103 protein-coding genes, 3 tRNA genes, 3 pseudogenes, 1 CRISPR repeat array and 1 riboswitch (1 of these 111 cut by a window edge) are annotated in these 111,931 nt (G+C 60.4%); of the genes and pseudogenes, 63 read left to right on the forward strand and 46 right to left on the reverse strand.

Annotated elements, in window-relative coordinates:
- Positions 1-22 precede the first annotated feature (22 nt).
- Both NW822_RS03680 and NW822_RS03685 read right to left on the reverse strand, forming a co-directional pair.
- Positions 23-1,690 (reverse strand): TM0106 family RecB-like putative nuclease, encoded by a 1,668-nt coding sequence (locus NW822_RS03680; RefSeq protein WP_414403565.1) that lies wholly within the window; start codon positions 1,688-1,690, stop codon positions 23-25.
- 52 nt (positions 1,691-1,742) lie between these two features.
- Positions 1,743-2,021 carry a hypothetical protein gene (locus NW822_RS03685; RefSeq protein WP_414403566.1) on the reverse strand — a complete coding sequence of 93 codons (279 nt, stop codon included), beginning with the start codon at positions 2,019-2,021 and terminating at the stop codon, positions 1,743-1,745.
- Between the two features lie 185 nt (positions 2,022-2,206).
- On the opposite strand from NW822_RS03685, the gene NW822_RS03690 reads away from it, so the two are divergent.
- The gene (locus NW822_RS03690; protein ID WP_414403567.1) at positions 2,207-3,112 is read left to right on the forward strand and encodes an ABC transporter ATP-binding protein; all 906 of its coding nucleotides are present in this window, start codon (positions 2,207-2,209) and stop codon (positions 3,110-3,112) included.
- A gap of 43 nt (positions 3,113-3,155) precedes the next feature.
- On the opposite strand, the gene NW822_RS03695 is transcribed toward NW822_RS03690, so the two are convergent.
- Positions 3,156-3,857: a response regulator transcription factor gene (locus NW822_RS03695; RefSeq protein ID WP_414403568.1), complete on the reverse strand. Its 702-nt coding sequence runs from the start codon at positions 3,855-3,857 to the stop codon at positions 3,156-3,158.
- 213 nt (positions 3,858-4,070) lie between these two features.
- On the opposite strand from NW822_RS03695, the gene NW822_RS03700 reads away from it, so the two are divergent.
- The 7 genes from NW822_RS03700 to rpiA all read left to right on the forward strand — a co-directional run bounded on the left by NW822_RS03700 (position 4,071) and on the right by rpiA (position 9,939).
- Positions 4,071-4,439, forward strand: a complete 369-nt coding sequence (locus NW822_RS03700; protein WP_414362981.1) for a hypothetical protein — start codon at positions 4,071-4,073, stop codon at positions 4,437-4,439.
- 105 nt (positions 4,440-4,544) lie between these two features.
- Positions 4,545-5,375: an SH3 domain-containing protein gene (locus NW822_RS03705; protein ID WP_414403569.1), complete on the forward strand. Its 831-nt coding sequence runs from the start codon at positions 4,545-4,547 to the stop codon at positions 5,373-5,375.
- A 338-nt stretch (positions 5,376-5,713) separates the two neighbouring features.
- Complete coding sequence (locus NW822_RS03710) at positions 5,714-6,244, forward strand: hypothetical protein (RefSeq protein ID WP_414403570.1); 531 nt, start codon at positions 5,714-5,716, stop codon at positions 6,242-6,244.
- Positions 6,245-6,246: 2 nt separating this feature from the next.
- Positions 6,247-6,891 carry a cobalt transporter CbiM gene (cbiM, locus tag NW822_RS03715; protein ID WP_414362976.1) on the forward strand — a complete coding sequence of 215 codons (645 nt, stop codon included), beginning with the start codon at positions 6,247-6,249 and terminating at the stop codon, positions 6,889-6,891.
- The gene (gene cbiQ / locus NW822_RS03720) at positions 6,878-7,711 is read left to right on the forward strand and encodes a cobalt ECF transporter T component CbiQ (RefSeq protein ID WP_414403571.1); all 834 of its coding nucleotides are present in this window, start codon (positions 6,878-6,880) and stop codon (positions 7,709-7,711) included. Before cbiM ends, cbiQ begins: the two co-directional genes overlap by 14 nt.
- Positions 7,712-7,853: 142 nt before the next feature.
- Positions 7,854-9,233, forward strand: a complete 1,380-nt coding sequence (rimO, locus tag NW822_RS03725) for a 30S ribosomal protein S12 methylthiotransferase RimO (protein ID WP_414403572.1) — start codon at positions 7,854-7,856, stop codon at positions 9,231-9,233.
- A 13-nt stretch (positions 9,234-9,246) separates the two neighbouring features.
- A complete protein-coding gene (gene rpiA / locus NW822_RS03730; RefSeq protein WP_414403573.1) occupies positions 9,247-9,939 on the forward strand; it encodes a ribose-5-phosphate isomerase RpiA in 693 nt (230 codons plus the stop codon).
- Here rpiA and pdxA read toward each other — a convergent pair.
- The 5 genes from pdxA to NW822_RS03755 all read right to left on the reverse strand — a co-directional run bounded on the left by pdxA (position 9,902) and on the right by NW822_RS03755 (position 15,456).
- Positions 9,902-10,948 (reverse strand): 4-hydroxythreonine-4-phosphate dehydrogenase PdxA, encoded by a 1,047-nt coding sequence (pdxA, locus tag NW822_RS03735; protein ID WP_414403574.1) that lies wholly within the window; start codon positions 10,946-10,948, stop codon positions 9,902-9,904. The two genes, rpiA and pdxA, sit on opposite strands and share 38 nt — an antisense overlap.
- Before the next feature lie 62 nt (positions 10,949-11,010).
- Positions 11,011-11,948: direct repeats of the CRISPR family, unit length 36 nt; unit sequence GTTTCCAATTTCTAGGGATCCCCCCGAAGGGGGAAC.
- A 235-nt stretch (positions 11,949-12,183) separates the two neighbouring features.
- Positions 12,184-13,842 carry an ABC1 kinase family protein gene (locus tag NW822_RS03740; protein WP_414403575.1) on the reverse strand — a complete coding sequence of 553 codons (1,659 nt, stop codon included), beginning with the start codon at positions 13,840-13,842 and terminating at the stop codon, positions 12,184-12,186.
- Positions 13,843-13,880: 38 nt separating this feature from the next.
- Positions 13,881-14,462 (reverse strand): peroxiredoxin family protein, encoded by a 582-nt coding sequence (locus tag NW822_RS03745; RefSeq protein WP_414403576.1) that lies wholly within the window; start codon positions 14,460-14,462, stop codon positions 13,881-13,883.
- Positions 14,463-14,499: 37 nt separating this feature from the next.
- A complete protein-coding gene (locus NW822_RS03750; RefSeq protein WP_414385635.1) occupies positions 14,500-14,937 on the reverse strand; it encodes an SRPBCC family protein in 438 nt (145 codons plus the stop codon).
- 3 nt (positions 14,938-14,940) lie between these two features.
- Positions 14,941-15,456, reverse strand: coding sequence for a hypothetical protein (locus NW822_RS03755; RefSeq protein WP_414361247.1), 516 nt, complete (start codon positions 15,454-15,456; stop codon positions 14,941-14,943).
- 176 nt (positions 15,457-15,632) lie between these two features.
- Between NW822_RS03755 and NW822_RS03760 the strand changes: the two genes are divergently transcribed.
- The 8 genes and pseudogenes from NW822_RS03760 to NW822_RS03795 all read left to right on the forward strand — a co-directional run bounded on the left by NW822_RS03760 (position 15,633) and on the right by NW822_RS03795 (position 19,270).
- Positions 15,633-15,717: transfer RNA gene (locus NW822_RS03760), tRNA-Ser, on the forward strand.
- Positions 15,718-15,867: 150 nt separating this feature from the next.
- Positions 15,868-16,101, forward strand: a pseudogene (locus NW822_RS03765) (Arm DNA-binding domain-containing protein); the annotation flags it as partial.
- Positions 16,102-16,455: a tyrosine-type recombinase/integrase gene (locus NW822_RS03770; protein ID WP_414403723.1), complete on the forward strand. Its 354-nt coding sequence runs from the start codon at positions 16,102-16,104 to the stop codon at positions 16,453-16,455. It begins immediately after the preceding pseudogene.
- Positions 16,456-16,556: 101 nt separating this feature from the next.
- Positions 16,557-16,691, forward strand: a complete 135-nt coding sequence (locus tag NW822_RS03775) for a hypothetical protein (protein WP_414403577.1) — start codon at positions 16,557-16,559, stop codon at positions 16,689-16,691.
- Entirely contained in the window at positions 16,688-17,143 is a 456-nt protein-coding gene (locus NW822_RS03780; protein ID WP_414403578.1) for a hypothetical protein, read from the forward strand. Before NW822_RS03775 ends, NW822_RS03780 begins: the two co-directional genes overlap by 4 nt.
- A 99-nt stretch (positions 17,144-17,242) precedes the next feature.
- The gene (locus tag NW822_RS03785; protein ID WP_414403579.1) at positions 17,243-18,304 is read left to right on the forward strand and encodes a hypothetical protein; all 1,062 of its coding nucleotides are present in this window, start codon (positions 17,243-17,245) and stop codon (positions 18,302-18,304) included.
- A gap of 40 nt (positions 18,305-18,344) precedes the next feature.
- Positions 18,345-18,557, forward strand: a complete 213-nt coding sequence (locus NW822_RS03790) for a hypothetical protein (protein ID WP_414403580.1) — start codon at positions 18,345-18,347, stop codon at positions 18,555-18,557.
- Positions 18,558-19,108: 551 nt separating this feature from the next.
- Complete coding sequence (locus NW822_RS03795) at positions 19,109-19,270, forward strand: hypothetical protein (RefSeq protein ID WP_414403581.1); 162 nt, start codon at positions 19,109-19,111, stop codon at positions 19,268-19,270.
- Between the two features lie 236 nt (positions 19,271-19,506).
- On the opposite strand, the gene NW822_RS03800 is transcribed toward NW822_RS03795, so the two are convergent.
- On the reverse strand, positions 19,507-21,918 hold the full coding sequence (locus NW822_RS03800; RefSeq protein ID WP_414403724.1) for a DEAD/DEAH box helicase: 2,412 nt from the start codon (positions 21,916-21,918) through the stop codon (positions 19,507-19,509).
- Between the two features lie 173 nt (positions 21,919-22,091).
- On the opposite strand from NW822_RS03800, the gene NW822_RS03805 reads away from it, so the two are divergent.
- The 3 genes from NW822_RS03805 to NW822_RS03815 are packed head-to-tail and all read left to right on the forward strand — an operon-like array spanning position 22,092 to position 24,071.
- Positions 22,092-22,727: an anthranilate synthase component II gene (locus NW822_RS03805; protein WP_414361255.1), complete on the forward strand. Its 636-nt coding sequence runs from the start codon at positions 22,092-22,094 to the stop codon at positions 22,725-22,727.
- A complete protein-coding gene (locus NW822_RS03810; protein ID WP_414403582.1) occupies positions 22,724-23,500 on the forward strand; it encodes an MBL fold metallo-hydrolase in 777 nt (258 codons plus the stop codon). The genes NW822_RS03805 and NW822_RS03810 overlap by 4 nt, the downstream gene beginning before the upstream one ends.
- 4 nt (positions 23,501-23,504) lie before the next feature.
- The gene (locus tag NW822_RS03815; protein WP_414403583.1) at positions 23,505-24,071 is read left to right on the forward strand and encodes an ankyrin repeat domain-containing protein; all 567 of its coding nucleotides are present in this window, start codon (positions 23,505-23,507) and stop codon (positions 24,069-24,071) included.
- A gap of 19 nt (positions 24,072-24,090) precedes the next feature.
- On the opposite strand, the gene NW822_RS03820 is transcribed toward NW822_RS03815, so the two are convergent.
- On the reverse strand, positions 24,091-25,086 hold the full coding sequence (locus tag NW822_RS03820; RefSeq protein WP_414361261.1) for a deoxyhypusine synthase family protein: 996 nt from the start codon (positions 25,084-25,086) through the stop codon (positions 24,091-24,093).
- Positions 25,087-25,195: 109 nt separating this feature from the next.
- Between NW822_RS03820 and NW822_RS03825 the strand changes: the two are divergent.
- The 3 genes and pseudogenes from NW822_RS03825 to NW822_RS03835 all read left to right on the forward strand — a co-directional run bounded on the left by NW822_RS03825 (position 25,196) and on the right by NW822_RS03835 (position 28,587).
- Positions 25,196-25,975: pseudogene (locus NW822_RS03825) on the forward strand (biotin synthase).
- 153 nt (positions 25,976-26,128) lie between these two features.
- Complete coding sequence (locus NW822_RS03830) at positions 26,129-28,201, forward strand: ATP-binding protein (RefSeq protein WP_414361263.1); 2,073 nt, start codon at positions 26,129-26,131, stop codon at positions 28,199-28,201.
- Between the two features lie 116 nt (positions 28,202-28,317).
- Entirely contained in the window at positions 28,318-28,587 is a 270-nt protein-coding gene (locus NW822_RS03835) for a 2TM domain-containing protein (RefSeq protein ID WP_414403584.1), read from the forward strand.
- Between the two features lie 9 nt (positions 28,588-28,596).
- Here NW822_RS03835 and NW822_RS03840 read toward each other — a convergent pair whose 3' ends face one another.
- From NW822_RS03840 to petG, 3 genes are all read right to left on the reverse strand, one after another.
- A complete protein-coding gene (locus NW822_RS03840; RefSeq protein ID WP_414361267.1) occupies positions 28,597-29,634 on the reverse strand; it encodes a hemolysin family protein in 1,038 nt (345 codons plus the stop codon).
- 82 nt (positions 29,635-29,716) lie between these two features.
- Positions 29,717-31,342, reverse strand: coding sequence for a bifunctional pantoate--beta-alanine ligase/(d)CMP kinase (locus NW822_RS03845; RefSeq protein ID WP_414403585.1), 1,626 nt, complete (start codon positions 31,340-31,342; stop codon positions 29,717-29,719).
- Between the two features lie 59 nt (positions 31,343-31,401).
- Positions 31,402-31,515 (reverse strand): cytochrome b6-f complex subunit V, encoded by a 114-nt coding sequence (gene petG / locus NW822_RS03850; protein ID WP_414361271.1) that lies wholly within the window; start codon positions 31,513-31,515, stop codon positions 31,402-31,404.
- Between the two features lie 147 nt (positions 31,516-31,662).
- Between petG and NW822_RS03855 the strand changes: the two genes are divergently transcribed.
- Positions 31,663-33,057 carry a 2-succinylbenzoate--CoA ligase gene (locus tag NW822_RS03855; protein WP_414403586.1) on the forward strand — a complete coding sequence of 465 codons (1,395 nt, stop codon included), beginning with the start codon at positions 31,663-31,665 and terminating at the stop codon, positions 33,055-33,057.
- On the opposite strand, the gene NW822_RS03860 is transcribed toward NW822_RS03855, so the two are convergent.
- The gene (locus tag NW822_RS03860) at positions 33,054-33,635 is read right to left on the reverse strand and encodes a DnaJ domain-containing protein (RefSeq protein WP_414403587.1); all 582 of its coding nucleotides are present in this window, start codon (positions 33,633-33,635) and stop codon (positions 33,054-33,056) included. The genes NW822_RS03855 and NW822_RS03860 overlap by 4 nt on opposite strands.
- A gap of 305 nt (positions 33,636-33,940) precedes the next feature.
- Between NW822_RS03860 and NW822_RS03865 the strand changes: the two genes are divergently transcribed.
- The 5 genes from NW822_RS03865 (at position 33,941) to NW822_RS03885 (ending at position 38,692) form a co-directional block, all read left to right on the forward strand.
- Positions 33,941-34,696, forward strand: a complete 756-nt coding sequence (locus NW822_RS03865) for an ankyrin repeat domain-containing protein (RefSeq protein WP_414403588.1) — start codon at positions 33,941-33,943, stop codon at positions 34,694-34,696.
- A gap of 593 nt (positions 34,697-35,289) precedes the next feature.
- Positions 35,290-35,640: a hypothetical protein gene (locus tag NW822_RS03870; RefSeq protein ID WP_414403589.1), complete on the forward strand. Its 351-nt coding sequence runs from the start codon at positions 35,290-35,292 to the stop codon at positions 35,638-35,640.
- Between the two features lie 194 nt (positions 35,641-35,834).
- Positions 35,835-36,653, forward strand: coding sequence for a hypothetical protein (locus NW822_RS03875; protein ID WP_414403590.1), 819 nt, complete (start codon positions 35,835-35,837; stop codon positions 36,651-36,653).
- A gap of 189 nt (positions 36,654-36,842) precedes the next feature.
- The gene (locus tag NW822_RS03880) at positions 36,843-37,820 is read left to right on the forward strand and encodes a PspA/IM30 family protein (protein ID WP_414403591.1); all 978 of its coding nucleotides are present in this window, start codon (positions 36,843-36,845) and stop codon (positions 37,818-37,820) included.
- Positions 37,821-38,272: 452 nt separating this feature from the next.
- A complete protein-coding gene (locus tag NW822_RS03885) occupies positions 38,273-38,692 on the forward strand; it encodes a hypothetical protein (protein ID WP_414361284.1) in 420 nt (139 codons plus the stop codon).
- 4 nt (positions 38,693-38,696) lie between these two features.
- Here NW822_RS03885 and mazG read toward each other — a convergent pair whose 3' ends face one another.
- Together mazG and NW822_RS03895 are read right to left on the reverse strand one after the other, a co-directional pair.
- Positions 38,697-39,785 carry a nucleoside triphosphate pyrophosphohydrolase gene (gene mazG / locus NW822_RS03890; protein ID WP_414361286.1) on the reverse strand — a complete coding sequence of 363 codons (1,089 nt, stop codon included), beginning with the start codon at positions 39,783-39,785 and terminating at the stop codon, positions 38,697-38,699.
- Positions 39,766-39,981 (reverse strand): DUF2949 domain-containing protein, encoded by a 216-nt coding sequence (locus NW822_RS03895; protein ID WP_414361287.1) that lies wholly within the window; start codon positions 39,979-39,981, stop codon positions 39,766-39,768. The genes mazG and NW822_RS03895 overlap by 20 nt, the downstream gene beginning before the upstream one ends.
- Positions 39,982-40,315: 334 nt before the next feature.
- Here NW822_RS03895 and NW822_RS03900 point away from each other — a divergent pair, with 334 nt between their 5' ends.
- The 3 genes from NW822_RS03900 to NW822_RS03910 all read left to right on the forward strand — a co-directional run bounded on the left by NW822_RS03900 (position 40,316) and on the right by NW822_RS03910 (position 43,640).
- Positions 40,316-40,579, forward strand: a complete 264-nt coding sequence (locus NW822_RS03900) for an NAD(P)H dehydrogenase assembly family protein (protein WP_414403592.1) — start codon at positions 40,316-40,318, stop codon at positions 40,577-40,579.
- Positions 40,580-40,692: 113 nt separating this feature from the next.
- A complete protein-coding gene (gene serA, locus NW822_RS03905) occupies positions 40,693-42,276 on the forward strand; it encodes a phosphoglycerate dehydrogenase (RefSeq protein ID WP_414361527.1) in 1,584 nt (527 codons plus the stop codon).
- Positions 42,277-42,356: 80 nt separating this feature from the next.
- Positions 42,357-43,640, forward strand: coding sequence for a bifunctional folylpolyglutamate synthase/dihydrofolate synthase (locus NW822_RS03910; RefSeq protein WP_414361290.1), 1,284 nt, complete (start codon positions 42,357-42,359; stop codon positions 43,638-43,640).
- Positions 43,641-43,678: 38 nt separating this feature from the next.
- Here NW822_RS03910 and NW822_RS03915 read toward each other — a convergent pair.
- The 3 genes from NW822_RS03915 to NW822_RS03925 form a co-directional block, all read right to left on the reverse strand.
- Positions 43,679-43,752: transfer RNA gene (locus NW822_RS03915), tRNA-Pro, on the reverse strand.
- Between the two features lie 607 nt (positions 43,753-44,359).
- Entirely contained in the window at positions 44,360-45,496 is a 1,137-nt protein-coding gene (locus NW822_RS03920; protein WP_414361292.1) for an LptF/LptG family permease, read from the reverse strand.
- A 103-nt stretch (positions 45,497-45,599) separates the two neighbouring features.
- Positions 45,600-46,832: a pentapeptide repeat-containing protein gene (locus tag NW822_RS03925; RefSeq protein WP_414403593.1), complete on the reverse strand. Its 1,233-nt coding sequence runs from the start codon at positions 46,830-46,832 to the stop codon at positions 45,600-45,602.
- Positions 46,833-46,985: 153 nt separating this feature from the next.
- Here NW822_RS03925 and NW822_RS03930 point away from each other — a divergent pair, with 153 nt between their 5' ends.
- From NW822_RS03930 to NW822_RS03960, 7 genes are all read left to right on the forward strand, one after another.
- Positions 46,986-48,800 carry a DUF1565 domain-containing protein gene (locus NW822_RS03930; RefSeq protein ID WP_414403594.1) on the forward strand — a complete coding sequence of 605 codons (1,815 nt, stop codon included), beginning with the start codon at positions 46,986-46,988 and terminating at the stop codon, positions 48,798-48,800.
- Positions 48,801-48,891: 91 nt separating this feature from the next.
- A riboswitch (cobalamin riboswitch) is annotated at positions 48,892-49,033 on the forward strand.
- Positions 49,034-49,072: 39 nt separating this feature from the next.
- Entirely contained in the window at positions 49,073-51,019 is a 1,947-nt protein-coding gene (locus NW822_RS03935; protein ID WP_414403595.1) for a TonB-dependent receptor plug domain-containing protein, read from the forward strand.
- Between the two features lie 89 nt (positions 51,020-51,108).
- Complete coding sequence (locus tag NW822_RS03940; protein ID WP_414334715.1) at positions 51,109-51,519, forward strand: DUF1636 domain-containing protein; 411 nt, start codon at positions 51,109-51,111, stop codon at positions 51,517-51,519.
- Between the two features lie 9 nt (positions 51,520-51,528).
- Positions 51,529-52,236: a hypothetical protein gene (locus NW822_RS03945; protein ID WP_414403596.1), complete on the forward strand. Its 708-nt coding sequence runs from the start codon at positions 51,529-51,531 to the stop codon at positions 52,234-52,236.
- A 149-nt stretch (positions 52,237-52,385) separates the two neighbouring features.
- A complete protein-coding gene (locus tag NW822_RS03950) occupies positions 52,386-53,063 on the forward strand; it encodes a hypothetical protein (protein WP_414403597.1) in 678 nt (225 codons plus the stop codon).
- A 2-nt stretch (positions 53,064-53,065) separates the two neighbouring features.
- Positions 53,066-55,165 (forward strand): ArsA family ATPase, encoded by a 2,100-nt coding sequence (locus tag NW822_RS03955; protein ID WP_414403598.1) that lies wholly within the window; start codon positions 53,066-53,068, stop codon positions 55,163-55,165.
- A 54-nt stretch (positions 55,166-55,219) separates the two neighbouring features.
- Entirely contained in the window at positions 55,220-55,678 is a 459-nt protein-coding gene (locus tag NW822_RS03960; protein ID WP_414366242.1) for an MAPEG family protein, read from the forward strand.
- A gap of 7 nt (positions 55,679-55,685) precedes the next feature.
- Here NW822_RS03960 and NW822_RS03965 read toward each other — a convergent pair whose 3' ends face one another.
- The 3 genes from NW822_RS03965 to NW822_RS03975 are packed head-to-tail and all read right to left on the reverse strand — an operon-like array spanning position 55,686 to position 59,518.
- Positions 55,686-56,708, reverse strand: coding sequence for a DUF3326 domain-containing protein (locus NW822_RS03965; protein WP_414361308.1), 1,023 nt, complete (start codon positions 56,706-56,708; stop codon positions 55,686-55,688).
- A 4-nt stretch (positions 56,709-56,712) separates the two neighbouring features.
- On the reverse strand, positions 56,713-58,170 hold the full coding sequence (gene hemG, locus NW822_RS03970; RefSeq protein ID WP_414403599.1) for a protoporphyrinogen oxidase: 1,458 nt from the start codon (positions 58,168-58,170) through the stop codon (positions 56,713-56,715).
- 52 nt (positions 58,171-58,222) lie between these two features.
- On the reverse strand, positions 58,223-59,518 hold the full coding sequence (locus NW822_RS03975; RefSeq protein ID WP_414361312.1) for a homoserine dehydrogenase: 1,296 nt from the start codon (positions 59,516-59,518) through the stop codon (positions 58,223-58,225).
- A 172-nt stretch (positions 59,519-59,690) separates the two neighbouring features.
- On the opposite strand from NW822_RS03975, the gene NW822_RS03980 reads away from it, so the two are divergent.
- The 5 genes from NW822_RS03980 to NW822_RS04000 all read left to right on the forward strand — a co-directional run bounded on the left by NW822_RS03980 (position 59,691) and on the right by NW822_RS04000 (position 66,090).
- Positions 59,691-60,644 (forward strand): 6-carboxytetrahydropterin synthase, encoded by a 954-nt coding sequence (locus tag NW822_RS03980; RefSeq protein ID WP_414403725.1) that lies wholly within the window; start codon positions 59,691-59,693, stop codon positions 60,642-60,644.
- Positions 60,628-61,890 (forward strand): DNA double-strand break repair nuclease NurA, encoded by a 1,263-nt coding sequence (locus tag NW822_RS03985; protein ID WP_414403600.1) that lies wholly within the window; start codon positions 60,628-60,630, stop codon positions 61,888-61,890. Before NW822_RS03980 ends, NW822_RS03985 begins: the two co-directional genes overlap by 17 nt.
- 156 nt (positions 61,891-62,046) lie before the next feature.
- Complete coding sequence (gene treS, locus NW822_RS03990) at positions 62,047-65,442, forward strand: maltose alpha-D-glucosyltransferase (RefSeq protein WP_414403601.1); 3,396 nt, start codon at positions 62,047-62,049, stop codon at positions 65,440-65,442.
- A gap of 73 nt (positions 65,443-65,515) precedes the next feature.
- Complete coding sequence (locus tag NW822_RS03995; RefSeq protein WP_414403602.1) at positions 65,516-65,692, forward strand: SOS response-associated peptidase family protein; 177 nt, start codon at positions 65,516-65,518, stop codon at positions 65,690-65,692.
- 143 nt (positions 65,693-65,835) lie between these two features.
- Positions 65,836-66,090, forward strand: coding sequence for a hypothetical protein (locus NW822_RS04000; RefSeq protein WP_414403603.1), 255 nt, complete (start codon positions 65,836-65,838; stop codon positions 66,088-66,090).
- Here NW822_RS04000 and dprA read toward each other — a convergent pair.
- On the reverse strand, positions 66,029-67,159 hold the full coding sequence (dprA, locus tag NW822_RS04005) for a DNA-processing protein DprA (protein WP_414403604.1): 1,131 nt from the start codon (positions 67,157-67,159) through the stop codon (positions 66,029-66,031). The genes NW822_RS04000 and dprA overlap by 62 nt on opposite strands.
- A gap of 69 nt (positions 67,160-67,228) precedes the next feature.
- Between dprA and NW822_RS04010 the strand changes: the two genes are divergently transcribed.
- The gene (locus NW822_RS04010) at positions 67,229-67,480 is read left to right on the forward strand and encodes a hypothetical protein (RefSeq protein WP_414361321.1); all 252 of its coding nucleotides are present in this window, start codon (positions 67,229-67,231) and stop codon (positions 67,478-67,480) included.
- On the forward strand, positions 67,473-68,963 hold the full coding sequence (locus NW822_RS04015) for a sodium:solute symporter family protein (protein WP_414403605.1): 1,491 nt from the start codon (positions 67,473-67,475) through the stop codon (positions 68,961-68,963). The genes NW822_RS04010 and NW822_RS04015 overlap by 8 nt, the downstream gene beginning before the upstream one ends.
- Here NW822_RS04015 and NW822_RS04020 read toward each other — a convergent pair.
- Together NW822_RS04020 and clpS are read right to left on the reverse strand one after the other, a co-directional pair.
- Positions 68,866-69,741, reverse strand: a complete 876-nt coding sequence (locus NW822_RS04020) for a lysostaphin resistance A-like protein (protein ID WP_414403606.1) — start codon at positions 69,739-69,741, stop codon at positions 68,866-68,868. The two genes, NW822_RS04015 and NW822_RS04020, sit on opposite strands and share 98 nt — an antisense overlap.
- 15 nt (positions 69,742-69,756) lie before the next feature.
- Positions 69,757-70,038 carry an ATP-dependent Clp protease adapter ClpS gene (clpS, locus tag NW822_RS04025; protein ID WP_414361326.1) on the reverse strand — a complete coding sequence of 94 codons (282 nt, stop codon included), beginning with the start codon at positions 70,036-70,038 and terminating at the stop codon, positions 69,757-69,759.
- Positions 70,039-70,254: 216 nt separating this feature from the next.
- Between clpS and NW822_RS04030 the strand changes: the two genes are divergently transcribed.
- The 4 genes and pseudogenes from NW822_RS04030 to NW822_RS04045 all read left to right on the forward strand — a co-directional run bounded on the left by NW822_RS04030 (position 70,255) and on the right by NW822_RS04045 (position 73,577).
- The gene (locus tag NW822_RS04030) at positions 70,255-71,433 is read left to right on the forward strand and encodes a transaldolase (protein ID WP_414361328.1); all 1,179 of its coding nucleotides are present in this window, start codon (positions 70,255-70,257) and stop codon (positions 71,431-71,433) included.
- A gap of 27 nt (positions 71,434-71,460) precedes the next feature.
- Positions 71,461-72,945, forward strand: a pseudogene (locus NW822_RS04035) (cobaltochelatase subunit CobN); the annotation flags it as partial.
- A 48-nt stretch (positions 72,946-72,993) separates the two neighbouring features.
- Positions 72,994-73,314: a DUF2605 domain-containing protein gene (locus NW822_RS04040; protein WP_414361330.1), complete on the forward strand. Its 321-nt coding sequence runs from the start codon at positions 72,994-72,996 to the stop codon at positions 73,312-73,314.
- Entirely contained in the window at positions 73,314-73,577 is a 264-nt protein-coding gene (locus tag NW822_RS04045) for a DUF2973 domain-containing protein (RefSeq protein WP_414361332.1), read from the forward strand. Before NW822_RS04040 ends, NW822_RS04045 begins: the two co-directional genes overlap by 1 nt.
- 125 nt (positions 73,578-73,702) lie before the next feature.
- Here NW822_RS04045 and NW822_RS04050 read toward each other — a convergent pair whose 3' ends face one another.
- Both NW822_RS04050 and pcrA read right to left on the reverse strand, forming a co-directional pair.
- Complete coding sequence (locus NW822_RS04050) at positions 73,703-76,942, reverse strand: AAA family ATPase (RefSeq protein ID WP_414403607.1); 3,240 nt, start codon at positions 76,940-76,942, stop codon at positions 73,703-73,705.
- A gap of 95 nt (positions 76,943-77,037) precedes the next feature.
- Positions 77,038-79,365, reverse strand: coding sequence for a DNA helicase PcrA (pcrA, locus tag NW822_RS04055; protein ID WP_414361334.1), 2,328 nt, complete (start codon positions 79,363-79,365; stop codon positions 77,038-77,040).
- A 241-nt stretch (positions 79,366-79,606) separates the two neighbouring features.
- On the opposite strand from pcrA, the gene NW822_RS04060 reads away from it, so the two are divergent.
- Positions 79,607-80,122, forward strand: coding sequence for a hypothetical protein (locus NW822_RS04060; protein WP_414361336.1), 516 nt, complete (start codon positions 79,607-79,609; stop codon positions 80,120-80,122).
- 80 nt (positions 80,123-80,202) lie between these two features.
- Positions 80,203-80,847: a hypothetical protein gene (locus tag NW822_RS04065; protein WP_414361338.1), complete on the forward strand. Its 645-nt coding sequence runs from the start codon at positions 80,203-80,205 to the stop codon at positions 80,845-80,847.
- On the opposite strand, the gene dapF is transcribed toward NW822_RS04065, so the two are convergent.
- Positions 80,815-81,723, reverse strand: coding sequence for a diaminopimelate epimerase (gene dapF, locus NW822_RS04070; protein WP_414361339.1), 909 nt, complete (start codon positions 81,721-81,723; stop codon positions 80,815-80,817). The two genes, NW822_RS04065 and dapF, sit on opposite strands and share 33 nt — an antisense overlap.
- A 26-nt stretch (positions 81,724-81,749) precedes the next feature.
- Complete coding sequence (gene psbN / locus NW822_RS04075) at positions 81,750-81,881, reverse strand: photosystem II reaction center protein PsbN (protein WP_414361341.1); 132 nt, start codon at positions 81,879-81,881, stop codon at positions 81,750-81,752.
- Positions 81,882-82,130: 249 nt separating this feature from the next.
- Between psbN and psbH the strand changes: the two genes are divergently transcribed.
- On the forward strand, positions 82,131-82,334 hold the full coding sequence (psbH, locus tag NW822_RS04080; RefSeq protein WP_414361343.1) for a photosystem II reaction center phosphoprotein PsbH: 204 nt from the start codon (positions 82,131-82,133) through the stop codon (positions 82,332-82,334).
- Between the two features lie 19 nt (positions 82,335-82,353).
- Here the strand turns inward: psbH and argJ are convergent, their stop codons facing one another.
- Positions 82,354-83,571, reverse strand: coding sequence for a bifunctional glutamate N-acetyltransferase/amino-acid acetyltransferase ArgJ (argJ, locus tag NW822_RS04085; protein ID WP_414361345.1), 1,218 nt, complete (start codon positions 83,569-83,571; stop codon positions 82,354-82,356).
- 222 nt (positions 83,572-83,793) lie between these two features.
- Between argJ and NW822_RS04090 the strand changes: the two genes are divergently transcribed.
- Positions 83,794-84,612: an ABC transporter ATP-binding protein gene (locus NW822_RS04090; RefSeq protein ID WP_414403608.1), complete on the forward strand. Its 819-nt coding sequence runs from the start codon at positions 83,794-83,796 to the stop codon at positions 84,610-84,612.
- A gap of 49 nt (positions 84,613-84,661) precedes the next feature.
- On the forward strand, positions 84,662-85,657 hold the full coding sequence (locus NW822_RS04095; protein ID WP_414361349.1) for an ABC transporter permease: 996 nt from the start codon (positions 84,662-84,664) through the stop codon (positions 85,655-85,657).
- Positions 85,658-85,749: 92 nt separating this feature from the next.
- On the opposite strand, the gene NW822_RS04100 is transcribed toward NW822_RS04095, so the two are convergent.
- The 7 genes from NW822_RS04100 to truB form a co-directional block, all read right to left on the reverse strand.
- Positions 85,750-85,822 (reverse strand) — tRNA-Phe (locus NW822_RS04100).
- 54 nt (positions 85,823-85,876) lie between these two features.
- Positions 85,877-86,530, reverse strand: a complete 654-nt coding sequence (locus tag NW822_RS04105; RefSeq protein ID WP_414403726.1) for a Crp/Fnr family transcriptional regulator — start codon at positions 86,528-86,530, stop codon at positions 85,877-85,879.
- A 13-nt stretch (positions 86,531-86,543) separates the two neighbouring features.
- Complete coding sequence (locus NW822_RS04110; protein WP_414403609.1) at positions 86,544-88,157, reverse strand: AAA family ATPase; 1,614 nt, start codon at positions 88,155-88,157, stop codon at positions 86,544-86,546.
- Between the two features lie 48 nt (positions 88,158-88,205).
- Positions 88,206-88,775: a hypothetical protein gene (locus NW822_RS04115; RefSeq protein WP_414361355.1), complete on the reverse strand. Its 570-nt coding sequence runs from the start codon at positions 88,773-88,775 to the stop codon at positions 88,206-88,208.
- A 33-nt stretch (positions 88,776-88,808) separates the two neighbouring features.
- Positions 88,809-89,810: a zinc-dependent alcohol dehydrogenase family protein gene (locus tag NW822_RS04120; RefSeq protein WP_414403610.1), complete on the reverse strand. Its 1,002-nt coding sequence runs from the start codon at positions 89,808-89,810 to the stop codon at positions 88,809-88,811.
- 210 nt (positions 89,811-90,020) lie between these two features.
- Positions 90,021-90,524, reverse strand: coding sequence for an allophycocyanin subunit beta (gene apcB, locus NW822_RS04125; protein ID WP_414361358.1), 504 nt, complete (start codon positions 90,522-90,524; stop codon positions 90,021-90,023).
- A 139-nt stretch (positions 90,525-90,663) separates the two neighbouring features.
- The gene (truB, locus tag NW822_RS04130) at positions 90,664-91,563 is read right to left on the reverse strand and encodes a tRNA pseudouridine(55) synthase TruB (protein WP_414403611.1); all 900 of its coding nucleotides are present in this window, start codon (positions 91,561-91,563) and stop codon (positions 90,664-90,666) included.
- An 86-nt stretch (positions 91,564-91,649) separates the two neighbouring features.
- Between truB and NW822_RS04135 the strand changes: the two genes are divergently transcribed.
- Complete coding sequence (locus NW822_RS04135) at positions 91,650-92,636, forward strand: DMT family transporter (protein ID WP_414361362.1); 987 nt, start codon at positions 91,650-91,652, stop codon at positions 92,634-92,636.
- 153 nt (positions 92,637-92,789) lie between these two features.
- Here the strand turns inward: NW822_RS04135 and trpS are convergent, their stop codons facing one another.
- On the reverse strand, positions 92,790-93,785 hold the full coding sequence (gene trpS, locus NW822_RS04140) for a tryptophan--tRNA ligase (protein WP_414403612.1): 996 nt from the start codon (positions 93,783-93,785) through the stop codon (positions 92,790-92,792).
- A 102-nt stretch (positions 93,786-93,887) separates the two neighbouring features.
- Here trpS and NW822_RS04145 point away from each other — a divergent pair, with 102 nt between their 5' ends.
- From NW822_RS04145 to gatC, 3 genes are all read left to right on the forward strand, one after another.
- Entirely contained in the window at positions 93,888-94,187 is a 300-nt protein-coding gene (locus tag NW822_RS04145) for a chlororespiratory reduction protein 7 (protein WP_414361366.1), read from the forward strand.
- 67 nt (positions 94,188-94,254) lie between these two features.
- Positions 94,255-94,776, forward strand: a complete 522-nt coding sequence (locus NW822_RS04150; protein WP_414403613.1) for a photosystem I assembly protein Ycf3 — start codon at positions 94,255-94,257, stop codon at positions 94,774-94,776.
- Positions 94,777-94,839: 63 nt separating this feature from the next.
- A complete protein-coding gene (gene gatC, locus NW822_RS04155; protein WP_414403614.1) occupies positions 94,840-95,133 on the forward strand; it encodes an Asp-tRNA(Asn)/Glu-tRNA(Gln) amidotransferase subunit GatC in 294 nt (97 codons plus the stop codon).
- Between the two features lie 382 nt (positions 95,134-95,515).
- Here gatC and NW822_RS04160 read toward each other — a convergent pair whose 3' ends face one another.
- Positions 95,516-99,478 carry a magnesium chelatase subunit H gene (locus NW822_RS04160; RefSeq protein WP_414403615.1) on the reverse strand — a complete coding sequence of 1,321 codons (3,963 nt, stop codon included), beginning with the start codon at positions 99,476-99,478 and terminating at the stop codon, positions 95,516-95,518.
- 617 nt (positions 99,479-100,095) lie between these two features.
- On the opposite strand from NW822_RS04160, the gene NW822_RS04165 reads away from it, so the two are divergent.
- The 3 genes from NW822_RS04165 (at position 100,096) to NW822_RS04175 (ending at position 103,346) form a co-directional block, all read left to right on the forward strand.
- Positions 100,096-100,791 carry a type 1 glutamine amidotransferase gene (locus tag NW822_RS04165; protein WP_414403616.1) on the forward strand — a complete coding sequence of 232 codons (696 nt, stop codon included), beginning with the start codon at positions 100,096-100,098 and terminating at the stop codon, positions 100,789-100,791.
- A 73-nt stretch (positions 100,792-100,864) separates the two neighbouring features.
- Positions 100,865-102,274 carry a UDP-N-acetylmuramoyl-L-alanine--D-glutamate ligase gene (gene murD, locus NW822_RS04170; protein ID WP_414403617.1) on the forward strand — a complete coding sequence of 470 codons (1,410 nt, stop codon included), beginning with the start codon at positions 100,865-100,867 and terminating at the stop codon, positions 102,272-102,274.
- On the forward strand, positions 102,219-103,346 hold the full coding sequence (locus tag NW822_RS04175) for an FtsW/RodA/SpoVE family cell cycle protein (protein ID WP_414403618.1): 1,128 nt from the start codon (positions 102,219-102,221) through the stop codon (positions 103,344-103,346). Before murD ends, NW822_RS04175 begins: the two co-directional genes overlap by 56 nt.
- Positions 103,347-103,351: 5 nt before the next feature.
- Here NW822_RS04175 and NW822_RS04180 read toward each other — a convergent pair whose 3' ends face one another.
- The 3 genes from NW822_RS04180 to NW822_RS04190 are packed head-to-tail and all read right to left on the reverse strand — an operon-like array spanning position 103,352 to position 107,641.
- A complete protein-coding gene (locus NW822_RS04180) occupies positions 103,352-104,554 on the reverse strand; it encodes a hypothetical protein (RefSeq protein WP_414361380.1) in 1,203 nt (400 codons plus the stop codon).
- Positions 104,555-104,577: 23 nt separating this feature from the next.
- Positions 104,578-105,153, reverse strand: coding sequence for a hypothetical protein (locus NW822_RS04185; protein ID WP_414403619.1), 576 nt, complete (start codon positions 105,151-105,153; stop codon positions 104,578-104,580).
- Complete coding sequence (locus tag NW822_RS04190; protein WP_414403620.1) at positions 105,146-107,641, reverse strand: dynamin family protein; 2,496 nt, start codon at positions 107,639-107,641, stop codon at positions 105,146-105,148. The genes NW822_RS04185 and NW822_RS04190 overlap by 8 nt, the downstream gene beginning before the upstream one ends.
- A 303-nt stretch (positions 107,642-107,944) precedes the next feature.
- Between NW822_RS04190 and NW822_RS04195 the strand changes: the two genes are divergently transcribed.
- Positions 107,945-108,514: a Ycf51 family protein gene (locus tag NW822_RS04195; protein ID WP_414403621.1), complete on the forward strand. Its 570-nt coding sequence runs from the start codon at positions 107,945-107,947 to the stop codon at positions 108,512-108,514.
- Here the strand turns inward: NW822_RS04195 and NW822_RS04200 are convergent.
- A complete protein-coding gene (locus tag NW822_RS04200) occupies positions 108,454-109,323 on the reverse strand; it encodes an alpha/beta fold hydrolase (RefSeq protein WP_414403622.1) in 870 nt (289 codons plus the stop codon). The genes NW822_RS04195 and NW822_RS04200 overlap by 61 nt on opposite strands.
- A gap of 3 nt (positions 109,324-109,326) precedes the next feature.
- The gene (locus NW822_RS04205; RefSeq protein ID WP_414403623.1) at positions 109,327-109,992 is read right to left on the reverse strand and encodes a Crp/Fnr family transcriptional regulator; all 666 of its coding nucleotides are present in this window, start codon (positions 109,990-109,992) and stop codon (positions 109,327-109,329) included.
- 307 nt (positions 109,993-110,299) lie between these two features.
- Here NW822_RS04205 and surE point away from each other — a divergent pair, with 307 nt between their 5' ends.
- Positions 110,300-111,079, forward strand: coding sequence for a 5'/3'-nucleotidase SurE (gene surE / locus NW822_RS04210; RefSeq protein WP_414403624.1), 780 nt, complete (start codon positions 110,300-110,302; stop codon positions 111,077-111,079).
- A gap of 52 nt (positions 111,080-111,131) precedes the next feature.
- Here surE and NW822_RS04215 read toward each other — a convergent pair whose 3' ends face one another.
- Positions 111,132-111,593: an EVE domain-containing protein gene (locus tag NW822_RS04215; RefSeq protein ID WP_414403625.1), complete on the reverse strand. Its 462-nt coding sequence runs from the start codon at positions 111,591-111,593 to the stop codon at positions 111,132-111,134.
- A 6-nt stretch (positions 111,594-111,599) separates the two neighbouring features.
- On the reverse strand, positions 111,600-111,931 hold the 3' portion of the coding sequence (gene hisH / locus NW822_RS04220; RefSeq protein ID WP_414361396.1) for an imidazole glycerol phosphate synthase subunit HisH. 319 nt of this gene lie beyond the right edge of the window; only the last 332 of its 651 coding nucleotides appear in the window; the start codon falls outside the window, past its right edge — the gene reads right to left on this strand; it ends in the stop codon at positions 111,600-111,602.

Below are 111,931 nucleotides of genomic sequence, written 5' to 3' on the forward strand. Positions count from 1 at the left end.
CTCGGTGCCAGCCCACCTACCCTCAGCCCCCACTAGGGGGATTCTTTTTCCCCAACCAACTCACCGCGGCGCTTGCAGTCCCGTCAGCTAGCAGGGAGAGGCTATTAACGGACTCAAGAGCCGCACTTTGACTTAACCAGGCTTTAAGGTGATAGGTAGCTCGGCAGTCGTCCTCGTTGTAAATGAGTGACTGTTCCAGATAGCGGCGATCTCGTGTTTCCAACCACTGGCTGTACCAATAGATGGAGTGGGCTCCATTAGCCTCCGGTAGTCGCCACTTGAACCCCAGCCAGCGGGCAATGTTTTTCAGAGAGTAGCTCTCAATGGGGAGCACTACCGAGCGTCGAACCCAGCTGTGTAAATCCACGAAGCGCTGCAACAGTTGTCGCACCTCTCGCGGATCCGTTTGGTACTGCTCCCCCAGGCGTCGGCAAGTCTGTATTTCAAAGTCATGAAAATGATAGATGGGCGCCTCAGGGTAACGTTGAACCAATTGTAAAAACTGTTGCCAGGCTTGCCCTTCTTCCTGCAGTTCGGCAGCCAAGCAGCCGTGGTAGTTGACAATTGTGTTTCCCTCTGCTTGTTCTACCACTAGCAAGCCTAACAGGTAGGCGACGTTGTGGCGGGGATCCGCCTCGATATCGAAGTACAGCTCCACGGACGCTGTTGGCAGAGCTTGCGGCGGGGATTGCAGCCAAAGGGGCTTGCGGCTGAGGGTGGCACGGGCTTGAAGCTGCAGTTGCAGGGCCACGCCGTCTCCCAGCTTGGGGATAGCCTGGAGCATCTCCAGGCGGGCGTTAGCTAAGGCCTCAATCGAGTTGATCCCTGCCTCTTGCAACAGGGGATAGCGGGATCCGGTTACGCCTGGCAGCAGGCTGAGGGGCTGGGTGGCGGCGTTTAGCTGTCGACAGTGCTCCCGCCAGTGGCAAAGATGACAGCGGCTGCGGGCCATCAACACCTGGGGCGGCTCCGGCTGCTCAAGGGAGCGCAGATACTCTTGCAGCAGGCGGCGCACCTGGGCGCGGCGTCGGCTGAGGTGGACAGGGTGCCACTTCCCATCTTTTAGAATCAAAAAGCCGCGTTTGGGCAGCTGCCCCTGCAGGGATCCCAGCAATTCTGCCTGCAGCACTAGCAACAATTCGTACTCCGGCTTGGGTCGCTTGCTAGTGCGAATGTGCACTGGCAGGTAGGAGGGTTGGCCCTTGCCAATGCCAGAGGGATCCCGAATCAGGAGATCCAGGGAGCTGCTTACCCAAAGGGAACGAAACTCTGGAACAGCCGCAGGCGGCAGTGCAGGGTTGGAGGGTGTCTTGGCGGTGGAGTGGAGCTCAACCTCTGTCTCAGGGGAAGGGGCGAGGGCAACTGCAGAGCCGGCAGGCTCCGCCTCAGCAACTCCCTCGGGATCCACTTCCCAGAACAGCTTTGCTACGACCTGTCCGCCGTAGATCCGCTCTGTCCCTGCTGCCATGGCTGCTAAAAGAGCTTCATTGCCCGGCGCCACCTGTTCGCCAGGGAATTGCTCCAGCACAGCAGCTTGCAGAGCTTGGCGATCCCGACGCCATTGCTCCAGCAGCTTTTCCGGCGGCAGCTTGGCTTCTTGAGGCCCAAAGCGATCTAGGTAGGGCAGGCGCCGACAGCGAAAAAAGGCCAGCAACTCTTCTGCGTCAACAGAACCCTGCTGGAACTCCAACGGCGGACAACCTCAGCTCTGCTGCCATTTTGGCACGCCTTTTGGGGATCCCTTACGACCTGGGATCCTGAGCTGACAAAAGATGGGCAATGAGGCGGTCAACTGTTTCCGCTTGGCGACGGGCCGTCTCCGCCTGCTGCTGGCAAAGGACCTTCAGCTCTCCCAGACAGGCAGTTTGCTCCTGGGTCATCAGCACTTGTTGCTGAACAATGCCTTTCAAATAAGACAAGTCGTCTTTGATGGAGCTGACGCTCTCGGCTAGGGTCAGCACGGCACCAACTAGGCGATCCAGGCGGAAGTCAATTTGGTCAAATCGGTCTTTGCTCTGCATTTTTTTACCTTGTAAGTGCAGTTTTCAGGGGCAGTGTCTACTATTTTGCAAGCTCCAGCAAGATTGACAGAGGATGGGATCACAGCCACGGAAGAGCTCGAGAGATAACGCAGCAGGGATCCCCAGTTAAGACCTGTGGCTCAACTGACGTATGCTGGAGAAGAAAGATTTCTTTACACCCGCAGATGGAGCCGACTGTAACCGCTCTTTCGACGGCCCCGGCCCTGCCTCAGACCCAGCCGGCAGCAGTGGAAATGCAGGGGGTATGGAAGCGCTTTGGGCAGCAGGTGGCCGTGCAGGACTTGAGCCTGCGGATCCCACAGGGGGAGGTGTTTGCTCTGCTGGGCCCCAACGGGGCTGGGAAGTCCACCACCATCCGCATGCTCACCAGCCTCACCCGTCCCAGCCAGGGATCCATCTACGTGGGGGGCTACGACGTGGTGCGGGATCCCTTGGCAGTGCGGCGGCAGATTGGGGTGGTGTTGCAGCCCATCACCCTAGAAGCAGAGCTGACAGTTTGGGAAAACCTGGAGTTTCATGGGCGCATGCACCACCTTCCCAACCCGGAGCGGCAGCGGCGCATCGAGGAGTGGCTGGAATACGTGAAGCTGGCCGACCGCCGGCACGACAAGGTGAAGACCCTCTCGGGCGGCATGAAGCGGCGCCTGCAAGTGGCCAGGGCGCTGTTGCACCGGCCGCAAATTTTGTTTCTAGATGAGCCAACCGTTGGGTTGGATCCCCAGGCGCGGCGGCTACTGTGGGAGATCTTGCGGGATCTCAACCGGCAGGGGATGACTTTGCTGATTACCACCCACTACATGGAGGAGGCCGAGGAGCTGTGCGACCGCATCGGCATCATGGATGGCGGGAAGCTGATCGAGCTGGGCAGCACCGACCAGTTGCGGGCCAAGTACGGGGAAGCCCTGCTGGTGCGCTCCCGCCCCGGCCAGGAAGTGAGCTACACCTTTTTCCCCAGCTTGGCGGAGGCCCAGCGGCAGTTGGAAGCTGAGCCGGACAAAACTGGCCTGATGGTGCGCCCTGCTAACCTGGAAGATATTTTTGTGCGCCTAACAGGTCGTCGTCTAGATTAGCGTGCCCTCCCCCCTAGCCCCTCTCCCAGGGGGGGAGTGCTGACTACCCCTCTTTGGGAGTGGGGGGTTCAAACTTGTAGCCAACGCCGCGCACAGTGCGGATTAGCTCGGGCTGACTGGTATCAGTCTCCAATTTCTTGCGAATTTGGCCAATGTGGACATCGACAACCCGCTCATCCCCTTCATAGTTAAAATCCCACACCTCTTGAATTAGCTCAGCCCGCCGCCAGACCCGCCCTGGGTGTCGGGCCATGGTGTAAAGCAAGTCAAACTCCAAAGCTGTCAGGTGAATTGGGCGCTGGTTGCGGGTGACTTCTCGGGTAGTTGGGTCAATCACCAAAGAGGCAAAAGTCAAAACCGGCGCGCCTGCAATCTTGGTTTTTGTCCGTCCTCGGCGCAGGATAGCTTGCACCCGTGCCTGTAACTCCGGCAGGCTGAAGGGTTTGGTTAGGTAGTCATCTGCACCTAGCTGAAACCCTTGCAGCTTGTCGGCAGGATTCACTCGGCTAGTTAACATCAATACGTACACGCCGGTTTCCTTTTGCATCTGTTGGCAGAGAGTGTAGCCACTAACATCTGGCAGGTTCAGATCCAAAATCACCAAGTTCGGCTGAAAAGCCCGCAACTGTTGCAAGCCCTCGGCGCCGGTTGCGGCCACCTCGACCATATATCCCTGGCGCTGCAAATACCGCTTGAGCAGCATGCAAATGCTGGGATCGTCATCGATGACGAGGATGCGGGACATAGTAGGGTGAAAACTTGCAGAAGAGCTTTGCTAGCAGGGCATCCTTGGCCTGAGTTGGAGAAAGCAGCCGACCCAGGCGGCCTATTTAAATTACAGCAGAGGCAACAGACTGCTTCAGGTTCTTAATACCTCGGCTTGCAAGCTGGGCACTTCTTTCCTCAACTCGCCAGCCAAGCCTTAGAGTGGCATGGTGATGGTTCCTCCCAGAGGCTTATGTACGATCCCAACGCAGTCTTTCGCAAGGATCTCCAGTTGGCCCTCTTCACCTGGGGGATCCTGGAGCTGGCCTGTTTTGTCATTATCCCGTTCACCGGTGCCTACGCATTTGCCCAAGTTGCGGATTGGCTGTGGCCATCGCTAGTGCTGGGGCCAGCGGGGGCGGTGGTGGTGGCCTTGTGCTCCAAGCTCACAGTAGCTGCCAATTCCATCCCCGACCCCAAAAAGAAAAGGATGCAGCGGCAAATTGCCCAGGTCATCAGTTTCTTTGGCTTCTTGGGCTTGGCCTTGCCCTTGCTCCTGGCTGGCTGGACCTTTGGCCACGAAGTTCTCACCACCGACTGGGAGAATATGTTCACTAAGTAGAAGTCAAACGCTGCCCCTCGGTAGGTAGCTCCCCAAGCTAGCACCCAGAGGCGAAACTAGAAGTACTAGAGATGCTCCGGTGCAAGCCTTGACAAGGCCCTTTTCTTGGCTTTTGTCACTAGCTTCTTGGGAGCTGAGTTTTGGATAGCTAACTACCCGATGCGAGGCCGTTCTTCTCCTGCTGCCAACGGTTTTCCCTTCGGCACCTTGGTGGCCCTGAGCATCTCTGTAGGGGCTTTGGCTGCTTTGGGCTGGCAGGTGTGGCAGTTTACTGCCCCCCTACTGGCTCCTCCTGCGGTGCCTCAGTTTCCTCGAGCAGTGCGCATCGAGCCTTTGCCCAGACCCACAAGTTCCCCCTCTGCTCGCGCTACGCAGAGGGAGTCCCTACCGACCACTGGCACCCCCCCTGCCTTTCCCCCTGGCAGCCGCGGGCGGGTAATCGAGCCCATTGGTTTAGCCATCCGCAGCGAGCCGTCGGCAGATGGAGCCTACCAAGGGGGAATCGGGGTGGGGGAAACGGTGACGGTGCTGGAGTACAGCGCCGATGGCCGCTGGCAACGGGTGCGGCGGGAGTTGAACGGACAAGAGGGCTGGGTGCGGGCGGGCAATTTGGGCCCTGTGGAAGGAGCAGCAGTTGCCTCGGCTCCACCCTCTGCACCTCCTACTAGGGTTGAATCTCCACCTAAGTCCACCCCTTCGCCAGTTCGGCCAGCTGGAGAAACCCGCCTTACTCCCGGGGTACGGGGACGGGTCATTGAGCCAAGGGGGTTGGCCCTGCGGGCCACTCCCGAGCGGGAAGGAGCCTACATTGGCGGCCTGCCCATGGACGAGGTGGTGACGGTGTTGGAGTACAGCGCCGATGGCCGGTGGCAGCGCATCCGGCGGCAGAACGGGCAAGAGGGCTGGGTGCGGGCTGGAAACCTGGCGCAGGAGTAGCAAGATGCCCCAGCGGGGGATTGTGACAGCAAGGCAGCCTGTGTTTGGCTAGGACAGTACCTGGTAGCCAAGCCAGGGGAAGGCGCCTCCCATCTCAGGTATTGGTCGTTGCCCGGAAGGAAGGTTGAGCGCTGAGCTTTGAGGAGGGATCATAGCCTCTCACGACAGATCCCCTGCTGCAAAGGTCATCTTGGAGATCCTGCCAAGCTGGAAAGAGGTGGGGGAGGACCGTTGCCGCAGCGTCTTGGGCAAGGACAGCTCTTTGCCTGGCTCGCGGGACGGAGCCCTGAGTCTTGGCTGGCCAAGGTGCAGAGACTAAAGCCGTGAGATGCTTGCCTATGAACCGGTCAAAACTCCGCCTCCGTTCCCATCCCTCCTGGCGTCTGAGCCTGACGGCTCTTGGTCTGCTACTGGCTGCTCCGGCTTGGGCTCATGGGGTGGAGGCCTCTTGGCGGGCCGTTCCCACTTTCGAGATCCAAGCCCGCTACGATTCCGGCGAGCCGCTGCGTTCTGCCCGCGTTACGGTGTTTGCACCCACCGATCCCACCACCCCTTGGCAGGAAGGGCAAACGGATGAGCAGGGGCGATTTCTGCTGCAGCCGGATCCTGAGCTCAAGGGACTGTGGCAGGTGCGCATTCGCCAGGCCGGCCACGGCGTGGTGGTGAATGTGCCGGTGGGCGAAGCGGCTATGCAGGCAGAGGGGATCCCCAACGGCTCCTCCTTTGGCCCTCTGCAGCGGGGGGTTATGGCTGCCTGCATCCTCTGGGGGTGCTTGGGTACGGCCCTGTTTTTCTCCCGACCCCGTCCCTCCCAAGGCCCAGAACTCCCCGACTCCCCAGGAGGTGCTGCTGCTTTGAGCCAGGACTAGCCATGCACATCAGCGAGGGCCTTCTGCCAGCACCGCTTTGGCTGGGGGGGTATGGCATCACTGCCCTGCTGACGGGCTGGAGCCTACACCTCCTCCAGCGCTTGGAAAAGGATCCCCGCCGCCAACTCCCCAAAGCGGCGCTGCTGACCGCCGCCTTTTTTGTTGCCTCCTCCCTTCACCTGCCTTTTCCTCCGGCCAGCCTGCACCTGCTGCTCAATGGCTTGCTGGGCGTGCTGTTGGGGGCCTTGGCCTACCCAGCAATTGTGGTGGGCCTGTTTTTCCAGGCGGTGGCTTTTGGCCACGGGGGGCTGACCACGCTGGGGATCAACGCCGCCATTATGGGGATCCCGGCGCTCTTGGCAGGGGGGATCTTTCGGGCAGGCCGGCGGCCAATGGGAGCTGGGTTGGCGGCCTTCTGGGCGGGGGCGGCGGGGGTGGGGCTGGCGGCGCTGCTCTTCTATGGGGTGCTCATGGCTGCTCTCCTAGGCGAGGGGACGGTCTCCACCCAAGCAGAGCGCTTGGCCTTGGGCAGCTTGGTGATGGCCCACCTCCCTCTGGCAGCGGTGGAGGGGCTGTTTACCCATTGGGTGGTGCGGTTTTTGCAGCGGGTGCAACCGGATCTGTTGGGAGAAGATGCCAAAAGATAGGGCCGAGGTCGTCATCTCCCCGGAGCTCAGGGGAAGGCAGTTCTCTCCACCCGCTCCCCTCCCTCCCTCCCCCGCTTGGCTGCACCGCTGGCAGCCTTTGCCCAAGCTGGTGGGCCTGGGAGCCCTGATGGCAGCTTGCGCCCAGGTGCAGCGCTTAACCTTGCTGCCCCTAGTCTGGGTGCTGGTGGCTCTTCTCTGGGCGCTCTCCGGATTGCCCCTGCGCCAAGGGCTAAGACGGCTGGCTGCTCCAGGCGCTTTGCTCATCGCCTTCGTTGCCCTTCTACCCCTAGTTGTGGGAGATACCATCCTCTGGCGCTGGGGATCCCTGGCTTTGCGCTGGGAGGGGCTGGAGAGGGCGCTCTGCCTTGGCGGGCGCAGCCTGGCCCTGTTGGCGCTGGCAACGCTGCTGGTGGAGACCACCCCTCTGCCAGCGCTGCTGGCAGCTCTGCGGGCTGTAGGGATCCCCGACCTCCTGCTGGAACTGGCCTGGTTGACGCAGCGCTATTTGCAGGAGATAGGCGCCCAGTGGCAGCAGATGCAACGAGCAGCCCGCTTGAGGGGCTGGCAACCGCGGGGATCCCTGTGGCGCCCGGGCCCGGCCTTGCGCCAAGACCTGCCCTTCCTGGCTGCTGCCGTAGGCACTCTCCTAGTGCGCAGCTACGAGCGCTCTGAGCGCGTCTATCAGGCGCTGCGCCTGCGGGGCTACGGAAAAGCGCCCTTGCTCCCAGAAGAGAGGGCAGGGGATCCCTGCAGTTGGGTGGCCAGCGGTCTGGCAGTGGCTGTAGCTCTTGGCTTGGTGTGGGTTCAACTTGGGGAGTAGCCCGATTGAGCTGGTGGGCAGACGATCCTCCTCCCCGCCTTCAGAAGCGAAGCCCAACTAGAACTAGAATAAGAAAGCTTTAACTTCTGCTGTCGCCATTTTCTCGGCCTCTCCTGTGGCTATGAACCGGTTGGAGACCGCTTTGCCTACACCCTCTCGCGGCCCTGCCGCTCCTCCAAAGGAAGCACCGGCCGTTGCCGTTGTGCACCTGGGCTGTGAGAAAAACCGGGTGGACACAGAACACATGATGGGTCTGCTGGCCCAGGCGGGCTACCGGGTGGAAGGGGATGAAGACAGCGCCGACTACGTTATCGTCAACACCTGCAGCTTCATCGAGGCGGCGCGGCGGGAGTCGGTCAGCACCCTGATGGAGCTGGCGGTACAGGGCAAGAAGATCATCATCGCCGGCTGCTTGGCGCAACACTTCCAAGAGGAGCTGCTGCGGGAGATCCCCGAGGCAGTGGCCATTGTGGGCACTAGCGACTACCACCAAATTGTCCAGGTGATTGAGCGGGTGGAGCGGGGAGAGCGGGTTAACGCCGTTACCTCCAGCTTGGACTACATTGCCGATGAGACCGTCCCCCGCTATCGCACCACCCACGCGCCGGTGGCCTACCTGCGGGTAGCTGAAGGGTGTGACTATCGCTGCTCTTTCTGCATCATCCCCCACCTGCGGGGCAAGCAACGCTCCCGCTCCATCGAGTCTATCCTGCGGGAAGCAGAACAGCTGGCTGCAGAAGGGGTGCAGGAGCTCATCCTCATTTCCCAGATCACCACCAACTACGGGATCGACCTGTACGGGGAGCCACGGCTGGCCGAGCTTATCCGCGCTCTAGGCCAGGTTCCCATTCCCTGGATCCGCATGCTCTACGCCTACCCCACGGGCATCACCCCAGCGGTGGTGGAGGCCATTCAGGAGACCCCCAATTTCTTGCCCTATCTGGATCTGCCGCTGCAGCACAGCCATCCCGAGATCCTCAAGGCCATGAACCGCCCCTGGCAGGGCCAGGTCAACGACCGGTTAATCGAGTGGCTGCGCCAGGCGCTGCCCAACGCTGTGCTGCGCACCAGCTTTATTGTGGGCTTTCCCGGCGAGACGGAGGAGCACTTCCAGCATCTGTTGGACTTTGTGCAGCGCCACCAATTTGACCATGTGGGGGTGTTTACTTTTTCTCCTGAGGAAGGTACCCCCGCCTACCACCTCCCCCACCCAGTGCCTGAGCGCGTCAAAAAAGAGCGCCGCGCCCGCCTAATGCAACTGCAGCAAGGGATCGCCTTCCGCCGCAACCGCGAGCAGGTGGGCCGGGTGGTGCCTGTGCTCCTGGAGCAGGAAAACCCCCGCACCGGCGAGTGGATTGGCCGCTCCCCCCGCTTTGCCCCTGAGGTGGACGGGGTGGTGTACGTGCGCGGGCCGGGATCCCTGGGATCCCTGGTGCCGGTGCAGATTACACGGGCCGAGCCCTACGATCTCTTTGGCCAGGTGGTGGAGGCACCGCCAGGCTTTAGCTGGAGTGGACGGTAAATTTGGTTGGACTATGGCCAGTGCAGATGAGCTAAAACAGGCGGCGGCCCAGGCGGCAGCTCAAAAGGTCCAGTCGGGCATGGTGGTGGGCCTGGGCACGGGATCCACAGCCGCTTTTGCCGTGAGCGCCCTGGCGGAGCGGATGCAAAAGGAGGGGCTGCAGTTTATCGGGGTGCCCACCTCGGAGCGCACAGCGGAACAAGCCCGCTCGCTAGGGATCCCGCTGGCCACGCTGGAAGAGCAGCCGCGCCTAGATTTGGCCATTGACGGCGCCGATGAAATTGAAGTGGGATCCCTCAACCTAATCAAAGGAGCGGGGGGAGCCCTGCTGCGGGAAAAATTGGTGGAGGCCAGCGCTGCCCAGCTCATCATTATTGCCGATGCCTCCAAGAAGGTGCCGCATCTGGGCACGCGCTTTCCGGTGCCGGTGGAGGTGGTGCGCTTTGGCTGGAAGACGACCCTAGCGCGGGTGGAGGCCCTGGGCTGTCAGGCGGTGCTGCGGCGCAATGCCGACGGGGATCCCTACCTCACCGACGAGCAGCACTACATCCTCGACTGCCAGTTTGGCCCCATCGCCGATCCAGCCAAGCTGGCTGAGCAACTCAAGGGAACGGTGGGGGTGGTGGAGCACGGCCTGTTTATCGGCATGGCCACGGAGGCCATTATTGCTAGCTCTGAAGGGATCGAGACGCTGCGGCGGAGCTAAGGGCCAACTCGGCTGCCAGCAGGATGGCCTGCTTGAGGCTCTCGGCCCGGGCCACCCCTTGCCCGGCTATGGCAAAGGCAGTGCCGTGGTCGGGGGAGGTGCGGATGAAGGGCAGCCCCAGGGTTAGGTTGACGGCCCGATCAAACGCCAGCAGTTTTACAGGGATCAGGCCTTGGTCGTGGTAGAGGGCCAGGTAGGCGTCGGCCACGGCGGGGGATCCTTGGCCATACCAAGCCTGGGCGGGAGCCAGCCACATCGTGTCGGGGGGGAGGGGCCCCCAGATTTTGGCGTGGGGATAACTACCTAGCAGCTCCGCCAGCCACTCCTGCTCCTCTGAGCCCAGTTGACCCTGTTCGCCGGCATGGGGGTTGAGGCCAGCCACGGCAATGACGGGATCAGCGATTGCAAAGAGCTGGCGCAGGGATCCCGCCAGCAGGTCCAGCTTTGTGCGCACCAGTTCGGGGGTAAGGGTGAGGGGCACCTGGCGCAAGGGAATATGGGTGGTGGCCAGCAGAACTCGGAGCTGCCAGCCGCTGTGGGGGGAACGGGCCACAAACAGCATGCCGTAGCGCTCGCGCCCGCTGAGCTGGGCCAGGACTTCGGTCTGACCGGGAAAGGGGTAGCCCGCCTGGTGCCAGAGGTATTTGGCGATGGGGGCGGTCACGATCCCTTGGAACTGACCCCGCAGCGCTTCTTCAATAGCTGCTTTCAGGTAGCCAAAGCTGGCTGCCCCGCTCTGGGCATCCCCCCGACCCACGCGCGAGGGCTCTAGGTGGAAGCCGCTGGGGCACTCCAGGACTGGGATCGCTGCCGGGTCGGCTAAGGGATCCGTTACCCCTTTTGCTTTCAAGAGGCGGTGGGCAGCCTGCAAAACCTGCCGCTCGCCTACTACGGTTATCTGGGCGCAGGCCTGCACTTGGGGATCCGCCAGGGCCTTGAGCACAATTTCCGGCCCAATCCCCGCCGGATCTCCCAACGTCAGAGCCAGCTTTGGCAGCACTGAGCTCATTGGATCCTCCCAAAGGGGGAACCGAAAAAAGAAGGGCTTGGCTTAGCACCATAGCCCTTCTCGTTTCCAATTTCTAGGGATCCCCCCGAAGGGGGAACCCACAGCATTGACGGTGTCAGGGTGACTAACCCTGAGTTTCCAATTTCTAGGGATCCCCCCGAAGGGAGAACTGGTCTCCGCCGTCACCCCCGGGCTGCCAACTACGTTGGCGTTTCCAATTTCTAGGGATCCCCCCGAAGGGGGAACTTCCAACAATTCGCGGATATCGTCGGCACTGCCAGGCTGGACGTTTCCAATTTCTGGGGATCCCCCCGAAGGGGGAACCCTGACACGTCCCTTGGCTTCAAGGGGCGTGTTGTCGAAGTTTCCAATTTCTGGGGATCCCCCCGAAGGGGGAACTTTATGCGTCCTATTGTACCCGCACCTATCGCTGGTATGTTTCCAATTTCTGGGGATCCCCCCGAAGGGGGAACGAAGGCTGCGGGCAAGGCTGAGGACGTAGACCTCAGCTTCTTGTTTCCAATTTCTAGGGATCCCCCCGAAGGGGGAACAACAAGTTGTAAAGAAATGGTTAACTCCTGATGGTAGGGAGTTTCCAATTTCTAGGGATCCCCCCGAAGGGGGAACCGGCCGGCCTATTTACTCCCTCCAGGGGAAAAGATTACGTTTCCAATTTCTAGGGATCCCCCCGAAGGGGGAACTCCCTGACGGGAATTGCTGGGTTTGACATTCAGAAATGGTTTCCAATTTCTAGGGATCCCCCCGAAGGGGGAACGTCGACAAGGGTGGGTACTGGCTCTGCCCCCTTATGTTTCCAATTTCTAGGGATCCCCCCGAAGGGGGAACAAGAGCTGGGTTACTCTCTTCCCGTTCACAGTCGAGCTGTCGTTTCCAATTTCTAGGGATCCCCCCGAAGGGGGAACTATCTCCGGCAGCGCAGGAAGCGCTGCTAAATCTCCAGTCAGTTTCCAATTTCTAGGGATCCCCCCGAAGGGGGAACTCTACCCTTATTAAACCCAAGTGGGGCAAGGAATGCAAGACCCATTTGCGAGGGGGTCGGTCGAAGACGGCGAAAAAGGGCCTAGAAGAGGGGGGGCAAGAGGCCTGAAAGCCTTGTGGGGCAAGGCATCGAGCGGGTCAACGAAAGAATCGGCCTTTGCGGGATTTGGCGAGGCGCTCGCAAAGCCGCTGCTACCGTTTTTGTGTTGCTTTGCTAACACGAGATGCGTAGGGGATTAGCCCCGCAGGCGACCGGAGCGCAGGATGCTGAGGATGAGCCACAGCCCCAGCAGGCTGGCGGCGCCAAAGAGCAGCTCGCTTAGCCAAAAGACCTGGAAGCGCTGGGTTTGCGCCGAGATGATGGCAGCGCCAATAATCAGGGATCCAACCAGGATGCTGTAGGAGAGGCGGTTGGCCGACTGATCCAGGCTGGTGCGGAGGCCTTCCAGCTCCTGCACCGTCAGGTTCCAGCGCTGGGTCTCGGAGGTGATGCGGCTAAGCAGCACTTCCAGTTGCCGCGGCGACTGCAGCGAGAGGTTTTTGAGATCCAGGGCTGTGCGCAGCAGCGAGGGCAGGGGGGCATCCCCCAGCAACTGCTGCCGAAACACATCGGCCATCAGGGGGCGAATTTGCTCCGGCAGATTGTAGTCTGGGGTGAGCTGGCGGGCGATCCCTTCCAGGTTGGCCAGGGCCTTGGCGCACAGCCCCAGGTTGCCGGGGATGCGGATCTGGTTGCGCCGTGCCGCCTGTAGGATCTCGGAAAAGAGCTCGCTAAAATCCAGCTCGGCAACGCTCAGGGTGTAGTACTGGCGCAAGAGGCGCTCGTATTCCCTCTGCAGTTGGGCCAGGCTGACGGCGGGATCCCGCGGGCTGCCCCTAGGACTTTCCGGCAGGGCCAGTTCCAGCGTGAGCTCGGCACAGCGCTGGGCATCCAGGCTGACGATGGCCAAAATCAGCTCCAGCACAATCTGCTGCGTGCGGGGATCCAGCCGCCCAATCATGCCGCAGTCCAAGAGGGCCACGCGACCGGATCCCAGGTAGAAGAGGTTGCCGGGGTGGGGATCGGCGTGGAAATAGCCGTCAAGGCAGATCTGCTGGAAAAAGGCACGGGTGAGCAGGCGGGCAATCTGCTGCGGGTCGGCGTCACTGCGATCCGCCTCCAGCAGGGGCTTTCCCTCGATCCACTCCAGCGTCAGCACCTTGGGGGTAGTGAGCGACCAGTAGACGCGCGGCACCACCAACTGTGCTGGGTCAAACCAACGGCTGGCCTGCAGGCGTTGCCGCAGTTGCTCCGTGTGGCGGGCTTCCTGGGTAAAGTCCAGCTCCGCCTGCAGCGCCCGGCAAAACTCATTGGCCAAGGCCACCACATCTGTTAGCCTACCGAACTCCGTTTGCGCCACCAGCTCAGCAATGCTGCGGATGAGCTTTGTATCTCGCTCTACTATTGCCTCCAAACCCGGCCGCTGGATCTTGAGAGCCACCGCTTCGCCACTGAGCAGGCGGGCGCGATGGACTTGGGCAATGGATCCCGCTGCCACTGCTTCCGTGTCCAGGCTGCTGAATACCTGCTCCAGGGGCTTTTGCAACTGCTGGCGCAGTAGGATCTCCACCGCCTTCCAGGGCACGGGGGGCACATTGCTCTGCAGCGTGCTGAGGGCCTCAATGTACTCCCGCGGCAACAGATCGGGGCGGGTGCTCAGCAACTGGCCCAGCTTCACATAAACCGGCCCCAGATCCACCAGGATGTTGCGCAGCACCATCGGCGGCGGCAGTTGCGGCTCTTCCGCCTTGCCCAAGGAGAGTAAGCGCCGCATGTAGTCCCAGCCGTGGCGCAGGACTACTTCCAGGATCTCCGCCTGCCGGGCGCTGTTCTGAGCCAGCCGCGCAAAGACCACCCCTTCTCCCTCCTCTGCCGGAATTGCCTAGAGACAGCTTAGAAAAAGGGCACGGGAGCCACCCGGCGGGTTCCGTCCCAGCCGCTGGCTAGCCCCTCCCGCAAGACCCGCAGCACTTCGTCGGTGCTGGCGTTGGGCTCGGCAAAGGAGAAGAGGTGCTTATAGCGCAGCCTCCCCTCGCGATCCACAATGAACTGGCCCGGCAGGGGCGCCCCCAGCGCTTGGCCAACACCGTAGAGCCGAAAGGTCTTGCACTCTGGATCCACCAACAGCGGGTAGGGCAGTTGCAGGTCGGCTTGGATCTGTTGGCTTTGCACCGGGTCGGTGCTGGTAATCATCAGCAGCTCTGCTCCCAGGGCCCGGATCTCCTCGTAGCGGGCCTTCAGCTCCTGGATGTGGGGGTAGCAGAAGGGGCAGAAGAGCTTTTCTGTGAAAATGCGGGTAAAAGCCAGAACCACCGGCTGGTGGCCGCGGTAGTCCGACAGGCGCACAGGATCCCCGTGTACATTGGGCAGCTCAAAGTCGGGGGCCAGCTCGCCAATCTGCAGAGGGCTGTTGGCCGGCTGGGGGATGAAGTTGTCGAAAAAGCGACGGTTGAACAGGCCGCTGTTGCTGGTCATTGCCATTTTTTACGTTTCTTTACTACCTGCCACCAGCCTAACCCAAAGCCTCGGCCACTGCCTTTAGCCGTCGCAGTTGTGCCCGCATGTCGTGCCGGGTTAGCTCTGCTGCCACTAGGTAAAACCCCGCCGCCACCCAGGGGTTGGGGATGGAAAACTCAAAGCGGTTCACCAACAGCGTTCCCGACGCTTGGGGGCGGCACTCCCAGCGGTCAGTGCCCTGAAAAAACCCCTCAAACTGCCACTGCACCAGGCCCTCAGCCCGCTCGGTAATCACGCAGTCCAGGCTGGGGGAAATGAGAGGCAGGCGCAGGAAAAAGCGGTAGCGGCTGCCCAGTTGCCCCGTAGGGGATCCCAGGGCCTCGCAGCCCAAAAGGGGGTTAAGCCAGCGCCGCATCAGCTCCGGGTCAATGAGACAGCGCTCCACCCGCGCCACGTCAGCGGCAATTTCAATTGCTTGGGTATAGACGGGCATGCTTCAAGGAGAGGCTGCAGCAGCAGGCTGCGCTTTGCCGACAGGGGCAACGGTACTCAGCAAAATCAAGATATCGCGGTACTCCACCTGATCCGGCCCGCGGCGGGGGGATCCCACCTGAATGACGGCCTGGTGCAGGGACTGTTCAGGGTGGGGGGGAGACTCAAACACAAGGGTGCGGATGCCGTTGGCCTGTTCCAGATCCGAGAGGAGATCCCAGCCCTCGCCCCAGAGGGTACGGCGGTAGTAGGCGGCAATCTCCTCCAGAGGCTGAGAGGTCTGCAAGAGCAAGGAAGCCAGCCCCCCCTCCTGATCCCAGATTTGCCCGGAAGAGAGGACGGTAGCTTCGGGCAACTGCAACTGTGGCGGGAAGTGGGGAGGGAGAGCGCGGGTATCGCCCACGGAAGCCGCAAAATGGGTGCCATCTTCGCCAACGTGGCGCAGCACCGGATCCAGCGGGGCAGCTTTGGAAGGAGGTGGCTCTGGCAAAGGGCGACAGGCAGCCAGCAAGGCTAGCATTGGCCAAGCCAGAAGTTGCCCCTGAGCTGGGCAAAAGTCTCCTCTCATCCGTAGCCAGGGATCCCTCAGGTGGGTTATAGCGGATCCCTGTCCTTCCCCACAAGCGGTTAGCTGCACAACCGGCAAGGGCACAGCCTAAGATAGTAGAGACGGCGGATCCCGGCCGGGGTTAAGGTGGAGAGGTGTCCGAGTGGTTTAAGGAAGCAGTCTTGAAAACTGCCGTGGCGCAAGCCACCGTGGGTTCGAATCCCACCCTCTCCGTCAAAGCCTAGTTTGCCAACATCCACCTAAATCCCCCAAAGCCTTAACTGGCAAGGTTTTTGGGCATTTGATATCCACGGTAGTCAATCCACGGCAAGACGGGACACAGCCGTGGATATTTAGGCGGGGTGGGATATCGCACTGACGGACGTGGCCATCAGGAACGCCAAGCCCAAGGACAAGCCCTCCCAGATGCCGGACAGGGATGGGCTGTACCTAGAGGTGAGGCCGAACGGCTCCAAGCTGTAGCGGTTCCGGTACCGCTTCCGTGGCCGGGAACACCGACTGGGCCTGGGCAAGTATCCCTATAGAGGTCTCAAAGAGGCCCGCGAGATTCACCTTGCCATGCGGCGGCAGATAGCCCTTGGCAGGGATCCCAAGCTGGTGCGAGAGGCCGAGCGGAAGGCGTCTGTCAACACCTTCGGAGCGGTAGCCGAGGAGTGGTTGGAGAACAACCAGAAGAAGTGGGTGGCTACCCACGCCAAAGTCACCCGGCAGCGGCTGGACAGGAACATCCTGCCTTGGCTGGGATCCCGCCCAATCGAGGACATCACACCCCCGGACATCCTGGAAATCCTGAGGCGCATCGAGGCCAGGGAGGCCTACGAGACGACCCGGCGCTGCCTCAGCATTTGCAGCCAGATTTTCGACTTCGCTCAAGCGACCGGGCGCTGTAGCAGGGATCCCTGCCCCCAGCGGGCCAGCGTAAACTACCCGACTCCGAGCCTCTCTGGATGAAGTCTTACCCCCACCGGCGGTGACACTAGGGATCCCTGGTGACACTTTGCTCGGAGAAGGGTCACCGTCGGAAGCCGCTCCAGGCAAGGAATCCGACACGAGTGACACTTGTGACACTTGTCCGGCTACTTACCCGGCCACATGCGGTAGTCAAAATGCAGGTCAAGGCAGTCAAAACGCAGCCTAGGGATCCCCGCGAGGTGGTGGCGGATCCCTGGAACACGATGACTACTTGACTAAACCTGACCACACCGTAGTCAGCCCTGAAAGCCTTACCCTGCAAAGGCTTGAGGGCAGCTTTGACTACTTGACTAACGGAAATGCAGAAGCAAATAAGACAGCCGATAGCGGGGAGTGGGAGCGGATAGACCACATCTCCCTGCCCCCCAAGCGAGTCAACGCCCCTCCCATCCTTGGCGTGGCTTTGTACGGAAAGCTGGGCGAGATTGCAGGGGAGCTGGGCGAGACGGATCTAGGGATCCCTGGATTCGAGCCTGCGTACACCCTCAACCTGGGCTGGTTGTTTGCGATGGCCGACCGGTTGCGGGCCAAGGCACAGGGGGAAGAGCCGCCTAAGCCTAACCTAAATCCACGTCAGATTGTCTTCTCTTACGCGACAGCCAAAAGCAAGAAGAAGGTGGTGGTGAAGCCGGACGGCAGCCTGCAGATCTTCAGAGCCGTTCATTAACAGGGGATTCCTTGCGGCTAGGCTGTTACAGCCGTCAGGGAGAATTGACTGGAAAAGTGGCCTCTGGCATATTACGGGACAACGTGCCAGGTCAAGACAATGCACACGCCGAGCTGGAAGCCCCACCCCATCCTCAAATATGAGCGGAGGGACTGCTATCCCTATATAGTTCTCCCTACCCCTATCAGCCTGCAACTGAGAGGGCCAGAACTGCCCCCTCCCCCCAGAAAACCTGAGCCGCCTCAACTACCCCCTCGACCAGTTAAGCCGCAACTACCAGAGATCCCAACCCGTGTAATGGACAAGCTCCAGGCTGCCCTGTCAACTGGAGCTGGAGTTGCTACCCTAATTGCGCTGATTATTGCTGAGGCGCCATTCTTTCTAATCTTGGCAGGGATTGCAGGCGTGGCTACCTTAGCCCAATTCTTATACGAATCCTGGACTTATGAAGAGAGAATAGAAGAATATGAAAGAAAAATGCGAAGTTATCATCAAGAACAAAAAAGATATGAGGAGAGACTTGTCCTTTGGAGAAGAGAGTGCGATCGCATAGAGTCAGATTACAAACAACAAGTCGAAGAATATAGGCGCGAATATCAAAACAAGGTAGCTCAAATCATAAGGGACTGGGAAAATGGTCTGATATTTCAACCTCTAGATTTATGCCAACCTTTCTTAGGTCAGGGTGCTCGCGCAGGTAGGTATGATCGCCGGCTGAGAGAAGCCTTGATAATAAAGATGGAAAACCTTCCAGTTAAGTTTCTACCTGAACAAGCCTCCCTAAAGGTTCCAGGATTTGATTTTCCGTATACGCCCGACATAGCAATACAAGTATCTAGTAACAATAGAACTCTACTTATCGATGTTGAAGTTGACGAACCTTGGTACCAGAACAATGGTCAGCGAGTACCACATCATGCACTAGATGACAATAGACATAGCCAGCGAGACGATTTCTTTGCAGAAAGCGGCTGGATAGTAGTTAGGTTTTCGGAAAGACAAGTAGCGATAGAAACAGAAAAATGTGCCAGCTTTGTCTGCTACCTTATTCAAGCTGTACTTACGCCAGGATTTAGGGATCCATCTCTGTCTCTGCCGATTGACCATAGAAGGTGGGACTCTCTCAGCGCTCTTGATGAAGAGAGAGACTTCGTTGAGTGAGGATTCCGTCCCGCTGACGCGAACGGTTGAGAGCTATTTAATGAGCTCCAAGATACCCACGCCAATCTTGACTTTTTCCGTCCAAGGCAACAAGGAAGAGGCTAGTTGGAAGCTGGCCTATCAGCGGGATGAGGCCATCCGGCTCGGCTTCGACCCCAGCCGCGTGGTGATGCTCCGGGATCCCTTCACCGAGACCTGGGTTGTCCTTATCCCCAGCGATCAATTCGACGCTGCCCTATCCGAGGTCTTCTGAGGGGGGATCCACTGGGCCGCTTGCATGCTTAACTAGTTGGCATCCCCACACCCGTGGGGGTGGCCCGATTGCGTGCCTTAGCGACGATCTGGCCAGCTTCTATCCGCACTCCAGTGTGGGTTGCCTCAGTGGCCAACCGGCGGATCTCCCTTCGGGGCAGTTGAGCCTCGTGCCAGCCCCGCTCGTTGGGATCCCTCACGCGACTGCCCTGGGACTCGAATCACGCACCTCGTAGCCAAGTTGGAGCAGGTACTGGGCTGCCCTAGCAGGGTGCTCAGATTGCAGCGCCAACAGCTCCCGTTCCAGACGCACAGCCCGATCCAAAATCACCACCCACTTCTCCGCAAGGGATCCACCCCACCCACACCCGCCAACTGGGCCGGCCAAGGCGGCTGGCGTTCTCCCGTAAACTACCCGACTCCGAGCCTCTCTGGATGAAGTCTTACCCCCACCGGCGGTGACACTTAGCGACACTTCAGGGATCCCTGGTGACACTTTGCTCGGAGAAGGGTCACCGCTGGAAGCGGCTCCAGGCAAGGGATCCGACACGAGTGACACTTGTGACACTTGTCCGGCTACTTACCCAGCCACATGCGGTAGTCAAAATGCAGGTCAAGGCAGTCAAAACGCAGCCCAGGGATCCCCGCGAGGTGGTGGCGGATCCCTGGAACACGATACCCCGCAAGGGTTTTAGGGCAGCTTTGACTACTTGAGTGATGTACTCCCGCACTCATGTTGACGCGAACGGTAGCCCTGCAGCCGGGCCTCTAGGCCGGTTTACAGCCCCCCCAACCAGCTAACGGGACATATCCATGGACACGAGACCTATCCTACAAGCCCGCAAACTGCTGTAGGACAAGGAAATCTCAGCCCCTATTCGATGGTCACCCTCTCCGTGCAGAAACCCCAATAGAGAGAGCCTGCAGCCGCGCCAGCGGGACGAGCGCCGCTAGATCAGCTCGCTGACGGGGAAGCGATCCAGCAGTTTTTGGGCTTCGCGGGCATTTTCCCGCAGCTCTGCTGGCAGGTGGGGGATATAGGGGATCTGAGAGAGCACATCCAGGGTGCGGCGGATGAGGCGCACAATATCCCCAGCATCCAGGTTGGTGCTGGCCTCCAGCTTTTCCCAGGGGATCCCTTGGGCCCAGTGTTCCACGATCCCGGCCAGATCGGGCTCGAATCCAATCGGCACATGAAACACCTGGTGTTGGCGTTGGCTGCGGAAAAGCTGCCGCCGCAGGCCTCGCAAGCCCTGCAGGACATCCTCAACTAGCCCGGAGGTGCGCAGCCGGCTGTAGGTCCCTGAACGGGGAGGCTCGGCCACCAGGGCGGCAATTACCCCAGCCAAGTGATGGGGGGCACAGCCCAGACATTCCCCAGAGAGCAGAGCCAGCCCCAGCCAAAGCTCATTATCCCCCCGCAGGGCAGCCACCACCTCCCCACTGGCTGTTGGCTGATACTCTTGCAGACAGTCGAACTCCTGCAACACGCCCACCAGAGCCATAAATTGCTGCCAGCGCAGCTCCTGCACCGACTCACTCTGCCGCTCCAGGTGCTGGAGGCGCTTGAGTAGGCGTTGGCGTTTTTCCCGTAAACCCAGCAGCTTTTTCCCAACTTTGTGGGCAGGGTTTTCGCGGATGCGGGCTTCCAGGGCGCGGATTTTTTCCTCTTGCGCTTGGATGTGGGGAACAGCCAACAGGCGCAGGGTGGGATCTGGCTCTGCTTGTTGCTGTTTGAGGAGATAGCGCAAAATGCGCCGTTCTTCCCGCCGTTGCGCCTGCATTTTCTCGTAGCGGGCAATCTCTTCGTCGGAGATACCCTCTAGAAGGCGGTTAATTGCCTCCAGCTCGGCCCGCGTTTGCAGGAGCTCCTGTTGCTCGGGCAATTTTTGCAGCGAGAGCAAATACTGGCCAAAGCTGCGGTTAATGAGATCCCGGGCCGCCTCTAAAGAGTGCTTCTGCAGCAGATTCAGCACCATGCCGTAGGTGGGGGTAAACTGGCTCACCAAGGGATCCGCCCCCGAGGTAGCCAGGCGGGCTGCCTCCTGCGCCCCCTCAAAGGGGGACTGCAAGGTTACCACATGCCCAATGACATCTTTGCCCCGCCGTCCAGCCCGCCCTGACATTTGCATGAACTCGGAAGCAGTCAGGGGGCGATGGCCGTCATCGGTGCGCTTGGAGAGGGAGGAAATCACCGTCGTGCGGGCAGGCATGTTGATCCCGGCAGCCAGCGTCTCGGTAGCAAAGACCAGCTTCACCAGCCCCTGCTGAAACAGGTGCTCCACCAGGCCCTTCCAGGCAGGTAGCATGCCGGCATGGTGGGCAGCAATCCCCCGGTAGAGGGCATCCAGTTGCTCCCAGCGCACCGCTTCCGGCATTTCCCGGCAGAAACGGTCGATCTGCTCAGCTAATTGCCGCCGTTCTTCTTCAGAAGTAGTCAAGTCCAAGCCTCCCAAGCTGGCCACTGCCAGGTCGCAGCCTTTGCGGCTGAAGATGAAATAGATGGCCGGTAGCATATCCCGTCGGCGCAGGTTTTCCACCACCTGGGCCATATCCGGTACTTCCCCGTAGGGAGCCTGGCCTGACTTGGAGGGCTTGCTTTTCAGACGGCGATTGCACACCCACCGGCCTGACTCGGTTTGCTCCAGCAGGGGGAACAGCCCTTTGCGATTGGCAAAGTGAAATTGCAGTGGCACCGGGCGATGGCTGGAGTCAATCAAGCGGGTGGGGCCATGCACCTGGTTCATCCAGTCGGTGAGCTGGTCGCTGTTGGCCAGGGTGGCCGAGAGGGCAACCAGCTGGATGTGGGCAGGGCAGTAGATGATGGATTCTTCCCAGACGGTGCCCCGCTGCTGGTCGTTCATGTAGTGGCATTCGTCCAGGATCACCGCCTGCACATCCCGCAGGGGATCCCGGCTCAGGGCCTCCGCCGCTTCCCAGGCATCCATCTCGCTGCCGTCAGCCCCCTGCTGGACCACCAGAGAGAGCGGCGTGCCGTAGAGCATGTTGCGGAAGATCTCGGTAGTCATCACCAAGATCGGTGCCTCCCGGTTGATGGAGATGTCGCCGGTGAGGAGGCCAACCCGCTCCGGGCCAAATTGCTGGCCAAAATCGCGAAACTTTTGGTTGGAAAGAGCCTTCAGCGGGGTTGTATAAAAAACCCGCTTGCCCTGGGACAAAGCCCGATAGATGGCATACTCTCCAATCAGGGTCTTGCCGGATCCCGTAGGTGCACAGACTACCACCGATTCCCCAGCTGCTAGAGCTTGCATCGCTCGGATTTGAAACTCATCCAGCTCAAAAGGGAAAAGCCTGCGCAACTCGTCCAGCAAGTCGGTTGCCGGGGAGAGAAGCGGGTTCATGGGATCCGAATCAGAAAACAACCTAAAAGCTAGCCACCTCGCTGCCGCTTGTGTGCTATACCCTCCAGGATACAAGCTTGATCCGGGTGTTGGCTCTGGGCTGCGAGTCTTGCCGCTGGGGGAGACCCAAGCCTGGGCAATGCTAAAATGAGGTGCCGTCGCCGGGTGCCATCGTGCTGGTTGTAATCGACAACTACGACAGCTTTACCTACAACCTGGTGCAATACCTGGGGGAGCTGGGGGCGCAGATACGAGTTTTTCGCAATGACGAGATCTCAGTGGCTGAGCTGCGCCAGATGCAGCCAGAGGCGGTGGTTATCTCGCCGGGGCCAGGGCGGCCTGAGGAGGCCGGCATTTCGCTGGAGCTGATTCGGGAGCTGGGACCCGAGCTGCCAATCTTGGGCGTCTGCCTGGGGCACCAGTGCATTGGCCAGGTCTATGGGGGGCGCATTGTGCCCGCTCCTGAGCTGATGCACGGTAAAACCTCGCTCATCTACCACCAGGGGGTGGGGGTGTTTGAGGGGCTGAGCCAGCCGTTTGCGGCCACCCGCTACCACAGTTTGGTCATCGAGCCTTCCACCTGTCCTGACGAGCTAGAGGTGACGGCCCAAACCTGCGATGGCACTATCATGGGGGTGCGCCACCGCCGCTATCTCCACGTGCAGGGCGTGCAGTTCCACCCGGAGAGCATCTTGACCGCTGAGGGCAAGCGCCTGTTGAGCAACTTCCTGCGCTTGGCGCAGCTCCATGCCTTAGGAGCGCCCCAGCCAGCGGCTGGCGTGGTTGCTTCAGGGATCCCCACCCCATGAAGCGTCGCCAGCTTTTGCAAGCCAGCGCTAGCCTGCTGGGATCCCTTGCCGTGGGGGGTCAGCGAGGAGGTGCTCAAACGGCCCCTTCCCCAGGAGGATCCCTGGAGTTCACCCCCCAGAGCCTGCAACTGACCTGGCTGCACCACAGTTGCGTTTTGTTTGAGGGGGAGGGGAAGCGCTTTCTGGTCAACCCCTTTCGGCCAGGGGGCTGCACGGCTGGCTATCCTGCGCCCAGGGTTGCTGCCGACTTGGTGCTGCTCAGCAGCCGCCTCCTGGACGAAGGGGCCCTGGACGTGGTGCCCGGCAACCCTAAAGTGCTGTTTCAGCCGGGGGACTACGTCATCGATGGGATCCGCGTGCAGGGGGTGCGCATGCCGCGGGGCCCTCGCTTTGGCCTCAACGTGGGCTGGCGCTGGCGCATGGCCGGGATTGACATTGTCCATTTGGGAGGGGCCCTGCAGCCCATTGGCCGGGAACAGTCCATCTTGCTGGCTCGCCCTGACCTGTTGCTGGTGCCGGTGGGGGGTGGGCCGAAAAACTACGATCCCGAGGCGGCCAAGGCAGCCATCGAAGTGCTGCAGCCCAAGTTGGTCATCCCGACTATGTATCGCACCGCCGCCGCTGAGGCGTCCCAATGCGAGCTGCAACCTTTAGCAGCGTTTTTGCGCCTCTTTCCCGCTGCTGCTGTGCAACCTGCCCTCAGTAACCCCTTGCTGCTTTCGGCCCAGGCCCTACCCAGCCAAGGGATGGCCATCCTGTTCTTTGAGGAGTAGGGCCATGGAGCGTAGGTGGTGGGCTGTGGGTGTTGGGCTGGGACCCCTGCTGGTAGGAGGGCTGGGGTTCTACGGCTACTCCCTGCCGGAAGATCCGCAAGCTCTGGCCACCGCCAACCCGCTGCGGCTGCAACTGGCCCTCTGGCTGGGGAAAGACGCCAATGTCACGGAAGAGCGGGGCAAAACCGCCTTGTTTTTCGTCGAAAGCGGCCTCAACACCCGCCTTTTGCTGGCCGCTGGGGCGGATCCCAACTGGCTAGATCGCGGCGGAGCCAGCCCCCTGCACCAGGCTGCCCGCCTAGGCAATCCTGAAGTGACCGAGGCCTTGCTCGAGGGAGGTGCTAACGTCAATGCCCGCTTCGGGGCCGGTGGCCTGCCCCTACATTTTGCCGCTTGGTCGGGCAACCCCGAGGTGGTGCGGCTGCTGCTGGAACATGGCTCTAAGATTGACGAGCCAGACGGCTACGGCCTCACCCCCCTGCGCATTGCCCAGGACATGGGGCACTGGGAAGCCGCGATTCTGCTCTCCCAACGGCCCCGTCCTGCCTCAGGTCGGCCCCAGCCTCGCTGATCTATCCCGAAGCGGGGTCCTACCACCCCAGCACCCAGGCAAAAATCAAAGGCGCCACGATGGTAGCATCCGACTCGATGACGAACTTAGGGGTGTCAACCCCCAGCTTGCCCCAGGTGATCTTCTCATTGGGCACTGCCCCTGAGTAGGAGCCGTAGCTGGTGGTGGAGTCGCTGATCTGGCAGAAGTAGCCCCACAGGGGGATCCCCTTGCGGCCCAGGTCTTGGTGCAGCATAGGCACCACGCAGATGGGAAAATCGCCAGCAATACCACCGCCAATCTGGAAGAAGCCGATGGAGCACTCCGCCGAGGTACGCGTGTACCAGTCCGCCAGGTGGATCATGTACTCAATGCCCGTGCGGACGGTGTGGACATGGCGGATCTCGCCGGTAATGCAGTGGGCAGCGTACATGTTGCCGGTGGTGGAGTCCTCCCAGCCCGGCACGTAGATGGGCAAGTTGGCCTCCATGGCCGCGTAAACCCAGGAATCCCGCGGATTGATCTGGTAATAGGGCTCCAGCCGACCGCTGCGCAGGATGCGGTAGATGAACTCGTGCGGGAAGTAGCGCTCCCCCGCCTGGTCGGCAGCGATCCACTCTTCCAGCAGAGCTTTTTCCAGGCGCCGCATTGCCTCTTCTTCCGGGATGCAGGTATCCGTTACCCGGTTCATGTGCCGCTCCAGCAGCTCCTGCTCCTGCTGCGGGCTGAGGTCGCGGTAGTTGGGCACCCGCTCATAGAAGTCGTGGGCGATGAGGTTGAAGATGTCTTCCTCCAGGTTGGCGCCGGTGCAGGAGATGGCGTGCACCTTGTTCTGCCGAATCATCTCAGCCAGGGAAAGCCCTAGCTCCGCCGTGCTCATAGCGCCTGCCAAGGTCACCATCATCTTGCCGCCTTTTTCTAGGTGAGCGGCGTAGCCCTTGGCGGCATCCAGCAGGGCGGCGGCGTTAAAGTGGCGAAAGTGATGCTCAATAAATTGGCTAATAGGGCCTTTGGCCCCTGCTTCTGCGGTTATCATTGTTGGGTTTCCAAGCGAGACGGGTTCGCCTTCCCAAAGCACAGACTCAGCATTCTAACCAAGCCTAAGAGTACTGGCAAGCTTTTAGGGAGTTTTGGACATTGCCGGCATGGCCACTGCTCCGGAGTACTATCGGCCGCTGCCGCAGCTGGTGTTCGAGGCGCAAGCGGTGCACCGACAGCACCACCCTCCCAACCGGGTTCAACTCTGCGCCTATTGCCCCCAAAGCGCCCGCTACTCGACAGGGATCGAGACCAACCCCTTGACCTTGCGGGGTTCGCTGCGCCAGCACGGCGCCACCCGGCTATGCATGGGCGCTGCTTGGCGGCCAGCCCCGAAAGGGAAGGCGTTTGAGCGGGTGCTGGAGAGGGTGCCCATGGTGCGCAAGCTGGGGATGGAAGCCTGTGTCACGTTGGGGAGGGTGTCAGCTGCTCAAGCGCAGCAGTTGGCGGCGGCAGGGTTGACAGCCTACAACCCCAATCTGGACCCCTCGCCGGAGTTCTACCCCCGCATATAGGATTGCCGGGAGACTCTGGCCCCTGTGGGGGTAGCCGGCCTGGAGAGCTGTGGCAGCATTGTCGGCCTTGGGGAAACCGACGAAGACCGCATCGCCCTGCTGTACATTTTGGCCAACCTGACGCCGCCGCCCACTTCGGTACCCATCAACGCGCTGGTGCCGGTGGCCGGCACGCCCCTGGGCCAGCTTCCCCCTCCCGATCCGCTGCTGCTGCCCATGGCCCAGATCCGGCTCTCGGCAGGGCGGAAAAACCTGTCCGAGAGCGCAGGCGCCAATTCCATCTTCACCGGCGAAAAGTTGTTGACTCCGGCCAATCCGGGCCAGGCTGCCGCTGCGGCTTTGCTCGAGAAGCTAGGCCTGCAGCCCCTCTAGAGGCATCTCCCCTTGCGCCTTCAGAATCCCTAGTTGGGGCTAGCACTGCCTCTTCTGTTGTAACAATCTTTTCAGAAAATCTAACCCTTTCTTAACCCTGTCGGCAGCCATGTCAAAATGGTGGCGACAGCGTTCTCCAGTTACGTCGGGTTCATGTCTCCTGTTAGCACTGCCGAGCCCCTTGCCAACGTCCAATCGCCTGAGTCAGCTTCTTCTCCTCCAGAGCCCTCACCGGGGGAGGCTGCGGAGCCGACAAGGGGAGGGGGCTTTTGGGGATCCCTGCGGCGCTGGTGGGCGCGCTGGAAACACAAGCTGCGCCTGGAGACCCAGTTGCTCTTTGTGGCCACCCTGGTAGTTTCCCTGGTGGTGAGCAGCTTCACCTTCTGGGCCATCAGCACTGTACAGCAGGATGCCCGCTTTAACGAGGCCCGCTTTGGCCGGGATCTGGGATTGCTGTTGGCAGCCAATGTCGCTCCCCTGATTGCCGAAGACCGCATCAGCGAAGTGGCCCAACTGTCGCGGCAATACTTTGAGAGCACCAGCAGCATCCGCTATTTGCTCTACGCCGACCCGGAGGGAAACATCTACTACGGGATCCCGTTTTCCAACCAGGAGGTGAAAACCTCCCTCAGCCTTACCCGCCGCATCCAACTGCCGGACAACCGCCCGCCTGCCGAGGGCCAGCCGCTGGTGCGCACCCACCTCACCCCTGCGGGGCGGGTGACGGACATTTTTGTGGGCATCTATCACCAGGGCCGTTTCCTGGGCACCCTAGCCCTGGGCATTAACCCCAACCCCGCCCTCGTGCGCTCCACGCAACTGGCGCGGGAGGTCTCGATTGGGGTGTTTTTGGCAGTGTGGGTTCTGGCCATTCTGGGAGCCGTGGTCAATGCCCTCACCATCACCTACCCCATCAAAGAACTGGTCAAGGGCGTCCAGGAGATTACCAAGGGCAACTTCAAGCAGCGCATTGACCTGCCCTTTGGGGGAGAGCTGGCCCAGCTGATTGACAGCTTTAACGAGATGGCGGAGCGGCTGCAGAGCTACGAAGAGCAGAACATCGAGGAACTGGCCGCCGCCAAGGCCAAGTTGGAGACGTTAGTTTTCTCTATCGTCGATGCTGCCATCTTGCTGGATGCCGAGTTTCGGATCCTCCTGCTCAACCCGGCTGCCTCTCGCATGTTCGGCTGGGAAGGGGAGCCTGTCTTGGGCAAGCCCTTGCTGGAGCTGTTGCCCGAGGATCTGCGGCAGCAACTGGCCCGCCCCCTGATGCAAATTGCCCGCGGGGATCAAGAGGCAGAGGAAATTCGCGTTAACCTCACCAGCCCTACCAAGCGGGTCATCCGCATCCTGCTGTCGCCGGTATCCGACCCGCGGCGGCAAAACCTCAAGGGGATTGTCATCACAGTGCAGGATATTACCCGCGAGGCAGAGCTCAACGAAGCCAAAGCCCAGTTCATCAGCAACATCAGCCACGAACTGCGCACCCCCCTCTTTAGCATCAAGTCGTTTATCGAGACCCTCTACGAGTACGGCGAGCAGATGTCGCCGGAGGAGCGGCTGGACTATCTGGAAATTGCCAACCGCGAGACTGACCGCCTCACTCGCCTAGTCAATGACGTCTTGGATTTGTCCCGCCTGGAGTCGGGCAAGCAGTATCACTTCGAGGGTGTCGATATCGCAGCGGTGATTGAGCAGACTCTACGCACCCACCACCTGCAGGCCCGCGACAAAGGGATCCTACTGCGCAAGTTCGTCGATCCAGAGCTGCCGCTGGTGTGGGGCAACTACGACCTTCTGTTGCAGGTAATGACCAACCTCTTGGGCAATGCCATCAAGTTCACCCCCTCTGGCGGCACGGTGACGGTGCATGCCCACCTGGTGGTGCGGCCGGATGGATCCCCTCAGGCAGTGCGGGTGGCAGTGGCCGACACAGGCATTGGCATTGCGCCCGAGGATCAAGAGCGGATTTTCGAGCGCTTTTTCCGGGTGGAGAACCGCGTCCACACCCTGGAGGGCACTGGCCTGGGCCTGGCCATTGTGCGCAACATCTTGGAGAAGCACCGAACCCGCATCTGTCTAGAAAGCAAGCTGGAACAGGGATCCACCTTCTGGTTTGACCTGCACCTGTACACCGAGGAGGGCCCCCTGGAGTTTGAGGACCAGCCAGCCGAGACGGATCCCCCCAGCTGCCGCTGGCGGGAGCGGCCCCACCCAACCTCTTAAACTTGGAAAGCAAACGCCGGGCAACCCAGCCAAGGCTGGGGTTAGGCCCCGAGCCGCAGCGATCCCTGTCCAGGGTTGTTCTACAGTAAAGAAGGTTTTAACTGCCCAGTTTTGCCATGCCACCTCGCTGGCCCCGCAAGCCCTCCCGTCGGGATCCTGAGTTTCGCAAGCTGGATGACCGTTACACCTACGCGGCCCATCTGGCGTTTTTTCTCTGCAGTGCCTCGGGACTGGTGTTTTTCCAGCAGTTGTACCGAGCCGATTGGCCGTGGCTGCTGCCTCTATTGGGCGGGTGGGGCCTGGGCGTAGGGATCCACAGCTTTTGGATCTTTTTTGTGGCCCGTTACCCCGCGGAAGCCAACCAAGACTCCACAGAAGCTGGCTAGCAGCCTCCCTTAGGGGGATCCAGGAGAGGAGGGGCGCTGCCGTCGTTGCCGCTGCAGCAGCAAAGGGGAGAGGTCGCTCTCGTCGTAGATATCCCCCACCAGCTCCTCTAAAATGTCCTCCAGGGTGATCAGGCCACTGGTGCCGCCAAATTCGTCCACCACAATCCCCAGGTGTTGGCGGGATCGCAGCATATCTTTAAGCAGCAGGCTAACGCGCTTGGTCTCAGGTACAAAGAAGGGCGGGGACATCGCCCGGGTTACTTTGACATTGCCTTCTTGCTCCAGGTGGCGCAGGGCCTGCTTGAGGTGAATGACACCGACGATCTCGTCTTTGGATTCTCCTTGCACAGGAATGCGGGAGTAGCCCGTCTCTAGGCAGAGTTTCACCACATCCTGCAGGGTTTTATCGTGGGAGATGGTTTCCATTTTTACTCTAGGCTTGGCCACATCCCGTGCTCGCAGCTCATCCAAAGCTAGGGCACCGCGGAACAGGCGCCGCTTCTGCCAATCCAGCAGCCCCCGCTGACCCAACACATCAATCAGCAGTTCCAAATCCTTGAGAGAAGTGGTAGCCGTCAGGGGAGAGAGCTCCAAGAGATGAAAAACTCTACCGACAAGCCACTCAAAGGCATGGGTAAAAGGGCGCAGCAGCACCGCTAGGGCATATACAGGCCGCACCACCCCGCGGAACACTGCCAGCGGATGGCTGACTGCCAAAGACTTGGGAGCCACTTCGCCCACCAAGAGCACCAGGATGGTGGTGGGCAGGGTGGCCACCAAGCCCCCCAGCTGGGATCCCAGCAGTTCAATGGAGATAGTAGTAGCCAGGGCAGCAATGCCAATGTTGACAAAGTTGTTCACCAGCAGCAAGGTTGTAATCAGCTGGGATCGCTGTTGCTGAACTAGCCGATAGAGCCCCTGCGGATCCCCCTGCTCCTCGATCAGGGACTCCAGGCGCAGGTTGTCCAGGGCGGTGATAGCTGTCTCGGCACCCGAGCAAAACGCTGAGACCAGAAGTAAGACGGCAAGGAGAAGTAGATTACCCATAGTGTTCCCGACTACCCAGCGCTGGAGGCGGGAATTTTACTCAAGCTATTTGGCCAGAGGGCATACCCCACCCCTTTCCGTCTTAACCTCTCGTATCGGGCTGATCTGAGCCGGCCTTTTCCAAAAGCTGCCGGTACAGCATCACAATCTTGCTTTCCACCTCGGCTTGGCTTAGGTGGTCTGTATCGATCAAAATGGCATCAGGGGCAGGCCGCAAAGGGGCAATCTGACGCTCACTGTCATAGCGATCCCGCTGCTCGATCTGGGCCTTGAGTTCCTCCAGGGACACTATCTGCCCTTGCGCCTGCAGCTGATGTTGTCGACGTTGCGCTCGCTCTCCCAGCGAGGCAGTCAAAAAGACTTTTAACTCAGCATCCGGAAAGACATAGGTGCCAATATCGCGCCCTTCCAGAACGGCTCCCCCCTCTTGACCCAGGAGACGCTGCTGCTTCACCAACTCCTGCCGCACGCCTGGCACTGCCGCCACTTGCGAAACCCAGCGGGTTACTTCGGGAGAGCGGATGGCCTGGGTAATTTCTTGGCCATTGGCCCAAATGCGGGTTGGTTCGTCAGCCGAGGGGCCACTTTGCAGAGTCAGTTGCGTTTGGGCAGCCAGTTGGGTGAGTTGCTCAGCATCGTCCAACGGGATCCCCCGCTGCAGCGCTAGCCAGGTGATAGCTCGATACATGGCCCCTGTATCCAAGTAGAGAAGCTGCAGCTGAGCAGCCACCGCTCGGGCCACGCTGGACTTACCAGCTCCTGCAGGGCCGTCAATGGCAATCAGGGGACGGCGCGCCTTTTTTGGAGAAGGCGGCACCGCTTCCCCTTCCTTCTGAGGCAGGGAATTGGCTTCGTCTCTAGACAAAAGCAGGTTGTCAATCAGGCGAGTTTGCCCGACATAGGCCGCAATTGCCAGGAGTCCCTTCTCTTTTACCTCCGGCAGCGGCTGGAGGGTTTGCGGATCCACCAGCTCCAGATATTGCACACGCAACTCAGGGGTGCCCTCCAGCTCAGCGCGAACTGCACCTAGGATCCCCTCGGCAGAGGGATCTCCCGCCTGCCAGTGCTCATAGCCCCGGCGCAAAGCGCGGTAGAGGCCAGTAGCTACCCGCCGTTCCTCGGCTGAGAGGTAGCGGTTGCGGGAGCTATAGGCAAGGCCATCCGCCTCGCGCACGGTAGGGCAGGCAACAATGGTGGTGGGAATCTGCAGGTCTTGAACCAGCCGCTGGATGATGGCCAGTTGCTGGGCATCCTTTTGGCCAAAATAAGCCCGCTGTGGCTGAACCAGATTTAGCAATTGCACCACTATGGTGGCTACCCCACGAAAGTGCCCTGGCCGGTGAGGAGCGCAGAGGGTTTGCAAAAGGGATTCGGGAGGGTTAACCCAAGTGCGATCCCTGGCGGCTGCGGGATCGGCTCTCATTTCTTGCGGGTCGGGGGCAAACACCACGTCCACGCCTGCTGCTTCACACAGAGCTCGATCTCCTTCCTCATCGCGGGGGTAGCGATCCCAGTCTTCGGTGGGGCCAAATTGCAGCGGGTTGACGAAGATGCTGACCACCGTGTGGTCACACTCCTGGCGGCAGCGGCGAATCAAGCTCAGATGCCCCTCGTGCAGGGCTCCCATCGTTGGCACAAGGCCAATGGTGGATCCCCGCCACTTGGCCAGCTGCTCTCGCAAAGCTGCCACCGTGCGCAGCCACTGCATTGCTATGCCACCTTCCCCCTTGGCCAATTTCCTCGCAGGACAAGGCCAACCTGCTGGACCTACAGCCCCATCTTATTGCTACGCTGGTACTGCCGGTAGGCCGACACAAATAAGCCTGCCAGGGTAACCAGAACCATCCCCAAAACGATCCCCAACAAAATGGGCTCGATCACAAACCGCACCTCCTACTACAAGCCTAGATCATGATAAGCCATGCCTCAAAAACTGCCGAGCTGGCTCGCCGGTACCCCTAGGCTGTAGCTGGCTGCCACAGCGTCCAGGCCGAGGCTTCCCCTGCCGCCTACCTGACCCCTGGAATCATGTCCTCCAACCTTTCTTGTCCCCCCAGCCTGAAGGAACGCCTTGCCAGTCTAGAAAAACACCTACGTCCTTTGGCTGAAAAGGCCGTTCCTCTGCTAGTGGCAGACTCGGATCCGCTGCAGGTGTGGGCCTTGGTTTTAGTCTGCCAGCGCCTGGGGATCCCTCTCTTCTTGGCCAATCCTCGCTGGGGAAAGCGGGAGTGGGGCCAAGCTTTAGCTGGCCTGGGATCCGCTTGGTGCTGGCGGCAAGGGCAGTTGCAGGAGGATCCTGCCTCCTCCAACCCCCAGCTGGAGCATTGGCAACAGCTCCTGCCCAGCGCCGACTGGCCGGTAATTGGGATCCCTACCGGTGGCTCTAGCGGTCAGGTGAAATGGGCGGTGCACTCCTGGCGTACCCTCAGCACCTCCGCCAGAGCCCACCAACAGCACTTCCGGGTGGAGTGTGTCCATAGCTATTGTGTCCTGCCCCTGTACCACGTCAGCGGCCTGATGCAGGCTGTTCGTTCTTGGCTAAGCGGCGGGCAGTGGATTGTCTGGGATTGGAAACGGCAACAGCAGGCCGAGGCTTGGGATCCCCCTTTGCCGGGAAGTTTCCTGTCGCTGGTGCCCACCCAGTTGCAACGGCTGCTGCTCAACGCCCAGCCAGGAGTCTTGGAGAGCCTGCGCCAGTTTCGCGCCATTCTGGTTGGCGGTGGCCCCACCTGGCCCAGTTTGCGGCAACAGGCCCGGCAGTTGCACTTGCCCCTAGCCCTCACCTACGGCATGACCGAAACCGCCTCCCAGGTATGTACGCTGCTGCCGGAAGCTTTCTTACAGGGCAGCGACAGTCTGGGCCGGCCCCTACCCCACGCCACTGTGGAGATCTGCGGCGAGAGAGGGGATCCCCTGGTAGGCCGCATCCACGTGTGGGCTGAGTCGCTGGCACTGGGCTACTACCCTCTCTCCAGCGAGGCAGATTCTCTAGGCCAATGGCAACAGCGGGGCTTCACCCCCGGCGATTGGGGCTATCTGGACTCGCAAGGCTGTCTCCACTGGCTGGGCCGCGCTGACGAGCTCATCCTGACTGGAGGGGAAAAGGTGATGGCCGCCGAGGTGGAGGGGGAAATCCGCGCCAGCGGCTGGGTGGAAGATGTCTGTGTGCTGGGCCTGCCCGATGAGGAGTGGGGACAGCAGGTGGTGGCGGTGGCTGTGCCCAGGGCTGGGATCTCTCTAAGCGGCAACGAGCTGGAGAAGCACCTAAAGCGGCACCTTGCGCAACAACTAAGCCCCTTCAAGCACCCCAAGCAATGGCTGTGGTGTAGCGGGATCCCCCGCAACGCCCAGGGCAAGGTCAACCGCCAGCGGCTCCGGCAGTGGGCGGCCCAGCAGTTGAAAGTTGCAGCCCCAGGCAGCTAGCTGGATCCCTCCTGGATGCCCAGACGGGCTAGATCTCGCCGGATTTCAAAGGCCAACTCCCGGTTATTTGGCTCTGTGGCCAAGGCCTTTCTCAGATAGGCTTCTGCCTGCCGGTGGCGCCCCTCTTGGATCAAATGGTTGCCAAAGCGTTGATAGGCCAAAGCTAAGATGTGGATGGCCTCGCCGGAGTTGGGAAAGCGTTTCAGGAGGGCTTCGGCCAGAGCCACTGCCGTGGGCAGCTTGGGCTCGCGCCAGGCGGCCTTAACGCGGGCAATTCCTGCCTCAAGGGAGTCCCGAGCCGGTGGTTCTGCTGAGGTGGAGCCTGACCCAGTGGTGCGCACAACCACCCGCCTTTCTCCTTTCCCAGGACTGGGTGGGGATTGTCGTTGGGCGTCGTAGCGCCGCCGCTCTTCAGGGTTGCTCAGCACTTGGTAGGCCCGATAGATCTGCTCAAATCGTTCTCGGGATCCCTCTCCTGCCACATCGGGGTGAAACTGCCGTGCCAACCGGCGAAAGGCTCGCTTGATATCTTCGCTATCTGCTTGGGGAGACAGGTTCAGAATCGCGTAGTAGTCCATGAGCGGTGGCAGAAGGGAACCTGGGCCAAAAGTCGGCTCCGACCCCTGACTCTGCCGCTGATCATAGCATGTCAACCCGGGCTGAACCAAGGGATCCTCTCGGCGCTAATGCAATTGAGATGCAAGCTTGTTGAGAATAGTTCTCATGGTCAAGGCTTGATGCTGCATTGACCCTGCTAGCTGAGCACCAAGAGGCCTCTTGCGTGCAGCTACTTCAGAGGCAGGGATCCAGTGCTAGACTTTGCCCAAGCTGTAAAGCCTAGACTTTGCCTATTCCTAACTTTAAGCTCTATTTCCCAGTAACTATGAGCGAAGTCCTGCACCGCGCCTTGGCCAATCAAGATCTGCAACAGTTGCTGGCTTACTTGCAGCAAGGGGCAGATGTGAATGCTCCCGATTGGCAGGGGGTTACCCCACTTCACAAAGCAGTACTCATCGGCAACCTGGAGTTGTTGGACTTGCTTTTGGCTTATGGCGCTTCTGTCCACTCGGTGGATTCCAGCGGGGCTACACCCCTCCATTTGGCTGCAGCCAGCGGCCAGGTGGAAGTGGTGGAGCGGCTTCTCCAGGCAGGCAGCGAGATCGATCTGCCAGATCGCCACGGATACACTCCTCTCCATCGGGCTGCCTTGGCCGACCAAGCAGAAGTTATCGGTCTGCTGATCCAAAAAGGGGCAAACGCTTGTAGAGTTCTCCACTGGGCTGCGGCTACGGGTAGGAAAAGCGTTCTAGCTCGCCTACTGTCCAAGGGAGCTCCAGTGGATGGAGCCGATGAAGCAGGGCGAACCCCTCTCCACGAGGCAGCCGCGCAAGGGCATTTGGGTATTGCTCGCTTTTTGATCCTGTACGGGGCCAATGTGAATGCCCGCAACCGCTTTGGAGCCACACCCATGCACTGGGCGGCTTGGGAAGGGCATGTTCCAATCCTAGAACTTTTGCTGCAGCATGGGGCCGAATTAAACCCCCGGAATCAGGAGGGACACACACCCTTAGCCTATGCGCAAAAGCGGCAGCACAGGCTAGCTGTTCAGTGGCTGCAAGACCGAGGCGCAACCCTTTAGTGTTCACGCCAAACAAAAACAAGAATCTGAAAGGGTGGTTGAGGGTGTAAAAGTGATCCCTAGCTCCCCTCTGGAGAGACGGGAAAAGGGGCTAGGGGTAAGAGCAAGGAATGCCTCAGTAAGGGATCCCTACTTCCTGGGAGACAGGAGATAAAGAGAGAAGACGTTCCGATCGCTTCGTCACGGTTAGCGTTCACGCCATCTAGTCACGCCGCTTCCGCTTGCTAGCCCGCCGACGCAAGCGCAATCACCCTCAACTGCTACCTCCTCCTTCAACACGGTGTTGGCGGCAAACCCCCCTCCCCTATCTTCAACTTTGAGGGGAAAGGGGATCCCTGCCAAACGCAGGATGGCCAGTTCCGCCGGCGCGGGATCCCCACTCTACCCAAGGCAAGAGAGGAAGACTGATGGATGGGACTCCACCCTGAGTGACAGTGTAGCGCTATTGAGATTAAGTTGCAATATATCCCCGGGACATAGCGGACCCTCTTTGACAGAGACTTGCATCAAACTGAGGGAGTCTGGTAGAGTGCTTAGCTAAAGTAGTTGGAAAAAATTTGCAGCTAGGTCTTTGCAGGTCGCGGAGGGTGAGCATGACATGGCAACGGGTGCAGTCAGGAGAGTGGTGTCGGCAGTTGGGGCAACTGGCGCCTCAGTGGTGGCTGGGGTGGAGTCCTGAGCAGGGCTTTCGGCTCTATCGCCAAGAGTCTCTACCTTCTCTGTCTGCTTTGCGGATTCGCTGTCAAGAGCGAGATGGCTGGCTGGATGTGTTTTTGGGAGAAGCGGAGCAGCATCCCCAGCGGCGGCACAGCCTCTTGGATGCAACGGCGCGGGTGGCTTTGCACTACTTGCCGGAGGATCTGGCCCAGCTGCGGTTTCTCCCGTGCCCGCACGAGCGCATTCCCCTGCAGCTTTGGCAGCACTTAACGCAGCAGCATAGCTGAGAACGGTTCCAAGGGTTCCCCTCTGCCACGGCAACAAGCCCTACTTTGCGCTTACCCAGCCAGGAGCCACAAGTTGCTCCGCCGCCTAGCCCCCTGCTGGGGTTTGCAGGCCCTCCTGGGCCTAGAAGCTAGCCTCCTCCTTTAGGAAGCTGGGAGTGCCATGATGGAGGGTAGTTACCCGCGCCTCTGCCTCCATGAGCACTGCCACTTTACCCCGTTATCGCTCTTCCCTGTCTCTGACCCGCACTTTGGCCGCCCTGGGTGGGGCATTGCTGTGTGGGATCCTGGTAGTGCGGCTCCAGCTGCCCATGGTGGAGCGGATCAACCTGGAGGCCATAGAAAATGCTGAGGTCCGCAAGAACCGCAACATCGCCCTGGCTAACACCCTGGGCTGGCTGGGCTACCGCAATCTGGGAGCTTCCTGGCTGTGGTTGGAGCTGATCCAGTACTACGGAGACGCTCCTGCCCGCGCCCAGACTGGCTATGGCCTTGCCTACGAGTACTTTGACCACATGCTGCGGCTGGATCCCTCTTTTTTCTTGGGCTACCGCTTGTCTAGCTTGGTGTTGGCCTATCAGGCCGGCCAGCCGGAAAAAGCTATTGAGATTTTGGATCGCGGCCTGCGGCAGTTCAATCCCCAGAACAATCCCGATGCCTGGAAACTCTACGTAGACCGCGCCTTGATCAATTTCATGTTTTTGGGGGATGCGGAAGCAGGTCGCAATGACTACTACCAAGCCGCAGCTTGGCGGGAACAGGTAGGCCTGCCGGGTGACGACTTTCGCCAGTTGGGGGACAACATTGCCCGCAGCCCTCTCAGTCGCCGTTCCCGCTTCGATGTCTGGCTGAGCGTGTTTAACGCCACCAGCGACCAAGACACCCGCTTGCTTGCCTTGGAGCAACTGGCGCAATTGGGCACAGTCCTGCGGACGCTGCCCACCGGAGAAATTGAAATTCTCCCGCCCCCCTTGCCCAATGGGATCGAGGAAGAGCCCTATCGCCTCCGCCTGTAAAATGCTGCTGCTCCCCCAAGTTAGTCAAAAGCCGGATCTTTGGGCAAGGAAAATTAACTTTTCTTATGCAGAAAAAGCACTCCCCCCAGCCCCGGGAAAAGCAGCTATCCTCGTAGCACCCTCTAGAGACGTCTTGGGGCTGGGGTTTGTTCCCAGAGTTTTTCTCGATTTCCTTAAGGAGTGACCCCCATGAGCTCAAAAACTTCCCTCCCGATGACGGCGGCTGCCCTTTCGAGCGGTTGGCTTGTCCTACCTGCAGCAGCCCAATCTCTTGAGACAGTGCGGGTGCGGTCGGTGGTCGATGGGGACACCTTCTGGGCAGACCTAAACGACAGGCCAACCCGTTTTCGTCTTGCCTATGTGGATGCGCCGGAGCTAACGCAGGGGCGGTGGGGGCGCCTCTCCCAGGAGGCTCTGCAAAAGCTGCTGCCGCCGGGATCCCTGGTGCAGGTAGACACCCTCTACATCACCCCAGAAGGGCTGCACATTGCCGAAGTGTACAACGCCGACGGCCTAGTGAACTTGGAGATGTTGCGCCAGGGGCAGGCAGTGGTTTACGAGCGCTTTTTGCAGGGGGACAGCCGGGAGCGCTACCTGGAAGCTCAAGGGGTCGCGCAGGCGGCACGCCGGGGTTTTTGGCAGCAAAACCAGCCGGTGATGCCGTGGGAGTTTCGAGAAGCGGCACTGCAAGTCTCAGCTTTTGCAGGACCTCAGGTTTTGGATGGGTCTTTCCTGCGGGAAAACCCAGCGGCAGCAGCGGGTGTGGGTATTGCCACAGTGGTGGTGATGGTAGGGCTGAGCAAGCTGCTGTGGAAAAAGCCCAGCCAAGAGAGGGTAAGCCTCCGGCAGCTGGAGCGGGATCTCAAACAGTTGCAGCGCAGCCTAACCACAACTCTGGCCAGCCGCAAGCAACTGGAACGGAAGTACAGTCAACTGCTGCAAAAGGCAGAAGAGTGGTTTGTCAGAGCCCAAGAGGCTACCCAACACAATCAGGACGAGCTGGCACGCCAGGCTTTGGTGCAGCGCAACCAACACCTAAGTGCAGCAGAGGCCGTTCGCCACTCCCTAGAGCAGGTGGAAGCCCAGGTAGTAGCCCTTCGCGAGGGCATTTCCCGCCTGGAAAGCCAGATAGCAATAGCCAAGCTGGAACGGGAGAGGAACACCTAAGCCAGAGGGGCAGCAGGGAGACCTTCGCCCGGGCCGCTGCCCTGTAGACCCAACTGAGGCCATACCCGCTCGAGAATCCGCCCTTGTCGAGCAAGCCAGGCAAGCAGGGGCAGTGTCCTAGCGGGAAGCGCTGGGGGTTGCCCTCTCAAGCGGGTCTGCGCATTGGCGAAACGGTTGTTAGGGATCCCCGCACCCAGAGGCTCAGGTTGCAGCCTATCTGGGGGGGCAGCAGTTGCCTAGATTGGGATCAAGGCGACTGCGGAGCCCACAACCGGCTCAACCCAGGGGCAAGGTTAGACTGGGAAAAAGAACTGCTGCTGCGGCCAGACGGGGTCTAGCTTTATCGCAGCGTGGAGTACAACGGGGGAGCAATGGCCTTCTTTGCTTGCTGTTCTTCTTTCCCTCGGCGTTGGGGAAGAGCGCCACAAAACTGGGGAAGCTGGGCAGGACTGTTGCTCCTGGCTCTGCAGCTTGGGCAGTCTGCAGCAGCTCAAGAGACCCAAGTTTGGATTGGCACTGGCCAGATCTTGAGTGGTCAAGGACAGGGAGCAACGGTGCAACTGGTTCTGGAAACAGGGGGCGGACGGATTTGGAGCCAATCAGGGCCGGCTTTAGATGCACCCTTTTCTGGGGAACAGACTTCGGTTACCAGTGGTGATGGCACTTGGCAAATCCAACCCCAGGGGAACCAGTTGTTGGTGACCTTTTACCGTGGCGAGCAGATCATCCGCTGGCGACTCCACCCTGTTGACAAGGCGCCAACTTCTTCCTCTTGGCCACCTTCCTCTGCGAGTGGCGAAACTGCCCAACCCGTAGCTCTGCCTGTGCAAGAGCTAGTGGTTCCTGTCCTAGAGTTGCCCCGCCATCCCTAGAGGATCAGGGGTGGTCTTGCTTGGCTTGCTGCCAGAGCCTCTCTAGCTCTTGCAGGGTGCGTCCTTTGAGGGGGAAGTCTTGGGCAGGCAGCTCTGATTCTGCCTGTTGCCGCGCCAGCTCTTCCAGGCGCAAAAAACGGCGGGCAAAGCGCAGATTGGTCTGCGTTAGCGCCTGGACAGCATCCAGCCCATACCAGCACCCCAAGGTAACTAGGGCAAACAGCAGATCTCCCAGCTCTGCTTCCTGGCGGGCCCGGTCGGGGGGATCGCGCTCCAGCTCTTGGCGCAGCTCGGCCTCTTCCTCGCGGATCTTGGCCCAGATCCCTTCTTCTCTTGGCCACTCCACTCCTGAGGCCACCACCTTTTGGGAAATTTTCAAGGCGGCCATCAGGGGAGGCAGAGTTTCAGCGTAGTGCAGCAGTTTTTGACCAAGGGTTTGCTGCGGCTGCTCTTGCTGCTTGATGTCTTCCCAAAGGCGGTGCAACTGGGAAAGGTCAAAACTCTCTGGCTGTAGGGTCTCCCCAAACACATGGGGGTGACGGCGGATTAGCTTGTCGGCAATCCGCGCTGCCACGGTTTCCAGGTTGAAATGGTTTCGCTCTGCAAAGATCTGGGATTGCAACACCACCTGCAACAGCAGGTCCCCTAGCTCTTCGGCAATAGCGGCTGGATCCCCGGCTCGAATGGCCGCCACAGTCTCGTAGGCTTCTTCAAGAATGTAGGGAGTAAGCGATTCAGGGGTCTGGGCGCGATCCCAGGGGCAGCCGCTGGGGGAACGTAGCCGGGCTACAATTGCTGCTAGACGGCTGAGGTGCTGGGCAGACTCAGCACGCTCTAGATAGAGATGGGCAAAAGGGCCCGTTTTTTCTGGCTCCCAGCTCTGCAGCGTCAGCGGACCGGCCACTACCTCCAAGTCTGCGGTCAGCAAAGTCAAAGATTGAGCAGGGGCACAGACCTGCCGTAACCCACAAACCAGCTCTGCCACTTCCTTGCTTCCGCAATTTTTTAGCAGCAGGGATCCCTGCCCCACCGCCGACCAGCGGGCCAGCTCCTGTTGCCAGTTGGACTGCAGGCTATCCAGCGTTTGCAGCATGGTCGTAGAGGCGGCCCAGATCCAAAAGCCGCCTAAGCTGGTCGAGATCGATAAAGCTCAGTTCCAAAAGAATCATCAGCAGCGGCCCCTGCTGGCGGCGCTGCAGTTTTTTGGCCAAACTTAGTTGCGAGCGGTCGACAATGCCCGCTTCCAAGAGGTATTCTTCCAAAGCCGGAGGAGGAATGGGATCTAGCATAGGCACTTCAGGATCCTGAGAAGGACAGCTGGAAAAACTAAGAAAATGGCCAGCCGCTGTAACCATTCTTAACACTCCTACTGGATTTGTGCAAAGAGAGGAGGTAGGCCAAGGGTGAGCCACTGCCAGCTCTCCCAAGGGGCAGCTGGTTGTCTGTCTCCAAGAGTGAATGCGATGGAGGTCAAAATAATAGCAAGTCTGCTGGCGATTGACAGCAGCTGGGGAAGCCGCGGTGCTTTCCAGCTTTGGCGCAGTTTCTGGTTCTGCGGTGAGGCAGCCCAAGCTCCGCTAGGCTGAAAGTAGGTATAGCGTTACTCGCTGGGGGATTTTTGCTATGGCTAAACCTCAAGAGTTGCTGCCGGTGGGGACAAGGGTTGAGGTGGTGGAGATACCTCCCTATTTGAAAACGGCCGATCCGGTGCCGAGGTTGCGCCCAGCTCATTTAATTCAGCTGCACGAGCAAGGGGTGATCCGGCAGCGGCGGATGTTGGGCACCTACTGTGTGCAGTTTGCCAGCGGCCTCTTTTTGATTGAGGGCAAATATCTTCGCCCTCTAGGAGCTGCAGGTCTTGAGAGTGGCGGCAGACTTCCGCGGTAGAGTAAAGTTGCTGGCTGGCGTTGGGTCAGAACTTGGCTCGGCGGCGGGATCCAAGCCAGCTTGTGGCATTGGCTTTTCTGCTGCTGCCCTTCACCATTAGGCTAGCGTTGCGTATGCCCAGAGTTATCGTCACCGATCCCATTGATCAGGCGGGAATTGACATCCTCTCCCAGGTAGCTCAGGTGGATGTGCGAACCAACCTTACCCCTGAGGAGCTGATTGCGGTGATCCCCAACTACGAGGCCATTGTGGTGCGCTCCAGCACGCGGGTTACCCGGGAGGTGATTGAGGCAGGGAAGAACCTGAAAATCATTGGCCGGGCAGGGGTAGGGGTGGACAACATCGACGTGGCTGCTGCCACCAAGGCCGGGATCCTAGTGGTCAACTCCCCTGAGGGCAATACCATTGCTGCCGCCGAGCACACTATTGCCTTGATGATGGCCCTCTCGCGCCACATTGCCGATGCCAATGCCTCCCTGAAAGCGGGCCAATGGAAGCGGCAGGAGTTTGTGGGGGTAGAGGTTTACAAAAAGACCCTGGGTATCGTTGGCCTAGGCCGGATTGGCTCCCATGTAGCCCAGATTGCTAAAGCAATGGGGATGCGGCTTTTGGCCTACGATCCCTATATTTCCGTCGAGCGGGCGGAGCAACTGGGGGTGCGCCTGGTCGATTTCACCACCCTGGTGCAGGAGTCAGACTACATTACCTTGCATGTTCCCAAGACCCCTGAGACCACTAACCTGTTTAACGCTGAAACCTTCCGCCTGATGAAGCCGACCGCCCGGCTGATTAACTGTGCACGTGGTGGCCTGGTGGATGAGCAGGCTCTTTACGAAGCCCTCAAATCTGGCCAAATTGCCGGAGCGGCCCTAGATGTGTTTGCTGAAGAGCCCCTTAGCAAAGATTCACCTCTGCTTTCCTTGGGCAAAGAGATCTTGCTGACCCCTCACCTGGGGGCCTCCACTGAGGAGGCGCAGATTAATGTGGCCATTGATGTGGCCGAGCAGATCCGCGATGTGTTGTTGGGGCTGCCTGCTCGTTCTGCTGTGAACATTCCCGGCCTGCAGGCGGAGGTGCTGCAAAACCTCAAGCCCTACCTCGAGTTAGCTGAAACGCTGGGCAACCTGGTGGGTCAGTTAGCGGGGGATCGGGTTAGCCAGTTGGAGATCCGCCTGCAGGGATCCCTGGCTGAGAAAGACAGCCGGCCAATTGTCATCGCCGCACTCAAGGGGCTCTTGACGCTAGCTTTGCGGGAGCGGGTTAACTACGTCAACGCTTCCATTGAGGCCAAGGAGCGGGGCATTCGCGTAGTGGAAACCCGGGATCCCTCGGTAAGGGATTACTCCGGCTCCCTGACCTTGATTGCCCACGGCCCCAACGGGGTGCGTTCGGTTTCAGGGGCCCTCATTGGGGAGCGGGAGGTACGCATTACCCAGATCGACGAGTTCCCAGTCAATGTGCCGCCTTCGGCCAACATGCTCATGACGTTGCACCGAGATATGCCGGGGATCATCGGCCGGATTGGCACCCTGCTGGGAGCCTACAACGTTAACATCGCCAGCATGCAGGTGGGCCGCAAGATCATCCGCGGCGATGCGGTGATGGTGCTCAGCCTAGATGATCCCCTGCCGGATGGACTCCTAGAAGAGGTGCTCAAGCAGCCGGGCATTCGTGACGCTTTTGTGGTGAACCTCTAGCAATCCCCAAGCCCCGCTTTTCCTAGCTAGCAAGACGGAGGGTTGGCTTGAGCCAAAGTGAGTTGTCCCTAAGGCCTCAGATGATCTCCGACTGGAGTTGGCCGGCCTTTTTGGAGTCACTAGGCCGGTTTGGTGTAGATCTCAGTCTGGAGCGCATGCAGGTTTTGCTGCAGCGGCTGGGCCAGCCGCAGGCGGGGATCCCGGCCATCCACGTGGCTGGCACCAATGGCAAGGGCTCCGTCTGTGCCTGGGTTAGCCACGTGCTGTGGGCGGCAGGCTACCGGGTGGGCCGCTACACCTCTCCCCATTTGGTGGATTGGCGCGAGCGGATCTGGCTCAATGGGGAGTACATTTCCGCCAACGACTGGAGCCAAGCCTTGGCCCAAGTGCGGGACTGTCTGCAAACCTATGCTCCTGGCGAGGCTTCTCCAACGCAGTTTGAGGCCATCACTGCTGCTGCCTGGCTATACTTCCGCCAGCAAAAGGTGGAGGTGGCCGTGATGGAGGTGGGCCTCGGGGGGCGACTGGATGCCACCAACGCTGGAATCAAGTCGGTGGTAACCGCCATTACCTCCATTGGCTGGGATCATTGGCAACGCCTGGGCAATAGCCTAGAGCAGATTGCCGCCGAAAAGGCCGGCATCCTCAAGCCAGGGATCCCCGTGGTGTGCGCGCCCCAACCCCCCGAGGTGATGGCTGTCATCCAGGCCAAGGCAGCGCAGCTGGGCAGTCCCCTGCGAGTGGTGGAGCCCCTGCAGTGGTCCGGTCCTCAGACTGTCCGCTGGCGGGATCAGGTGCTGACCCTGCCCCTTGCCGGCGAGGTACAACTGATCAATGGGGCGGTAGCCCTGGCCGTTGTGGAGACCCTGCAGGAACAAGGCTGGCGGATCCCCGATGTTGCTGTCAAAGAAGGATTTGCCCTCACCCGTTGGCCGGGTCGCCTCCAGCGGGTGCAGATTGGATCCCGCCAGCTGCTCCTGGATGGAGCCCATAATTTGCCAGCCGCCCAAGCCCTGCGCCGCTACCTAGACCAGCATCAGCCCGGCCCCCTCACCTGGTACATGGGCATTCTCACGACTAAAGATGTCAAGGGTATTCTTGCTGCCCTGCTGCGACCGGGGGATCGCTTTTGGGCCCTGCCCATCCTTGGCCATGCAGGAACGGATCCCCAAGAATTGGCCCACCTCGCCCAGACCCTCCAGCCCCATCTCCGCCTTGCCCAGGCCCTGCCAGATCTTGCTGCTTTGCAAGCCCAGTTGCAGCAGCCTGCTGAGCCTGGGGAGCCGCCTGGGGTAATTTGCGGCTCCCTGTACCTCTTGGGCCAGGTGATGCAAGCTTGCCTGGGATGGGAGCTAGCCGGCTGAGATCCCTGCAACCCCCTTTGCTCCCTTTGCCAGCCTCATCGGGATGACAGGATTTGAACCTGCGGCCCTCTGCTCCCAAAGCAGATGCGCTACCAAGCTGCGCTACATCCCGTCTCCAAATATTATGGCAGAAAAATGCCCGGGATCCCTGCCTAAAGCGTCAAAGAGGCCTACCTGGTAGCTCGCAGGTAGGGCCGCGGCAAGGAAGGACAAAGCTGGCAAGGGCAGCCTTACCAACCAAAAGGGATTGCGCTTGCCCATCCCATGGCGTCTCTCTCCAAGGGGCAGCAGCCAGGGATCTCGCCCTTCCACAGCAGCGATTGCCGCTGGAAGAAGCTGCAGGCTTGAGGCACAGCCAGGGGAGAGTTGGCTCTCTTGGGGAAAGCTTGAATCTCCGCACCGACAAGGTCAGTGTCGGGATACAGCCCTCCCCGCAGGTAGACAAGGCGTTGCCGGAATCTGGGTCATCCCGTGTCTGCTCCTGGAGGGACGACGCCTTCGCAGAGGGGGGCGTAGTGTCCTCTATGCGTTAGCACGAGGGCCGAGAGTTTTGGGAGGGGAGCCAGTCTAAGGTGCTTAGTAGGCCTGGGGCGTTGGCTCACTCTAGAACGCGCCTCCAGGGACGGCGGAGGAGCATCCCAGCCGCCCTCTCCATGGACAGCCCTGGGCATAACTGCTGCGCTTTCTAGGGCACCAGCTGTTCCTTGAAGCCGACCTCCCTAGCGCAAGAAACGGGCCAACAGTAGTAGGCCAAGGCCGCCAAAGAGGAGGTTAAAGCTCCAGGCTGCCACCCAAGGGGGAAGGGCTCCTGCTTCTCCCAGGCTGCGCGATACGCTCAGCACCACGTAGTAGGCAAACACCAGCAGGATCCCCAAGACGGCGCCGCCGTAGCGGCCCACACGGCGAGCGGTGCTGGATCCTAGGGGAAGGGAAATCAGCACGGCAAAGAAGCTGGCTAGAGGCAGGGAAAAGCGCATGTGGAACTCGGTGCGCAGCGCCTGGGTATCGAGGTTGGAGCGGGCCAAGCGGGAGATGCGCTCCGCCAGCTCTGGTAGGCTGAGCTCGTTGGGGGGAACTGGCGGCTGCAACAGGGCGGCCAGATCTTGGGAGACCGCCAGTGGCTTGCGGTCGAAGGGCTCTTCGGCCAGGCTGAGGCCGTCCGGGCCGTAGTGGTGAGTCACCCCTTCGCTGAGGGTCCAGTCCAGGCCGTTCCACACTGCCTGGGCCGCCAGGGTCACTTCCGCCAACCGGTACTTGCCCCCTGGCAGGGGATCCACCCGCAGGATAGTGACATCCTGCATGGTATTCAGCCGCGGATCCACCTGGCGAATGAAAAACCAGAGGTTGTCTAGGGACTCCGTCCCGCCAACGGCAGTGGTTTTGAAGAAGACGTCGTATTGGACCGGGCTTGTAGCCTGGGCCAGGAGCGCCTGCTGGTCAATGCGGCGGATTTCCCGTTTGCTGGCCGGCAGGAGGACGTTGCTGATTAAAAAAGCGCTCAGGCTCAGGAGCAGTCCCACCAGCAACAGGGGACGAAAAATGCGCGTAAACGGGATCCCGGCTGCCCGCATGGCGGTAATCTCGCTGTTGCCGCTTAGGTTGCCCAAGGTGAGTAGGGTGGCAAAAAAAGCGGCAATGGGCATGCCCAGCACCACCATCTCCGGCAGATCCAACATCAAGAGCTGCAGCACCGTCAGGGGGGGCACGGATCCCTCAACCAGCCGCTCGGCGAGGGTAAAGAGCCGGCCCGCCAAAAGCAGCAGGGTTCCTCCAGCAAGGCCGGCCAAAAGGGGGGTGAGCATCTGTCCAAACAGGTAGCGCTCCAGCAGCCAGAACTTGGTGAACAAGCGGGCCATGGGCAAAAGTTGAGGGATGGGGGCTATTTCAAGCTAGCGTGAACAACTCGCCGGCAGGCCCCCACCCCCAGCCCCTACTGCAATGATCCCAGCAGCGCTGGCGTTAAACTTGCTGGCCATTGGCTCTGGAGCGGGGCTTCAGGGAGGCTGGCGGCTCGCCAGGAGGAGGTAAGGGCTCGCTGTTGCCGCTGGGATCCAAGCGGGAATTGGGGGGCGAAGGGCCGGGATCCAGTTTCGCCCCCCAGGCGGCTAGGTAAGCGCGCTGCTCAGGAGAAAGGCGACGGGCGCCGCGGAAATCTGCTCCCGCCACGATGGCGCCGGTGTAGGCTCCTGTTTTGAAATCGGGCTTTTGCCCTGGCTGGGCGGGAGAGGCCGTCTGGAAGGATCCCACAAACAGCAAAGCGCGGTAGAGATCGGCCCCGCGCAGGTCGGCATTGCGCAGATTGGTTCCACAGAGGTTGGTGTGGCTAAGATCGCAACCCCGCAGGTCAGCTCCTTCCAGGCTGGCTTCACTGAAATCCACCCCCCGCAACAGGGTGCCATGCAGGTCGGCCCCTTCCAGCATGGTGCCCAGGTTAACCACGCGGATACCATTGACGCGATCCCGCTGGTAGCCGCCTTTGCCGTCCAAAATGGGCCGGCCCAGGTGTTCGTCGCGGCGCAGGGGGCTAAGCAAGTTAGCGGTGGAGAGGAAGCGCAGGATCTTGGCTTTGCCAAAGCGATCCACGCCGTTCAAGATGGCCGCCGTGCGCCCGGCCGCAATGGCCCGCTCCAGGGGCCAGTCGTCCAACTGCCCGTCAGGGGAGAGAACCAGGTTGGAAATGCCCTCGAAGTAGGCGTCGATGGTCTGCTGCTGGGTGATGGTGTTCTGCTGGATGGTGAGGTCGCGGGAGATGACGTACTGCCGCCAGGCAATATAGGCGGCCAGGAGAGCGATGAGGATCTGCCCGGTAGCGCCAAACACCTCCCCCAAAGCCCCAATCGCCTCCCAGCTCAGGGATCGCAGGGTTGAGAGAACCCCACCCCAGACCACTGCCCCTGCCACGGCCAAGCTGAGGGCTGCCGCCGCCCATCCCAGGCTGGGCCAGGTGGCTAGCCACTGCCAGAGGTCGCGCCCAATCTGCACCCAAAGCGGCTGCCCCCACCAGCCGGCCAAGCCCAGCCAAGCCAGCACTGCCCCCCAGCCCAAAACCGGCTGCCCCGTCAACTCCGCCAGCGCCAGCAGCCCCGCCGGGATCCCCAACAGCAGCAGGTTAAGCAGGGGGCGCCCAGAGGAGAGGGAAGCCAGGGGCAACTCTTGGGAGGAGCCTTCGCGGGCAAGGGCTTCTTCGGTCATGGCAAGGGTATACTCTAGGGGTAGCGTTAGATCTGCGAAAAAAGCTTGCGTCAGTCCGTATCTGGGGTTGGGGAAGAGGGCAGGATCCCGCCTGTCAGGTTTGGTAGGATAACCTCGACCCTCCTTCCTTCTCTCGCCCAGCCTGGTGGAAGAATGAGCCCTATGATTTGTCTGCAGAAATCCGGCAAACACCAATTTACAGCAGCCCTGCCTGACTTGCGGTTGCAGCCGCAGGGTTCCACAATGCTGACGCGGCTAGCCGCTTCCTTCCTCCTGAGCACCACCTTGCTGCTGGCAGCGAAGTTTGATCCTGGCTGGGCACAGACTTCCCTAGACACCAGCCTTGTGGAGAAACAGGCCCTGCCTCAGGCGCCGCCGCTGCCGGATGACCGACCTGTCATTTTTGTCGATGCCGCCAATGGCAGCGATACCCAAGGGGATGGATCCCGCAACAACCCCTTCAAGACCATCACCCATGCCATTGGACGAGCACCAGCAGGCAGCATCATCCAGCTGCTGCCAGGGATCTACAGCGCAGAAAGCGGCGAAGTCTTCCCCATCCGCCTCAAAGCTGGCCTTATCTTGCGCGGGGACGAGTCCACCCTAGGGGAGGGCTACCTGATCGATGGCGGCGGCACCTACATGAGCCCGACCTTGGCCCGGCAAAATGTTGCCCTGGTGGCCGAGAGCGGCTCAGAGGTGCGCGGGGTTACCCTGCGCAACCAGGGGCGGCGCGGCTATGCCCTCTGGATAGAATCGGCTTCCCCCCGCATTCTCAACAACAGCTTTGTGGGCAGCATCCACGACGGCATTCTCATTGCCGGCGCCTCCAACCCCTGGATAGAGGGCAACCGCTTCTACAAGAATGGGGCCAACGGCATCTCTGTCTTGGGTACCTCCCAGCCCACCATTGTCAACAACCTCTTCCAAGAGACCGGCTTTGGCCTCACCATCGACCAGCGCTCGGCGCCGATGGTGCGCAATAACCGCATCCTGCAAAACCGCACCGGCATTGTGGTTGGCGGCAGCGCTCGGCCCATCTTGCGCAACAATCTCATTGCCCGCAACCTAGAGACTGGCCTGACAGCTATCACCAACGCCCAGCCCGATCTGGGCACGGCCTCGGATCCCGGCAACAACATTTTTGAGGGCAACGGCCAGTACGACATCCACAACGCCACTCGCGGCCTGCGCCTCAACGCCAACGGCAACCAACTGGCGGGCAAAACCAAAGGGGAGCTGGATCTGGCGGGCCAGACCGCCGTGGCTGCCCTGCCCAGCAACGCCCCGCCACCCATTGCTGCCGGCGGCCTGACGCTGCCCAGCGCTCCCCCGGCTCCCGGCAGCGGCAGGGATCCCCAGCCGGCGACGGCCAAGCCAGCCGAAACTTCCCCAAACCTACCGGTGGTGGCGGTGCCGCAACCGACGGCCCCCCTCCCCCCTCTCGCAGCGGGCTCGGGAGGGCGTATTTTGCCCAGCAGCCCCAGCCAGCCGTCGGGCGCTCAACCCCAGGAGTTTGTTGCCGTCCCCTTCACCCCCGATGGCTCTACCACGCCTGCCCAGCCGGTTGAGCCTGCTGCCGCCCCTGTCCGCCAGGCCTCTGCAGCTCCCCTTACTGACCTCACCACCCTGCTGCCGCCGCCGGCCCGCCGGCAGGCCAGAGAAAACCCTCCTACCTCCTCCTCTGCACCCTCAAGCTCGGCCCCAGCTTCTCCTGCTCAGGCTGCCGAGAAGGACTCCGTCCCGCTGACGCGAGCGGCTACCCGCTTTCGCGTCTTGGTAACCCCCAAAGGCAGCGACGATTTGCAGCGGCTGCGGCAGCTTGTCCCTGAGGCGGTGGAGACCGTGTTCAACGGCAGGAGGGTGCTGCAGGCCGGCCTCTACGACAGCCGCAGCCAGGCCCAATCAGTCTTGGATCGCCTGTTGGACGCCGGCTTTGACGCGGTGGCGGAGATGATCTTCCGTTGACCTCACTGCCCAGGGATCCCCCCCGGCAGGATAGGAACTCCCCAGCAGGGAATGTATGATGCCTAGCACGGCTTTTTCCAAAAGGACTGCGGAGAAAGCCGTGCCGTCAGGTTGCTCTGGGGATCAGCCAGGGCAAGCAATGGGGAAAGTCCGGTGCAAATCCGGCGCTGTGCCGCAACTGTGATGGGCTAAGGCCCTCAGTCAGGATGCCCGCCTGCGGCTTTGGCTCACAGCTTAGCTCTTCCGCGTCGCACGGAAGCAGGAGCAACTGGATGAAAGCAATTGTTGTCTGTCTCAGCCTTGGGCTGGGGAGCTGGAGTCTGGGGATCCCAGCCTGGGCGCAAGCGGTCTTGGACACCAGTCTTAGTGCCGAGATTTTCAATCAACCCGTCACCACACCGTTTCGCCGCCCTGGCTTGCTGCGGGACTCTTCGCGCCCAGTCTATGTCATCACCCGCCAGCAGATGCGCGAGCAAGGGGCAAGGACGGTGCAAGAAGCCCTGCGCTATCTGCCTGGGATCCTCAGCGATGGCACAGCGGGAACTCAGTTGGGAGCTCTTAGCTCTCAATTCATGCGAGGGGCGCGAACGGCGCAGGTGTTGGTGCTCTTGGATGGCCGCCCCCTCAACGATCTGGGCTTCTTTGGCGGGTTTGACCTCTCTCAACTCACCACAGATATTGTCGAGCGAATTGAAGTCTCTCCCGGTGGCGGCTCTACTCTGTATGGCTCGGATGCTGTTGGCGGCGTGATCAACATCGTTACGGTGGAGCCACAGCCAGAAACGGAGACGGTGCTGGAAGCGGCGGTCGGCAGCTACGGCCTCAATGAGCAAGGGATCCAAAGTCGGGGCCAAGCCCAGGATCTGGGCTGGGTGCTCAGCTATCGCCGTCTGAAAAGTAACAACGACTTTCCCTTTGCAATTGAGCGGCTGGGCAAGTCAGGCAAGCGGGAAAACTCGGCGGTGGAGTACCACAACTTGCAGGCCAAGCTTACCTGGCAACTGGCCAAAGACCAAGTCCTAACAGCCAACGCCCTCTACCTCAATAAAGCCTTTCGTGTGCCCGGCAGTGTGGAATTTCCCTCTCCCGATGCAGAGCAAAACACCAACGATCTGCTGCTGGATCTCAGTTGGCTGTGGACTCAGGCAACAGGATCCCTGCAGGCAAGAGTCTTTTTTGACGATCTCAACTACCGTTTCAGTGCTCTGCAAAGCCAGGGATCCCGCGACGTCATCCTGCGCAATGGCTGGGGATCCCAGCTGCAGTATGCTTGGCAAGCCGGCGAAAACCTAGAGGGAGCTTTGGGGGTAGATTATCGCTCCATCTCAGCTCGCAATACAACTTTTTCCTTTGCCAACGGTTCTGCCAATATCAACTACGACGATACGGTTAACCAGGGCGCCCTGTTTGCCCGCCTGGATTACAGCCCGGATCCCAACTTCCACCTTGATCTGGGCATGCGCCAGGACTTCAGCAGTTTGGCCAATGGCTCGGCCACCTCGCCGGCTGTGGGGATCCGCTGGCCAGTGGCGGAAGGCACCACCTTGAGAGCCAACTACGCCAGCAGCTTTCGCACCCCCTTGATCTCGGAATTATTCTTTCGGCTGCGAGGCTTTTTTGAAGTGGATGGCAACCCCAATCTCCGCCCAGAGCGAGGGGAGAGCTTTGACGTTGGCTTGGATCAGAGCCTGGGAGATTTTGGCCTGCTGCGGCTAACGTTTGCCCACAACCGCATCCGCGATGGCATCACCTTTGTCAGCCTGGGGCCGCGCCAGGGAACCTATGAGAATATTGGGCTGGTCGAATACACCGGCCTGGAAGCGGCTTTGGATTTGCGTTTGGGGGAAAACTGGACGCTTTTTGCCAACTACACCCTCAATGATCCCATCATCCGCGCTGCACTTAACCCGGCCACAGTTGGCAAACAGCTAGCCTTTGTGGGAGCCGATAGCTTCAACCTAGGCCTAACCTATCGCTATGAGCAGGGCGGGTACGGCTCGATCTTGGTCCATCACATTGGGAGCTTTTTTACCAACAACTCCAATACGGAATCCCTGCCAGGCTATACCACCGTGGCTTTGCGGGGAGGGATCCCGTTGACTGAGGCCCTGAGCCTAGAGTTGGGGATCGACAACCTGCTGGATGAGCAGTATGAAGTTTTCCCCGGCTATCCCGGCGTTGGCCGCACGCTGAGGATGAACTTGCGGGGGCAATTTTAGCATCCTCTCGGGCTATTTTTGGCTAACTATCTAGAACAAGCTGCCCCAGTGGAATTGTCTGCTTTGCAGTGGAGTTTGGATACAACTCTATGGTGAGCGCGACCAACTTTCCCTCTATTTCTCCATCGACAACTTTGGCTCAAGCTGAGTCTAAACATTGCCTCTGGGTTTGCACCACCTGTGGATCTCGCTGGGTCAACGGCCAAAAAGAAGGGATCAGCAAGGGAGAAATGCTCCTAGCTGCCTTGCAATCCCAAAGGCTCAATCCCCAACTGCAACTGAAGCCAGTTGCCTGTATGAGCGGCTGCAGCCACGCTTGTGTGGTTGCGCTGGCAGCCCCCCGAAAGATGACCTATGTCTTTGGCGATCTCGATCCAAAAGACGTGGAGCCAATCTTGCAAACGGCGGAGCTGTATTTGACAAAGCCCGATGGGATCCTGCCCTGGGCAGAGCGCCCCATCAAAAAGGGGGTGATTGCCCGCATTCCGCCAATCCAATAGGAGCAACCTATGGCTGTTTTCAATCCCTGGGTCCCACCCTTAAATCAAACTTGGCAAGAGGTTTCCCCCACCGGCTGGACAACCGTTTACGAAGGGATCCCGGCTCACATCGACTGTCTTGGGCCGCTGCTCTATGAGCTCTTTCAGGAGCGCTGGGCCGAGATCCAAGTGGGCCAGGTGGTGGAGGGTGGCGTCCTGGAAGCGGCCTTCAAGGATCCCCCTACTCTCTGTGTGCTCTACGACGGCTACTTGACCGTGGCCACGGAAACTTGGCATTTGCATCTGTGTTTGGAGGAACACCAGGGCGGCCCCTACCGCAGAACTCCTCCTGAGCTGCGCCGCAAAAGATTGGTCGGCCGCGCCGCCCTCTATCGCCGCCTCAATCCGCAGGGCCAGCCTCGCCAATGGGGGATCCAGTTTTGGAACGGGGCAGAGGAATCGCTGCTGCAGATCTTTTTGCCCAGTCCCTTTTTGGGGCCAGGAGAAGACTACCTGCCCGAAGGCAAAGCCGACTATCAGCAGCTTTCCCTTTATGAACGCCTGCGAGCCATTGACGTCGAGGGAAAAGAGATAACCCTCTCCAGCGGCCCTATTTGGCGGTTTGCCGTTCCAGCCGCTGCTATCCTTCTCGCCACTATCAGCCGGTGGTGGAAGCTCTGCAATCGGCCCTGCGCGAGGCCAATCTGGATGTTCCGGTTATCACCTCAGGATGCCTAGAAGTCTGCCAACAAGGGCCGGTGGTTTTCTACTCTGGTGACCGCACCTGGTACAAGCAAGTCACACCCCCAGTAGCGCGGCAAATTGTCCAGGAGCACCTGCTGAACAAGTGTCCCTTAAAAGCTCACCTCTTTCCTGGGGATTAGCCTATGGTCAGCCTACAAGCTCTTGTCCAGTCCATCCCCAAAACCCGCCGCGGGATCCCGGAGGTCATTTGGATCCAAGCCACCCGCGATCTAGCCCAAGGTCGATTTTGGCCCAGCCTATTGACCACCATCGGCTGCCTTAGCAACATTGCCTATACCTGTACACTGCCTTTTGTAACTGTTGGCATCGTCACGGGCACCACGTTAACTCGCCAAAGGGCAATCGTCAGCGCTTCGATGATTTGGCTGGCCAACCAAATCTTTGGCTACACCTGGCACAACTATCCCCGTACCCCTGATTCTTTGGCTTGGGGGTTGGTCTTGGGGATCGGCACGGTGGGGGTGGCGTGGCTGGCCAGCTATCGCCCGCTCTTTTTCCAGCCCCACCCTGTCCAACCTCGGCAATGGCTGCGCAATTACCTTTGGATCTTGGTCATGCTGATCCTAGGGTTCCTTGCTTTTGAAGGGCTAATCTTGGCAGCCGGCCTGGTGCTGGGCGGAACAGAGGGCCTGACCCTGCCCATCTTGGGCAAGATCTGGTTGCACAACTGGCTGTGGACGGGCTTTTGGCTTGGGATCCACGCGCTGCTGACCTGGGACAGAGGACGCCGCCGACTGGAGTTGGCGAGAGCCTACCTTAGCGGGCTGGGGTATCCCCAAGGGAGATCCAGGCCAGAATAGGGGTGACCTGCGCGCGAGGGATCCCTTTGCAGCCCGCTCAGCTCGACAACTCCCCCTTTGACCGGCTCGTGGACTACGTCCCGCTGACGCGATCGGCTTCCTGCCGCTTGCTGCTGTTGAGCGGCAAGGGGGGCGTGGGCAAAACCACCCTGGCCTGTGCCCTAGCCCGTCACCTAGCCCAGAGGCAACCAGAGCGCCGTTTGCTGTTGCTGTCCACCGATCCGGCCCACTCCCTGGGGGATGTGCTGGGGATCCCGGTGGCCGACACCCCCCAACCCCTGCTGGAAAGTGCTCCGCACCGCTTGCGCGAACGGCCCAACTTGCAGGTGCGGGCCCTCCAGGCCGAGGTGCTGCTGCAGTCTTTCAAGCAGACCTACGGCCCGGCTCTGGAGCTCATTGCCGAGCGGGGCAGTTGGCTGGGGCGAGAGGATCTGTTGCCCCTTTGGGATCTGGACTGGCCGGGGGTGGACGAGCTGATGGCCATCCTCGAGGTCAACCGCCTGCTGGCAGGCCAAGAGGTGGACACAGTCATCCTGGACACGGCCCCCACCGGCCACACCCTGCGGCTGTTGGAGTTGCCCGACTTTTTGGATAATCTGCTGGCGGTGTTTGCCACCTTCCAGGCCAAGCACCGCGAGGTTGTCCAATCCCTGACGGGCACCTATTGCCCGGATGAGGCGGATGCCTTTTTGGCGCGGTTACAGGGAGAGCTGGAGGGAGGCAAAGCCCGCCTCACCGACCCGGAGAGCACCTCTGCTTGGCTGGTGCTGATCCCGGAGCCCTTGAGCGTGGCGGAGACCCGCCGCTTCTGTCAACAACTGCAAAGCCGCCGTGTGCCTGTGGGGGGTCTTCTGGTCAACCAGGTGCTGCTAGGGACGGTGGCGGCCGCAGGGGAAAAAGCGGAAGCAACCCCCAGCCGCCCCTCGCCTCTTTACCTAGCCCGCCAGCAGGAGCAGTGGCGCTGGCTAAAAACACTCCAAGAGGAGCTGCCTGGCTATCCCATCTGGGTTTGTCCCTATCAACTGGAGGAGCCGATTGGGCCGACGGCCCTGGACAAGCTGGTGCAACAGCTTCGCCCCTTGCCAGAGGTGCTGCCGCAGTTGGAAGAGATCCCCGCTAGCCCAGGAGAGCCTGTCGGCGGGATCCCCTCCCCCCCAAGGGTGGTCCTGCCAGATTTTTTGGCCCAAGGAATCCGCCTGCTCCTGGTGGGGGGCAAGGGCGGAGTGGGCAAGACCACGGTGGCCGGGGCCCTGGCCTGGAACCTGGCCCAGCGCCATCCCGACCAGCGGCTCTTACTGGTCTCCATCGACCCGGCCCACTCGCTGGGGGATCTGTTTCAGACAAAGCTGGGTCAGGAGCCGCTGCCGCTCTTGCCCAACCTGCTGGGCCAGGAGATCGAGGCGGCGGCAGTGCTGGAGCGCTTCCGCCAGGACTACCTGGAAGAGGTGGCGGCTATCCTGGCGGGGGAGGAAACGGCAGGGGTGGAGATCCAGTACGACCCCCAGGCTTGGCGGCAGCTTTTACAGATGCCCCCTCCCGGCCTAGACGAGGTGATGGCCCTGCTGACGGTGCTGGAACAAGAAGCCAGCGGCCAGTTCGACCTGGTGGTGGTGGATACCGCCCCCACCGGCCACCTCTTGCGCTTTTTGCAGATGCCCCAGGCCCTAGAAGGCTGGGTAAGCTTGGCCCTGAAGCTGTGGCTAAAGTACCGCGACGTGGTGGGCCGGCCGGAATGGGCGCAGCGGTTGCGGGATCTCTTGGCCCAGGTGCGCCAGCTGCAGCGGCGGCTGCGGGATCCCCAGTTTGTTAGCTTTGTCCCTGTCTTCAACCCCGAACAGGCAGTTCTGGCGGAAACCGAGCGCCTCTTGGCGGAGTTGGATGCCCTAGGGATCCCCCATCCCTACGCCGTTCTCAATCGGGTTTGGCTGGAGGACTCCACCCCCTTTGGCGCAGCCCTTTGGCGCCGCCACCAGGCCATCCTGGCCCAGTTGCCCCAGCGCTTTCCCCAGCAGGCCATTGTCACCCTCCCTTTCCTGCACCCGCCCAGCCTAGAAGCCGTTGGGGCTTACCTGCTGGGCAGCCCGGCGCCAATTCCCGCCTAGGGAGGCTAGCCTAGAGAAAGTGCGGGTGCCGCCTCTTTCCTCTGCGTTTTGCCTATGTTGCCCAACCTCCCCCTGCAAGCCATCCCCCTGTTCTCGATTGCTGCAGCCATCCTGTTGGTGTACCTGCCCATGGGCGTGGTCGGCTATGCCCGCGCCCGCGTTGGCTACGATCCCCATGCGCCGCGGGCTATGTTCGACCGGCTGCCTCCCTACGGCCAGCGGGCCACCTGGGCCCATGCCAACGGCTTTGAGGCCCTGGGCACCTTTGCGCCGTCAGCCTTGATTGCCTATGTTACTGGCCCCCACCCGGATCCCTGGCTGTTTGGCCTTAGCGGCGACGAAGGGGTAGCCTTGCTCTGCGGTGTGTTTCTGCTGGCACGGCTGTTTTACAACTTTTTCTACATCGGTGACATTCCCCTGGGGCGCTCCCTCTCCTTTTTGGTTGGGTCGCTGGCCACGCTGGGCCTGCTGTTGATTGGCCTGTTGCCGTTTCTGGGCCAGAACTGGGCTTAGCCTGAGGCTACAGCCGCAGCGACGAGAGGGCCACGCCAGCCCGGTGGGCCACCACCACGCCAATGGCCTCCAGGTAGGAGCTAACCGCCACATGCGGGATCCCCAACTGGCGCGGGTGGACCTGCATGACGGTGGTGTTTTCTTCGACGGCAATAAACAGGGGCGGGCGGGGGCGGCTGGCGAGGTAAAGCAGGCCGGGGCCGCCAAAGGCGGTGGCCGGGGCAATGACGCTATCCACCTGCTCGGCTGTCAGGTCGCCCGTCTGCAGGGGATCCCCCCTTTTCCCAAACTGGGGGGCGTAGCTCAGCCCTGCCAAAACCGAGGGCAGGAAGGTAAACCCCACCTCTTCAGCGGCAGCGCGGGGGTGAACCGGCTTGGGGTCGGGATCAGGGTAGAGGGCCGGAGCATGGGCACACGGGATCCCCAGCTCCCGCACCACCAGGTGGCTGAGGATGGCCTCGGCCCCCGCCAGGGGATCTACCCCCTGCCCCTGCTCGTACTGGCTAAAGTCAAGATCGTCGGGGAAGCGGGCCACCACGGCAATGGCCTCGGCCCCTGCCTCGAGCAGCGCACGGGCGGCTTCCAGGAGCGCCTCGGGATCCGCTAGGGATCCCTGGCTGGCCCCGGCAGGGGAGAAGCTGACGGCAACGCCTAAGGGTCGAGGAGTCAAGCGCCAGGGGCCAATGTCCAGCCCCAGCGTGGCCTGAGCGGCTTGCATGACCTGCAAATGGCGCTGGCGCAGATCCTCAGGGATCCCGGCATCCAGCACCACCCCGATGCGGTTTTGCCGCACTGGCCTGAGGAACCACTCCCCGGCACAGAAGCGATCCAGGCCGTATCCTTCCACGTAGAGCACATTCCCCAGGGGCCAGAAGAGGGTGGCGCCATTGAGCACGTTGGGGTGGGTGATGACGCAATCCGCGGCTGCGGCCAAGGCGCGGGCCACGGGTAGGGCATCGCCGGCAAAGCCGCCCACCCGGGCACCGATACCGGTGGGAACCAAAAGCAGGACGGTGTAGGGGCGACCCATCGGACTAGACCTGGGACAAAAGCTGCTGCGCCAGCGCCTCAGCCCGCCGCACGCAGTCGCCCAGGGCCACACCGTCTAGGTAGTTGGCGCACACCCAGATCCCCGGCGTCTGGGAGGCCAGGTGGACCTGCAACTGGGCCATCCGCTGCCGGTGGCCGAGGGTGTATTGGGGAATGGCGCGGGGCCACAGGCGTTCGCCCAAGTAGATGGGCTCGGCGCGGCGGGTAAGCAGCACCTGACTGAGCTCGGCGTGGACAATTTGCGCTCGCTCCTCAGGGGACAGAGCAGTGATGGGTGGGATCCCTTGCCGGCGGGCCAAGGCGGCATCGGTAGCACCGCCCAGGAAGCTGAGGAAGCTGTGGTAGCCCTGGGGAGCCCGCTCCGGGAAAAGACAGGAAGCCCAGATAGTGCCTAGGGTGCGTAGACCCTGGGAGCGAGGGATGAGGTGGCCAAAGCCCCGCAGCGGCTGCGGCAGAACCTCTTGGGGATAGGCCAGAGCCACCACTGCCACCGGCGGATAGGGGATCCCCGCCAAGAGCTGGCTGGCCTGGGGGTTGAGTTCCTGCAGCAGCAAGGCAGCCTCATAGGCGGGGAGGGCCAGCACCACCTGGCGAGCAGCCACCCAGCGGGATCCCTCGGGGGTTGCAAAGCCCACCCCATAGAGCTCTCCCTCCCGCTGCAGCTGCACCGCTTGCCAACCCAGCCGCAGGCTGTCGCCCAGCTTTTGGGCTAGGGCCTCTGGCAACTGCTGCAGCCCCTGCCTTAGATTGCCCAGTTGGCCGCGTTTGGGCGGGGGGTGGATGGCTGCGGGAAAAGGCTGGGGTCTTTGGCGCAGAGCCTGCAGGGCGCCGGCAAAGAGACTGCCGTAGCGCTCCTCTAGGCCAGCTACCCGAGGGAAAGCTGCTACCGCGCTGAGTTGATCCGGATCCCCAGCATAGACCCCCGAGGTGAAGGGCTCCACCAGGCGCTCCACCACTTCGGATCCCAGTTGTCGCCGGAAAAACTGTCGCACCGTCTCCTCCTGCCCCGGCGGCGGAGGGACAAACCCCAACAGGCCCTGCAGAGCCCGCAGCTTACCACCCACACTGAGCAGCCGTGAGCCCAGAGCCGCCGTAGGGCTCAGCGGCACTGGCAGCAGCTCTCCTTCCCAGTAGATGTAGCGGGGCAGCTTGGCATCGGCCAGCACCAGTTGGTCGGCCAGGCCCACCTCGGCAATCAAGTTGAGCAGGGCAGGCGTAGGGGTAAAGCTGTTGGGGCCTTCCTCCCAGCGGTAGCCGTCTTTGGATTGGGTGGAAATGCAGCCGCCCACCCGAGAGCTGGCCTCGGCCAAGAGCACCGGCTGAGCGGAGCCACCCCTACCAGAGAGACCCTGCTGCAGGCGCCAAGCCAGCGTCAGGCCACTGATGCCCGCCCCAATGACTACCACTTCGGCTCTGAGGAGTTCAGGGGTTGCAAGATCCACGGTCGCTGCCAAGCTAGCTATCCTCCATCACGGGCAACACGAGGGGCGCCAATTAGCGCAGCACGCGAAACAGGCTGGGGATCCCGGCTACCTGGGGAAGCTGTTGGATCTCGGCCAGCGCCTGCCGGCAGTCGGCCTCGCGCACGGTGTGGGTGAGGACAACAATCTCCGCCAGCTCCTGGTGGCACTCCTTTTGGGTAATGCTCTCCAGGCTCACCCCATGACGGCCAAAGCAGGTGCCAATGGCCCCCATCACCCCCGGCCGATCCTGGGCCAATACCCGCACGTAAAACTCCGACTGCACCTCCGCCAGCGGCAGCAGGGAAGCCACAGGGGGAGAAGCAGGCAATCCCCAGAGAGGATTGGGGAGATGGGCCCCTGTCTGCAGGTGGGCAAGTAGGGTGAGCAGATCCCCAACGACAGCACTGGCCGTCGGCCCCTGTCCCGCCCCCGGCCCGGCGAGCACCACCTGCCCTAGGGGATCCCCTTGTACCCAGACGGCGTTGTCCACGCCGTGGATGTTGGCCAGCGGGTGGGTCAGCGGCAATAGGGTGGGGTGGACGCGGACATCCAAGGCCGTTTCGGCTCCTGGGACGCCAGCCCTCTGGGCAATGGCCAAAAGCTTGAAAGTGTAGCCCCACTCGCGGGCATAGCGGATGTCGGTGGGGCTGATGCTGCGGATCCCTTCGCAGGGGATGGCCTCCCGCGGCACCGACACCCCAAACGCCAGGCTAGCCAAAATGGCGATCTTGTCCGCCGCATCCCATCCTTCCACATCGGCGCTGGGATCCGCCTCCGCATAGCCGCGGGCTTGGGCTTGGGCCAGCGCTTCGGCAAAGGAGCTACCCTCCTGGGCCATCTGGCTGAGGATGAAGTTGGTCGTGCCGTTGATGATGCCCCAGACCGCCTGGATGCGGCTGGCCTGCAGCGACTGCTGCAAAGCCTGGACGACAGGGATCCCACCCCCCACGGCTGCCTCCAGCAGCACAGCCACCCTGGCCTGGGCAGCAGCGCGGAAGATCTCCTCGCCATAGCGGGCAATGACCGCCTTGTTGGCTGTAATGACTGGCTTGCCGTGGTCAATGGCCTTTAGGATGAGGCTGCGAGCCGGCTCCAACCCGCCCATGAGCTCAATCACCACGTCAATGTCTGGATCCGACACAATCCGCTCTAGGTCAGTGGTCAGGCGCTCAGGCGGGATGGCCACCCGCCGTGGCTTGTCCAGGGAACGCACCCCTACCGCCGCAAGCTCGACAGCCTGCAAGAGGGGGTGAGGTGGGCGTTGCAAAATCTCTACCACCCCCGTGCCGACAGTACCCAGCCCCAGTAGCCCAACCCGATAGACCACAGCCGCTCCTAGCCTGCGCTCCCAGCAGCCCAAAGAGTTGCCTATCCTCCAGGTTGACATACTTCTGGCGCAAAAAGTCCTGCCCCAGGAGCTTCTTCCTTTGCCCAGCGCCAGGACAGGTTTGCAGTTTATGCTGAAGGAGGGATCCCTGCGCTTTGCCCCTCTGCCCTCCATGTCCAGAACCTGTACCATCTACCGCCGCGCCCACTTTGCCGCCAGCCACCGCTACTGGCTGCCGGAGCTCTCTGAAGCCGAGAACCTGGCCCGTTTTGGCCCCCACGCCCGCTTCCCCGGCCACGGCCACAACTACGTGCTGGAGGTGGGCCTGACGGGGGAGGTGGATGAGTACGGCATGGTGCTCAACCTCTCAGAGGTCAAGCAAGTGCTTCAGGAACGGGTCATTCAAGAGCTGAACTTTGCCTACCTCAACGAAGCTTGGCCAGAGTTTGCCCAAACCCTGCCCACCACCGAGTTTATCGCCTACGCCATCTGGCAGCGCCTAGCCGATGCGCTGCCGCTTAGTAGTGTGCGCCTCTACGAGGATCCCCACCTTTGGGCCGAATACCGAGGAGAAGCCATGCAAGCCTACTTGACCGTTGCCACCCACTTTAGCGCCGCCCACCGCTTGGCCTTGGATCACCTCAGTCTGGAAGAGAACACCGCCATCTACGGCCTCTGCGCCCGCCCCCACGGCCACGGCCACAACTACGGCTTGGAGATCACTGTCAAGGGATCCATCGACCCGCGCACGGGGATGATCGTGGACTTGGCGGCTTTGCAGCGGGTAATTGAGGAGCAGGTGGTCAAACCCCTAGATCACACCTTTTTAAACAAAGACATCCCCTACTTTGCCCAGGTGGTGCCCACCGCCGAAAACATTGCCCTCTACATCCAGCGGCTGCTAACTCTGCCCCTGCGGGAGCTGGGGGTGCAACTGCACCGTGTCCGCCTGCAGGAAAGCCCCAACAACAGCAGCGAGGTCTACGGGGAGTTTCCGCTAGAGGAGCTGGGCGCAGCTACCGCTGCCACCCCATACCCCGCGAGCGAGGGCAAGAGGGATCCCTCTGAAGTGGAGCCCCTAGCTGCCGGCAGGGGTGGGCCAGCCGCCTATGCTGGATCTTGTTAAACTGAGCGAGCAGATTCCCGCCTTCGCCCGCCACCTGCAGCAGGAGTCGAAGGCCAACCAAGGGCGCCTGCGCCGAGCCTGGCAGGAGTTTGCCCGCCTGCAACAACAACCCCAGCTCTGGCAGTCCCGCTGGGCGGAGTGGGGAGCCCATCTGGCCTTTACCTGTGCCAGCCCTGCCGAGCCACCGGAAACCTGGGGATCCCTGCCCAAGGTGGAGCCTTTGCAGGGACCGCACACGGTGGTGGCTACCGACGGCTCCCAGATCCTGCCCAGCCACCACGAGATCGCCTACTGCTCGCTCATCAACATCGGGCGGGTGGCTCTCCACTACGGCACGCAAGAGTGGCCGCTGCTGGACAGCCAGCCCCTCCTGATCTACGGGGAGGGACTCCTTGCCGAACCCGAGCGCTCCCCCTGGCTGCGGGGAAGGACGTCCCGTCGCCTTCCCCGCCCAGCAGCTCAGCAGGGTCCAGAGCTGGAGGCTGAAGCTGGACTGGCCCTTCGCCGCTCCCAAGTAGAACTGGAGGAGCTGGTGGAATTGGCCCTAGCGCTGCCCAGAACTCGCCGGGTGCTGGCGCTACTTGATGGATCCCTAATCCCCTGGGGCCTGGAGCCGCTGCCCAAGCCGGCCCAACAACCCTGGCTAGAGCCCATCCTAGCTGCCCTAGAGCGGCTGCGGCTGGCTCGCATTCCTCTAGTGGGCTACATTAGCGCTTCCCGCAGCAGCGAAACCCTCAACTACTTGGGCCTGGGGCTGTGCCCCTACCTGGGCTGCGACTGCCACCGCTACTGCGCCGGCGAGAAAACTCCCCCCTGCCAGCCCTTTGCCCCTCTGGCAGATCGCGTTTTTTGGGGATCCCTGCTGCAGCCGGGCGAGCGTAGCCCCCTCTGGCGCAGTGGCGCCAGCGTCCTGGAGACTTTTGGGGAACACCACATCCACTGTTGCTACTTGAATGTCGGCAATGGTGGTGGGAAAGGGGATCCCGAAATTGCCCGCCTGGAGTTTCCTGCCTGGGTAGCCCAGGAGTCCGAGCTGCTGCAGCAGGCCCTAGGGGGGGTGCTAAGCCAGGTGCAAAAGGGCTTTGGCTACCCCATTGCTCTGGCCGAAGCCCACCATTTGGCCGTGGTGCGCAGTGGGGATCGGCAGCGCTTTTTTGCCTTGGTGGAGCAGGAGCTCATCCGCGCCGGCCTGCGCCATGTAACCATCTCCCGCAAAGAGGCGCAGAAGCGCAGCGGCATTGCCTAGTGAGCGCCCCTGCCCAGTTTCTCTTTAGGGGGAGAGGGGAAGGCACTCTTGGCTGGGATCCTTGGCCTTGCAGAAGAGGCTATAGCCTCTTGAGCGGATCCCAGCCCCAAGGCTATCTTTAGCCGATTGACCCCTCGGTTTTGTTGCCGCCCTATGATGAGCCGAACTCCTCTGCGCTCCGTTGTCCCCAGCTTGGCCCCTACTTCCCTCTGGTACAAGGACGCCATCATCTACGAGGTGCCGGTGCGGGCCTTTTTCGACAGCGACGGCGATGGCGTGGGCGACTTCCAGGGCTTGACCGAAAAGCTGGACTATTTGCAAGACCTGGGGATTACAGCCGTCTGGCTGCTGCCCTTTTTCCCCTCCCCCCTCAAGGATGATGGCTACGACGTTTCCGACTTTACCAGTGTTAACCCTGACTTAGGCACCCTGGAGGACTTCAAGATCTTTCTGGATGCCGCCCACCACCGCGGGATCCGCGTCATCATTGAGCTCATCCTCAACCACACCTCGGATCAGCACCCCTGGTTTCAGCGGGCCCGACGCGCTGCCCCCGGCACCCCTGAGCGCGACTTCTACGTCTGGAGTGACACCCCCGAAAAGTACAAAGAGGCCCGCATCATCTTTCAGGACTTTGAAGCCTCCAACTGGACCTGGGATCCGGTGGCCAAAGCCTACTACTGGCACCGCTTTTACTCCCACCAGCCAGATCTCAACTACGACAACCCCGCCGTGCAAAAAGCCATGTTTGAGGTGGTGGACTTTTGGCTGAGCATGGGGGTAGATGGCATGCGGCTGGACGCAGTGCCTTATCTCTACGAGCGGGAGGGCACCCCCTGCGAGAGTCTGCCGGAAACCCATGCCTTCCTCAAGGCGCTGCGCCAACACATCGACCAACGATACCCCGACCGCATGCTGCTGGCAGAGGCCAACCAGTGGCCGGAGGATGCCGTAGCCTACTTCGGCAATGGGGACGAGTGCCACATGGAGTTCCACTTCCCCCTCATGCCACGGCTCTTCATGGCCCTCCAGATGGAGGATCGCTTCCCCATCATCGATATCCTGCAGCAGACGCCCCCCATCCCCGAAACCTGCCAGTGGGCCATTTTCCTGCGCAACCACGACGAGCTCACCCTGGAGATGGTTACGGATGAAGAGCGGGACTACATGTACCAGGTCTACGCCAAGGATCCCAAGGCGCGGATCAACCTGGGCATCCGCCGCCGCCTAGCTCCCCTGTTGGGCAACAGCCGCCGCCGCATTGAGCTAATGAACAGCCTCCTGTTTTCCCTACCCGGCACGCCGGTCATCTACTACGGGGACGAAATTGGCATGGGGGACAACATCTACCTGGGGGATCGCAACAGCGTGCGCACCCCCATGCAGTGGAGCGCTGACCGCAATGCTGGCTTCTCGCGGGCCAACCCCCAGAAGCTCTATCTGCCCGTCATTATTGACGCTGAGTACCACTACGAAGCGGTCAATGTGGAAGCGCAGCGCAATAATCCCCATTCCCTCTGGTGGGCAATGAAGCGGATGATCGCGGTGCGCAAGCGCTTCCAGGCCTTTGGCCGCGGCTCCTTTGAGGTGCTGCACCCAGAAAACCGCAAGGTGCTGGCCTTTATGCGGGCCTACGGCAACGAGCGCATCCTAGTGGTGGCCAATCTCTCTCGCTACGCCCAGTGGGTGGGGCTGGATCTGTCGCCGTGGGAAGGGTTGATCCCAGTGGAGATCTTTGGGCGGACAGAGTTTCCCCCCATCGGGCGGCTACCCTATTTCCTCACGCTGGGCCCCCACTCCTTTTACTGGTTCTCCCTTGAGACCAAAACGGAGCCCCTTCACCTTAGCCCTAGCAGGCTAGAGGAGCAGGCTCGCCCAGCCACGCTGGTTATTCAAAAGGGCAGTTGGGACAGCCTCTTTCAACGGGAAAGCCAAAAGCAGGTGGAGGCTGTTTTGGGCGACTACCTCTACCGCTGTCGTTGGTTTAGCTCCAAAAACCGCCAGATCCAGTCGGCCCAGATCTTGGATGCCATCCCCTGCACCTGGGAGGGAGATCCCCCCTTCCGGGGCCAGATTTTGCTCCTGCAGACCGAGTTTACCGAGGGGGAGGCAGAACTTTACTCTCTCCCTGTCGGCTACGCCACCCAGGAGACAGCTCTCCAGCTGCGGGTGGAGACGCCGCAAGCCGTGATTGTCCCCGTGCAAGTGGCTGGGGATCCGCCGGGCGTGCTTTTTGACGCGCTGGCCGATAAGACCTTTTTGTTGCATCTGCTGCAGATGATTGCGCAGCAGGCTCACCTGCGCCACGGGCGGGGAGAGCTTTGGGCCACGAGCTTGACTACGCTTGAGTACGACCCCAGCCTAGAGCCCCGTCTCCTCAAGGCAGAGCAGAGCCACACCTCGGTGGTCTACGGCAACCAGTACATCCTCAAGTTCTACCGCAAGCTAGCCGAGGGGGTAAACCCAGAGCTGGAGGTTGGCCGCTACCTGCTGGAGCACCATCCCCAGGTGCGGGTGCCGCGGCTGTTGGGATCCCTAGAGTATCGCCGTCGCCGTGGAGCGCGGGGTTTTGCTCCCAGTGATCAGCCCATTACTCTGGCCATTTTGCAGGAGTATATCCCCAACGAGGGGGATGCCTGGCACTACACCTTAGACAGCCTCGAGCAGTTTTTCGAGACGGTGCTGGTTCACTACCCAGAGGTGGATCCCGTGCCCGTTCCGCAGGGATCCTTCCTGGAACTTGCACAACTTCCCCTGCCGGAGCTGGCCTACGCCACCATTGGCAGCTACCTGGAGTCGGTGCGGATCTTGGCCAAGCGCACCGCCGAGCTGCACCTTGCTCTGGCTGCTGAGACGGAAAATAAAGACTTTGCCCCCGAGCCCTTCTCCAGTCTTTACCAGCGCTCCATCTATCAATCCATGCGCAACTTGGTGGGCCAGGTGTTTCCCGTATTGGCCAAGCAAATCCCCAACTTGCCAGACCTGGAGGCCAAGCTGGCCCGGACTGTCTACGACCAAGAAGGGGAGATCATGAGCCGCTTCCGCCTCATCCTGGAGCGGAAGATCACGGCTTTGCGCACCCGCTGCCACGGGGACTACCACCTGGGCCAGGTGCTGTTTACTGGCAAGGACTTTGTCATCCTCGACTTTGAGGGAGATCCCAGCCGGTCGCTGGGGGAACGCCGCCTCAAACGTTGCCCCCTGCGGGATGTGGCGGGGATGCTGCGATCCTTCCACTACGCCGTCCACCTGGCCTTGCGCCAGCAACTGGAAAGCGGCTTAGTTTGCGGTGACCACTGCCCCGACATGATGCGCTGGGCCCAGTTTTGGTACCGCTGGGTTTGTGCTGCTTTCTTGGCCGAGTATCTCCAGGTGGCTTCCCAAGGGGCTTTTCTGCCCCGCAGCTGGCAGGAGCTGGAAGTGCTGTTAGGGGCCTATCTGCTGGAGAAGGCCATCTCTGAGCTGGGCTACGAGCTCAACCACCGTCCCGAGCAGGTGGAGATCCCACTGCGGGGGCTCCTGCAATTGCTGGGCATTTCCACCAAGGTCTGAGGGATCCCGGAGGTGTGGACGGTTTAGCCTGGCGGTCGCTCCCGAACAGCTGCAGCAGCATTTTCAACTCGAGATGGGGACGTTGGCGGCGCTCCAGCCCCGCTACAACATCGCCTCTGCTCAGCCGCTGCTGCAGCGCCAGGCCACTCAGTTCCGCTGGGGCTTGATTCCCAGTTGGAGCCGCACTCCTAAGGCTGGCTTGATCAATGCCCGCGCCGAGACCGTGGCCGAGAAACCCTCCTTCCGCTAGGCCTTCTGCCGCCACCGCTGCCTATCCCGGCAGATGGCTTCTACGGGTGGGCCGACCCACGGCCAAGCGGCAGTCCTACTTACTGGTGCCTTTGCCGGCATTTGGGAGCGCTGGCGCAGCCCCCAAGGGGTGGAGAGAGAAACTTGCGCCATCCTCAACACGCCAGCCAATCGGCTAATGAAGACGACTACGACCTCTGGCGGGATCCGGCGCGGCTCCTGCCCTTGCTTCGCCCCTACCCGGCAGAGGCCATGGCCGCCTACCCTGTCAGCACCCATGTCAACAACCCTCGCCACGAGGAGGCTCCCATCGGGGAAGCGGTGCAGGGAGCCAACCTCAGCGAGCCCGCTGGTAGCGCATCCCCGGCAGTTGCACCAGCCAGCCCTCCAGTTCCATAAGCAGCAGGGTGCTGGAGAGGGTGGCAATGTCCATCTGGCTGGCCTGAGCCACGGCATCGAGGCTGAGGATGTCGTTGCCCAGGAGCTGCCAGAGAAGCTGCTGCTGCGGATCCCTGGGGCCGGCGGACAAGGGTTGATCGGGGAGAGGGGATCCCTGAACTAAGCCCAGCTCTTGGAGCAGCTCCTCGATCCCTAGGATCATGCCTGCGCCACTGCGGATGAGGTGCAGACAGCCGCGGGCCGCTGCCGTGTCGATATTCCCCGGCAGGGCATACACCTCCCGCCCGTATTGGTTGGCTAGGTGAGCGGTAATCAGCGCCCCTGAGCGCTCTGGGGCCTCCATCACCAGGGTGGCGCGGCAGAGGCCGGCAATGATGCGGTTGCGCTGGGGAAAGTGCTCCTTGGCCGGCGGCGTGCCGGGGGGATATTCGCTGAGGACGGCCCCTTGTTCTAGGATGCGCCGGTAGAGAGAGCGATGGTGGGCGGGGTAAACCTGATCCACCCCAGTTCCCACCACGGCCACCGTCTTGCCGCCCGCCTCCAGGCAGGCTTGGTGGGCAATGCCGTCGATCCCGGTGGCCAGTCCCGACACCACCACGCAGCCAGCTTCCGCCAGGGCGGCGCTGACTTTCTGGGTCCACTGCCGACCGTAGGGGGTGGGGGCGCGGGTGCCGACAATGGCAATGGCCGGCTGCTGCCAGTCGGGGCATTCTCCTAAGACGTAGAGAAGGGGCGGTGGATCCGGCAGCTCCCACAACAAGGGCGGATAGCCGGGATCCGCAGGGGTTAGGAAGGGGATCCCGGGCTTCTGGGTTTGCTCCAGGATCTCCCCAGGGTCGAGGCCAGGACGGGCAGAGACAATCGTTTCTGCCAGGGTGGGGCCAATGCCCTCTACCTGCAACAGGGCCGGAACGTCCGCCTGCCAGGCCCGTTCCAAGGATCCAAAAAATTCCGCCAGCCGCTTGAGGCGGTGGGGGCCGATCCCTCTAATCCGCGCCCAAGCCAGCCAGTAGGGCCGCTCTCGTTCGCCCCCAGGTTCCCTTTTGCCGGCAGGATCAGAGAAAGACAAGTTCAGCTCCCCCCAACATTGGCTGTAGTACCTTAAGTAATGGTCAGCAAAAAAGCAGGAGATAGGCAAATGGCAGGATTGGATCCTGCTGGTGGTTCTCAGGCAACAAGGCCATTGCGGTTTGGACAAGGACGCCAGGCTTGGGTGTGGGGGATCTATCCGCTGCTGTGGCTGTTGACCTGGGTGGGATCCCGCTCGGCCCAGCCGCAGCTATGGGGGATCCCGGCTTGGTACTGGGGAGCAGGGTTGGCGGTGCTGCTGTTGGTGCCCCTGAACTTCTACTTTGTGCGAACTTGCTGGCCCAGGGCTGGAGATGAGTGACACGGTTTTGAGTTTGGGTGTGGTGGGGGTGTACTTGCTGCTGCTGGCGGCCATTGGCTGGTGGAGCTACCGCCGCAGCGGCCAGGATCCGGTCAGCTATTTCCTGGCAGGGCGGGGGCTGGGATCCCTGGCCTTGACCTTGACCACGCTGGCGACGCTGCTCAGCGCCTTTACCTTCCTCGGGGTGCCGGCGGATGCCTACACCCACGGCCTGGGGATTTTTTTGGCCGTGGGGGTCACCACGGCGCTGATCTCAGGGCTGTTTTTTTGGGTGGGCTACCGGGTGTGGCTGGCGGCCCGGCACTTTGGGTTCATCACCCCCTCGGAGTTTTTTGGCCACCGCTTCAACAGCCCTCTCCTGGCCCTGCTCTATTGCCTAAGCGCTCTGACGTTTACCGCCCCCTACATCAGCATCCAGATCATCGGCGGGGCGCGCACCCTGGCTGCCGTTTTGGGGGAAGGGATCCCCTATTGGCCCCTGGCGGTGGGGGTGGCGCTGGTCATCCTGGGCTATGTCCTCTTCGGCGGCTCCCAGGCGGTGGTCTGGACGGACGTGGTGCAGGGGATCATCTTGGTTGTGGGGATGGGAGTGGCCTTTGTGGCCGTGGCCTTGAGTTGGGGCCAAGAGGCCGGTAGCCAGTTGGATCCCTGGCTGAGCTTGCCCGGCCCCCAGGGGCGCTGGAGCTGGCAGACCCTGCTTGGCAACCAACTGCTGTTTTTGATGGCTACGCCCCTTTTCCCCCAATTTTTTCAGCGCTTCTACATGGCCAAAAGTGCCCGTCCCTTCCAGACCCTGATGGTGGTCTGGCCGCTGCTGATCCTAGTGGTGTTTTTCCCGGCAGCCCTCATTGGCGTCTGGGGCCGGCTGGCTTTTCCAGACCTGCAGCAGCCGGATCAGATCATGCCGCTGATGTTGCAGACCCTGCCCAGCGGCGTGGCGGCAGTGGTGATTACAGCGGCGCTGGCGGCTTTGATGTCTACGGCGGACTCGCAACTGCTAACAGCCAGCTCCCTGGTTACCCGGGATCTGGTGGTTACCTTGCTCAAGCGCCAGCTTTCTCCGCACCAGGAGGAGCTGTTGGGCCGCTGGGTGGTGTTGGGGATTGGGTTGGTCTCCTTTGCCATTGCCGTCAGGCCACCGGGGCTCATTACCCAGATTGCCACCTGGAGCTTTCAGGGCAACGCCATGCTCTTTCCCCTCTTGATTGCCGGCCTGTACTGGAAGCGGGCTACCCGCGCCGGGGCCGTAGCCGGAGCTTTGGTTTCCAGCGGCCTCACCTTGGGCTGGCTGGCGGGCCTGTTGCCCCAAGCCTGGACGGGGGGCTGGCTGCCGGTGATCCCGGCGGTGGTTGTCGGTACGGCGGTGCTGGTGGGGGTGAGCTTGCTCACTCAGCCCGACCCGGAGAGGCTGGCCGCCTACTATGAGAACGGCCCTTGGGGCCTTCCCCAGCCAGCAGCCAGCGAGCCTGAGACAGCCCCTTAAGGGGAAGGAAGGTGCCGCCCAGGAAGAGCAGGCCCATCAAGCCAGCCAGGGGGTTGCCGCCGATGCCGGTAAGCCACTCTGGTGCCCTGCCACTGTACTCGATCCAAGCCAAGTTGTGGATCCAGGTGATACCCCACACCCAGCCAGTGTGCAGCCCTAGGCTAAGACCTAGCTTGTTTTGGTTCCACACCTTTGCCTGGGCCAGCAGCAGCCCCATCAGCCACAGCCCCGGAAACTGGGGCCAGGTGGCGAGAATCTCCGCTGGCGGCTTCAAAAAGTGGGCCAAAGCAAAGAGAAGGCTGGATCCCCACAGAGCGCTTGTCCAGCCGTAGTCCAAGGCCATCTCCTGCAGCAGCCAGCCGCGGAACAACAGCTCTTCTGCTAGAGCCACCGCCAGGCCCACCCCTAGCCCCAGCAAGCCATAGCCCAGCAGGGATCCCCCTTCCACCGGCCGCCAGCTCAGCCAGCCCAGGGCTCCCTCCAGGCCAAAGAGCAGAAAAAGCCCGCCCACACCCATCCCTAGACCCCAGAGGATCCCAGCTCGGCAGGCCCAACTCTTGTCCAGGCCATAGGCGGCAAACCCGGATCCCCACAGCCCCAGCCAAAGGAGCAGTAGGGCATACAGGGGCAGCCAGAGGTACTCTCGGCCAAAGACGACCCCCCCTAGCCCGACCAACGGCAGCCAAGCTAAGAGGGGGATCCCCAAAAACAGCAACAGCCGCAGGGGAAACGGAAAAGTCTTCAGTTGGGCAATTAGCTCGACAATTGGCAGGCCCACCCAAACCGCTCCTGGCTAGCATTCCGGCTCAATTGAGCTGGTGAGGCCGTGCCGGCGCAACTGCTCACAGTAAAACTCCGCATGCTCCCGCGGCACCACGATAACTACCGCAACACCGTTGTTGTGGGCTTCCAGCATGATCTCGGTGGCTTGCGGCGGCATTAGCGAGGGAATGACCTTCACCAGCACCTGCACCACGTACTCCATGGTGTTGACATCGTCGTTGTGCAACAACACCCGGTACATGGGCATATGCTTCGGGGTTACAGAAGGCTTCACCAGGGTCTCCGTAGCCACGACGATCCCTCCTTCAGCAAGATCAACAAGAGCTCAAGAACACACAACTGGGAAAAAGGGGCAAAAACAGGAAAAACCTTAATGGAATTTTAGCCTTCTCAGCAGGGGCCGTGAGGAGGAGCAGAAGAGAATTAAGACAATCCCACATCCCTAGGGATCCCTCCTCCAGATAGGTGACACTGGAGCTAGGTCGCCGACTTCTTCAAGGAGGGGAGTATGAGTAGGAGCTTGCTGGAGCAGTTGCGAGAGATGACCGTCGTGGTGGCCGACACGGGGGATATCAACGCCATCGAGACCTTTAAGCCGCAGGATGCCACCACTAATCCCTCTTTGATTACAGCGGCCGCCCAAATGCCCCAGTACCAGGGCATTGTCGATGAGACCTTGCTTAAAGCCCGCCAAGAACTGGGACCCAAAGCCGACACCAAAGCCGTGGTGGCCCACGCTATTGACCAACTGGCGGTGGCTTTTGGCGTGCGCATTCTGTCCATTATTCCTGGCCGCGTCTCGACGGAGGTAGATGCCCGCCTCTCTTACAACACGGAAGCTACGGTTGCCAAGGCCCGCCATCTCATCGAGCTCTACAAGGCGGCAGGGGCGGATCCCAAGCGGGTGTTGATTAAAATTGCTGCTACTTGGGAAGGAATCCGCGCCGCTGAGATCCTCGAAAAAGAAGGGATCCACTGCAACCTAACTCTGATGTTTGGCCTGCACCAGGCCATTGCCTGTGCGGAAGCAGGGGTAACCCTCATCTCGCCCTTTGTGGGCCGCATCTTGGATTGGTACAAGAAGCACACCGGCCGGGAGAGCTACCCACCCGCCGAAGATCCGGGCGTGCAGTCGGTAACCCAGATCTACAACTACCTGCGCAAGTACGATTACCCGACGGAGGTAATGGGCGCCAGCTTCCGCAACATTGGGGAAATCATCGAGCTGGCCGGCTGCGATCTGCTTACCATCTCGCCAGTTCTCTTGGCGGAGCTGCAAAACACCGAAGGCCACCTGGAGCGCAAACTGGATCCGGAAAAAGCCAAGAAAATGGACATCCCGCGCCTGGTGATGGATCGAGCCACCTTCGAGCAGATGCACCGGGAAAACCGCATGGCTTCAGAAAAGCTGGAAGAAGGGATCCAGGGCTTCTCCAAGGCGCTGGAGGTGCTGGAAAGGCTGCTCACCGAGCGGCTGCAGAAGCTGGAGGGCGCCAAGGAAACGATTACCCACGCCGCCCAGGATGTCTTCCGCATCTACGACCTGGATGGGGATGGCTTCATTACCCGCGAGGAGTGGATGGGGGCGGATCGCGTCTTCGATGCCCTCGACACCAACCAAGACGGCAAAATTACCCCCGAAGAAATGCTGGTCGGCCTAGGGGCAGCCGTCTACTTGAGGAATTAGCCAGCCAGCTCTATGGGCGAGAACTTTCGCTGCATCGGGGATGGGGTAGCTGCCCTAGAGGCCCAGGCCCGCCGCTGGATTGCCCAGCGGCTACAGGGGATCCCTTACGATCCGCCCCCGGGCCCGGCGGCCAGCCAGGTGCTGCGCTGGATCGAGACGGACTTACTCCCCCGCCTGCAGCAAACGCCCCAGGAGCTAGAAAATCTCCTGCGCGGGCTCAATGGGGGCTATGTGCCCAGCGGCCCTTCCGGCGCCCCCACGCGGGGCCGGGTGGAGGTGTTGCCCACCGGGCGCAACTTCTACTCGGTGGATATCCGCGCCATTCCTACCCCCACCGCCTGGCAGGTTGGCTCGCTGGCCGCCGAGCGGGTGGTGGAGCGCTACGTGCAAGAGCAGGGGGAATATCCCCGCCACCTGGGCCTATCCGTTTGGGGAACTGCCACCCTGAGAACCGGCGGCGAGGACTGGGCGGAGGCACTGGCGCTCTTGGGGGTTAGGCCCCGCTGGGAGGGGGGACGGGTGGTGGATATCGAGATTCTGCCTGTAGCGGCTTTGGGCCGCCCCCGCGTGGACGTAACCCTGCGCATCTCCGGCTTCTTTCGCGATGCTTTTCCCAACCTCATTGCCCTCTTCGACCGGGCCGTGCAGGCCGTGGCCGCCCTGGAAGAGCCGGAAGCCGACAACCCCCTGCGGGCCCAGGTGCTGGCCGATACCCAGTACTGGCAGGAGCAAGGGATCCCGCCTTCAGAAGCGGCAGAGCGGGCGCGGCTGCGCATCTTTGGCTCCAAACCAGGGGCCTACGGAGCCGGACTGCAGGGGCTAATCGAGGCGCAAAACTGGGAAACCGAGGCGGATCTGGCCCGCGCCTACCTCAACTGGAGCGGCTACGCCTACCGAGCTGAGGGCGAGGGAGAGCCGGCTCCTGCAGCCCTGCAGCGGCAACTGGCCCGCTTGCAAATTGTCCTGCACAACCAAGACAACCGCGAGCACGATCTCCTCGACTCCGATGACTACTACCAGTTCCAGGGGGGCATGGTGGCAGCCGTGCGCACCCTCCAGGGCCGCAACCCCCAAATCTACTTCGGGGATCACGCCCGTCCCCACAATCCCAAGATCCGCACCCTATCCGAAGAGATCGACCGCGTCTATCGTGCCCGCGTCGTCAACCCCAAGTGGATTGCCGGCGTAATGCGCCACGGCTACAAAGGCGCCTTTGAGATGGCCGCCACGCTGGACTACCTTTTTGCCTACGACGTCACCACCCACGCCGTGCCCGATTTTATGTACGCCGGGGTGGCCCGCGCCTACCTGTTGGATCCCCCCGTGCAGCAGTTTTTGCGGGATCACAACCCCTGGGCACTGCGGGATATGAGCGAGCGGCTGCTGGAAGCCCACCAGCGGGGTTACTGGCAAGAGCAGGCCCTAGAGCTGGTGCCCCAGCTGGAAGCCCTGCTGCTGGAGATGGAAGCCCGGCTGGAGACCACCCAGGGATCCCTGGCGGGGAAAAGTTAGGTTTAGCTAAGATGCTCTCAGCAAACCAGGCGCGGAGGGATCCCAACGATGAGCAAAGCCAAGTTACTGCGAGAGATTTTGGGACCCCTGCTGGAAGATTACCGCTACTGGTTTGAGCGCTCGCGCCGCTTTTTGCAAGAAGAAACCTTAGAATTTATTAGCCCAGAGGCGCAGCAGGCCCTTCTGGAGCGGGTTTTGGCTGCCCAAGCAGAATTGCAGGCAGCAGAAGCCCTCTACCACCTGTCGGATAATGAAGTTGGCGTTGACCCAGCCTTAATGGCAAAATGGCATCGCCTGCTGATGGAGTGCGCCGAGCTGGGCCGCCGTTTTCGCCAAATCCACCCCTCCTCCGACTCCTCTGAACCGTGATGCTGCAGATCCTCTACCTCATTGCCTTTGTGGCCATCGCCTTTGTGGCGCTACGCAACCTGGTGACCAACGTAGTTACCTTAAGCAAAGAAGAGCGCAAGGCCTCGCCGCGCCGCACTCGCCGACAGGCGCCTCACCCAGAGCTCTTGGACGAGGAGGGCAACTTGACGGAAGAGCCATTGCTGGTAATCCGCGCAGGCAGTGTTGATGAGGCTCGCCGCCGCCTGGAGGAGCTCTTTTCCAACTCCCCTGACGAGGAGTAGCAACAAGGCCAATAGGGGCAAGGCGGTCTGAGTTTGAGGTGGAGGCTCAGGTAGCTCAGGGTTTGGGCAAGAGTCGGTGGTTTTTTGGTCCTCTGGGGTGAATTCCCTTCCTCCCGCTGCAAGAACTAGCTGCGAATGCAGAGGCGGGATCCCTGAGGGGAGGGCTGCACCTCGATGCGGTGGGGAAAGGCATCTTGCAAGCTGGGGATGTGGGTGATGACCAGGATGCAGGCAAAGTCAGAGGCCACAGCGTTGATGGCCGCCAGTAGCTGGGCCCGCCCGACAGCGTCCTGGGAGCCAAACCCCTCGTCAATGATCAATGTTTGCAGGTCGGATCCCGAGCGCTGGGTAAGCAGGCGGGAGAGGGCCAGGCGGATGGCGAAGTTGATGCGGAAGGCCTCGCCGCCGGAGTAGGTCTCGTAGGGGCGGGTGCCGCGGGGATCGGCGATGAGGATGTCAAGGGTTTCAATTAGCTTGTCCGAGCGTCGCCCCGAGCGCTGGGTTACAAAACGCAGATGGAGGCGGTGTTGGGTGAGGCGGCTCAGGATTTGGTTGGCCTGGGCCTCCAGCTCCGGCAGAACGTTTTCAATGATCAGGGCGGGAATGCCGTTACGGCCATAGGCGTTGGCCAGCTCCTGGTACACCTGCTGCTGGCGGCGGGCTTGCTGCAGTTGCTGCTTCAGCTCCGCTTGCTCCGCTTGTCGCTCAAGGGCTTGCTGCAGCCGCTGCTGGGCCGCCCCCATCTGGGAGAGCACCTGATCTAGCTCTTGCCGGTGCTGCTGCAGGGCTTGGCGGATCTCTTCCAGCTGGGCGGGCGAGACCTCGGGCTGCTCTGCCAGTTGTTGCTGCAGCGCCTCCAGCTCTTGGGTGGCCTGGGCAAGGTGCTGGCGGCTTTCCTGCAGGCGCTGGGCCAAGACCTGGCTGCGGGCTCTTGCTTCCGGCAACTCCTGGCGGGCTATCTGAAGGGCCTGCAGGCGGGCCGGCCACAGTTGCGCCTGGGCCAGTTCCGCTTTTACCTGCTGGTGCAGGGATCCGTCGTAGCCAAGGTGGTTCAGCGCCTGTTCGATCTGGGCCAGTCGCTCTGCCAGGGCAGCCGAGGAGGGCGTCTGCTGCAGGGCTTCCAGTTGGGCTTGTAGGGAGGCGATTTGCTCGCCTAGGCGGGCGCGGCGCTCCTGGGCTTTGCGCAGTTCTTGGGAGCGGCCCAGGGCCCAGCGCCAGCGCTCCAGCTCTCCCCGTTGCAGGGCGTGTTCCCGTTCGTCGTAGCCCAACTGCTGCAGGGCCTGCTGGATCTGGGCTAGCTGCTGCCGCGCCTTTTGGGCATAAGTTTCTTGACTGAGGAGCTGCTCCAGTTCTGCTGCTTCTGCCCGCCAAGCCTCCAGTTGCCGCTGCCGCTCCCGCTCGGCCTCCCACTGCTGTTGCAGCCGCCCCTGGAGGTGCAGTCGCTCGTCCCAGCTGGCCAATTCTTGGCCCAGACGCCGGGCTTCTTCTTGCAGCAACCCAATCTCCCGGTCAGCCACCGCCAGTTGCTCGCGGATAACAAAGAGCTCGCCGGCAATCTCCTCTTGGCGCTGGCGGTGTCTCTTCAGGACCACCGCCCTCAGGGGCGGGCTGAGCGGGCGGGCGCAGAGAGGGCAAATCCAAAGGTGGGATCCCGGGGCAGCCAGCGCTTGGGCGGGCGCTTCCGAGGCTGGATGCGCTTCCTCCTCACCCTCTGCCATCGACTTCACTCCCGCCAAGGCAGGGACGGAGGGGTGCCTTTCTTGGTGGGGAGGATCAGGGTCCGAGCGATCCGCCTGCAGGGACTCTGGCTCACCACCGTTGCTGGGGAACACTTCTAGCAGGCGGCAGCGCTCCTCCTCCTGTTGCCACTGCTGCTGGAGAAGCCGCTGCCGCTCCTGGAGCTTCTGCACGAAGAGGCGGCGTTCCTGGATTTTTTCCAACACCTGCTGCTGGTAGAGGCGCTGCCGCTCCAGCTCTGCCAGAGCTGCTGCCCCGGCGGCAATTTTCTGGGCCAGCTGCTGCTGGTGTTGGGCCAGGGTTTCCTCGCTTTGCAGGTGCTGCTTGAGGAACTGGAGGCGAGCTTGCAGGCGTTCTCGCTCGCGGCGGATCTCCTCCTGCCAGTGCCGTTGTTGCTCCAGGAGGAGGGCGGCTCGGGCCTGAGCCTGGTTCAAGCTCTGGAGCCGCTCTTGGGCTTGCCGGTAGTGGTACAGGGCGCTTTCAATACGCTCCTGTTCTGCCAGCAGTTGGGCGTCGGCTGCAGCCTGGGCCTGGCAGGCGGCCAATTCCTGTTGCAGCCGTTGCCTCCTTTGCAGGTGTTGCTGCTGCTGCTCGGCCTGTTGGGTCTGCAGCTTTTGGCGTTCCTGCACCAGGTATTGCTGCTGCTGAAAGAGGTGGTGGAGATGGCGATCCTGGGCCATTAGGGCTTGATAGCGTTCGTAGCCGGCCTGGATCTCTTCGCTTTTGGCAACCAGCTCTTCCAGCTGCAGAAGCTGCTGCCGCTGCGCCCGCCACTGCTGTTCGGTGTGGTGCAGGTTGGCGCTGAGCTTCTGCAAATGTTGGGCAAGCTGCTGCTGTCGCTCCTGGAGGGTGCGGCGATCTTCATAGGCGCGTTCTAGAGCCTGCAGCTCCTGCTGCTGCTGCACCAGGAGCTGTTGGAGATGGGTTTGCCGTTGCCGGAGCTGCTCCAGTTCGGCTTGGATTTGGTCAAGCTCAGCAGGGTGTTGCTCCAGCTTGTGCAGACGCTCTTGGAGCAGATCGGCCCTGAGCTTGGCGCTGCGGGCCCGTTCACGGCAGCGCTCGGCCAGCAAGTCGTACTGGCCCAGCTTGAGCATGTCGGCCAAGATCTGTTTGCGCTCGCCGGGGCGCTTTAGGGTAAAGGCATCGGCCTGTCCCTGGCGCAGATAGGCGGAGTGGAGGAAGGTGTCGTAGTCAAGGCCAAGCTGACTTTCAATTGCCTCTTGGGTGGCGCGCAGGCCTCGGCGGGTGAGGCTGCGCCAAAGGGCTTGGCCGTCTCTTTCTCCCATCTGGATTTGCCACTCCAGGGATCCCTCCCCCGAGAGGTGACGGCTGCGCAGAACGCGGTAGGTCTGCCCGCGCGAGCGGTAGATCACCTCTACCCAAGTTTCGCTGGCCCCTTTGCGGATGAGATCGCTGTCGTTGCTGGCCCGGCTCTGTCCCCAGAGACCCCAGGTCAGGGCGTCCAGCAAAGCCGATTTGCCCGCTCCGTTGGGGCCGCAAATGCAGGCGGTGTGGATCCCGCGCAGATCCAAAACCGCCTGAGAGTAGCAGAGAAAGTTGTGTAAGGTCAGGCGAACTGGGATCACGGGGGCGGCTCTGGTCGCGGCAAAACCATGGCGATGAGCCATCTAATCCATTATGAGTTATAGGAGTTATTTGCTAAACCCAAGCCCTGCTAAATGCCATTGCAGTTGCCAGCAAAAAGCCGTTTTGTCCTAGGGACTTAGCTGAGCTTTTGGATGGGCGCGATGCGGGGATCCAAAATTTTTTGGCCAACGGCGGGAAATTTCACGGCCAAGGTAACCTGGTCGCCACTGCCAAAGATGTGAGTAATTTGCCCCTGGCCAAATTTGGGGTGTTGCAGGCGATCTCCCACCGCCCACTCTTGGGATCCCTTGCAGCCAGTAGCTGCCTCTCTCGGCTTGGCTACCTTGCTAGGTTGCCGAGGGCTGCCTCTGTGCCACTGGATTAGGTTTTGCGGCAGCTCACTTAAAAATAGAGAGGGGATGGCAGACTCGCGGTTGCCGTAGAGCCGCCGCTGGCTGGCGTAGCAGAGAAACACTTGCTCGCGGGCACGGGTAATGCCTACATAGCAAAGGCGCCGTTCTTCCTCCAAAGCAGCGGGATCCTCCAGGGCGCGGAAATTGGGAAACAGGCCCTGTTCCAACCCCACCAAAAAGACCACAGGGAACTCCAGCCCTTTGGAAGCATGCAACGTCATCAAAGACACTTTCTTGGCCCCTTCCTGGAGAGTGTCCACGTCCGAAGCCAAAGAGACTGTGCTCAAGAAAGCCTCGAGGCTGGGATCCTCCTCCTCTTCCTCAAATTGACGGGCGGCGTTGTAGAGCTCCATTACGTTGGCGAGTCTTTCCTCAGCCTCTGGAGTGCCCTGGGCCTTGAGATCTGCCAGATAGCCAGAATCCCGCAAAAGCCCCTCCAAAAGGGTGGCAGCAGAAACCTGAGCCACTTGTTTGTGCCAATGTTCGATGAACCGGACAAACTGGAGAACTGGCTTAGCGGAACGCCCCACCAAGGTGGTTACAGCAGCCTCGTCGCTGAGGAGAGTCCATAGGGGCACATTTAAGGCAGCCGCCGCTTCGGTGAGCTTGTCCAGGGTTGATTTGCCAATGCCCCGCCGCGGCACATTGATAATACGCAGCAGGCTAAAAGAGTCAGCAGGGTTGAGCACAACCCGCAAATAGGCCAGCACATCCTTAATTTCTTTGCGATCGTAGAATCGCAGCCCGCCCACTACTGTGTAAGGGATCCCCCACCGCAGCAAAACCTCTTCAAAGGGGCGAGACTGGGCATTGGTGCGGTAGAGAATGGCAAAATCTCCCCAGGAAAAGTTGGGATCTTGGCTGTGTAACCTGCGGATGGTGTTGACCACAAACTCAGCCTCGGCAATCTCGTCCTCCGCCTGGTAGCAAACGATGGGATTGCCCGCTGGCCGAGTTGGCCGGAGAACTTTATCAATGCGCTCTGTGTTGTTTTCAATGAGAGCGTTGGCGGCCTGCAAAATCGTGGCGGTGGAGCGATAGTTTTCCTCCAGCTTGATCAGGGTGCGGGTATCGTCATCTGGGAGGCCATCGCCAAAGGTCTCTTGAAACTCCAGCAAAATGGTGAAGTCTGCTCCGCGAAAGCGATAGATGCTCTGATCGGCATCGCCCACCACAAAGATGGAGCGGTTTGTCCAGTCCCATTGGGAGCGGCGCTTCTCGCCGTTGGTAACCAGCAATCGGATTAGCTCGTACTGGGTGCGGTTGGTATCTTGGTATTCGTCCACCAAGATATGGCGGAAGCGCTGGTGCCAGTAAGCCAAGACCTGCTCGTTTTGGCGAAACAGCTGCACCGGGATCCAAATTAAGTTGTCGAAGTCGAGGGCGTTGTTGGCCGCCAGTTGATCTTCGTAGAGCTCGTAGACCTGGGCGAGGATGCGACCCCGAAAGTTGGGCTGGTGGCGCTCCAAATCGGCGGGAGTCCAGCCCTGGTTTTTGGCCTTGCTGATGGCGTAGCGCACCGACTTGGGCTCGAACTGGCGCTCGTCCAAGTTGAGTTGCTTGGTTACAATTTCTTTAATCAAAGATTGGGCGTCCGACTCATCGAAAATTGAGAAGTCACGAGTCCACTTGCGTCCCTTGGGATCCCGGTATTTTTCAATCTCCAGGCGCAAGACTTGGGCAAATAGGCTGTGGAACGTGCCGATCCAGAGGGGCTTAATCCAGCGGCGGTAAACGCTGGACTTCAAGCGCGTTGCCTGGGCCGGCTCCAGTTGCGCAAGCGGGATCCCAAACTGCTCCTGCGCCTCCTGCTCAGCAAAGAGCTGCTCGATGCGCTCCTTCATTTCCCGGGCGGCCTTGTTGGTGAAGGTAACAGCCAAAATCTCCTCCGGATTCACCCGGTAGTGGCGGATGAGGTAGGCAATGCGGTGGGTAAGGGTACGTGTCTTGCCGGAACCTGCCCCCGCCACCACCAGCAAGGGGCCACAGAAATGTTGCACCGCTTGGCGTTGAGAGGGATTGAGACCATCCAACAAGGAGCTAGAAGTCATCTCTCGCCACCGAGAAACTGCTTTCCATTATGGGCAAAGGCTGCCCGCCAACCCAGTGGGAGTATTTGGGGGCGGCAGAGCCGAAGATGAAGATCGGTTAAGATCGGTTAAGATTTGGCCGGCTCACCCCGAACTTCCCGCCATGAGCTGCTGTGGCCCGCCCAAGCGCTGCCGGCTTGGTTTTGCAAAAAGACCTCTTGCTTTGGGGGTTGCCACCTTTGCTCTGCTTTCTGCAGGCCCCTTGGCTCCAGCTCAAGCCGGCAACTGCCCCAGCAACGGCAACCCCAACGCCCCTCTTACCCTGCAGCTGGAAAGCATTGCTGGGGATCGGCTCGACTTAAGTCAGTACGACGGCCTGCAGGTGGTGATCTTGACCAACAGCCAAACCCGCTCCCAAGCGGAAGCGCTTTCCAAAAGCTTGACCCTGGAGTTTGGACAAAATCCCCGCCTGCGCCAGATTGTGCTCGTAGACGGCAGGGGGCTGCTGCCAGTGCGAAACTTGGTTTTGCAGGCCATCCGCGAGAGGGCGCCCACGGATCCGCGCTTGGTTTCTCCGTTTGTCTATGTTGCCGTTGACTTTGAGGGATCAGCCATCCAGAAACTGCAGGAGGTGGCTGCTGCAGCATTGCCAGGGATTGATTTTCGCCGCCAGGCTGCCTTGCTGCTTTTGGATGGCCAAGGCACCCTCCTAAGCGGGTTTGCCAATCTGGAGCAATCGAACCTCAGCATTCGCCAGTGCATTCGCACGCAGGTTTGAGTGGCTGGGAGCTTCCTCCCCAGTCGTTAAACTGGTCCTAGCGAAGTTAAACCTGTCCAACGGCTTAAGGCCGGGATCCGATGCGCCGCCAGCTCAAGACCTTAAACCAAATCCTCAGCTACAAGCTGGCCGATTTGCGGCTATTTGGCCGCGCGGAACTGAAGGGGCCTGTTCTCCATGTGCTGCTGGAGCGGTTGCCTGGCGACGTGGTGGACACGCTGCAGGTGATGGAGGTGGTGCGCAGCGCCGTCGAGGCTTCGCTGCTGCAGGGGTTGCGCAAAGTCAACGTCTACCTCTGGTGCCGTGGCCAAACGGACGAAGCACCCGAGTGGAGCGAAAGTTTTGTCGTGGAGCCGTTGATCCTGACCAAGCCTGAGGGGGCTTGGAGCCGCGCCTCCAGCTACCGGCAAGACTATCCCGGCATGCGGGTACTGTTTTTTTGCTTGGGCCTTGGTCTAGGTGGCCTTTACCTCTTGGGGAGCGGGGAGCAGAGGGATTGGTTGGATTGGATCCCTGTGGGGCTTGCCTTCACCTTGGGGGTGATCTTCCCCTGGCTCAAACGCTCCCTCAACCAACTGGCACCCCCTCGCTTTCTCCGCCTTGGCCTGGGGTTAGGGCTGGTCTTGTTGGGCCTAGCGGTGGCGCTGATCTGGCAGCAGGGCTGGGGCGTAGCCCATGGAATCCTAGCGCTGCTAGCTCTTCTCTTGCTGGGCTTGGGATCCTAAGACCTCTTCAGGAGCTGTGGTGCCGCTGAAAACGGGCAGGGCTGGCCCCGTCATCCACACGTGCTGCGTTTCCAGATCCCAGCGAACCTCCAGGTGGCCACCCGGCAGCTCCACCGTGGCTTGGGGCTCTGCTTGCTCCTCCAAAACGGCAGCCACCAAGGCGGCACAGGCGCCTGTCCCACAGGCCAGCGTTGCCCCCGCCCCCCGCTCCCAAACCCGCAGCCGCAGGTAACTTGGGCTGAGCACCTGCACAAACTCAGTGTTGGTGCGCTCGGGAAAAGCCGGGTGATGCTCAAATAAAGGGCCCACCTTTTCCAACTCCAGCTCCTCCAGGGATCCCTCCTCCTCCAGGAAGACCACGCAATGGGGGTTGCCCATGCTCACCGCCGTTACCCGCCACTCTCGTCCGGCTACTTGCAGCGGCTGCCGCATCACCCTCTCCTCTGGCCTGGCAAGCGTGGTGGGAATCTGCCCGGCCAACAGGCGGGGGATCCCCATGTCCACTGTTACCAAGCCATCGGGCCGCACCCGCGGCACAATCCGCCCTGCCAAGGTGTGGATTTGGTAGGCGCCGTCCCGGCTAGGGATCCCCAGATCCTGTAAAAAGCGGGCCAGGCAGCGGATGCCGTTGCCGCACATTTCCGCCTCCGAGCCGTCGCTGTTGAACAGGCGCATGCTGAAATCAGCTCCCTCCTGCCCTGGCAGGAGAAAAATGACTCCATCTGCCCCCACGCCAAAGCGGCGGTTGCAGAGGGCAGCGGCCTCTTCTGGAGTCAGGCAGGGCTGGGGCTGGTGGCGGTTGTCCACCAAGATGAAATCGTTTCCCAACCCTTGGTACTTGTGGAAGGCAAGACGGGAGGGCAGCCGAATGGCCATGCAGGGCAACCGCAAAACAACCGGCTTCAATCCTCGTGCATTTCGTAGGGATCCTTCAAGTGCTTGGAGGGGGGGCCAAAGGCCGTGTAGATGGCAAAGGCGGTAATGCCAATGGTGACGGCCACAATGGCTACAATGAGGGAAAGGCTAGCTTCCATCGCGGGGATCCCAAGAGAGTTCCTCTAAAGTCTTACACAAGTTTACAAAAAATGGTAACCGGCGGAGAATCCCCTGGGGGGTAGGGAGGAAGGATGTCAAGATTCATTGCTGAAGGCAGAGGGAGGGGGTCAGATTCTGGTAGCGTGATTTAAGATGGCTGTCCTTGTGGCAGTGAGGCCAGGGGAGTCGCTACAGGCCTTTTTTCTGCCTTGACAAACCCATCGTGTCTTTACCCTCCAGTGAGAACTATGGCCATTCGTACCCGACTGGGCGATCTGCTGCGTCCGCTGAACTCGGAATATGGCAAGGTAGCCCCTGGCTGGGGCACCACGCCTCTAATGGCAGTCTTCATGGTGCTGTTTGGCATCTTTATGCTGATTCTTCTAGAGATCTACAACAAGTCGCTGCTTCTGGAAGACATTAACGTCTCCTGGGAGAGCCTCAGCTTCTAGTTTGGACTTGCCAAGCAGCCTAGGTGGTGTACTCGGCATTGATCCGCACATAGTCGTAGCTGAGATCGCAGCCCCAGGCAACGCCCTGGCCAGGCCCTTGGTGGAGGTCTACCGTGAAAGTTACCGGATCCCCCTTGAGGTACTCGCGGGCTGCCTGGCGGTCAAAAGGTAGGGGCATCCCCTTCTCTAGGAGCAGGAAATCTCCCAGCCGGATCTCCAAACGGCGGCTGTCAAAAGGGATCCCCGCTCGTCCGGCAGCGGCAGCCACGCGTCCCCAGTTGGGGTCGTTGCCAAAGGCTGCTGCCTTTACTAGGGGAGAGCTAGCGATGACACGGGCTACCTGCCGAGCGGACCGGTCGTCGGGGGCGCCCTGCACTCGGATTTCCAACAACTTGGTGGCTCCCTCCCCATCGCGGGCAATGGCCTTGGCTAGGTGAATGCACACCTGGATCACCATCTCGGCCAGGACTTGGGCAGCTTTCGTACCACGCTGCAGGGTAGGTGTCCCACTCTGGCCGTTGGCTAGGGCCAGCACCATGTCGTTGGTGCTGGTATCCCCATCCACCGTGATTTGGTTAAAGCTAAGCTCAACAGCCTCCTGGAGGATTTGCTGCCAGAGGGGGGGGTCCACTGCCGCATCGCAGGTTAGAAAAGCGAGCATCGTTGCCAAGTTGGGGTGGATCATACCGGATCCCTTGGCGATCCCTCCCACTCTGACGGTGTAGCCATCAATGTCGGCCTCTAGGGCGGTGCTCTTGGTAACTAGATCGGTGGTGAGGATGGCGCGGGCAGCGCTCTCTCCTCCCTGCGGTGAGAGGCTGTCGATAAGGCGGGGCAGGGCTGCCTTGATTTTGGCCATTTCCAGTTGTTGCCCTATGACCCCAGTTGAGGCGGTGAGCACCTGTTGGGGTGGGATCCCCAGGCGCTCTGCCACCCAGCGGGCCAACTGGGCGTTGTTGCGCTCCCCTTCTTCTCCGGTACAGGCGTTGGCCTGGCCAGCGTTGCAAAGGATGGCCCGCACCGGCTGGCCTTGGGCCAGGATGCCTCGGCTGTAGGTAACACAAGCGGCCTTGACCTGGTTGGTGGTGAAAACGCCAGCCCCTACCGCCTCGCAGTCGGAAACAATTAGAGCGAGATCGGCAGCGCCGGAGGGCTTGAGGCCAGCGGCTACACCAGCAGCGCGGAAGCCGCGGGGGGCAGTTACGGCACCTGCAACGGGTTTAAATTGGGCTCCCATAGGTTTCAGGAGGGTGGTGGATTGGCCTCATCATACCGGCTTCTCTCTCTGACAGCTGCCCGGTAGAGTAGAGTTTCCCGAAAGGGCAGGCTGGCCTTTTGCCCTGGGGTGGTGTAGGGGTGTTGTTAGCGTTACCAAGTTGCGGTAGCAGTAGGGCTACGATGAGTTAAGGATCCCTTGCTTTTGCTTGTTCTGGGACTCCCGACCCAGGAAAGGTAAGCCATGCCTGCCCCGCTGCTTGTCCTCAACCACGTCAGCAAGGTTTATGCCAATGGCACAGTGGCCTTGCAGGATATGAGCCTAGCCATTCCAGAAGGGCAGTTTGTTAGCTTGGTGGGGCCCTCTGGCTGTGGGAAGAGCACGGTGCTCCGACTCATTGCTGGCCTGGGTCAGCTAACTAGTGGCTCGATTGAGTGGGGATCCAATTGCCAGCAGAACGTCCCCAGCCGTTCGGCGGAATCCAAGTTGGCTTTTGTGTTCCAGGAGCCAGCCCTCCTCCCCTGGGCCACGGTAATGGAGAATGTGCGCCTGCCCTTAAAGTTGGCCGGCGAGCCCAAGGAAAAAGCAGATCCCAAGGTATTGCAGGCGCTGCAACAGGTGGGCTTGCAAGGGTTTGAGGGCAGTTTTCCCCGCGAACTCTCAGGGGGAATGCGCATGCGCGTTTCCATTGCCCGTGCCCTGGTCACGAAGCCGCAGGTGCTGCTCATGGACGAACCCTTTGGAGCTTTGGACGAGATCACCCGCAGCAAGTTGAACAGTGAGCTCCTGCAGCTGTGGCAAGAGCAGCAGTGGACGGTAATCTTTGTTACCCACAGCATTTATGAGGCCGTCTACCTCTCCAACCGCGTTGTGGTCATGGCAGCCCGGCCGGGGCGGGTGGTGGCGGATATCCCCATCGAGGCTCCCTACCCTCGTTCAGAAGACTTTCGCACCTCGCCTCTTTACAACGACTACTGTCGGGAGGTGGCGGCCCGTTTGCGCGAGGCTATGGCCGACGTGACTCAGGAGCCGTACCCGCCTTTAGTTAGACGCTTGCGCTAATAGGATGCCTGCTCGCCCTCTGTCTTGAACTCAACTTGCCCTTTACCCTATGTTGGACCGCTTGGCTTCGCTTCTCCAGTTCCTGGAGCACCAGCTGGGATCCCTAGGTGTAGGTATCTTGCCGGAGCACTTGTCTTGGCGGGGGCCGGCTAGAGCTCCAAGCGGCGCCGTAAAAGAAAAACTCAGGCCTGAACCTCGCAGGGAGGCTGAGGTACCCGGCCCTGGCCTATCGACTTCTCCCCAGCGGCTGCCTCTGGGCAAGTGGCTCAAGCCGGAGGTAATTGCCCCGGGGATGGTCGGCCTTCTCTTTCTGGGGCTCTGGGAGGTGGGGGTACGGCTGACAGGGGTTCCCCCCTACCTGTTGCCGGGGCCAATTTTGGTGGCTAAAACCCTGGTCCAGGAGTGGGGATCCCTTTTTCCCTCGCTGCTAGTTACCTTGCAGGTTACAGTGGTGGCTTTCCTCCTCGCTGCCGTCTCCGGGCTGTTGCTGGCCGTTTTGTTTACCCAGAGCAAATGGATTGAGCGCAGCTTTTTCCCCTATGCGGTGGTTTTGCAAACAACGCCCATCGTTTCCATTGCGCCCCTAATTATCATTTGGCTGCGCCACAACACCTTTGCTGCGATGGTGGTCTGCGCTTGGATTGTTGCCTTCTTCCCCATTCTCTCCAACACTACCCTGGGGTTAAACAGCGTCGATCACAACCTGCTCAACCTGTTTCAGCTGTATAAGGCCAACCGCTGGCAAACCCTGATTTACCTACGCCTACCCAGCGCTCTGCCCTATTTCTTGGGGGGCCTGCGCATCAGCGGTGGCCTTTCTCTCATTGGCGCGGTGGTGGCCGAGTTTGTGGCTGGTAGCGGGGGGGAGCGGGCTGGGATTGCCTACCAGATCTTGATCTCCAGCTTCAACCTCCAGGTGCCCCGCATGTTTGCCGCTCTGGTGCTGCTCACTGGCCTGGGGGTTCTGATCTTTGTGGCCTTGAGCGCTCTGTCCAACAAAATCCTAGGCCGTTGGCACGAAAGCGTGGTGCCCCGTAACAGCTAGGAACAACCCCTGCCGGCAGGCGGTGAATAGCCCAGGCCCCTGCCTAGGGGATTCTGCCTCTCCAGCTGCTTAGGGCAGCTTTGACTCTAGCATGCCAGGAACCAGATTCGAACTGGTGACACGAGGATTTTCAGTCCTCTGCTCTACCAACTGAGCTATCCCGGCTTCGATCCCCTATTTTAGAGCGCTCAGGAGCTCTTTGGCAACAGGGAGCGCCCCTTAGCCGATGAGCTTTTCCAGGGCCTCCATCTGCGGAATACAGAGGATGTCGCGGCTGCGATCCCGGCGGATCAGCTCCTCCTGTTCCAGCTTAGCAAGAACGCGGGTAACCGTCTCCCGCGCTAAGCCGCTCAAGCTGCTCAGCTCCCGATGGGGCAAGTTGGGGATCTCTACGCCGCTGCGGCTGACCCGGCCCCGGGATTCTGCCAAGAAGAGAAGAATATCGGCAACGCGGGCAACACTGCTAGCCTCGCGCAACTGCAGCCGCCGGTTGAGCTGCCGCAAACGGCGGGACATGAGCTGGGCAAGGCGAATGCCAGCCTGGGCATGAGCAGTCAAAAAAGCCAGAAAATCCTGGGCCGGCAGACAGCAAACCTTGGTCGGTGTTAAGGCAATCACATCGCTGGAACGGGGTGCCTCATCCAAGGCGGCCATCTCCCCAAAGATCTCGCCTGGGCCGAGAATGGTGAGGGTAACCTCCCGCCCCTCTCCATCGTGAGTGCGAATTTTAACCCAGCCCTCCAGAATGAAATAGACGGCACTGCCCCAGTCATTTTGCAACAAGATGGCCTGGCTGACGGGGTAGGAGCGCAGCGCCATCTGCCGGGCCAGCGGCTCGAGCACCTCTGGAGGAAAGCCTTCAAACAATGGCATCAAGCGCAAATCCTCAGCCATTACCTCGCTCACTGGTGATCTCCTGCAGCTGCGCTTGCCAATCCTGACTGGTGTCCAACACGGTGAGGTAAGACCGTTCCCCCTCGGAAAAATCCTGCCACTGGGCCTGCTGCTGGGCAAGGAGATCGGCAGTGGCATCGGCAATGTCAGCCACGCTTCGCCCCTCCCCAATGCCTGAGGCCAAGAGGTCAGAGGGCAGAGAAGCCTGGCTGCGCCGCTGCAGACGCTCCCGGAGGACGAGCTCAGGAGCATGGCAGTAGAGAATACGCAGCGGGAGGCCGCGCCGTTGCGCTTGTTCCATCGCCAGGCTGCGCAGCGCTTGCCGGTCAAACTTGGCATCCAGAATGACGGTGTAGCCCTCCTGGGCCAATTCCACTCCCAACTGCACTAGGCGGCGGTAGGTTTTCTCAGTCATCTCGGGCGTATACACCTCTGGCCCCCCGCGCTGCCGCAGAGGGATCCCGGCCAAGTGCTTGCGCACGGCGTCGGAGCGAATGTGGATGGCTCCCCGCTGCCGGGCCAGGTAGCGGGCCACCGTACTTTTGCCTGCTCCCGACAGGCCAGCCATCAAAAACAACTGCCCCTGTTTGGGAAGGGTGTATTCCCAGGCCAGGCGGTAGTAGCGGGCGGCAGTGTGGAAGGCATTGGCTTTGGAAGCTTCCGAGGCGGCAGGATCGTCCAGCAAAAAAGAGGTGACCTTGGCCCGCACATAGGCCTGGCGATTGAGGTAAATGGGCAAGATCTTCAGTCCCTCCCAGTCACCCGTTTCTTCCAAATAGGTGTTCAAATAGGCATTGCCCAGATCGGGGCGGTGGCGGGCATCCAAATCCATCACCGCATAGGAGACGTCGTACATCGTATCCACAAAGCGGAAGGCCTCGTTGAACTCGATGCAATCGAAAAGCAAGATCTTGCCTTCCCAGTGGCAGATATTGCCCAGGTGCAGATCCCCGTGGCCTTCGCGGATGCGGTCTTGCTCGATTCTCTGGTAAAACAGCTCCTGCCGCCCGGCAAAAAAGCCATCCGTATAGGCTCGGGTCTCTCGGTACTGCTCGGCGGTCTGGGGGCCGCCGATGTAGCGTTGGGTCTGGGCGTAATTCTCGTCAAAGGCCTCCCGTACCCGCTCTGGTCGGCCAAAGCTGCGAATGTAGTCGTTGGTCGCCGCCTGGGCGTGAAAGGCCGCCACCGCCCGCCCTAGCTCCTCCATCAAGGCTGGTGTCAGCTCCCCCCGCTCGAGGAGGTTGCTAAAGAGTTGCTCTTGAGGAAATTGCCGCATTTTGAGGGTGTACTCCACTGGCTCGCCCCTGCCGTCAAGCTGGAACTGGCCCTTGGCACGCACAATGGGCAACACCTCTAGGTAAAGCTCCGGCGCGCCCCGCTGGTTCAGGCGCAGCTCTTCTTGGCAAAAGTGGCGCCGCCGCTCGAGAGTTGTGAAGTTCAAAAAACCAAAATCTACGGGCTTCTTTACTTTATAGGCATAGTCGCCCGTCAGGAGAACATAGGAGATGTGGGTTTGGAGAAGCTGGATCGGCTCCTGCACCGGGTGGGGGTAAAACCTCGGCTCCAGCATTGCCTTGATGAGGGGCGGCAGGTGGGCAGTGACCATGGAAAACCACAGTAAGGGATCCCTATTTTCCTCCAACTTGCTCTCCGCCTAGTCTCCAAAAGGCAAGGCAGCCTCTAGGGGGGAAAGACGGATGATGCCGATCCCTTGCTTGACCAGAGTATCTTGAGCAGCAGCAGAAAGGGCGTAGGGCCAGACCAGATACTTGGTGTTGATGTAGTCGCGTCCCCGCTTGGCCAGGCTGACCTGTTCGGAGAGCATCCGCACCTCCGGCCCTCGGGTGATGATGGCTTCGGTGCGGCGGATGCGTTGCATCAGTTGGCTAAACAGCTCTTGGGGCTGCTGCACAAACACCACAATCGCCAGGTCGCAAGGATTGTAGTAGGTGCCGCTGCCACAGAGAAGCAGGGCCTCACTGGCAAGGACAAGCGTCTCCTCGTCCCCCAGGGCCACCACGGGGTAAAGAAAGGTGCGCACGTCCTCCGGCTGCCAGTGCGTGAAGGAGTAGCTCTCCACCTCTCCCCGCACCCAGGAGGAGATGGCCGGAAAAACTGCTTCGCTCAGCAGCCGATAGGCCGCCTGGGGTTGCCCCAGCCAGCAGAGGGCATTCTCATAGAAGCTCTCATTCTCCAACAGGTGAGGGGGGAGAGGATTAGCCATAGGCGGATCCGGCCACGGCTTCCTTTAGCAGGCCTAATCGGAAATAATTAAGGCAATTTTGCCAAGAACAGATCCCTGCTCCAGCAAGCGATGGGCCGCAGAAGCTTCGGCCAGCGGAAAGGTGTGGCTGAGGTGGATACGCAGTTGGCCTTGGTCGATGAGGCGGGCGCATTGCCTGAGAATCTCTGCCTGATTTTGCTGGGCAGCCACAAGATTCTTTAGCATCGGCGTAAGCATCAGCTCAAAGCCTACCCGTAGGTTGCGGTCGCGGGCCACCCGCCAATCCGTCTCTGGGGCCGGCGCCAACAGCGTGACGAGATCGCCGTACACCCGCACAGCCGGAAAGGTCTGCTCCAGCACTGGGCCACCCACGGTATCCAGGGCCAGATCTACCCCTTCCCCACCCGTCCAGTCCAAAACGGCCCGCACAAAGTCAGTCTGGCGGTAGAAGATGGGCAGGCTAGCTCCCAGAGAACGGACGAACTCGGCCTTTTCTGGGGTGCTCACGGTGGTGGCGACTTCACATCGCCGCAGGCGGGCCAGTTGGATGGCCACATGACCTACCCCGCCGGCGCCAGCGTGGATAAGCACCTTTTGGCCAGTCTGCAGCCGCCCCCGGTCGTAAAGGGCCTCCCAGGCAGTAATCAACACCAGGGGAGCAGCGGCAGCCTCGGCAAAGCTAAGGGTTCTGGGCTTGGGGGCCACAAAGCGCTCGTCCACCACGATGAGCTCAGCATAGTTCCCCCCCTGCTTGCCCAGGCCGCCATAGCAGAAGTAAACCTCGTCTCCAACCCGAAACTGCCGCACTCCGGCCCCCACCGCTTCCACAACGCCAGCGCCGTCACATCCCAAAATGGCCGGCATCTCTTCCGGGTAGAAGGTGCCCCGCCGCCGCAGCTTGGTGTCGATGGGGTTGACGCCGGCAGCCTTGAGACGAACACGCAGCTCTCGCTCGCCGCGGATCTGGGGATCAGGTACCTCCTGCAGTTGCAGAACCTCCGGCCCGCCGGGCACGTTCATGACAACAGCTTTCATGTCTTTCGGGGCTTTTGGCTGGGATCCACAGGGTGCCCCCCTTAGGTTCCAGCAAGGGAGGCTCTCAATGGCTAGTAGCATAAGCGAAGAGAGCTGCCTCTGGGAAGGAAGCCCCCTCGATTTGGAATCCCCACCGCTACAGGGGGTGGCAGCTCTCTAGTTGGCTAGGGCCTGCAGCTTGCTCACCCCCCTACGCAGCAGGACTAGCGCCTAGATATCGGTTTCACTCAGCTTGGCGCTCATGTAATCGAAGGGCTCGGCTACAAAGCTGTAATCCTCGTCGGTGCCAAGCAGCTCTAGGGCACGCTGCTTCATGTTTTGGATCCCAATGACGGTTGGAGCAATCGGCACCCCCAGGGAGTTGTAGGTCTCCCGCAGACCGGCCAAAACGCGCTCGTCCAAAATGCTATTGTCGGCAGCCACCAGGGCGTAGGAAGCATAGCGCAGGAAGTAGTCCATATCCCGCAGGCAGGTGGCGTAGCGGCGAGTGGTATAGGCGTTCCCTCCTGGGCGGAGCAGCTCCGGCACTTGGGCAAACATGGCCGCAGCAGCCGTCTTGACGATGTCCACCGAGTTGAGGTTGATGACCTGCACGGCTTTGATGCGCCGCAACCCGGAATCGTAAAAGGCCCTGAGAGCCTCCATGGCATCCCGATCGAGGTAGCGGCCTGTCAGATCGTAGGTTTTGATCAAAGTGGTTACGGCATCGCGCATATCCCCAACTCCGTTTTCGTGGCGTCTCAAAGAGCTAGGTCAAGCCTCCCTCCCCTCAGGACCGATCCCTGAGGCGTTTTCCGCCCTTGGTTGGCTCTCCCGCAGTCTATCACACGGAGGATCTTCCCCGACAGGGAAATCAGGGATCCGGCAACAGCACCCGTAGCGGCTTAAGCAGTCTGCCTTGCCATTGTCCCAACCCTAAGAACGTTCCTTGCTCGCTCTTTACCCGTACGCTCTTGGCAGTAGCCTGGGCAGAATCTAGGGGAATGGCCTGACCTTGCTGCCAGCGGCGGGCCTCAGGGGGTGAGAGCAAGACCACCTCCCAGCCAACAAAGCCCCACTCAATGGGCAGCAGGGCAGCGGCAGGATTGGCGGATCCCTGCCACCCCTCAAGAGGCCAGCTCTCTTCGAGGCGAAAAGGGCCACTTTGCAGCCGCCGCAGCTGGCTCATCAAACCGCCACAGCCAAGTTTTTCCCCCACATCGCGGGCAAGGGCGCGGATGTAGGTGCCGGGGCCACAGGCAATCTCTAGATCCACTTCCGGGAATTCGCCGGGACGCCAGTCCAGGATCTGCAGCTGCCGAATCACCACCCGCCGTGGCTCTAGCCCTAGTTCGGCAGCCTTTGCCCCCGCCCGGGCTAGCTCATAAAGCTTTTTCCCCTGCCGCTTGACGGCGCTGTAAAGGGGCGGTACCTGCCAAATCTCGCCGACAAATTTTTGCAAACACTCCTCCACCTGCTCGCGACTGAGCTGCGGACAGGGGGATCCCAGCTCCACCTCCCCCTCGGTGTCGTCAGTGTTGCTGCGCTGACCAAAGCGGAAGGTTGCCCGATAAACCTTATCCCCCGGCAGAAAGGCCAAAAAGCGCGTCGCCCGCCCCACGGCAATGGGCAAAACTCCCGTTGCCGCCGGATCCAGGGTGCCCCCATGCCCCACCTGGCGGGTGCGCAAGGTTCGCCGCACTGCCGCCACACAGTCGTGGGAGGTGAGCCCTGCCGGCTTATCCAGGTTGAGAAAGCCCTCTAGGGATCCCATACTCTGCATCAATAGTGAAGATTTGTAACTAGGCTGCCGCAGCGCTTAACATGGGGTTGACTTCTGTGGCCAAGTTTGAAGCGCTTATGGCTCACTCTGACACGTTACCTCAGCCTCTCTGGCAACGCCTGCTGATGATTGCCCCTTTTTTCCTCTGGGGTTCGGCAATGGTGGCGATGCGAGATGCCCTCTCCGAGACCACTCCTCTCTTCATTGCCATTCTGAGGCTGTTGCCAGCCGGGCTCCTCGTTTTGGCCTTTCGGCTTTGGCAGGGGCGGGTCTCTAACGTCTCTCAGCCCTGGCATCCTCAGGGATTGCGGGGCTGGCTGTGGGTCTTGGCCTTTGCCCTCGTGGACGCCACCTGTTTTCAAGGCTTTTTGGCGCGAGGGCTGCAGGAGACCGGCGCTGGCTTGGGATCCGTGTTGATTGACTCGCAGCCGCTAGCAGTAGCTCTGATGGCCAGCTGGTTTTACCGGGAGCGGCTGGGAGCGCTGGGCTGGCTGAGCCTGGGGCTAGGCGTGGTCGGCATTAGCTTGATTGGCCTGGGAGGGGAGGGATCCCTGCAGCTAGGACCTGGCGTTGGCTGGATGTTGCTGGCCTCCCTGTCGATGGCCATCGGCACGGTGATGATGCCCAAGGTAGCAGAGGTGGCAGACCCAGTATTGGCAACTGGCTGGCACATGGTGCTGGGTAGCTTGCCTTTGATCCTGCTTTCGGCGCTCACAGAAAGCCAGCAGTGGCAGCACCTAAGCGGCCTCCACTGGCTGGGCTTGCTCTATGCTTCGGTGATGGGAAGCGCCGTGGCCTATGCCCTGTTTTTCTACTTTGCCTCCCAAGAAAACCTCACCGAGTTTAGCTCCCTGACCTTTCTCACCCCGGTGTTTGCCCTCTTCTTCGGCAACACCCTCCTAGGCGAAACCCTCACCCCCCGACAGTGGGTGGGGGTAGGTATCACCCTGCTCTGCGTGTACGGGATCAACCACCGGCAGGAATGGCAGGAGCGCCTGCCTCTGCTCTGGAAGGGGATCCTTGCCCCCCGCCCTGTTGAAGTTGGCGAGGGCGAGTCTAAGTAAATGCTCCCCGATGCTAGCTCTCTCCAGGGCCAGTTGCCAGCAGCATTGGGGTTGGCAGTAGGGATGAGCCTGCAAGGTGGCTTCTAGGTGGGGACTCAAGGACGGCACTTCTTCTCTCGGGCTGCTGGGCTGCGTTGCTGGGGGAGGGATCCCTCAAGGGGGTAGAAACCCCATTGCCTCTCGCACCTTTTGGAGGGTTGGCTCGGCCACGGCGCGAGCCTTGGCAGCATTTTCTCGCATCAGCAGCTGGAGGTAGTCGGGGTCACTCCCGATCTCCCGGTAGCGCTGTTGAATGGGCTGGAGAGTGGCAATGATACTGTCGGCAAGAAGAGGTTTGAACTGCCCCCACCCCATCTCGGCACATTCAGCCGCCACCTCCTCCTTGCTCTTGCCGGAGGTGAGCATGTAGATTGTCAGCAAATTGTGGGCCTCTGGGCGGGCCGGGTCGTCGAAGGTAATGCCGCGGATTGAGTCGGTCTTAGCTTTTTGAATCTTTTTGCGAATTGTATCTGGATCGTCCAGCAGGTGGATACGGCTGAACTCGGAGGGATCCGACTTGGACATCTTGCGCGTGCCATCCGTTAGGCTCATAATCCGCGCCCCCTGCGGGCGAATTAGCGCCTCGGGGATTACAAATGTTTCTCCAAAGCGGTCGTTAAAGCGGCGGGCAATGTCCCGACAGAGCTCGATGTGCTGCCGCTGATCCTCTCCCACAGGTACATACTTGGGCTGGTAGAGGAGAATATCCGCCGCCTGCAAAATTGGGTAGCTAAACAGGCCAACGCTCGTTTCCTCGCCCTGCTTCTCTTTTTTTTCCTTGTACTGGATCATGCGCTCCGCCCAGTTCATGGGAGTGATGGTGGCAAACAGCCAGGCCAGCTCCGTGTGGGCAGGCACATGGGACTGCACAAACAGCACGCAATGCTCCAGCTTGAGGCCACAGGCCAAATAGAGGGCAAACAGGGAACGGGTGCGCTCCCTCAACAGCCTGGGATCCTGGGGCACAGTAACAGCGTGCTGGTCCACAATACAAAAGAAGTTCTCATACTGCTCCTGCTCGGCCACCCAGTTTTTAATAGCCCCTAGGTAATTGCCCAGGTGCAGCTCCCCGGAGGGCTGAATGCCAGAAAAGGTGCGCGGCTTGGCCATAGCACTCTCAAAGCCAACAAGAGGGCGGACAAAAGCCTTTTTCAGGATATCAAGAGAGCCGCAGCCCTTCATTATGGAAGTTAAGATACCCAACTCAACCCCATGTCAGACCCCCAACCCGAGCCGCTTCGCTCTGCCAATCACTACGTGCTGCTGATCCCGGGCCTGCCAGAGCAATTTCTCAGCTCTGAGGAATTGCAGGAGTTCCTCGTGCAGCTCCTGCAAGAGCATCCCCACCTAGTGGATGCGGATCTGGCCCGCTACCCCACTCCCCAAGCCCAGGCCCAACGGCTCATCGATACGACTTGCGAGCTGGAAGTCTTTCCTGGTGAAACCGTGCAGTGGCACCCGGTGCGCCTCAGCAAGCGTCGCTCAGCCTCTTCTGGGCCAGGCTCAACCTAAAGGCTTCGCGGGCGTGGTACAACGCAAAAAGGGTAGGTCCTATCCCAGGCTCCAAAGGAGGTCAACCATGCCGCGCGGCATGAAGAACGACAACTTCATTGACAAAACTTTCACGGTCATGGCCGACCTAATCCTAAAGTTGCTGCCAGGGGTGAGTTCGGACGAGAAGAAAGCCTTTGCCTACTACCGAGACGGCATGGCAGCCCAGAGCGAAGGGGAATACGCCGAGGCCCTAGAAAACTACCGCGCAGCTTTGGCTCTGGAGCAGGACGACCAAGACCGCAGCTACATTCTCTACAACATGGGCTTGATTTACCAAAGCACCGGTGACCTGGACAAAGCCCTGGAGTACTACCACCAGGCCTTAGAGCTAAACCCACGCCTCTGTTCAGCCCTCAACAACATTGCCGTTTTGCTACACCACAAAGGTGAGCAGAGTCTGCAAGCTGGGGATGAAGAAACGGCGGAGGCCCTGTTTGACGAGGCCGCCCGCTACTGGATCCGCGCCATTCGCATTGCCCCCAACAACTACATCGAGGCCCAAAATTGGCTGAAAACCACAGGACGCGCCAACCTAGAGCTGTATTGAGCTGCCCCCTCTTGAGGTCTGGCTGCAGTAAACTCAGCGGTAGCTCATAGGGCAAAGGAAACAATGCTGACACGGGAAGAGGTACGCCACGTCGCTCATCTGGCACGGCTTGAGCTTACCGAGGAAGAGGAAATCCAGTTTACCCAGCAACTGGCAGATATTTTGGCCTACGTAGAACAGCTTCAGGAACTGAATACCGAAGGCGTAGAGCCTACCTTCCATGTCCTCGATATCGAGCTGCCCACCCGCCCCGATGAGGTGCAGCCCTACTCCAATGTCGAAGGGATCCTGGCTAACGCCCCCGACCGCGCTGACAGGTTCTTCAAGGTGCCCCGCATTTTGGAGGAGGAAGACTAAAAGCCGCATTCTTTCTAACCTCTGCCCTACGGCTAGAGGGTGAGATCCCTGCCGACTTTGGCCAACTCAGCAGCAGAAGAAGGCTTGGGCCAGTGGGTGAAGAGCCGCCTGCTCCTCCCTCAGCTACCCACCCAGCCAGCCGGGCCAGCCAACCCTTTGCACTGGCTGCCTGCGGCTGACTACCCCAGCTTCTCCCCAGCACTAAGGGGGAGGGCGTCATACCCCCAACTCCAAGGCCTACGGCCCGCTGCGGCAAGGGAGCTGCCCTCTTGCCAGCGGAGCTGCCTAGAGGCCCCTTATTCACCGCAGCAGGGCAGAGCGCTTGGCAGGAATGCTGCAGCCTGCGCCGTAGCCTCGGCTCTCCTCTAGCGGGATCGCCTAGCTACTCAATCCCCTCAATCCGGTCTTCAACTTGCTGATAGAGCTCCTGCAGGCGCTCGATATTGGCTTGGGAAGTTTGCCAGTAGCCGCGCCCGTGCACCTCCAGCAGGGTGCCGACAATGCGCCGGAAGGAGTGGGGGTTGAGGTTCATCAGCCGCTGGCGCATTGCCTCGTCCTTGATGAAGGTCTCATTAGCTTCCTCGTAGATCCAGTTGTCCACCGCACCTGCCGTGGCCGACCAGCCGGAGGTGTTCACCAGCCGCTTGGCAATCTCCCGCACCCCTTCATAGCCGTGCTTGAGCATGCCCTCGTACCACTTGGGATTGAGGAGCTTAGTGCGAGCATCCAGCCGGATTGTCTCACTCAGGGTGCGGATCTGGGCATGGGGCGTGGTGGTATCGGCAATGTAGGCTGCGGGAGCCTTGCCGTCTGGGCGCAAGCTCTGCACCAACTTGGTGGGATCCGCGTCGAAGTAGTGGCTGACATCCGTCAGGCTAATCTCCGACGAATCCAGGTTTTGGAAGGTCACGTCCACCGTCTTTAGGCTGGCCTCAAAAAGCTGCCGCATCTGCTGGTTGGGCAGATTCGAGCCAAAGGCAAAGGACTTGCGGGATAGATACATCTCCCGCAGCTCGCTCTCGTCCTCCCAGGAGCTGTTTTCCACCGCCAGGCTAATGTTGGCCGAGTAGGAGCCGGAGGCGTTGGAAAAGACCCGCGTTGCCGCCTGCTCCAGCGTCAGCCCCAGCTCCTTGGCCTGCTGGAGGGCGTGCTTGCGCACAAAGTTGAGCTCCAGCGGCTCATCGGCCAGGGCCGCCAGCTTCACTGCCCGGTCGAGGAGAGCCATTTGGTTGACAAAGAGATCCCGGAACACGCCGGAGCAGTTGACCACCACGTCAATGCGGGGACGCCCCAGCTCCTCCAGGGGGATGAGCTCCACCTTGTTCACCCGCCCCAGGGCATCCGGCTTGGGACGCACCCCCAGCAAACACAGCACCTGGGCTAGCGATTCCCCATAGGTCTTGATGTTGTCCGTGCCCCAGAGCACCACCGAGATGGTTTCCGGGTACCTGCCGCCGTTGGCGCTCAACTCGCGGGCTAGCAGCCGCTCCACCACGATCTCCGCCGACTTGATGGCCGCTGCGGTGGGGATGGACTGGGGATCCAAAGCATGGATGTTGCGCCCCGTCGGCAACACATTGGGGTTGCGGATGGGATCCCCGCCGGGCCCCGGTGGGATGTACTCCCCTTCCAAGGCCCGCAGCAGCGATCCCAGCTCGTAGTCAGCCGTAATTTGCTTAAGGCACTCTTCCAAAAACTCGAACAAAGGCTTGAGTAGCTCCGCATCCACCTGGGGATAGCCCGCCTCCTTCAGGGCCACCAGCCAGGGGGCCTGCCGTCCCATGTTGAAAAAGTTGAGCTTGGCCACCCTGGAGACCCGCCCCTGGGCGTCGGTTTGCTCCTGCACCAGGGCCGCCACTGCCTTGTGGCAGGCCTTGTTGATGCGGTCCAGCAGCTCCGTATCCGCCAGGTGCCCCCGATCCCGGTTGCGGTAGATCTCGTCGATATCCCGGCCCAGGCTCTGGGCAATAATGCGGGGTAGGCTGAGGATCCCTTCTTCTGGGCGGTCAATGCTGGCGATGCTGACCAGCGTGGCAATGGCCTCCTCTGCCGTGGGGGGCGCCCCGATGACATGCAGACCACAGGGCAATAGCCGCGACTCAATCTCCATTAGCTTGGCGTAGAGCTTGCCCACCACTGTGTCCCGTTCTTCCAGAGTCAGCTGGGCAGCATCCCCCTCTGGCAGCTCCACATCCTTATCCAGGTTGACCAGGCGCGCCTTGTCACAGATGGCGTTGACAATGGCAATGCCCCGTGCCCCCTCCCGCAGGGTTTGGTAAGAGCCAATCAGCTCCCGCAGCTCCTGCAGCCCCTTGTAGAGGCCGGCATTCTCTGCCGGCGGTGTCAGGTAGCTGATGGTGCAAGCGTAGCCGCGCCGCTTGGCAATGGTGGCCTCGCTGGGATTGTTGGCGGCGTAGTAGTAGAGGTTGGGCAGGGATCCAATCAAATTATCCGGGTAGCACTCGCCCGACATGCCAATTTGCTTACCGGGCATGAACTCCAAAGAGCCATGGGTGCCAAAGTGCACCACCACATCGGCTCCCCACACCTTCTCCAAATAGGTGTAGTAGGCCGCAAAACCATGGTGGGGGCTGGCCGATCTAGAAAAAAGCAGCCGCATGGGATCCCCTTCGTAGCCAAAGGTGGGCTGCACCCCAATGAACACGTTGCCAAAGTGCTTGCCGTAAATCAGCAGATTTTGCCCATCAGTGTTCAGGTGCCCTGGGGGTGGCCCCCAATATTTCTCAATGGCTTTGACATAGGGGGTCAGGGCCTCGTATTCCCGCACCGACAGCTTGGCAGCCACGTTCAGCTCTGGGCTGGCGTACTGGGCCTGGGCATCGTGCAGGATGGACTCCATCAACTCCTGCGGTGTTTTGGGCAGCTCTGGCCCCAGGTCGTAGCCGTTGTGGGCCAGGGCCTGCATGACGCGGTGGATGGAGGCAAACACATCTAGGTAGGCTGCTGTCCCCACATTGCCTTTGTCTGGCGGGAAGCTGAAGACAGTGATGGCGATCTTCTTCTCCAGCTTGGGCTTACGCCGCAGGTTGGCCCACTTGAGGGCCCGCGCTGCAATCAGCTCAATCCGATCCTGCAGAGCATGGGCTTTGCCGGTGACGGCGTCTCGCCCCGAGAGGATGATTGGCTCGATGGCCCCGTCCAGCTCAGGAATGGCAACTTGCAGCGCCACCTGCACCGGGTGCAGGCCTAAGTCACTAGCAGCCCATTCCTCGGTGGATTGAAACACCAAGGGCAGGGCCACCATGTAGGGGCGATTCAACCGCTGCAGCGTCTCCACAGCCTTGGGGTGATCCTGCCGCGCCGGGCCCCCCACTAGGGCAAAGCCGGTTAGGGACACCACCACATCCACAATTGGGGCTGTCTTCTGCTCGTTCCAGAAAAACTCGTTCACCGGCTTGGAGAAGTCCAAGCCGCCGGCAAACACCGGCACCACCCGTGCCCCCCGCGACTCCAGCTCCTGCACCATCGCCACGTAGTGGGCATCATCCCCCGTCACCAGGTGGGTGCGCTGCAGCACCAACCCCACGCAGGGAGCCAAGGGATCCTTTACGTCTTCTGGCAGATCCTCGCGGGCATTGTACCAATCCCAATACTCCGCCAGGCTGGCAAACATCTGCGGCGCCAGGGGATGCCAAATGCCCATCTCCAAATAGGTCACTGGCTCGGCAAAGGAGAGCTGTCCCCGCATCCCCGGCAGGTAGCGATCCGCCAGCATCAGCAAAAAGTTCTCCAGGTTCTCGCGGGATCCGCCCAGCCAGTACTGGAAGCTAAGCATGAAGTTGCGGGCATCCTGGGCCTTGTCAAAGGGCAGGTACTTCAGCACCTTGGGCAGGGTCTGCAGCAGTTTCAGCATCCCCTCTTGGAAGTTGGATCCCTGCTGGCGCTTGCGCATGAACTGGGCAATGGCGCTCTTAGACTGGCCCAGTTGCGCCATGGAAAAGGATCCCAGCTTATTAAGGCGCATCACCTCCGGCATGGAGGGGAACACCACCACTGCATCCAGCCGCTCCCGCAGAGGTTCTACTGCCTGCACTACCTTCTGGGCGATGTCCTCAATGAAGATCAAGGAGCCGATAAAGACATTGGCCGTCTCCAGATCCCGCTGGAAAGCCTCATACCCCGAGGGATCCCGCAGCTCCTCCACCAGATACCCAGACAGCTCCACCGCCAGCTTGGGGTTGTGGGCGTTGATGCGCTGGACTGCCGCCGTCAGGGCACTCTGATACTGCGGCTCCAACACCACGTACACCACCTTCATCAGTCGGCGTCCCCCCAGCTCAGCAGGGGCCACGTGGCGGGTGATGGGCTTAACCAGAGTAAACATGCGGTCGCTCTCCGTCCTGCAACGCCAAAAAGCAAGTAGGCCGGGAATGGGCATTCTTCCCTAGCACCTGTTTCCCGTTCTACCAGAGAACTGGATCCCTGCCGGGGGCATGACGCCAGTCTCGTAACAATTCGCAATAATTGCAAAGGGGGGCTCTCCTCTTGGCAAAAGCCCAAGGATATGGCCCCGGAAGAGCCGAGTGCGGCTCTCTTGCGCCCTACGAGGTAGAATCGAGGCTTTCCTCACTCTATTTACTGTTGGAAATTGCAACCTTTTTAGGCCATCATAGCGGTCTTCTCTAAAAGCTTTAGGGAGTCCTCCTGGCCAGCGCCCAGTTTCTGCGTACGCCAATAACCTTGAAATGAGCTAGCGGTTGAGGCTTGCAGTCTGAGGCAGTCAGCAAGTTCACTAGAGAGTTATCTACTTTCAGAGGCCAGGAAAACCACTTCCCGTCCTTCTGTTGGGCAAACTTCCGCGCGAGTACAAAGGTTGGCTAACTTGTATAATTTCATCCCAGACTTAGTCCTAGAAGACTTAGTCTCCTAGTCTCGGAAACACTGCCAGCAAGGAAGCCACAGGAGCTGTGCTAGGCTAGGGGGTTAGTCATTGAAATCAGCATGCGGGCCCATTACTTACAACATGTGGCGTTTGAAGGTCTCGGCTACATAGAGTCCTGGCTCAAAGCCAAGGGATACCCTGTAACGGGCACAAAGTTCTTTGAATCGACAAGATTGCCGAGCCTGGATGAATTTGACATGCTCATCGTCATGGGTGGCCCCATGAGTGCCAATGACGAAAGCGCGTTCCCTTGGCTGGTGCAGGAGAAGGAGTTTATCCGCAATGCCATCGAGGCCGGCAAGTCCATTTTGGGCATCTGTCTGGGGGCGCAACTGATTGCCAGCGCAATGGGTAGCCGAGTGTTTCCAAATCGTGTTAAGGAAATAGGCTGGTGGCCCGTGCAAGGGATCCAACCAGCGAACGAGCTGGCCTTTCCTTTTCCGCCCTCGATTGAGGTTTTTCACTGGCACGGGGAAACCTTCGAGCTGCCCCCTGGTGCAATTCACCTTGCCAAAAGCGAAGGCTGTGAGAACCAGGCCTTTCAGCTTGGGCGTTCAGTGATTGGCCTCCAGTTTCACTTGGAAACCACGCCAGAATTGGTGCAGGGGCTTGTCTCCCACTGCCGCAACGAGTTATTGCCATCTACCTATGTGCAGTCGGAAGCAGAGATTCTCTCAGCTCCCCCTGAGAAGTACCAAGCCATAAACCGTCTCATGGGCGAGGTGCTCTCCTTTCTCTGTCGCCCCCATCCCTAGCCCCGCGCCGCGCTCTAGAGGGCGGCCAGAGCCGTAAGATGCATCTGCAAGCCAAAGTTCCAAGGGGATAGACGTGGGCCATCAGGTTTTGGGACTGGGGATCGCAGGTTGGTCGGCTGCACGGCTGCTGCGGGCCCAAGGAAAAGAGGTGTGGGTTTGGGACGAGCAGGATTCGGAGCTCTTGCGGCAACGGCAGGCAGAGCTGGAACAAGAAGGGATCCCTGTCCACTTGGGCCAGCCTTTTCAACTGCTGCCGGGAGTGGAGCAGGTGGTGGTCAGCCCGGGCATTGCCTGGGATCACCCCTTGCTGCAAGAGGCGCGTCGGCAAGGGATCGAGGTGGTGGGAGAGGCGGAGCTGGCCTGGCAGTTCCTTGAGCATCTGCCTTGGGTAGGGATCACGGGCACCAACGGCAAAAGCACCACCACGGCCCTGGTGGCGGAGATGTTTAAAGCGGGAGGGCTAGAAGGGATCCCCTGCGGCAACATTGGCTTACCTCTGTCTCAGGTGGCGCTGGAGACCTGGCAAGGGCAGCGGCGGCCGGATTGGATCGTGGCAGAGCTAAGCAGCTACCAACTGGAGGCCAGCAGCCGTCTGATGCAGAGCTCCCCTGGCAGCCCACCCCGCATTGGGGTATGGACCACCTTCACCCCCGATCACCTAGAGCGGCACGGCACCCTGGAGCGCTACGCCGGCTTTAAGGCGCGGCTGCTGGAGCGGGCCCAGTGGCGGGTGGTCAACGGCGAGGATCCCTACCTCTTTCGCCGGCGGCGAGACTGGGAAAACACCTACTGGGTTTCCCTGCAAGATCCGCAAGCGGATGTCTTCCTGCGGGGGAGCACCCTTTACATCCAGGGGGAAGCGGTGGCGGAGCTGGAGGATTTTGCCGAGCGCTGCCCTGGTCCTCACAACTTGCAGAACTTGCTCTTGGCGGCAGCGGCTGCCCATCTGGCCGGGATCCCTAACACTGCCATTCAGGGAGCCATCCGCTCTTTTGCTGGCATGCCCCATCGCTTGGAGCGGGTAGCCCAAATCCAGGTGGGATCCACCCCCATCCGCTTTGTCAACGACAGCAAAGCCACCAACTACGAGGCCGGCTGGGTGGCCCTCAACGCCCTCTCCCCGCCCATCATCCTCATTGCCGGTGGAAGGGCCAAACAGGGGGACCCCTCGGCCTGGCTGCGGCTTATTCAGGCTAAGGTGGCCCGCGTGTTGCTCATTGGGGAGGCTGCTCCTGCCCTGGCCCAGGCTCTCCGGGCAATCCGCTATACTGACGTCGAGATCCTGCCAACTCTAGAGGTAGCGGTGGAAAGGGCCTTTGCAGCCGCTTGCTCCCTAGCGCAAGCCCTGGCGGATCCCGCTCGGCCCATTACCGTTTTGCTGTCGCCCGCTTGTGCCAGCTTTGACCAGTACCCCAGCTTCGAGCACCGTGGCCACCACTTCCGCGCCTGTTGCCAAGCCCTTGTGGGATCCCTGGAATGCTGAAGCGCGCTGGCTGCGCTGGCTGACGCTGGTTTGGCTGGCAGTGGGCTTGATGATGCTGTTTTCGGCCTCCTACCCGGTGGCGCAGCAGACTACTGGCGATGGCCTCTATTTCTTTAAGCGCCAGTTGCTCTGGGCAGGGCTGGGGCTGGCCTGCTTCGCACTTCTGGTGCGCATCCCTTTGCGGCGCTGGTTCCCCTGGGCCGGGATCCTCTGTCTGCTGGGCATTGGCTTAGTCTGGGCTACCCAGGTGCCGGGGCTGGGGGTTTCCCGCCTGGATGCCAGCCGCTGGCTGGATTTGAAGGTGATCCCGGTGGTCATCCAGCCTTCGGAATTGCTCAAGCCTCTGTTGGTGCTGCAGGGGGCCTGGGTGTTTGGCCGTTGGTTTTACTACCCCGCCTGGTTTCGCGGCGTCTGGGTTGGGCTCTTTGCTTTGGCGCTGCTAGGGATCCTCCTCCAGCCCAACTTGGGCACCACCGCCATCTGCGGCCTTACCCTCTGGGTCATGGCCTGGACTGCCGGGCTCCCCGTTTTTACCCTCTTGGCTACAGCAGGACTGGGGATCCTGGCGGCTGTGGTGAGCATTCTCAGCAAAGACTACCAGCGGCGGCGCATCCTTGCCTTTTTGGATCCCTGGGGGAATGCCCAAGGGGATGGCTACCAGTTGGTGCAAAGCCTTTTGGCTATTGGCTCAGGGGGCTGGTGGGGCAAAGGCTATGGCCTTTCTCTGCAAAAGCTGTTCTACTTGCCCATCCAGTACACGGATTTCATCTTTGCGGTGTATGCAGAAGAGTTTGGCCTGGTGGGATCCCTCTTCTTTCTAGGGCTATTGAGCGCCTACACCTGGGTAAGCTTGCGGGTCATGCGGCGCTGTCTCGACCTGCCCACGCGGCTGGTGGCCTGTGGCTGTTTGATGTTTTTGGTGGGGCAGGCACTGCTGAATATCGGCGTGGTCACTGGCTTGCTGCCAACTACAGGGGTGCCCTTGCCGCTGTTTAGCTACGGCGGCAGCTCAACTCTCTCTGGACTAATTATGGCGGGACTGCTGGTGCGGGCTGCCCGCGAGGTGGGCTGACCACTTTACTCGGCAGCCAGTAGATAGAGACTTTGGGGTTCAGAAGGGATCAACCGGTACGGATCCGCCTGGTTAAGCTCCCGACAGAGGCGAGCAAAAGACTGGAGACTTTCAAGGCGCTCCGTGAGCTCGCTGAGGGTGTCTAAGTATTCAGCTAAAGCCGCTTGAGAAAGGTACCAAGACTTGTCCAGCTCTTGGAAGTAGGTCATCTGAAACTCGACAGAAAGATTCTTTTCCCTAAGGAAGCGCTGCTCCGGTGTAAGCGCTCGATCAAATGGGGAAAGACGAGCAATGCGCTGGATGCGCTCGCTAGAGATGCGGCCGGCAAAGCCGGGAGCTTTGTACGTATAGGCCGTCCGGAGCTGAGGTCGATCCGCCGGCAAGAGAGCGGCACACCACCTTTCGCTTAGTTCCCGGAAACGAGGAACCTCGAAGTCCAGGGCATCGACGGCATCTTGCAGGTACCCATGCTTAAGCAGAAGCTGGGATTCCGCCGCTAGGGAAACTGCCCAACCCTTGAGGGCAATATCGCCAAGCAGTAGGCAGTGGGCCTGGCGCTCAACAGGGATCTGATGGGCTTGGTCGGAGAAAAAAATGCGGGCTTCCGCCAGCGCCTTAAGGGCATCGCGAGGAGAAGCCTCTGGGAATCGGTGCAAACTAACCAGCTCCGCCTGCAGCTTGGCAAGACTTTGGATGAAAAGGGCACGCTGCAAATTGGAGATAGCCAACAGAATTTCGGCTCTACTCTGAACGGCCAAAGCTTGCAAATAGGCCAGTTGGTCGGAAAGTGTATCTAGCTTTTGCTGAATGTCTTGGATCCCTTCCCTAACAATCTTCTCTAGGCGGGCAATAGAGTCTTGCAACTGATTCAGGCGGAAATGCATGTAGGTAAAGCCAATAGCGCTAACCCCCAGGTTTAAAACGCTAGCGCCAGCAGCTACCTGAGAAAGCCCCAAAATCTTGGTGGCAGTCTGCTGCAAAACCTCAAGCTTTCGATGAGTGGCTTGGTGACCAAGGGCATTAATCACGGATTCAGGAGATACCGGCGCATTCATCAGCAAGCTGGTCAGGCCAGGAGCTTCGGCCAAATGCTTGACGATGCGACCCGTGGCAGCTTCTCGAACAACGCCACCGTAGCGAACCAGGGATCCATCCAAAAGCCCACTGACAATCGAAGGAGAAGCAAAAAGGAGAGTTGGAATGAGCATGACTTACGCTCCCAAAGTTCCGGTTACACAAGGTAGAAACCCTTGTTGGCAAAGGAGTTTAAATGCAATGGGGGGGAGATCCAGACAATCTTTGCTTTACCGGCTAGAGCCAGAAACGCATCCCTTCGCTCAAGAGGACTCGCATCTTTGCGAAGTCCAGGAAGCTCCTCGTCAGTCTCGAGGGCCACTAGATAAAAAGCACTTTCATCATTGAGATTTTCAGCCGGAAACTTCTCGACTTCCTCTTTCAGAGCCTCAAACTCTTTCTGTGTGCCTCTCCAGATATACTTTGAGCTTTTATACAGAAGCTCACACGCATTCTTCTCTGTTATTTTTTGTCCGGGAGAAAGGTGAGAAAAGTATTCGCGAAACTGGCTAGCCCTCAAGGCTAGCACGACCCAACTTTCGCGTTCGGAAGGTTTGGGTTCGGGCAAATTTTCGGGCGAACTTGCTACAAGCAAAGGCGAACTTGCTACAAGCAAAAGTAATGCTACAACAACAGCCCCCCCTGGCCCCCAAACAGCACCACCGACGATAGCTACAATCAATACAGCAGCTAGCCTAAGAAGCTGTCTCTGCTCTTTGTCGTTCTCACTCATCACTTCCACTCCCTATGCGAGACAAGGTCTGAATATGGCTTTCAATTGCATTCTTCCTATTCTCCAGATCTTTGGCCATCGCTACCGCTTGGCTAAGGTTCTCATCAATCACCTTCCTTTGCCTCTCTAGCTCATCCATAGAAAGATCAAGCGCCTTTCTGACCAATTCTTGAGTAGCCTCTCTTAGTTTTTCTATGTAACCTACTATCCATTCTTGTAAGACTTTCCACAATCTTTGTTTCCCAGCATCTGCTCCGCTTGACCACTCCTCAGCCATCTTATCGAAGCTGGGTACAATTAGCTGTTGATAGAACTCCGTCCCAACTTTAGCTATCTTGTACTTCTTGCCTCCAAAGCAAGAACTAGGCTCCTCGACTATTGTAGTTTTGTCCTTCTTTGTAGTCTCTATCTTTGCTCTTTTATTAAAGAGAAAGACATCTTGCGTAAGGCGCAAGGGCTCGCCTCTCAGCTTAACGCCAGTTTGAATCAATTCCTGGATCCCTAGCTTATCTTCCTCGGAGACTGTGAGGATTTCTTCAACGGCTCCAATAAGGTTTGCAATAAGCTGAGAGATCAATGAGTTCGCAAATCTCTCAAAAGTTTGAGCCTTCGCCTGTAACAGAAACTCGGCCCTATGTTCGAGAGCGTCCCTAACCGATTGGTAGAGAGCTAAAACAGCGCGCTCAGCTCTTTCTATCTTCTCATGAGGCTTTTTGGTTTTCTCCTCAACAGGTACTCTCAGAATCAGGCTGTCTCCCTGACACTCACAATCCCTCAACGTTCTGAGTGTCACGTCGCAAGATCTAGCAACGAGGTTGGCAATGTGAGCAGGGATCACTTCTTTCAGAGAATCTTCTAGCGGATAAACACCAATTTCTTGCTTGAGTGCATCTCGAACTGGAGCAATGATTTTATTAATCAAATCTTTAACTTGCTCGTCCACAAAGTCAATAAAATCGGGAAACCCCTGCCAGCCCTTCTTTCTGGCTTCCTCCTCAATCTTTGATAGGGACTCAGGAGTGCCACTAGCACTGGCAACTTGGTTGAGTAAGTCTGTAATGTCAGCGATAAACGATTGGGCAACTTGATTGATTGCTTCCTTGCATTGCTCTTGTCTCTCTTGAATATATTTTCTTTGCCTATCTACTTCCTCTAGCGTCTGAATTCGTCTTGTATTGATTATGACATCTAGGGCACTGCTAATCTCTCTAGCTGAGTTGATCACTTGTAGCACTGCCGGGAGAATAACAACTCTTGCAGTGTCTGCTTGAATCCTTTCTCGCAATGCCCTCCATAGCAAGTTGCCGCCGCTCCACTCTCGGATGTAGCCAAGCAAGAGCCTAGTGTCATTGTCAGATATTGCCTGCCCTTCCTCGACTTTGTTTTCAAGGTCTGCTATCCAAGACTTCAGCTCCCTATCACCTCTTGTAGAAGCCCTGATGAGATTAGCACAGTCTTCAAAAAGAGCGCTGAGCATCCATTGTCTAGTACTGGGATCCACATCCGATCCTTCGGAAGAGTTGGCTCCCCAGGCACATTGGGCATAGAAGAGCGCCTTAGCAGAGAGCGGAATGATAAAAGGCAGCTCTGGAAGATCCAGAATCTCCTTAATTTCCTCTCTCAGCTCCTCGACCTTTTGCTCTAGAGGGTTGTCGGTTTGATTTCGCATGTCAACCCTATTGAGCAAGAAAATCATCAAGCTGGTTTGACCTCGGAGAAACTCCACAACATCCTTTAGCTCTCTCAAGAGGGCTTCTCGTCTTTGCCAATCTGTCTGAGAGTAATCCAGTGCAACGAGGCTGAAGCACTTGCTGACATGCTCTTGGATGATCCTGAGGCTTGTTCTATCTTGGATTGAGTTCAGGCCAGGCAAGTCATAAATCTCAACCTGTAAGCCCTCAGGCAGGTTTAACAGAGAAGAAGCCCTGACAGGAAGGAGCGGACACTCAACGTCTATCTGAGGGATGACTACCTCGGCTTCATCCTCCTTCTTCCTCTTTTTTCGCCGCTCTTGGTGGTAAGCCTCCATTGTCAGCTTGAGCCTGCTGTAGATCTCTTCGTCCCTCAGGTCTTCCCAGGTGCCGCACTCCCAGGTGGCTCCTTTTGTATTGTGGATAACTAGCTTGCTCCGCTCGCCGTGCCTAATCCGTAGGATTCCGGCACTCATCTCCTGGGCCTCGATAGGCGCGATTTTCCGACCAATGAGAGCGTTGACAATGGTGGACTTGCCTGAAGAGGTGGTGCCAATGGTGGCAATCCGGAAGGAGGGCTTCCGCAGGCGGGCATCGGCCTCTTCGTAGACAACCCGAAAGGCTTCCAGCTTCTCCAGCAGCACGGAGTTGCTGACTACGTCGTGGTATTCGTTAACGATCCCAGCAATGAGGTTGCCCAGGGCAAATAGGGAGTCTTTCGCGGTTTGCAAGGCTACCGAGGGATCCGGAGAGTCAAGGCTGTAACGCGCTCCATCAAAGAGGGTTGAAGATGACATGTCGGCAGTTCTCAAGCCGCTTCGCTGGCATTATATCCATCTTGCTGATACCGTCGTTCGTTTCCTTCGCATTGTTTTCAGCGTTCTTCTTGCCAGCAATGCTCATTCAGTAGCATAAAAAACAGTTCTAAAAGGCACAGAGCTGCCGGCACTTCTGGGATCAGCGAGAGCTAGTTTGGCAGATGGAGCCGCAAGCCCCTACCCTCTCGGCCAGAGCCAGCGAGCAGTTGAGAGGATTGCCAAGCCGCTTAAGATGAGACTGCTGAGTCCGAACTTCTTCTCCTGCCAATGATGGATGGGTCTTTGCAATCTTTCTTTGCCTCTGCCGCGCAGGTGGGATTGGGGGTGGCAGGCCTGCTGGCTTTGCTTACCCTGCTGGCCTGGCTCCGCAACTGGCCGTGGAAGTTTTCGCTGGTGGGCTACACGGCCTTCACCCTGGTTTTGACGGCGGGCTGTTTTGCCCTCAGTTTGGGGCCAATCTTTCGCTCCCGCATTCCCGGCGCTGCTCCCTACACCACGGTCTATGACCAAGGGGCAGAGCGAGCGGTCATTGCCGTCAGCCCGGACATTACCCCAGAGCAACTGATCCTCACGCTGAAGCAGGCGGCCAGCGATTTGGCGTCCTCCGGTCGCTTCTCCACCGGCTCGCCGGTGTTTACCCTGCAGGCCCGCACCGTCATCCATCCGGAGCCGGGCGTCTCCGAGCCCTTACTTTTGGGCACGCTGCAACAGCCGCTGGGGAAACAACAGCAGCAGCAGCAGATCCGGCTGGAGGAAGAGGCCTTTGCCCGGCTACAAAAGCTGGCCCAGGTTCAGGCTGCGGCTTCCCCCGCTGAGGGTGGGTCGGAAGAGCCTCCCTTTGGCCAGTCTTGAGCCCTGAGCCAGCGACGCAGATCCCGTCCTACCTGTTCAGGGATCTCCCAGGGGAAAAGATGAGCGACCCCGGGATAGACAATGCAGGTGCACTGGGGTAGAAGGCGGGCGGTGGCCAGGCTGCTAGCGGCAGTGATGTGGCGATCCCGCTCGCCGGCTAGGAGCAACACGGGTAGGCGCAGGTGCTGCAGCTCCCCTTCGCGGTTGTAGCCCTGTTGCAAGGCGGCGCGTAAAGCTTGGCGGGCTTGGGGAGAGGTGTGCAGATAGGCGGGCAAAGCTGCCTGGGCCAAGTAGCGATAGGCGGTTGGGGTGTGTTGCTGGATGAGGTAGCGGTAGAGAGAGCGGCGGCCAAAGGTGTTGATGTTCCAACTCCAGCCGGGCCAAAGCCAGTTGAGCAGCGAAGCAATGCCGGTGTTGAGCTGATCCCCAACGGTGATGGGGGGATGGTTGCTACGAGGACAGGCGGCGCTGGCTACCAAAACCAAGCCCTTGACCCGCTGCGGCAGGCGCAAGGCCAACTCCAGGGCCAGGATCCCGCCCAGAGACCAACCCAACACCAGACACTCCCGCCAGCCCAGGCGATCCAGCAGCTCCTGCAAGTCCTCCAGGTGAGCTGCCATCTCAAAGGGATCCCGTACCTGCGAACGCCCGTAGCCGCGCAGATCCGGCGCCACACAGGGGTGCATCCCCGCCACCGCCTCAGCAAAAACTTCCATGCAGTCAGCATTGCCCGGATGGCCGTGGAGCAATAGGATGGGCAGGGAAGGGATCCCTTCTCCCCACGCACGGTAGTAGAGCTGTAGACCCATAGCTTAAGCAGTGGCCGCCCTTTTCGGCACAGGCTGCAGCTTCACCTCGTTAGGAATGCAAATTAGATTGGGCTCCAGGATCTGCACAAACCCTTTCGAGCGCAGGGATCCCAGCAGGCGAGTGACCGTTACGCGCGTAGCCCCAATGGCATCCCCAATTTGGGCGTGGGTCAGCGTCCAGGGAAGGTACATCCCCTGTTCACAGGGCTGCCCGTACTCTTCAATCAACAGCGTTAGGAAGCCCTTGAGGCGGTCAATGGCCCGCCGTTGGCCCAAGTTGCCTAACCAAAGCAACTTGCGTTGTAGTTGCTGGCGGAAGCTTTCTTGAACTTTCTGGTGCAAATGGGGCCACTGCTCCAGATCCTGCCAGTAAAACCACATCACCGTGGTGTGCTCGACGTGGGTACAGGCTTTCAACTCAAAGCGCTCCGGATTGCTCACCTCAAAGGGCATGCCGGCAGTGATAAACCCGACAAAAACCTCCCGCCGCTCTGGCGTTTGGCTGACCAGGCGCACCACGCCTTCTTGGGTGATGTAGACCAAGCCCGGACGGGTGGGGATGCGCACGTCCTTGGGAAAAGTGCGACAGCGGTAGTGCTCCTCCGCCCACTGACACAGCTCCGGCCATTCTGGAGCCTCTGCTGCTGACGCGATGGAAACCAGGGACATGGGATAAACTTCCTGTGAGCGACTGGGTGAACCTTACCGCCTCTTCCGCTTCATCAAGCCACAAAGAGGGGTTGAAACGCTAACGGGAGGATAAACCAGAAGGAAGGAAGCTTCAGTAGTAGCTTTACCTTAGTTTCATAATGACACTTAAGATTTACAGAGCAACACCGTGGTTCTACGGATGTCCTCTATAGACCTATGTCCAATGGTAACATGCGGAAGCCGCACTCTTCTTCTCCTGGCTCCTGGCCGGCTGGGGGCTTGGCAGTAGATAGCAGGATCTTGGAGGCGGTGAGGAGGGGCACCGATGAAGATTCTCGTGAGCAACGATGACGGCATTCAGGCGGCGGGGGTGCGGTGTTTGGTGGCAGCGCTGGCTCAGATGGGCCGGCACCAGGTGACCGTAGTCTGTCCGGATCGGGAGCGCTCGGCCACTGGCCATGCCCTAACCTTGCACAAGCCTCTAAGGCTGGATCCGGTGCGGGAGGGGTTCCCCCCTGAGGTGCAAGCCTGGGCCTGTTCGGGCACGCCTTCGGACTGTGTCAAGCTGGGTCTGGACGGGCTACTGGATCATCCTCCCGATTGGGTGATTTCCGGCATCAATCAGGGAGCCAATTTGGGCACCGATGTACTCTACTCCGGCACCGTCTCAGCGGCCATGGAAGGGTTGTTGGAAGGGATCCCCAGCCTAGCCGTGAGCCTGGCCAGCTTTACCCACCAGGATTTTCAGCCGGCGGCCCAGGTGGTGCTGATGCTGCTGGAGAAGCTGAGCCTGAAGCCTTTAGAGAAGCCGATGCTGTTGAACGTCAACGTGCCCCCGCTAGAGCTGGCTGAAATACGCGGCATGGTCTTGGCCCGCCTGGCCTGGCGCAAGTACACGGATCTCTACGAGAAACGAGTAGATCCCCGTGGCAAGGCCTACTACTGGCTGGCAGGAGAGGTGGTGGAAGAGGAGGTGGATCCCTGCTCCGATGTGCGGGCGGTTGCCGAAGGCTATGTGTCGATTACGCCCCTGCAGCCGGATTTAACGGCCTACGCCGCTTTCGAGAGCTTGCGGCGCTGGGGCCTCTCAGCCTTTGGCTTTTGAAGGTTTTGGCAAGGATAGGGAGTCCCGGCTGGCTTGCTCCAACCTGGTAGGGCTAGGGAGAAGAGGTCGCCAAGGCCAGCAGCCGCTCTGCAACAGCTTGGGAAACGGGCATCACCGATAGGCGCGTACCTCGCCGCACCACCTCCAACTCTGCAGGGGTAAAAGTGGCCCGCAACTCGGCCAAAGGGATCAAGCGCTCAAAGGCGGCGACGAATTCCACCCGCACCGTGTGCCAGCGGGGCGCTGCAGGAGTTGACTTGGGATCGTAGTAGGGGCTGGTGGGATCAAACTGGCTGGGATCCACCACCTGGGTTTCTCGGATCTCCATCAAACCAACAATACCGGGGGGGCTAGCGTTGGAGTGGTAGAAAAAGGCGCGATCCCCCACCTGCATGGCTTTTAGGTAGTTGCGGGCTTGGTAGTTGCGCACGCCGTCCCAAAGGGTTTGGCCCTCCCGCTGCAGATCCCAGATGCTGTAGACGCGGGGCTCCGATTTCATCAGCCAGTAGTTCATGGAACGCTAGGCGCCGGCAGTAGGCAAGCGACGGGCAACAAACTCGACAAAGTTTTGCAATATCTTCAAGCCTACAGGGCCGGACTTTTCGGGGTGAAATTGGGTGGCAAACAGGGCGCCGCGGGCAATGGCGGCCACACAGGTTTGGCTGCCGTGTTGGGTAGTGGCGACCACCCAGCTGGGATCCTCGGGCACGGCATGATAGGAGTGGACAAAGTAAACCCAGCTTTGGTCAGGGATCCCTGCCCAAAGAGGAGACAGGGGCTGGGTGAGGTGCAACTGGTTCCAGCCCATGTGGGGGATGCGCAGGCCTGGCTCCGGTTGAAAGCGTCGCACTT

Source organism: Synechococcus sp. H70.2 (genome assembly GCF_047462275.1).
In the GTDB taxonomy this organism is placed as follows: domain Bacteria; phylum Cyanobacteriota; class Cyanobacteriia; order Thermostichales; family Thermostichaceae; genus Thermostichus.

Bases quoted from the DNA above. Each gene is read 5' to 3' on its own strand.
- NW822_RS03685 (WP_414403566.1), bottom strand. From the start codon at position 2,021: ATGCAGAGCAAAGACCGATTTGACCAAATTGACTTCCGCCTGGATCGC.
- NW822_RS03690 (WP_414403567.1), top strand. From the start codon at position 2,207: ATGGAGCCGACTGTAACCGCTCTTTCGACGGCCCCGGCCCTGCCTCAG.
- NW822_RS03695 (WP_414403568.1), bottom strand. From the start codon at position 3,857: ATGTCCCGCATCCTCGTCATCGATGACGATCCCAGCATTTGCATGCTG.
- NW822_RS03700 (WP_414362981.1), top strand. From the start codon at position 4,071: ATGTACGATCCCAACGCAGTCTTTCGCAAGGATCTCCAGTTGGCCCTC.
- NW822_RS03710 (WP_414403570.1), top strand. From the start codon at position 5,714: ATGAACCGGTCAAAACTCCGCCTCCGTTCCCATCCCTCCTGGCGTCTG.
- cbiM (WP_414362976.1), top strand. From the start codon at position 6,247: ATGCACATCAGCGAGGGCCTTCTGCCAGCACCGCTTTGGCTGGGGGGG.
- cbiQ (WP_414403571.1), top strand. From the start codon at position 6,878: ATGCCAAAAGATAGGGCCGAGGTCGTCATCTCCCCGGAGCTCAGGGGA.
- rpiA (WP_414403573.1), top strand. From the start codon at position 9,247: ATGGCCAGTGCAGATGAGCTAAAACAGGCGGCGGCCCAGGCGGCAGCT.
- pdxA (WP_414403574.1), bottom strand. From the start codon at position 10,948: ATGAGCTCAGTGCTGCCAAAGCTGGCTCTGACGTTGGGAGATCCGGCG.
- NW822_RS03745 (WP_414403576.1), bottom strand. From the start codon at position 14,462: ATGACCAGCAACAGCGGCCTGTTCAACCGTCGCTTTTTCGACAACTTC.
- NW822_RS03750 (WP_414385635.1), bottom strand. From the start codon at position 14,937: ATGCCCGTCTATACCCAAGCAATTGAAATTGCCGCTGACGTGGCGCGG.
- NW822_RS03755 (WP_414361247.1), bottom strand. From the start codon at position 15,456: ATGCTAGCCTTGCTGGCTGCCTGTCGCCCTTTGCCAGAGCCACCTCCT.
- NW822_RS03785 (WP_414403579.1), top strand. From the start codon at position 17,243: ATGCACACGCCGAGCTGGAAGCCCCACCCCATCCTCAAATATGAGCGG.
- NW822_RS03790 (WP_414403580.1), top strand. From the start codon at position 18,345: ATGAGCTCCAAGATACCCACGCCAATCTTGACTTTTTCCGTCCAAGGC.
- NW822_RS03800 (WP_414403724.1), bottom strand. From the start codon at position 21,918: ATGAACCCGCTTCTCTCCCCGGCAACCGACTTGCTGGACGAGTTGCGC.
- NW822_RS03810 (WP_414403582.1), top strand. From the start codon at position 22,724: ATGAAGCGTCGCCAGCTTTTGCAAGCCAGCGCTAGCCTGCTGGGATCC.
- NW822_RS03815 (WP_414403583.1), top strand. From the start codon at position 23,505: ATGGAGCGTAGGTGGTGGGCTGTGGGTGTTGGGCTGGGACCCCTGCTG.
- NW822_RS03820 (WP_414361261.1), bottom strand. From the start codon at position 25,086: ATGATAACCGCAGAAGCAGGGGCCAAAGGCCCTATTAGCCAATTTATT.
- NW822_RS03830 (WP_414361263.1), top strand. From the start codon at position 26,129: ATGTCTCCTGTTAGCACTGCCGAGCCCCTTGCCAACGTCCAATCGCCT.
- NW822_RS03835 (WP_414403584.1), top strand. From the start codon at position 28,318: ATGCCACCTCGCTGGCCCCGCAAGCCCTCCCGTCGGGATCCTGAGTTT.
- NW822_RS03840 (WP_414361267.1), bottom strand. From the start codon at position 29,634: ATGGGTAATCTACTTCTCCTTGCCGTCTTACTTCTGGTCTCAGCGTTT.
- NW822_RS03845 (WP_414403585.1), bottom strand. From the start codon at position 31,342: ATGCAGTGGCTGCGCACGGTGGCAGCTTTGCGAGAGCAGCTGGCCAAG.
- NW822_RS03855 (WP_414403586.1), top strand. From the start codon at position 31,663: ATGTCCTCCAACCTTTCTTGTCCCCCCAGCCTGAAGGAACGCCTTGCC.
- NW822_RS03860 (WP_414403587.1), bottom strand. From the start codon at position 33,635: ATGGACTACTACGCGATTCTGAACCTGTCTCCCCAAGCAGATAGCGAA.
- NW822_RS03865 (WP_414403588.1), top strand. From the start codon at position 33,941: ATGAGCGAAGTCCTGCACCGCGCCTTGGCCAATCAAGATCTGCAACAG.
- NW822_RS03870 (WP_414403589.1), top strand. From the start codon at position 35,290: ATGACATGGCAACGGGTGCAGTCAGGAGAGTGGTGTCGGCAGTTGGGG.
- NW822_RS03875 (WP_414403590.1), top strand. From the start codon at position 35,835: ATGAGCACTGCCACTTTACCCCGTTATCGCTCTTCCCTGTCTCTGACC.
- NW822_RS03880 (WP_414403591.1), top strand. From the start codon at position 36,843: ATGAGCTCAAAAACTTCCCTCCCGATGACGGCGGCTGCCCTTTCGAGC.
- mazG (WP_414361286.1), bottom strand. From the start codon at position 39,785: ATGCTGCAAACGCTGGATAGCCTGCAGTCCAACTGGCAACAGGAGCTG.
- NW822_RS03895 (WP_414361287.1), bottom strand. From the start codon at position 39,981: ATGCTAGATCCCATTCCTCCTCCGGCTTTGGAAGAATACCTCTTGGAA.
- NW822_RS03900 (WP_414403592.1), top strand. From the start codon at position 40,316: ATGGCTAAACCTCAAGAGTTGCTGCCGGTGGGGACAAGGGTTGAGGTG.
- serA (WP_414361527.1), top strand. From the start codon at position 40,693: ATGCCCAGAGTTATCGTCACCGATCCCATTGATCAGGCGGGAATTGAC.
- NW822_RS03910 (WP_414361290.1), top strand. From the start codon at position 42,357: ATGATCTCCGACTGGAGTTGGCCGGCCTTTTTGGAGTCACTAGGCCGG.
- NW822_RS03920 (WP_414361292.1), bottom strand. From the start codon at position 45,496: ATGGCCCGCTTGTTCACCAAGTTCTGGCTGCTGGAGCGCTACCTGTTT.
- NW822_RS03925 (WP_414403593.1), bottom strand. From the start codon at position 46,832: ATGACCGAAGAAGCCCTTGCCCGCGAAGGCTCCTCCCAAGAGTTGCCC.
- NW822_RS03930 (WP_414403594.1), top strand. From the start codon at position 46,986: ATGAGCCCTATGATTTGTCTGCAGAAATCCGGCAAACACCAATTTACA.
- NW822_RS03935 (WP_414403595.1), top strand. From the start codon at position 49,073: ATGAAAGCAATTGTTGTCTGTCTCAGCCTTGGGCTGGGGAGCTGGAGT.
- NW822_RS03940 (WP_414334715.1), top strand. From the start codon at position 51,109: ATGGTGAGCGCGACCAACTTTCCCTCTATTTCTCCATCGACAACTTTG.
- NW822_RS03945 (WP_414403596.1), top strand. From the start codon at position 51,529: ATGGCTGTTTTCAATCCCTGGGTCCCACCCTTAAATCAAACTTGGCAA.
- NW822_RS03950 (WP_414403597.1), top strand. From the start codon at position 52,386: ATGGTCAGCCTACAAGCTCTTGTCCAGTCCATCCCCAAAACCCGCCGC.
- NW822_RS03960 (WP_414366242.1), top strand. From the start codon at position 55,220: ATGTTGCCCAACCTCCCCCTGCAAGCCATCCCCCTGTTCTCGATTGCT.
- NW822_RS03965 (WP_414361308.1), bottom strand. From the start codon at position 56,708: ATGGGTCGCCCCTACACCGTCCTGCTTTTGGTTCCCACCGGTATCGGT.
- NW822_RS03980 (WP_414403725.1), top strand. From the start codon at position 59,691: ATGTCCAGAACCTGTACCATCTACCGCCGCGCCCACTTTGCCGCCAGC.
- NW822_RS03985 (WP_414403600.1), top strand. From the start codon at position 60,628: ATGCTGGATCTTGTTAAACTGAGCGAGCAGATTCCCGCCTTCGCCCGC.
- treS (WP_414403601.1), top strand. From the start codon at position 62,047: ATGAGCCGAACTCCTCTGCGCTCCGTTGTCCCCAGCTTGGCCCCTACT.
- NW822_RS03995 (WP_414403602.1), top strand. From the start codon at position 65,516: ATGGGGACGTTGGCGGCGCTCCAGCCCCGCTACAACATCGCCTCTGCT.
- NW822_RS04010 (WP_414361321.1), top strand. From the start codon at position 67,229: ATGGCAGGATTGGATCCTGCTGGTGGTTCTCAGGCAACAAGGCCATTG.
- NW822_RS04015 (WP_414403605.1), top strand. From the start codon at position 67,473: ATGAGTGACACGGTTTTGAGTTTGGGTGTGGTGGGGGTGTACTTGCTG.
- NW822_RS04030 (WP_414361328.1), top strand. From the start codon at position 70,255: ATGAGTAGGAGCTTGCTGGAGCAGTTGCGAGAGATGACCGTCGTGGTG.
- NW822_RS04040 (WP_414361330.1), top strand. From the start codon at position 72,994: ATGAGCAAAGCCAAGTTACTGCGAGAGATTTTGGGACCCCTGCTGGAA.
- NW822_RS04045 (WP_414361332.1), top strand. From the start codon at position 73,314: ATGCTGCAGATCCTCTACCTCATTGCCTTTGTGGCCATCGCCTTTGTG.
- NW822_RS04050 (WP_414403607.1), bottom strand. From the start codon at position 76,942: ATGGCTCATCGCCATGGTTTTGCCGCGACCAGAGCCGCCCCCGTGATC.
- pcrA (WP_414361334.1), bottom strand. From the start codon at position 79,365: ATGACTTCTAGCTCCTTGTTGGATGGTCTCAATCCCTCTCAACGCCAA.
- NW822_RS04065 (WP_414361338.1), top strand. From the start codon at position 80,203: ATGCGCCGCCAGCTCAAGACCTTAAACCAAATCCTCAGCTACAAGCTG.
- dapF (WP_414361339.1), bottom strand. From the start codon at position 81,723: ATGGCCATTCGGCTGCCCTCCCGTCTTGCCTTCCACAAGTACCAAGGG.
- psbN (WP_414361341.1), bottom strand. From the start codon at position 81,881: ATGGAAGCTAGCCTTTCCCTCATTGTAGCCATTGTGGCCGTCACCATT.
- psbH (WP_414361343.1), top strand. From the start codon at position 82,131: ATGGCCATTCGTACCCGACTGGGCGATCTGCTGCGTCCGCTGAACTCG.
- argJ (WP_414361345.1), bottom strand. From the start codon at position 83,571: ATGGGAGCCCAATTTAAACCCGTTGCAGGTGCCGTAACTGCCCCCCGC.
- NW822_RS04090 (WP_414403608.1), top strand. From the start codon at position 83,794: ATGCCTGCCCCGCTGCTTGTCCTCAACCACGTCAGCAAGGTTTATGCC.
- NW822_RS04095 (WP_414361349.1), top strand. From the start codon at position 84,662: ATGTTGGACCGCTTGGCTTCGCTTCTCCAGTTCCTGGAGCACCAGCTG.
- NW822_RS04105 (WP_414403726.1), bottom strand. From the start codon at position 86,530: ATGCCATTGTTTGAAGGCTTTCCTCCAGAGGTGCTCGAGCCGCTGGCC.
- NW822_RS04110 (WP_414403609.1), bottom strand. From the start codon at position 88,157: ATGGTCACTGCCCACCTGCCGCCCCTCATCAAGGCAATGCTGGAGCCG.
- NW822_RS04115 (WP_414361355.1), bottom strand. From the start codon at position 88,775: ATGGCTAATCCTCTCCCCCCTCACCTGTTGGAGAATGAGAGCTTCTAT.
- NW822_RS04120 (WP_414403610.1), bottom strand. From the start codon at position 89,810: ATGAAAGCTGTTGTCATGAACGTGCCCGGCGGGCCGGAGGTTCTGCAA.
- apcB (WP_414361358.1), bottom strand. From the start codon at position 90,524: ATGCGCGATGCCGTAACCACTTTGATCAAAACCTACGATCTGACAGGC.
- truB (WP_414403611.1), bottom strand. From the start codon at position 91,563: ATGGGATCCCTAGAGGGCTTTCTCAACCTGGATAAGCCGGCAGGGCTC.
- NW822_RS04135 (WP_414361362.1), top strand. From the start codon at position 91,650: ATGGCTCACTCTGACACGTTACCTCAGCCTCTCTGGCAACGCCTGCTG.
- trpS (WP_414403612.1), bottom strand. From the start codon at position 93,785: ATGGCCAAGCCGCGCACCTTTTCTGGCATTCAGCCCTCCGGGGAGCTG.
- NW822_RS04145 (WP_414361366.1), top strand. From the start codon at position 93,888: ATGTCAGACCCCCAACCCGAGCCGCTTCGCTCTGCCAATCACTACGTG.
- NW822_RS04150 (WP_414403613.1), top strand. From the start codon at position 94,255: ATGCCGCGCGGCATGAAGAACGACAACTTCATTGACAAAACTTTCACG.
- gatC (WP_414403614.1), top strand. From the start codon at position 94,840: ATGCTGACACGGGAAGAGGTACGCCACGTCGCTCATCTGGCACGGCTT.
- NW822_RS04160 (WP_414403615.1), bottom strand. From the start codon at position 99,478: ATGTTTACTCTGGTTAAGCCCATCACCCGCCACGTGGCCCCTGCTGAG.
- NW822_RS04165 (WP_414403616.1), top strand. From the start codon at position 100,096: ATGCGGGCCCATTACTTACAACATGTGGCGTTTGAAGGTCTCGGCTAC.
- NW822_RS04180 (WP_414361380.1), bottom strand. From the start codon at position 104,554: ATGCTCATTCCAACTCTCCTTTTTGCTTCTCCTTCGATTGTCAGTGGG.
- NW822_RS04185 (WP_414403619.1), bottom strand. From the start codon at position 105,153: ATGAGTGAGAACGACAAAGAGCAGAGACAGCTTCTTAGGCTAGCTGCT.
- NW822_RS04190 (WP_414403620.1), bottom strand. From the start codon at position 107,641: ATGTCATCTTCAACCCTCTTTGATGGAGCGCGTTACAGCCTTGACTCT.
- NW822_RS04200 (WP_414403622.1), bottom strand. From the start codon at position 109,323: ATGGGTCTACAGCTCTACTACCGTGCGTGGGGAGAAGGGATCCCTTCC.
- NW822_RS04205 (WP_414403623.1), bottom strand. From the start codon at position 109,992: ATGTCCCTGGTTTCCATCGCGTCAGCAGCAGAGGCTCCAGAATGGCCG.
- surE (WP_414403624.1), top strand. From the start codon at position 110,300: ATGAAGATTCTCGTGAGCAACGATGACGGCATTCAGGCGGCGGGGGTG.
- NW822_RS04215 (WP_414403625.1), bottom strand. From the start codon at position 111,593: ATGAACTACTGGCTGATGAAATCGGAGCCCCGCGTCTACAGCATCTGG.